90 protein-coding genes (2 of these 90 running past the window's edge) are annotated in these 115,343 nt (G+C 31.5%); 45 read left to right on the top strand and 45 right to left on the bottom strand.

Annotated features, from left to right (window positions below; translation table 11 throughout):
- Window positions 1-1,434, bottom strand: the 5' portion of a protein-coding gene (locus VCM48_RS04695; RefSeq protein ID WP_482271812.1) for a DEAD/DEAH box helicase family protein. The gene continues 1,203 nt to the left of window position 1, outside the view; only the first 1,434 of its 2,637 coding nucleotides appear in the window; the start codon lies at window positions 1,432-1,434; its stop codon lies off the left edge, out of view.
- A 249-nt stretch (window positions 1,435-1,683) separates the two neighbouring features.
- Here VCM48_RS04695 and VCM48_RS04690 point away from each other — a divergent pair, with 249 nt between their 5' ends.
- The 3 genes from VCM48_RS04690 (at window position 1,684) to VCM48_RS04680 (ending at window position 4,865) form a co-directional block, all read left to right on the top strand.
- Window positions 1,684-2,991: a dihydrolipoamide acetyltransferase family protein gene (locus VCM48_RS04690; protein ID WP_482271811.1), complete on the top strand. Its 1,308-nt coding sequence runs from the start codon at window positions 1,684-1,686 to the stop codon at window positions 2,989-2,991.
- 99 nt (window positions 2,992-3,090) lie between these two features.
- Window positions 3,091-3,831, top strand: a complete 741-nt coding sequence (locus tag VCM48_RS04685) for a DUF6263 family protein (RefSeq protein ID WP_440121222.1) — start codon at window positions 3,091-3,093, stop codon at window positions 3,829-3,831.
- A 212-nt stretch (window positions 3,832-4,043) separates the two neighbouring features.
- Window positions 4,044-4,865: a hypothetical protein gene (locus VCM48_RS04680; protein ID WP_482271810.1), complete on the top strand. Its 822-nt coding sequence runs from the start codon at window positions 4,044-4,046 to the stop codon at window positions 4,863-4,865.
- 30 nt (window positions 4,866-4,895) lie between these two features.
- On the opposite strand, the gene VCM48_RS04675 is transcribed toward VCM48_RS04680, so the two are convergent.
- Window positions 4,896-5,573 (bottom strand): GNAT family N-acetyltransferase, encoded by a 678-nt coding sequence (locus tag VCM48_RS04675; RefSeq protein WP_482271809.1) that lies wholly within the window; start codon window positions 5,571-5,573, stop codon window positions 4,896-4,898.
- Window positions 5,566-6,453, bottom strand: coding sequence for a TIGR01777 family oxidoreductase (locus VCM48_RS04670; RefSeq protein ID WP_482271808.1), 888 nt, complete (start codon window positions 6,451-6,453; stop codon window positions 5,566-5,568). Before VCM48_RS04670 ends, VCM48_RS04675 begins: the two co-directional genes overlap by 8 nt.
- Before the next feature lie 192 nt (window positions 6,454-6,645).
- Between VCM48_RS04670 and VCM48_RS04665 the strand changes: the two genes are divergently transcribed.
- The 4 genes from VCM48_RS04665 to VCM48_RS04650 all read left to right on the top strand — a co-directional run bounded on the left by VCM48_RS04665 (window position 6,646) and on the right by VCM48_RS04650 (window position 11,514).
- A complete protein-coding gene (locus VCM48_RS04665) occupies window positions 6,646-7,296 on the top strand; it encodes a DUF4331 family protein (RefSeq protein WP_482271807.1) in 651 nt (216 codons plus the stop codon).
- Between the two features lie 28 nt (window positions 7,297-7,324).
- Window positions 7,325-7,885, top strand: a complete 561-nt coding sequence (locus tag VCM48_RS04660) for a DUF4331 family protein (protein WP_482271806.1) — start codon at window positions 7,325-7,327, stop codon at window positions 7,883-7,885.
- Between the two features lie 89 nt (window positions 7,886-7,974).
- Window positions 7,975-9,270, top strand: a complete 1,296-nt coding sequence (locus tag VCM48_RS04655; protein WP_482271805.1) for a tetratricopeptide repeat protein — start codon at window positions 7,975-7,977, stop codon at window positions 9,268-9,270.
- A gap of 15 nt (window positions 9,271-9,285) precedes the next feature.
- Complete coding sequence (locus tag VCM48_RS04650) at window positions 9,286-11,514, top strand: TonB-dependent receptor (protein ID WP_482271804.1); 2,229 nt, start codon at window positions 9,286-9,288, stop codon at window positions 11,512-11,514.
- A gap of 113 nt (window positions 11,515-11,627) precedes the next feature.
- On the opposite strand, the gene VCM48_RS04645 is transcribed toward VCM48_RS04650, so the two are convergent.
- The 6 genes from VCM48_RS04645 to VCM48_RS04620 form a co-directional block, all read right to left on the bottom strand.
- On the bottom strand, window positions 11,628-12,425 hold the full coding sequence (locus tag VCM48_RS04645) for an anti-sigma factor (RefSeq protein WP_482271803.1): 798 nt from the start codon (window positions 12,423-12,425) through the stop codon (window positions 11,628-11,630).
- Complete coding sequence (locus VCM48_RS04640) at window positions 12,425-12,952, bottom strand: RNA polymerase sigma factor (protein ID WP_482271802.1); 528 nt, start codon at window positions 12,950-12,952, stop codon at window positions 12,425-12,427. The genes VCM48_RS04645 and VCM48_RS04640 overlap by 1 nt, the downstream gene beginning before the upstream one ends.
- A gap of 167 nt (window positions 12,953-13,119) precedes the next feature.
- Window positions 13,120-15,660 (bottom strand): zinc-dependent metalloprotease, encoded by a 2,541-nt coding sequence (locus VCM48_RS04635; protein WP_482271801.1) that lies wholly within the window; start codon window positions 15,658-15,660, stop codon window positions 13,120-13,122.
- A gap of 141 nt (window positions 15,661-15,801) precedes the next feature.
- Window positions 15,802-16,368: a YdeI/OmpD-associated family protein gene (locus VCM48_RS04630; protein ID WP_482271800.1), complete on the bottom strand. Its 567-nt coding sequence runs from the start codon at window positions 16,366-16,368 to the stop codon at window positions 15,802-15,804.
- A gap of 3 nt (window positions 16,369-16,371) precedes the next feature.
- Window positions 16,372-17,700, bottom strand: coding sequence for a M28 family peptidase (locus VCM48_RS04625; RefSeq protein WP_482271799.1), 1,329 nt, complete (start codon window positions 17,698-17,700; stop codon window positions 16,372-16,374).
- 104 nt (window positions 17,701-17,804) lie between these two features.
- Entirely contained in the window at window positions 17,805-18,188 is a 384-nt protein-coding gene (locus tag VCM48_RS04620) for a DUF6249 domain-containing protein (RefSeq protein WP_415415016.1), read from the bottom strand.
- 143 nt (window positions 18,189-18,331) lie between these two features.
- Between VCM48_RS04620 and VCM48_RS04615 the strand changes: the two genes are divergently transcribed.
- Both VCM48_RS04615 and VCM48_RS04610 read left to right on the top strand, forming a co-directional pair.
- Window positions 18,332-18,910, top strand: a complete 579-nt coding sequence (locus tag VCM48_RS04615) for an RNA polymerase sigma factor (RefSeq protein WP_482272209.1) — start codon at window positions 18,332-18,334, stop codon at window positions 18,908-18,910.
- Window positions 18,897-19,307 carry a hypothetical protein gene (locus VCM48_RS04610; RefSeq protein WP_482271798.1) on the top strand — a complete coding sequence of 137 codons (411 nt, stop codon included), beginning with the start codon at window positions 18,897-18,899 and terminating at the stop codon, window positions 19,305-19,307. Before VCM48_RS04615 ends, VCM48_RS04610 begins: the two co-directional genes overlap by 14 nt.
- A gap of 58 nt (window positions 19,308-19,365) precedes the next feature.
- Here VCM48_RS04610 and VCM48_RS04605 read toward each other — a convergent pair whose 3' ends face one another.
- From VCM48_RS04605 to htpG, 3 genes are all read right to left on the bottom strand, one after another.
- Entirely contained in the window at window positions 19,366-21,180 is a 1,815-nt protein-coding gene (locus VCM48_RS04605; RefSeq protein ID WP_482271797.1) for a DUF885 domain-containing protein, read from the bottom strand.
- A gap of 57 nt (window positions 21,181-21,237) precedes the next feature.
- On the bottom strand, window positions 21,238-21,849 hold the full coding sequence (locus VCM48_RS04600; RefSeq protein WP_482271796.1) for an SGNH/GDSL hydrolase family protein: 612 nt from the start codon (window positions 21,847-21,849) through the stop codon (window positions 21,238-21,240).
- A 122-nt stretch (window positions 21,850-21,971) separates the two neighbouring features.
- A complete protein-coding gene (gene htpG / locus VCM48_RS04595; protein ID WP_482271795.1) occupies window positions 21,972-23,882 on the bottom strand; it encodes a molecular chaperone HtpG in 1,911 nt (636 codons plus the stop codon).
- A gap of 164 nt (window positions 23,883-24,046) precedes the next feature.
- Here htpG and VCM48_RS04590 point away from each other — a divergent pair, with 164 nt between their 5' ends.
- Window positions 24,047-25,057, top strand: coding sequence for a 3-oxoacyl-ACP synthase III family protein (locus tag VCM48_RS04590; RefSeq protein WP_099213744.1), 1,011 nt, complete (start codon window positions 24,047-24,049; stop codon window positions 25,055-25,057).
- Between the two features lie 53 nt (window positions 25,058-25,110).
- Here VCM48_RS04590 and VCM48_RS04585 read toward each other — a convergent pair whose 3' ends face one another.
- On the bottom strand, window positions 25,111-27,480 hold the full coding sequence (locus VCM48_RS04585) for a TonB-dependent receptor domain-containing protein (protein ID WP_482271794.1): 2,370 nt from the start codon (window positions 27,478-27,480) through the stop codon (window positions 25,111-25,113).
- An 87-nt stretch (window positions 27,481-27,567) separates the two neighbouring features.
- Window positions 27,568-30,006: a TonB-dependent receptor domain-containing protein gene (locus VCM48_RS04580; protein WP_482271793.1), complete on the bottom strand. Its 2,439-nt coding sequence runs from the start codon at window positions 30,004-30,006 to the stop codon at window positions 27,568-27,570.
- A gap of 96 nt (window positions 30,007-30,102) precedes the next feature.
- Here VCM48_RS04580 and VCM48_RS04575 point away from each other — a divergent pair, with 96 nt between their 5' ends.
- Window positions 30,103-30,465, top strand: coding sequence for a CoA-binding protein (locus VCM48_RS04575; protein WP_482271792.1), 363 nt, complete (start codon window positions 30,103-30,105; stop codon window positions 30,463-30,465).
- Here VCM48_RS04575 and VCM48_RS04570 read toward each other — a convergent pair.
- Genes VCM48_RS04570 through pyrR form a run of 5 tightly spaced genes read right to left on the bottom strand, consistent with a single transcriptional unit; the run spans window position 30,462 to window position 33,614 of the window.
- A complete protein-coding gene (locus VCM48_RS04570; RefSeq protein ID WP_274640065.1) occupies window positions 30,462-31,403 on the bottom strand; it encodes a ribonuclease Z in 942 nt (313 codons plus the stop codon). The genes VCM48_RS04575 and VCM48_RS04570 overlap by 4 nt on opposite strands.
- Window positions 31,404-31,724, bottom strand: a complete 321-nt coding sequence (locus VCM48_RS04565; protein WP_121147502.1) for a T9SS type A sorting domain-containing protein — start codon at window positions 31,722-31,724, stop codon at window positions 31,404-31,406.
- A gap of 43 nt (window positions 31,725-31,767) precedes the next feature.
- Window positions 31,768-32,100: a hypothetical protein gene (locus VCM48_RS04560; RefSeq protein ID WP_482271791.1), complete on the bottom strand. Its 333-nt coding sequence runs from the start codon at window positions 32,098-32,100 to the stop codon at window positions 31,768-31,770.
- A 2-nt stretch (window positions 32,101-32,102) separates the two neighbouring features.
- Window positions 32,103-33,035, bottom strand: coding sequence for an aspartate carbamoyltransferase catalytic subunit (locus tag VCM48_RS04555; RefSeq protein WP_099213737.1), 933 nt, complete (start codon window positions 33,033-33,035; stop codon window positions 32,103-32,105).
- A gap of 24 nt (window positions 33,036-33,059) precedes the next feature.
- A complete protein-coding gene (gene pyrR / locus VCM48_RS04550; protein ID WP_482271790.1) occupies window positions 33,060-33,614 on the bottom strand; it encodes a bifunctional pyr operon transcriptional regulator/uracil phosphoribosyltransferase PyrR in 555 nt (184 codons plus the stop codon).
- A gap of 147 nt (window positions 33,615-33,761) precedes the next feature.
- Between pyrR and VCM48_RS04545 the strand changes: the two genes are divergently transcribed.
- Entirely contained in the window at window positions 33,762-35,654 is a 1,893-nt protein-coding gene (locus VCM48_RS04545) for a SulP family inorganic anion transporter (RefSeq protein ID WP_482271789.1), read from the top strand.
- Between the two features lie 56 nt (window positions 35,655-35,710).
- Here the strand turns inward: VCM48_RS04545 and VCM48_RS04540 are convergent, their stop codons facing one another.
- The gene (locus VCM48_RS04540; RefSeq protein ID WP_099213734.1) at window positions 35,711-36,652 is read right to left on the bottom strand and encodes a hydrogen peroxide-inducible genes activator; all 942 of its coding nucleotides are present in this window, start codon (window positions 36,650-36,652) and stop codon (window positions 35,711-35,713) included.
- 116 nt (window positions 36,653-36,768) lie between these two features.
- Between VCM48_RS04540 and VCM48_RS04535 the strand changes: the two genes are divergently transcribed.
- Together VCM48_RS04535 and VCM48_RS04530 are read left to right on the top strand one after the other, a co-directional pair.
- On the top strand, window positions 36,769-37,239 hold the full coding sequence (locus VCM48_RS04535) for a Dps family protein (protein ID WP_482271788.1): 471 nt from the start codon (window positions 36,769-36,771) through the stop codon (window positions 37,237-37,239).
- Between the two features lie 116 nt (window positions 37,240-37,355).
- Entirely contained in the window at window positions 37,356-38,765 is a 1,410-nt protein-coding gene (locus VCM48_RS04530) for a serine hydrolase domain-containing protein (RefSeq protein WP_482271787.1), read from the top strand.
- 9 nt (window positions 38,766-38,774) lie between these two features.
- Here the strand turns inward: VCM48_RS04530 and VCM48_RS04525 are convergent, their stop codons facing one another.
- Window positions 38,775-39,554: a sulfite exporter TauE/SafE family protein gene (locus VCM48_RS04525; RefSeq protein ID WP_482271786.1), complete on the bottom strand. Its 780-nt coding sequence runs from the start codon at window positions 39,552-39,554 to the stop codon at window positions 38,775-38,777.
- Window positions 39,555-39,600: 46 nt separating this feature from the next.
- On the bottom strand, window positions 39,601-40,521 hold the full coding sequence (locus VCM48_RS04520; protein WP_121147499.1) for an AraC family transcriptional regulator: 921 nt from the start codon (window positions 40,519-40,521) through the stop codon (window positions 39,601-39,603).
- Between the two features lie 199 nt (window positions 40,522-40,720).
- On the opposite strand from VCM48_RS04520, the gene VCM48_RS04515 reads away from it, so the two are divergent.
- The 3 genes from VCM48_RS04515 to acs all read left to right on the top strand — a co-directional run bounded on the left by VCM48_RS04515 (window position 40,721) and on the right by acs (window position 44,614).
- Window positions 40,721-42,220, top strand: coding sequence for an aldehyde dehydrogenase family protein (locus VCM48_RS04515; protein WP_482271785.1), 1,500 nt, complete (start codon window positions 40,721-40,723; stop codon window positions 42,218-42,220).
- 53 nt (window positions 42,221-42,273) lie between these two features.
- Window positions 42,274-42,615: a DUF779 domain-containing protein gene (locus VCM48_RS04510; protein WP_482271784.1), complete on the top strand. Its 342-nt coding sequence runs from the start codon at window positions 42,274-42,276 to the stop codon at window positions 42,613-42,615.
- A gap of 91 nt (window positions 42,616-42,706) precedes the next feature.
- A complete protein-coding gene (acs, locus tag VCM48_RS04505) occupies window positions 42,707-44,614 on the top strand; it encodes an acetate--CoA ligase (protein ID WP_440121247.1) in 1,908 nt (635 codons plus the stop codon).
- 18 nt (window positions 44,615-44,632) lie between these two features.
- Here acs and VCM48_RS04500 read toward each other — a convergent pair whose 3' ends face one another.
- The 3 genes from VCM48_RS04500 to VCM48_RS04490 form a co-directional block, all read right to left on the bottom strand.
- A complete protein-coding gene (locus VCM48_RS04500; RefSeq protein ID WP_482271783.1) occupies window positions 44,633-45,325 on the bottom strand; it encodes a response regulator in 693 nt (230 codons plus the stop codon).
- A complete protein-coding gene (locus VCM48_RS04495) occupies window positions 45,297-47,321 on the bottom strand; it encodes a tetratricopeptide repeat-containing sensor histidine kinase (RefSeq protein WP_482271782.1) in 2,025 nt (674 codons plus the stop codon). The genes VCM48_RS04500 and VCM48_RS04495 overlap by 29 nt, the downstream gene beginning before the upstream one ends.
- A 73-nt stretch (window positions 47,322-47,394) precedes the next feature.
- Window positions 47,395-47,628: a hypothetical protein gene (locus VCM48_RS04490; protein ID WP_415414989.1), complete on the bottom strand. Its 234-nt coding sequence runs from the start codon at window positions 47,626-47,628 to the stop codon at window positions 47,395-47,397.
- Window positions 47,629-49,298: 1,670 nt separating this feature from the next.
- On the opposite strand from VCM48_RS04490, the gene VCM48_RS04485 reads away from it, so the two are divergent.
- From VCM48_RS04485 to VCM48_RS04470, 4 genes are all read left to right on the top strand, one after another.
- Window positions 49,299-50,759, top strand: coding sequence for an alkaline phosphatase PhoX (locus tag VCM48_RS04485; protein WP_482271781.1), 1,461 nt, complete (start codon window positions 49,299-49,301; stop codon window positions 50,757-50,759).
- Between the two features lie 41 nt (window positions 50,760-50,800).
- Window positions 50,801-52,552: a cytochrome-c peroxidase gene (locus VCM48_RS04480; protein WP_482271780.1), complete on the top strand. Its 1,752-nt coding sequence runs from the start codon at window positions 50,801-50,803 to the stop codon at window positions 52,550-52,552.
- 115 nt (window positions 52,553-52,667) lie between these two features.
- On the top strand, window positions 52,668-53,429 hold the full coding sequence (locus VCM48_RS04475; RefSeq protein WP_482271779.1) for a DUF6503 family protein: 762 nt from the start codon (window positions 52,668-52,670) through the stop codon (window positions 53,427-53,429).
- Between the two features lie 130 nt (window positions 53,430-53,559).
- Window positions 53,560-55,221, top strand: coding sequence for a sodium:solute symporter family protein (locus tag VCM48_RS04470; RefSeq protein ID WP_482271778.1), 1,662 nt, complete (start codon window positions 53,560-53,562; stop codon window positions 55,219-55,221).
- On the opposite strand, the gene VCM48_RS04465 is transcribed toward VCM48_RS04470, so the two are convergent.
- Together VCM48_RS04465 and cmk are read right to left on the bottom strand one after the other, a co-directional pair.
- Complete coding sequence (locus tag VCM48_RS04465; protein ID WP_482271777.1) at window positions 55,218-56,705, bottom strand: NAD(P)H-hydrate dehydratase; 1,488 nt, start codon at window positions 56,703-56,705, stop codon at window positions 55,218-55,220. The genes VCM48_RS04470 and VCM48_RS04465 overlap by 4 nt on opposite strands.
- 89 nt (window positions 56,706-56,794) lie before the next feature.
- The gene (gene cmk, locus VCM48_RS04460) at window positions 56,795-57,484 is read right to left on the bottom strand and encodes a (d)CMP kinase (protein ID WP_482271776.1); all 690 of its coding nucleotides are present in this window, start codon (window positions 57,482-57,484) and stop codon (window positions 56,795-56,797) included.
- A 267-nt stretch (window positions 57,485-57,751) separates the two neighbouring features.
- Between cmk and VCM48_RS04455 the strand changes: the two genes are divergently transcribed.
- The 14 genes from VCM48_RS04455 to VCM48_RS04390 all read left to right on the top strand — a co-directional run bounded on the left by VCM48_RS04455 (window position 57,752) and on the right by VCM48_RS04390 (window position 89,450).
- On the top strand, window positions 57,752-59,998 hold the full coding sequence (locus VCM48_RS04455) for a T9SS type B sorting domain-containing protein (protein ID WP_482271775.1): 2,247 nt from the start codon (window positions 57,752-57,754) through the stop codon (window positions 59,996-59,998).
- Between the two features lie 7 nt (window positions 59,999-60,005).
- On the top strand, window positions 60,006-61,835 hold the full coding sequence (locus VCM48_RS04450; protein ID WP_482271774.1) for a PorP/SprF family type IX secretion system membrane protein: 1,830 nt from the start codon (window positions 60,006-60,008) through the stop codon (window positions 61,833-61,835).
- Window positions 61,836-61,882: 47 nt separating this feature from the next.
- Window positions 61,883-75,721 (top strand): T9SS type B sorting domain-containing protein, encoded by a 13,839-nt coding sequence (locus VCM48_RS04445; RefSeq protein WP_482271773.1) that lies wholly within the window; start codon window positions 61,883-61,885, stop codon window positions 75,719-75,721.
- A gap of 8 nt (window positions 75,722-75,729) precedes the next feature.
- The gene (locus VCM48_RS04440; RefSeq protein WP_425659058.1) at window positions 75,730-76,677 is read left to right on the top strand and encodes a PorP/SprF family type IX secretion system membrane protein; all 948 of its coding nucleotides are present in this window, start codon (window positions 75,730-75,732) and stop codon (window positions 76,675-76,677) included.
- A 159-nt stretch (window positions 76,678-76,836) separates the two neighbouring features.
- The gene (gene rluF, locus VCM48_RS04435; RefSeq protein ID WP_482271772.1) at window positions 76,837-77,670 is read left to right on the top strand and encodes a 23S rRNA pseudouridine(2604) synthase RluF; all 834 of its coding nucleotides are present in this window, start codon (window positions 76,837-76,839) and stop codon (window positions 77,668-77,670) included.
- A gap of 69 nt (window positions 77,671-77,739) precedes the next feature.
- The gene (gene tgt / locus VCM48_RS04430) at window positions 77,740-78,870 is read left to right on the top strand and encodes a tRNA guanosine(34) transglycosylase Tgt (protein ID WP_440121263.1); all 1,131 of its coding nucleotides are present in this window, start codon (window positions 77,740-77,742) and stop codon (window positions 78,868-78,870) included.
- 1 nt (window position 78,871) lies between these two features.
- Window positions 78,872-79,957, top strand: a complete 1,086-nt coding sequence (locus VCM48_RS04425; RefSeq protein ID WP_482271771.1) for an LptF/LptG family permease — start codon at window positions 78,872-78,874, stop codon at window positions 79,955-79,957.
- Window positions 79,944-80,843, top strand: a complete 900-nt coding sequence (locus VCM48_RS04420) for a DMT family transporter (RefSeq protein ID WP_482271770.1) — start codon at window positions 79,944-79,946, stop codon at window positions 80,841-80,843. The genes VCM48_RS04425 and VCM48_RS04420 overlap by 14 nt, the downstream gene beginning before the upstream one ends.
- A gap of 106 nt (window positions 80,844-80,949) precedes the next feature.
- A complete protein-coding gene (locus VCM48_RS04415) occupies window positions 80,950-81,903 on the top strand; it encodes an acetyl-CoA carboxylase carboxyltransferase subunit alpha (protein WP_482271769.1) in 954 nt (317 codons plus the stop codon).
- Between the two features lie 84 nt (window positions 81,904-81,987).
- Complete coding sequence (locus tag VCM48_RS04410; RefSeq protein WP_482271768.1) at window positions 81,988-82,452, top strand: DUF2606 family protein; 465 nt, start codon at window positions 81,988-81,990, stop codon at window positions 82,450-82,452.
- Between the two features lie 143 nt (window positions 82,453-82,595).
- On the top strand, window positions 82,596-83,678 hold the full coding sequence (locus VCM48_RS04405) for an efflux RND transporter periplasmic adaptor subunit (protein ID WP_440121267.1): 1,083 nt from the start codon (window positions 82,596-82,598) through the stop codon (window positions 83,676-83,678).
- 24 nt (window positions 83,679-83,702) lie between these two features.
- A complete protein-coding gene (locus VCM48_RS04400; RefSeq protein WP_482271767.1) occupies window positions 83,703-86,951 on the top strand; it encodes an efflux RND transporter permease subunit in 3,249 nt (1,082 codons plus the stop codon).
- A complete protein-coding gene (locus VCM48_RS04395; protein WP_482271766.1) occupies window positions 86,941-88,392 on the top strand; it encodes a TolC family protein in 1,452 nt (483 codons plus the stop codon). Before VCM48_RS04400 ends, VCM48_RS04395 begins: the two co-directional genes overlap by 11 nt.
- A gap of 185 nt (window positions 88,393-88,577) precedes the next feature.
- Window positions 88,578-89,450 carry a cation diffusion facilitator family transporter gene (locus VCM48_RS04390; protein ID WP_482271765.1) on the top strand — a complete coding sequence of 291 codons (873 nt, stop codon included), beginning with the start codon at window positions 88,578-88,580 and terminating at the stop codon, window positions 89,448-89,450.
- A gap of 30 nt (window positions 89,451-89,480) precedes the next feature.
- Here the strand turns inward: VCM48_RS04390 and VCM48_RS04385 are convergent, their stop codons facing one another.
- A complete protein-coding gene (locus tag VCM48_RS04385; RefSeq protein ID WP_164723437.1) occupies window positions 89,481-90,113 on the bottom strand; it encodes a 7-carboxy-7-deazaguanine synthase QueE in 633 nt (210 codons plus the stop codon).
- A gap of 86 nt (window positions 90,114-90,199) precedes the next feature.
- Here VCM48_RS04385 and VCM48_RS04380 point away from each other — a divergent pair, with 86 nt between their 5' ends.
- The 4 genes from VCM48_RS04380 to VCM48_RS04365 all read left to right on the top strand — a co-directional run bounded on the left by VCM48_RS04380 (window position 90,200) and on the right by VCM48_RS04365 (window position 93,332).
- A complete protein-coding gene (locus VCM48_RS04380; RefSeq protein ID WP_440121271.1) occupies window positions 90,200-91,720 on the top strand; it encodes a helicase HerA-like domain-containing protein in 1,521 nt (506 codons plus the stop codon).
- Window positions 91,721-91,761: 41 nt separating this feature from the next.
- A complete protein-coding gene (locus VCM48_RS04375) occupies window positions 91,762-92,322 on the top strand; it encodes a hypothetical protein (protein WP_274641242.1) in 561 nt (186 codons plus the stop codon).
- A gap of 65 nt (window positions 92,323-92,387) precedes the next feature.
- Window positions 92,388-92,930: a hypothetical protein gene (locus tag VCM48_RS04370; RefSeq protein WP_482271764.1), complete on the top strand. Its 543-nt coding sequence runs from the start codon at window positions 92,388-92,390 to the stop codon at window positions 92,928-92,930.
- Between the two features lie 39 nt (window positions 92,931-92,969).
- Window positions 92,970-93,332: a hypothetical protein gene (locus VCM48_RS04365; protein ID WP_482271763.1), complete on the top strand. Its 363-nt coding sequence runs from the start codon at window positions 92,970-92,972 to the stop codon at window positions 93,330-93,332.
- A 242-nt stretch (window positions 93,333-93,574) separates the two neighbouring features.
- Here VCM48_RS04365 and VCM48_RS04360 read toward each other — a convergent pair whose 3' ends face one another.
- Both VCM48_RS04360 and tssD read right to left on the bottom strand, forming a co-directional pair.
- On the bottom strand, window positions 93,575-94,126 hold the full coding sequence (locus VCM48_RS04360; RefSeq protein WP_482271762.1) for a hypothetical protein: 552 nt from the start codon (window positions 94,124-94,126) through the stop codon (window positions 93,575-93,577).
- 72 nt (window positions 94,127-94,198) lie between these two features.
- On the bottom strand, window positions 94,199-96,307 hold the full coding sequence (gene tssD, locus VCM48_RS04355; protein ID WP_482271761.1) for a type VI secretion system tube protein TssD: 2,109 nt from the start codon (window positions 96,305-96,307) through the stop codon (window positions 94,199-94,201).
- A 354-nt stretch (window positions 96,308-96,661) separates the two neighbouring features.
- On the opposite strand from tssD, the gene VCM48_RS04350 reads away from it, so the two are divergent.
- Complete coding sequence (locus VCM48_RS04350) at window positions 96,662-97,030, top strand: cupin domain-containing protein (RefSeq protein WP_121147479.1); 369 nt, start codon at window positions 96,662-96,664, stop codon at window positions 97,028-97,030.
- Here the strand turns inward: VCM48_RS04350 and VCM48_RS04345 are convergent.
- Both VCM48_RS04345 and VCM48_RS04340 read right to left on the bottom strand, forming a co-directional pair.
- Entirely contained in the window at window positions 96,998-97,687 is a 690-nt protein-coding gene (locus VCM48_RS04345; RefSeq protein ID WP_274641244.1) for a ZIP family metal transporter, read from the bottom strand. The two genes, VCM48_RS04350 and VCM48_RS04345, sit on opposite strands and share 33 nt — an antisense overlap.
- The gene (locus tag VCM48_RS04340; protein WP_482271760.1) at window positions 97,684-98,412 is read right to left on the bottom strand and encodes a class I SAM-dependent methyltransferase; all 729 of its coding nucleotides are present in this window, start codon (window positions 98,410-98,412) and stop codon (window positions 97,684-97,686) included. Before VCM48_RS04340 ends, VCM48_RS04345 begins: the two co-directional genes overlap by 4 nt.
- A gap of 113 nt (window positions 98,413-98,525) precedes the next feature.
- On the opposite strand from VCM48_RS04340, the gene VCM48_RS04335 reads away from it, so the two are divergent.
- Window positions 98,526-99,707 carry a THUMP domain-containing class I SAM-dependent RNA methyltransferase gene (locus VCM48_RS04335; RefSeq protein ID WP_274641246.1) on the top strand — a complete coding sequence of 394 codons (1,182 nt, stop codon included), beginning with the start codon at window positions 98,526-98,528 and terminating at the stop codon, window positions 99,705-99,707.
- Between the two features lie 40 nt (window positions 99,708-99,747).
- Here VCM48_RS04335 and VCM48_RS04330 read toward each other — a convergent pair whose 3' ends face one another.
- The 8 genes from VCM48_RS04330 to VCM48_RS04295 form a co-directional block, all read right to left on the bottom strand.
- Window positions 99,748-101,184, bottom strand: coding sequence for a serine hydrolase (locus tag VCM48_RS04330; protein WP_482271759.1), 1,437 nt, complete (start codon window positions 101,182-101,184; stop codon window positions 99,748-99,750).
- A 1-nt stretch (window position 101,185) separates the two neighbouring features.
- Entirely contained in the window at window positions 101,186-101,620 is a 435-nt protein-coding gene (locus tag VCM48_RS04325; protein WP_482271758.1) for a MarR family winged helix-turn-helix transcriptional regulator, read from the bottom strand.
- Window positions 101,621-101,687: 67 nt separating this feature from the next.
- Window positions 101,688-102,587, bottom strand: coding sequence for a sterol desaturase family protein (locus VCM48_RS04320; RefSeq protein ID WP_482271757.1), 900 nt, complete (start codon window positions 102,585-102,587; stop codon window positions 101,688-101,690).
- 51 nt (window positions 102,588-102,638) lie between these two features.
- Window positions 102,639-103,214, bottom strand: coding sequence for a sigma-70 family RNA polymerase sigma factor (locus VCM48_RS04315; RefSeq protein ID WP_482271756.1), 576 nt, complete (start codon window positions 103,212-103,214; stop codon window positions 102,639-102,641).
- Between the two features lie 158 nt (window positions 103,215-103,372).
- Entirely contained in the window at window positions 103,373-103,645 is a 273-nt protein-coding gene (locus VCM48_RS04310) for a DUF4242 domain-containing protein (RefSeq protein WP_099216102.1), read from the bottom strand.
- A 183-nt stretch (window positions 103,646-103,828) separates the two neighbouring features.
- On the bottom strand, window positions 103,829-105,199 hold the full coding sequence (locus VCM48_RS04305) for a sensor histidine kinase (RefSeq protein WP_482271755.1): 1,371 nt from the start codon (window positions 105,197-105,199) through the stop codon (window positions 103,829-103,831).
- A gap of 26 nt (window positions 105,200-105,225) precedes the next feature.
- Window positions 105,226-107,136, bottom strand: coding sequence for a tetratricopeptide repeat-containing sensor histidine kinase (locus VCM48_RS04300; protein WP_482271754.1), 1,911 nt, complete (start codon window positions 107,134-107,136; stop codon window positions 105,226-105,228).
- 26 nt (window positions 107,137-107,162) lie between these two features.
- Window positions 107,163-107,897: a LytR/AlgR family response regulator transcription factor gene (locus tag VCM48_RS04295; protein WP_482271753.1), complete on the bottom strand. Its 735-nt coding sequence runs from the start codon at window positions 107,895-107,897 to the stop codon at window positions 107,163-107,165.
- A gap of 269 nt (window positions 107,898-108,166) precedes the next feature.
- On the opposite strand from VCM48_RS04295, the gene VCM48_RS04290 reads away from it, so the two are divergent.
- The 4 genes from VCM48_RS04290 (at window position 108,167) to VCM48_RS04275 (ending at window position 110,988) form a co-directional block, all read left to right on the top strand.
- Complete coding sequence (locus VCM48_RS04290; protein WP_274641256.1) at window positions 108,167-108,646, top strand: outer membrane beta-barrel protein; 480 nt, start codon at window positions 108,167-108,169, stop codon at window positions 108,644-108,646.
- Window positions 108,647-108,677: 31 nt separating this feature from the next.
- On the top strand, window positions 108,678-109,223 hold the full coding sequence (locus VCM48_RS04285) for a hypothetical protein (RefSeq protein WP_482271752.1): 546 nt from the start codon (window positions 108,678-108,680) through the stop codon (window positions 109,221-109,223).
- A gap of 56 nt (window positions 109,224-109,279) precedes the next feature.
- A complete protein-coding gene (locus VCM48_RS04280; protein WP_482271751.1) occupies window positions 109,280-110,254 on the top strand; it encodes a hypothetical protein in 975 nt (324 codons plus the stop codon).
- 140 nt (window positions 110,255-110,394) lie between these two features.
- The gene (locus VCM48_RS04275) at window positions 110,395-110,988 is read left to right on the top strand and encodes a hypothetical protein (RefSeq protein ID WP_482271750.1); all 594 of its coding nucleotides are present in this window, start codon (window positions 110,395-110,397) and stop codon (window positions 110,986-110,988) included.
- A gap of 96 nt (window positions 110,989-111,084) precedes the next feature.
- Here the strand turns inward: VCM48_RS04275 and VCM48_RS04270 are convergent, their stop codons facing one another.
- The 5 genes from VCM48_RS04270 to VCM48_RS04250 all read right to left on the bottom strand — a co-directional run.
- A complete protein-coding gene (locus VCM48_RS04270; protein WP_482271749.1) occupies window positions 111,085-111,855 on the bottom strand; it encodes a pentapeptide repeat-containing protein in 771 nt (256 codons plus the stop codon).
- 120 nt (window positions 111,856-111,975) lie between these two features.
- Window positions 111,976-112,248, bottom strand: a complete 273-nt coding sequence (locus VCM48_RS04265; protein ID WP_099216100.1) for an HU family DNA-binding protein — start codon at window positions 112,246-112,248, stop codon at window positions 111,976-111,978.
- A gap of 186 nt (window positions 112,249-112,434) precedes the next feature.
- Window positions 112,435-113,379, bottom strand: a complete 945-nt coding sequence (gene fmt, locus VCM48_RS04260; protein ID WP_274641261.1) for a methionyl-tRNA formyltransferase — start codon at window positions 113,377-113,379, stop codon at window positions 112,435-112,437.
- Window positions 113,379-115,265, bottom strand: a complete 1,887-nt coding sequence (locus VCM48_RS04255; protein WP_482271748.1) for a RecQ family ATP-dependent DNA helicase — start codon at window positions 115,263-115,265, stop codon at window positions 113,379-113,381. Before VCM48_RS04255 ends, fmt begins: the two co-directional genes overlap by 1 nt.
- On the bottom strand, window positions 115,258-115,343 hold the 3' portion of the coding sequence (locus VCM48_RS04250; protein ID WP_274641263.1) for an AAA family ATPase. The gene runs 457 nt beyond the window's last position; 86 of the gene's 543 nt are visible here — the last part of the coding sequence; its start codon lies off the right edge, out of view — the gene reads right to left on this strand; it ends in the stop codon at window positions 115,258-115,260. The genes VCM48_RS04255 and VCM48_RS04250 overlap by 8 nt, the downstream gene beginning before the upstream one ends.

Here is a 115,343-nt window from a genome sequence, read left to right as displayed (position 1 = left end):
TTTAGATGAACTTTTAGTTGTAAGAATTACAAACTCAGTATCTGATTTTAAAGGAGTGTAATTGTAGTTGTCAATAGCATCAATCAAACCAAGTTTAGCAATATTACTACTGTGAATAATTACTAAACTACCTGTAAGAACAGCTAAATTATTTTTGTTTTTAGTAGTTGTTCTAACATGATGAAAAATAGGAATAACTCCTAGTTTTTTAATTTCTTTTATTTCAGGTAAAGAACAGTTTAGGTATTCTTTTCTAATATAATCTGATAAAATAACACAACGTAATTCGTGTTGTAAATTTTGTTGTTCTTGTTGAACAATCGTGGTAATACTTTTTAATTTACTAGGACTATTACTGAGTGATTTATACAAAAGTTCATTTCCTACTAAATTGACTTTGTTTTTACTGAAAACGGCCAATTTTCGAAGTCTTTTTTCTAAAAAATCTAAATAAACTTCATTTTCAATAAGGTTTTCACGATCAGTTACCAATAAGTGTTGAAACAAAATTTGAATCCATTCATTTGTAATTGAAGGAAAATCAATCTCTTCATCTTTATCAAAACCTAATACACGCAGTTTTTCAAAAGGAATCCTTTCTCCTGCTTCGTGTAAGAAGATTAACATAGAAGAAAAGAAATCAGAATACTTGTAGAGTTCTTCTAAGTTTTCTTCAGTTTTTGCATAAAACCTATGCTGTTTTAGAAAAGAAATAAACTCTTCATCTTTTAAAATGTCAGTAACAAATTGAGAAATTTTCAGCCTAAAATCAGTAATAAAATTAATTTCTTGATCTTCAGGTTTGGAAAGAAAAACTAAATCTTGATGTGGACAAAGATTTTGTTCTTTCACTAAATCAGGAACTACAATTTCATCATCAATTTCTCCACACAGCTTAAAATACTTTTGAATTTCAGCATTATCACTATCGTAAGGTGGAGTGGCGGTTAAAGCCACTACCGTTTGCATGTGCTGCTCTTTTAAATCAAACAAACATTTCCACCAAGCGTTTTTTAAGTGATGGGCTTCATCTAATAGCAAAACTTCTATTTGATGTTTTTTAAAGAAATTATAATATGCTTCCTTAGTATCAAAAGATTTATAAAAACTGTGTAAAGCCTGATATGTAGAAAAAGTAATATCAGAAGGTTGTTTAATATCAAATGAAACCTGAGAAAAATTACAATCAGTAGTAAAAAAGTTTTGTAAACGATCTTCCCACTGGTTTCTAATGGTTAAAGTGGGAGCTAGGATCAATGTTTTTTTACCTATTCTTTTAATAATTTCTATTCCTAAAATTGTTTTCCCAGAACCAGGTGGAGCAACTATATGAAAATGATCATCCTGTATATGAACTGAAAAATTTTGAAGCACTTTTGTTTGATAAGGTCTCCAGTCAAATAAGAAGTTAAGTTTGGTAATAGCTTCGTTCAACAATTTTTAATTAGGTTAAAGAGTTCAAAAATAGAATTTTGAGCGAACAAACAAAAGTTTAATTAGATATTAAATTATTCGTAATGATATTTGTTTTTTATAGAGATAACAATAATCTATTTGTTTTTTTTTATAGTTGAATTGAGGATAATTTAATCAGTAAAGAAGAAAACAAAAATATTTAACGGATAAAATCATGAAAAAATCGTTGCTTTTTAGTAACTTCGCAAGCGTTTAAAATTATACACTATGGCTAGATACGAATTGAAGTTGCCTAAAATGGGCGAAAGCGTTGCAGAAGCAACAATAACTTCTTGGGTAAAAGAAGTTGGAGAAACTATTGATATAGATGATACCGTTGTTGAAGTAGCTACAGATAAAGTAGATAGTGAAGTACCTAGTGAAGTAGAAGGAACCTTAGTTGAAATCTTATTTGAAAAAGATGCTGTTGTGCAAGTAGGTGAAACTATTGCAATTATAGAAACAGAAGGAGAAGAGGGAGCTACAGTAGATGCACCTAAGGAAGAAGAGGTTAAACCAGAAACTGTTGCAGCAGTAGAAAAAACAGTTGAAGTAGCTAAAGAGACAGTAGCTACTACGATTGATACTTCATCAAGTGATCGTTTTTACTCACCATTAGTAAAAAGTATTGCACAAACAGAAGGAATATCAGTTGAAGAGTTAGAAACTATAAAAGGAACTGGTAAAGAAGGAAGAGTTACTAAAAATGATATTTTATCATATTTAGATAATAGAGGAAGTCAACCAACAGTTGCAGCGACAGCTTCAACAGAGAAAAAATCGACACCTCAATCAGCACCAGCACCAACTCCAGTTTCATTAAGTGGTCAAGATGAAATTATAGAAATGAGTCGTATGGGGAAATTAATCTCTAAACACATGGTCGATTCTATTCAAACATCAGCTCACGTACAGTCATTTATTGAAATTGATGTAACAAATATTGTTAATTGGAGAAATAAGGTTAAAAATGCTTTCCAACAAAGAGAAGGAGAGAAGTTAACATTTACACCAATATTTATGCAAGCTGTAGCTTCTACAATTAAGAAGCACCCAATGATAAACATTTCTGTTGATGGTGATAAAATCATTAAAAGAGGAAATGTAAACTTAGGAATGGCAGCAGCTTTACCTGACGGAAATTTAATTGTACCAGTAATCAAAAATGCTGATATGTTAAATTTAGTTGGTATGACTAAACAAGTAAATGATTTAGCAGGTAGAGCTCGTGCTAATAAGTTAAAACCAGACGAAATTCAAGGAGGAACTTATACAGTAACGAATGTTGGTAGTTTTGGAAGTATCACTGGTACACCAATAATTAACCAACCTCAAGTTGCAATTTTAGCTTTAGGAGCGATTGTTAAAAAACCAGCTGTTATTGAAACTCCAGAAGGAGATTTTATAGGAATACGCCACAAAATGATTGTATCACATTCTTATGATCATAGAGTGGTAAATGGAGCTTTAGGAGGTATGTTTATTAAAACATTAAAAGAAATTTTAGAATCTTGGGATGTAAATCAAGATTTTTAAAAAGCGATATAATATTTTAAAAGGCTTAGGTATTCACCTAAGCCTTTTTTATTTTTAACTATATTAGCTACTTTAACTACTAATAGAAATCAAAAAAGGATGAAAAAAATTTTAATAGCACTTTTGTTAGGTGTAACAATGGTGAGTACTGCACAAGAAAAAGTGTTACTTCGTTTAAACTATGAGAAAGGACAAAAGTACACTATGGATATGAAAATGGCTCAAGTTATAGGTACTGGAATAATGACAAATAATATGCATATTCAAATGAAATATAATATAACAGGTGTTTCAGGCGATACATATGAAAGTAGTTCTAAAATTACCAAAATGGTAATGGATATGAAGCAAGGAGCAGTGAACATATCATATGATTCATCTAAAAAGGATGAAGAATTAGATGAGACAGGAAAAATGATGAAGTCTAAAATGCAGCCTATGTTATCAGCTACAATTATGACTAAAGGTGATAACCTAGGAAATATCTTAGAAACAAAGGTTGAGCCTAGTAATATTCAAGGGGCAAAAGATATTACAAAACAATCTAGTAGTGTAATTTACCCTAAAGAGGCAGTTGCTGTAGGAGATACTTGGACAAAAACTAAGAATGACGGAGCAATGAACTTCAGTTTTACCTACAAAGTAAAATCAATATCTTCTAAAAATGTTTTAATAGATATTTCAGGAAAAGTTACGGGAGCAGCTGATGGAGATATTACAGGAGCGATGGATATAGATAGAGGTTCTGGTATGCCTTTAGAGTCAAACATAAATATGACAATGAAGATTCAAGGGCAAGATGCAACAACTAATATGACAGCTAAGTTTACTAAAGGTTAAAAACATATTAATCATATACTTACTTGAAAGCTCAGAATTTATTCTGAGCTTTTTTTATGGTAAATACAGTTAAAACACTTATTCATAGTTTGTTATAATTTGTTAATTTTGTAAAACTCTCATTATACTTCTCAAAAAGGGGCTAGTTTATAATATATTTCTTAAGCAAACCCATAATTACATTTTTCAATCATAACTAAAACTTAACTATTATGAAAACAGTTAAACTTAAGCTATTAATGGGATTTCTATTACTTATGGTTATTCCATCAACCATCTTTTCGCAAGAAGAGAATCAACGTCCTGAGTATATAACTGTCACAACGGGGCACTGGAACTTAAACTATGAAAATTTTGATAAAGGAGAATGGATTGCTGTAGAAAAAGAGTTTTTAGATAAAGTTGTAAAAAAGAATGAGTTTATCTTAAGGTCGTTTGTGTTTTTACATCGCTTTACACCAGATAATACAGAGATAATTTTTGTAACCACGTATTCTTCTTGGGATAATATAGATAAAGCTTACAAAAGAAGTGGTGAGTTAGCAAAAGAGGCTTGGCCAGACAAAGATGAAAGAGCTGCATATTTTAAGAAAAAGGATGCTTATTACACACACCATCATTCAGATGAAATTTATGCACCAATTGGAGGAGCAAAGATGTTAGAACCTTCAAACAAAGAAATGATTTGGTTAGTGGTAAAAGGACATTTTGCATTTCCAGAAGATGGCTCAATGAAAGAATTTGATGAATTATCTAAACAATACTTAGATAATGTAATTAAAAAAAATGAATTTATAAAAGGATTTTATCAACACGGACACGCTTGGGGGTCTGACAGAACAGAGTATACCAGGGCTTATGTAATAGAGTCAATGGGTGATTTAGATAAAATGGGAAAAAGAAGTAATGAGCTTTATAGAGAACATTGGTCTGACGAGGCAAAAAGAAAAGAGTTTGGAAAGAAAATGAGTAAGTATTTTACAGGTAAACATGGTGATTATATTTATACATCAGTACCAGAACTAACCAAATAAAAAGAAAAGAGCTCAGAAATTTCTGAGCTCTTATTTTTTATGAAAAAACCACCAATTCATATCTCTTGTTAGTTTATACCCCAACTTTTCATAAAGCTGTATTGCAGGGTTTCCTTTGTTGGTATGCAAAATAGGATGTTTTCCATCTTTTAAAATTTCTTTAGTAACATGTTGAGAAAGTTGTTTAGCTAATCCTTTTCTGGTATGTTCAGGGTGAGTAACTACAGCACTAAGTTCAATAAAATTGTCAGTTTGCATACGTTGTCCAGTTACAGCAACAAGTTTATTATTCTTAAAAATTCCAAAATACTTTCCCATATCAAATGTTCTTTTTCTGTAATAACCAGGCATTACTAACCATACTAGGTTATAAATTTCATCAATATGTTTTTCAGTTAATGGTATAATTTCTTCAGTAATGTCAACATCTGTTATGTTCTCTAAAACCATTTGACAGCCATCAATCTTTTTGTACAGAAGAATTTTGTCTTTATCGTAAGTAGGAGTTTTATTTTCAGAAACTAAAAAGAATTGATCAGTAAGTTTAGAATATTCATTCAGCGCATCTGTAGTTTTTGAAGCATCAGTAAAAGCACCGAAAGGACAAACTGTAGGGTTATAAAATTTCACACCATCATAATTAATAGCAAATTTTTCATGTGTTTCACACAACGAATGCCAAACAGGATTTTCAAGCTTATTATTCATTATAAATATTAGTTAAAGCAGTTTTTAAGGTTGGAAAAATAAAAGTATAATTACTATTTGTTTTTTTAGAAGAAACTCTACTTCCTTTTAATAAGATATAAGCCATTTCTCCTAAAGCAGTTTTTAAAATAAACGAAGGAGCGTTCATTGGAAGTACTGGTTTATTAATGCTTTTTCCAAGTAATTTTGTAAAACTTTCGTTGGTTTGATGTTCAGGAGCAACAGCGTTAAAAATACCATTAAAGTCTTTGTCTTCTATTGCTTTTGAATAGAGTTCACATAAATCATCAATATGAATCCAAGGCATATATTGTTTACCGTTTCCTAAGGCAGATAAAAATAAAGGAGTATTCATTTTTTGTAAAGCCCCTCCATTTTTTGAAAGAACGACACCAGTTCGTAAAATGGTTACAGGAATATCTATTTGTTCAAATTGAAGAGCAGCATTCTCCCATTTCACACAAATTTTAGAGATAAAATCATTTTCAGGTCTATCTTTTTCTGTAAATATTTTGTCAGAAGTAACAGCTCCATAATATCCTATACCAGAAGCAGAAATAAATTTTTCAAGAGGTACTTGGTATTCTTGTACTTTATTGAACAGTAAATTAGCTGTTTTTACACGGCTATTTATCAATTCTTTCTTTCTTTCATTAGTCCATCGTTTATCTGCTATACCTGCTCCAGCTAAGTGAATAATATGGCTAACATTGTTAAAAGCATCCTTATCAATAAAACTTTCTTTTACATTCCAGCGAAACTCATTATTCTTTTTAGGTGTTCGGGTAAGAGTGTTTACCACATGCCCTTTACTAGTTAATTTTTTGGTTAACTCTTTTCCAATTAACCCTGTTCCGCCTGTAATTAATATTGTAGCCATAGTACTCAAAAATAAACATTCATTTTTAAAGAAATGAATAGATAAAAGAAGAGTATAAAAAAATCACCTGTAATCCCTTTAAAATAGGAGGGTTTCATGTTTTTATAAAAAAAAGTTAAAAAAATAAAAACCGTCATTGCTATTTTCTCGTAAGTATGGTTGAATGAGTAATTAACTTTAAAATTTACAACCATGAAAAAAATGAAATTAATTATTGGAGCCGGTGCTTTAGCATTAATAGGTTTAGTCTTATTAGCAGCCGATCACATTGATGCTCCAGACGTAACAGGAGGCTCAAGTGATATTACAGACTTTTATGCTTTCCAAGGAGAAAATACAAGTAATCTTGTTTTTGTAGCAAATATTCAAGGATTATTAAGTCCTTCAGCAACAGCATCAGCAAGTTTTGATGAAAATGTATTGATTGAATTTAATATCGATAACAATGATGACAAAGTTGAAGATTTAGTAATTCAAGCAATTCCAAGAGATGGAAAAATGTACTTTTTTGGTCCATATAGTCCATCAACTACTGGTTTAACTAGTACGTTACCACAAGATGGATCAGAGTATGGTGTTTCTATAACTCCTTATGGATCTAGTGCCATAGTTGGTAGTAAAGGAGGAATGCAATTTTTTGCAGGACCTAGAGATGATCCTTTCTTTATGGATTTTGCTCAATACGGTGAAATCATAGCAGGAAATGCAGGTGGTTTTAACGATCCAGGAGCAGATACTTTTGCAGGTACTAATGTATTATCAGTAGTAGTAGAGGTGCCAAAATCTATGATTGGAGGCTCAGGTACTATTAATACTTGGGTAGAAACTAAAACGAAGCAGTAAAAAACAATCAACTTTAAAATCCAAAGACATGAAACTTAACAATATAAAAATCTTAGCAATTTCAATCCTATCAATTTTTGCCTTAGCAAGTTGTAGTGATGATGATAATAACATACCACCAATGACTTCTATTGACTTCTCGGGAAGTTACATGCAAAAAGACCAAATGGGTAGACCAGCAGTGAATACTGTTTTTGTAAATAGCGATATGAAAGATGCGTTTAATGTAACAATACCGTCTGAGCAAGGAGCAAATTTTGCAGCAATGTTTGAAACGAATTTAAAAGCGTTAAGCCCTGCATATGCAAATGATGGTGATACGAATGCATTAGGTTTAGACGCTGCAACTTTTGCGAGTGTTTTAGCTACTGATGTATTAACCGTTTCATTAGACGGTACAACAACTTTTTACGATGGAACCAATGTGTTAACAGGTAGAGCATTAGCAGATGATGTGATTACCGTTGAACTATTATTGATTTTTGGAGGAGAAGATTTTTCTGAGAACCCAACATTGTCAAATGATAACGTAGATGCAAATGATAAAGAATTTTCAAGTTCTTTCCCATATTTGGCGAGTCCTTGGTAGAACGGGAAGACTAAACCTCCTGGGGTTAAAATTGGTTGCTTTTTAGCAACCAATTTTTAAATAAACTATTAACTAAAAATCCTTCTAAAATGAAAACTATTAAAATAATTATATGTGCTATTCTAAGTAGTAGTATATTGAGTTGTACAACTTCAAAAACAACAAAAGTAGCTAGCCAAGAAGAGTATAATAAGTACTTACAAAAAACAGTAGTTACTTCAGAATCGTTAGCTCAAAAAGAACTAGATTTTTGGCAGAAAAAATTAAACAATCAGCCAACACAGTATCCATATTTAAGTAAAATAGCAAAGGCTAATACATTACTTTTCTCAGAAAAAGGAAATATTTCTTATTTGATAGAAGCGGAAAAAAAGCTGTTAAAAATCAATCAAAAAACAAATTATAACAAAGCTTCACATTTACGATCATTAGCAAGAAACTATATCTCTCAACATCGATTTAAAGAATCGTTAGAATTACTAAAAAAAGCTGAGGTGAATGGAGAAAACCTAAATGCTACTCAAAAAATGTTGTTTGATGTTTATTTAGAGTTAGGAGAACCTGATAAAGCTTCGGAGTACTTAGCTGAAATTGAAAACTATGCTGACTTTGATTACCTAATAAGAGTATCTAAATGGCATGATTATAAAGGAGATTTGTCTTCAGCAATTCGATTTATGGAAAAGGCCATGAAAAAAGCAGAAGAAGCTAATAATAAAGATTTAAAAGCATGGAGTTATACCAATTTAGCTGATTTTTATGGACATAATGGTCAAATAAAGGATTCTTATAATTTATACATGAAAGCATTAGAACTAGATAATAGTAATGCGTATGCAAAAAAAGGTATTGCTTGGATTGTATATTCTCATGATAAAAATGCAGATGAAGCATTACGAATTTTAGATATTATAAGTAACGAACATTCTTCTCCAGATTACTATTTGTTAAAAGCAGAGATAGCCGAGTTTAAGAATAATTTAACAATGAAAGAAAGTAATATAAAGGTATATTTATCGGCTGTAAAAAATAGCTCATATGGTGTAATGTATAATCAGCATCTAGCTAAATTATATTTAGAAGAATTTAATGACACATCTAGTGCATTATCATACATCGAAAAAGAAATTGAGAGTAGGCCTACACCACAGTCTTACGATTTACTAGCTTGGTATTATTACAAAAATAAAGAGTTTAAAAAAGCTTTAGAAGTAATTAACACACATGTAGTAGATAAAACTTTCGAGCCCGAAATACAGTATCATATAGCTGAAATTTACAAAGCAAATGGAATTAATGATAAAGCTATGGCTTTAAAAGATGAGTTGTTAGAAAGCTCTTTTGAATTAGGTCCGTTGATGACAGAAAAAATTTTAAGTATATAATTAAACCCCTGTATTTTGAAAACAAAGATTTTATTTTTAGCATTATTGCTAGGTAGTTGCCATGTATTTTCACAACAATTTAAAGGAAAGGTATTTAATACCAATAAAAAGCCTTTAGAGAATGTGTATGTATATAATACTACAAGTAATAGCCACACACATACGAAAGTTAATGGAGAATTTGTCTTAGATAATTCAAAAGTAGGAGATATTATTGAATTCGGAATTCTAGGATATAAAAAAATCAACTTAGAATTAGGTAGTGACGATCTAAACTCTCCAAAAACAATTATTTTAGAAATGAAAAGTTTTTTGTTAGATGAAATGGTATTGTCTAATAAAAGAGATCCATTACAAACAATTGTTAGAGTTGATTTAGACAAAAAACCAGTAAACTCATCTCAACAAATATTACAACGAGTACCAGGGCTTTTTATAGGTCAACATGCTGGAGGAGGAAAAGCTGAACAAATATTTTTAAGAGGTTTTGATATTGATCACGGTACTGATATAGCGCTGTCGGTAGACGGAACACCAGTAAATATGGTTTCTCATGCTCATGGGCAAGGATATAGTGATTTACACTTTATAATTCCTGAAACCATTGAAAAAATTAACTTCGGAAAAGGCCCTTATTATGCTAGTAAGGGAGACTTTAATACAGCTGGGTATGTAGATTTTAAAACAAAAACATATTTAGAAAACAGTAGAGTAGAAGTAGGTATTGGTCAATTCAATACTTTTAGAACATTAGGTATGTTTAATTTGTTAGATAAAAACAGTACAGATAATGCTTATGTTGCTATCGAGTATTTAGAAACAGATGGTTTTGTAGAATCTCCACAAAATTTTAGTCGAATTAATATTTTTACGAAGTATAGAACCTTTTTAAAAGATAATAGTAGTTTATCAGTATCAGCTTCGCATTTTACGAGCAAGTGGGATGCTTCAGGACAAATACCACAAAGAGAAGTAGATAATGGAAATATTACTCGTTTTGGTTCAATTGATGATACTGAAGGAGGAACAACTTCACGAACGAACATAAACTTAGAACACTCAAAAGTTTTAAAAAATGATGTTAGTGTAACTTCAAACGTTTTCTATTCAAATTATAATTTCAATTTATTTTCAAACTTTACTTTCTTTTTAGAAGATCCTGTAAATGGAGATCAAATAAAGCAAACTGAAAATAGAGATGTTTTTGGGTTTAACACACAGTTTAAAAAGAAAACACAATTATCAAATACACCTGTAGAGTTAACTATTGGAACAGGTTTACGTGCTGATATTGTAGATAACTTAGAATTATCTCATACACTTCAAAGAAAAGAAGTACTAGATCAAATTCAATTAGGAAAGGTAAATCAAACGAATTACTATGCTTTTGCAAATAGTGAATTTGAGTTTGGAAAGTTTATGGTAGCACCGGCGTTACGTTTAGATTATTTAAAATTTAACTACAATGATTACTTATTAGATGAGTACAAAACATTTTCTAAATCACAAGTAGTAGTAAATCCTAAAATAAATGTAACCTATACTCCAAATGCTAAAATTCAATGGTTTTTAAAATCAGGAATAGGTTTTCATTCAAACGATACTAGGGTAGTGGCTACACAACCTAATAGGAAAACATTACCAAGAGCTTATGGTGTTGACTTAGGAACTGTTTGGAAGCCTACTTCAAAAGTAGCTATAAATACAGCATTATGGTATTTACTTTCAGAAGATGAATTAGTATATGTTGGAGATGCTGGTATTGTAGAGCCTTCAGGAGAAGCACAACGTTATGGTATCGATTTAGGTCTTAGATATCAATTAACAGATTGGTTATACTTTGATAGTGACGCTACTTTTACAAAAGCGGAAAGTGTTGACGATCCGTCTGGAGAAAATAATATTCCGTTAGCTCCTAAAGTGACTATAACAGGAGGATTATCTGTAAATAATTATAAGAACTTTTCAGGAGGGGTAAATTACAGATATATAGGTGACAGAGCAGCAAATGAAGATAATTCAATAATAGCAGAAGGTTATTTTGTTACCGATGCAAATATTAGTTATAAAATAAACAATATAACACTAGGTGTAGCGTTAGAAAATATTTTTGATGTAGCTTGGAATGAAACACAGTTTGCTACAGAATCAAGGTTGCAAAATGAACCAAATTCTGTAGAAGAAATTCATTTTACACCAGGAACTCCGTTTTCTGCAAAAGCCACAATACGATATTCTTTTTAAAGATAATGATAGTCCGGGGGGACTTGATAAGTTGTCATTTTTTTTAGAAGGATTAATGGCAACAAAAATATAGCCGCTTTAAGCGGCTATATTAATTTATAAGTAATTATTATTTATACTGCACCTAGAGTATATAATTGTTCTAAAGTAGGTGTTTCGCTTCCACCTGCAGGTTCTAAAGTAATACCGAAAGCTTGTGAATCATTAGGATTGTTAATAGTAAATATTTTACTATCACTAGCAGTAAAGTTATCTATAGTTCCTAAACTAGTTGGAGATAATGGATCAAGTTTTAAAGACCATACTTGGTATACCTTTCCTTCTGGTGGGTCAGGTAAACCTTGAACATCTAAGTAAATATTTTTAGAGTTTTTGTTCCAGTATACTTTTGCATAAGCTTCTGGATATACTTTTTGTCCCTGCAGTGGAACAGTAACTATCTCTTTACTTCTTATTACTGCTAAAAGTTTTTTGTTTTCGGCTAAATCGGTATTTGTTTTGTCTAACTGAATTTCATATTGCTCTTTAGCCTCATTAATAGTGTCTATTTGACCTTGTAAATTAGCACTTTTATTTAAAGATAAAATTAAGGAACTACCAACAACTAAGGCTGCAGCCCATCCAGTATAAGTTACCCAATTATTTTTTGATGTTCGTAAAGGAATTGTCTTTGCTGAATCTTCTTTTTCTTGTAACATTTTTATTAAAACGTCTTTAAAAGAATTTTTAGCATCTTTAGGAGCAACGTGAGAAGTAAGAATAGAAATAGACTTTTCAATCTCTTTTACTTCTTCTAAAATCTCAGGATGTTCCATCATCAAACTATATACTTGCTCGTTTTCTTTATCAGAAAGAGCGCCAGCTATGTATAGTTCTAATATTCCAGATTCTATGTGTTTATTTGTAGCCATTATTTTAGCATAAGTCTTAATTCGTTAATACAATTTCGGCTTCTAGTTTTTACAGTGCCAAGAGGCATTTTTAAACTTTCAGAAACTTCTTTTTGTGTAAAGCCTTTAAAGTAAAGAAGCTCTATAACCTTAATACAAGTATCTTTTAACTTGTTTACAAAGTTTTTTATACCAATTGCATCAGTTTTAGAGTCTAAACTGTCGTGGTTCTCTAATATATCTACGAAAATTTCGGCATCAAGGTTTTTAGAACTGTTCTTAAAATTTTTAGATCTTGTTTTATCAATAGCAGCATTTCTAGCAATATTGATAATCCATGTGAAAAAACGTCCTTTTTTTTCAGAATATGTGCTTGCATTATTCCAAGCTTTTATAAAAACATCTTGTGTTATTTCTTCGGCTATTGTTTGGTCTCTAACAATATTGTAAACTACTCCAATAACACTTTGTTTATACATTTCGTAGAGGCTTTCAAAAGCCTTTACATCTTTGTTTTTAAAATTTTTAACGAGGGATTCTAGTTGCATATAGTTAATTGATTGGAGTACAAAATACTAAAAATCATTTAGAATCTAATGATATATCTTTTCTATTAGGTTTATAGCTTTAGAATTAAAAGTTATAGACTTATAATGAAAAAGAAACCCCATCATTACAAAATGATGGGGTTGTGTTAAATTATTAATACTATTTATTACTTTACGTCTTTAAGATTATTATTAATTAACAGTTTTAATTGATTTTTATGAGCTTTAGTGGCAATATTTCCAACACCATTACTTACCCATGATTTAATCCTGTTCAAGTTATATAAAGCCATAGCTTTAGAGGCATTTGTATATTTACTTTTACCATTAACCATTTTTAATAACATCTTAGTGTACTCAGTTTGTAAGTTCTGACGGAAAGAATTTATATTGGTATTTACATCAGCTCTAAAAATTGCGTTATTAAGATCTGTCATAAAAGTAGACAGTTTATATTGGTTTCCATATAATTCAGAATCAGAAATTCTTTGTAAAGTATTTCTATGTAAAATATGGTTTAAGACCCTTTTTTGGTAACTTAAAACTTGCGCGTGGATTTTTGGATCTTCTGGACCTGAGAAAAAGTTATAGCCACGTCTTTGTCTGGCTAGATAATTATACAAATCTTTAGGTGCTTTAAAAGCATTAGGAGCAAAAACATAAGTTTTTAAAGCTTCCATAGCTCTTTTTTGATCAGCTAAACTAACTGGAGTGTAGGGTTTTGTAGCTCCTTCTTGACCAGATACAGCTCTGTCTACATAAACACCACCTATAAATCTAGAAATTATATCACCAGCTCTAGCAGCTTGACCATTTAAGATATAATAAGCATTTCTAAGTTCTTCATAGGTTTCTCCATCTTTTGAAAAACGTTGTTTAATGTTTTTCATCATATTGTTAGCTAACTTAATTCTGTCAACAGAATACTTTATTTGATCGTTTGATAAGTCACCTGTCATAACACGAGGGTCAATTGCTTTACCAGGAGAACGCATATCATCAGCATCGTTACCAAAAATTAATTCTGGTTTTGTTGATTGTGCTAATAAAGCATCCATTTCAGCTCTATTTTTAAAAGGAGTATAACCAAATTGAATAGCCCAAATATCATAAGGTCCTACAGCAGTATCGTAATATTGACCTTGTTTACTTCTATCAAGAGTTAGGTTAATAGCAGCATAATCCATTACAGAACCAGTTAAACATTTTCCTTTTATAAAATCAGCATCAGCTAATTGTTCAGGTGAAAATAACTGACTAGCTTTCATATTGTGGTTTAAACCTAATGTATGACCAACTTCGTGCATGATTAATGATTTCATAGCTTCTCTTTTCATGCCTTCCATTTCTAAATCAGATGCACCTGTCGCTGCTAATACTGTTTTACCAAACATTGTGTTTTCATGCATCAAATGACCAGCTGAACAATACATATGGTTATTTTCATTGTTTAAAATAGCACGAGTCTCTTCTTCAGAAGAAGCTTTCGATACATCTCCAAATATTTTATTATATATCACACGATTGGTAAAGTGAACATATTCAAGCATGATATCTGCTCCTAAGATCTCTCCTGTTTTAGGGTTAACAAAACTTGGTCCGTAACCACCAAAAGGAGGATTAGGAGAAGAAGTCCATCGTAATACGTTGTAGCGAACATCACCAGCATCCCATGTAGCATCATCTGGTTGAACTTTTACAACCATTGCATTTTTAAACCCAGCTTTTTCAAAAGCCTCGTTCCAGGCTAAAACACCTTCTTTTATAGTTTCAATAAACTCTTTAGGTGTTGAGTTTTCAATCCACCAAGTAATTGGTTTTACAGGTTCTGAAATGGCTAACTCAGGATTTTTCTTTACAAGTTTCCAACGATGTATAAAATCTCTATAATTTACTGTACTTGTAGAGGTCATGTCGTTAGTATTGGTTAAGAAATAACCTACTCTCGGGTCATCCATCCTAGTTTGATAGTTGTTTTCAGGAAGATTCATAAACGTATGGAAAACCTTTATAGAAACATATCTACCATCTTTAATAGCATTAGATCCTTGGTTTAAAACTGAAGGATTGTTATATACATACTCAGTTTTAATATTAGTATTTTCAGGATAGTTTTTTATGGTATTTATTTTTGACTTTTTCTTGTCAAACCTACCTAGCTTGAAAGCAAAAGGTGAGCTTTTAGGAAAGTTTGGAGCTTTAATTCTAGTAAAAGCTTCAGAAATAAATAAAGGATTAGCATCTATTAAATATTCTCCTTTTTTTTCATCTGAGGCTAAAATTTTAGTACTTGCTATTATAGCATCACTAATATTTGCTTTTGCTGATTTAGAAATAGCGTTATTTTCATCGAAATAAAAAGAAGTATTTGGAGCTACAAATTCAATATTATTAAAGTGCTTTTTTATATTGAAAACACTAGAGCCTCTATAAGATCCTCTAAATGCACCAGCTTCTAGAACACCATCAGCTATTTGCGAGAAATAGATAAAATCTTTGTCTAGTTGATCTTTTTTCAATAATAACTTAACATCTCCAGTAACAGTATCTTGGAAGATGGTAAATAAACCGTCTAATTTTTTACTGCTTTTAGTTAAGCTCTTAATTGTTTTCTTAGGTTTCTTTTTTTTAGGTTTGGAAGAAACTTCTGTTTTAGCTTTGTTCTTTCTCTTTTTCTTTTTTTGAGCATTTATGTCTTGAATGCCCATTATTGAAATTGTTAAAAAAAGTAAACAAACTAATTTTAATTGTTTTGTAAACATAATAAATTGTTTGAGTTGATAAATAAGGTTCCCAAATTACTTTTATTATTGTTTATTATTGTTAATTATATTATAAAATTTAACAGTTTATTTAGACTTTATATTGGCCTCACACAAACGAATAATTTCATTAATCCGTTTTGTTCTTGTAGCTTCTCTTTTAGCCTGATGTATCCAGTACAAGTAACTCTTACGGTAAGATGGTGCAAAGTTTTGATAGTTATTAAAAGCAGTAGGGTTTTTATCAAATTTAATTTGTAGGTCTTCTGGAACTATTAAGTTTTCTACAGCATCTAAAGCATTCCAAGAACCATTTTTTTTAGCAATTTTAACAGAAGCAATTCCGGATGGATGCATTAATTCGGAAGCAGTTAGTTCTTCAATATATTTTTTATTGAGTGCACTCCAAAGACTTTTAGGTTTTCTAGGGCAGAAATATTGCCTCCTTTTTCCATCTCCTAAACTTTTTACAGTGCTATCAATCCAACCAAAGCATAAAGCTACTTTTACGGCTTCTTCCCATCGCATGCTAGGTATGTCAACATCAACTTTGTATAAAATTAGATGAACACCATCACTTTCATTATGGTTGTCTAATAACCAAGCTCGCCATTCAATATGAGTTTTAAAATATAGATGAGGTTTATTATTCATTAATTAACGTATAATTTTTGAAGGAAATGAAACTATACTTTCATGTCCATTTTTACCAACAGCACTTACTCCGAAGAAGTAATTATCTAAAACAATTCCGTCTAAAGTAAACACAGTAGTATTTTCCACATATTTAAAGTTATCCCAAGTAGGAGAAGTAGTGTCTCTCCAGTAGATTTTATATCCTTTAGTACCATCAACTTTATCCCATTGAAGTTTGGCAGAAGCTTCAACAATACCACCAATTCCTACATTTTTAGGAGAAGGTGGTGCAGCAGCAATACTCGCTAAGTTAATAGCGTTCACAGCGGTTAATTTTTTAGCGTAATCGAAGTTTACAAATTTAAGTCTATCACCATATTCAATTCCGTTTTCTGTTCTAATATCTTGGTGTTGTTGTGTGTAATTCTCATGAGCTTCCATGATTCTAATACCAGCAAAACCAGCATCGTTAAAAGGTCTATGATGTCCACCACGACCAAATCTATCTAAGCGATAAATCATTTTCGGATTCATTTCTGGCATATACGTTTTGGTAGTTTTGTATATATAACGTGCAAGCTGTCGTGAAATACCATCGACCTCACCACCATAAAAACGACGTGCTTTTCGTTGGCGTTCTGTTTCTGTTGGAGGAACAGGCTCAGAAAAGATTCTAAACGTACGATTATCAATTACGCCGTCAACACCTTTAATATTTCCTATCATGTCATTATTCATTACACCAACAATGTTCCAGTTTTTTTCTTTAGCATATGTAGCTAATCCTTTTCCGCCAAATAGACCTTGTTCTTCACCAGACAATCCAACATAAATAATACTGTTTTCAAAGTTATAGTTACTTAAAACACGAGCAGCTTCAATTGTTCCAGCCATTCCGGAAGCATTATCATTGGCTCCAGGTGCATCATCGGTAAAATTATTAGGGTCAGAAATTCTTGAGTCAATATCACCACTCATTACAATGTAATTGTTAGGATATTTTGTTCCTTTTTGAATAGCAACAACATTAACGACCCAAACATCTTTAGTGATTCTACTATTGGTTCCTTTTTTTACAAAGTCTTTTTGGTAAAATACCTCTAAACAGTTGTTGCAATCAGAAGATATTTTATCAAATTCAGATTTAATCCAACGACGTGCCGCTCCAATTCCACGAGTATTTGAAATTGTATCACTTAGTGTATGGCGTGTTCCGAAATTTGTTAGAGTAGTAATATCAGCTTTGATTCTATCTGCTGAAACAGCATTAATAATATCGTATATTTTAGTGTCGGTTTGCGCTGATATTGTTGTAGAAATTAGTAAGAATAGTACTGTGAATTTTCTCATGTTAAGGAATTTAGCTTACTAAATTACAAAACAAAAAAGAGAATAAAATTAGCATTATTCTCTTTTAACATATTTAGTAAAATAATTTATTATTTAAACAAACGTTATTCGTTGTCTAATTTTTTAGTTTGATTAAATCCAATTAATAAGGCTCCTCCGGCGCATAAAAAGATAGATGCAATAAAGAAAACTTCAGAATCAATGGCATCTGCTGGACGTGTTTCCCACGGACCATTATAACCAAAGAAAGAGCTCAAAATAGCACCTAATAAAACACCAACGCCAATTCCCATAGCCAGTAAAGCTAAATTTAAGATAATTACTCTACCTGTTAAAGTTGAACGCTTTTTTTCTCCCTGCATAAAAATTTTGGCATCTACACCTTTTTCAATTAAAGCTAAACGTTCCTTATTTCTTGTTGAATAAAACAAGTAAAAGATCCCGAAGATTACTGCGAATAAGAACATAAATACAATTGCTACTTCCATATTTTTGAGTTTAAAATGATTATTTTTAATGTGTTTACAAGTATGACAGCTACATTTAAAAAAAGGTTACAAAATATTTTTAATTTTTTTAATGAATAGTTGTAACCTTTTTTAACTAAGTACAGTCATAGTATAAAACGACTATTATTAACGATCAAACTTATATAGATAAAACCCTTAAGGGAGATGCTAATGCTTATGCTTTTTTAGTTGAAAAGTATAAAGTAATGGTGTTTTCGTTGGCGTTAAAAATGGTAAAGAGAAGAGAAGAGGCTGAAGAAATATCACAAGATACTTTTATAAAAGCTTATAAGAATTTGAGCAAGTTTAAAGGAGAGTCAAAGTTTTCTACTTGGTTGTATAAAATAACATATAGAACTTGCTTAGATAGCTTAAAGAAGAATAAAGAAAGGTATAATACCGATATAATTGACGAGATTACAATTAATAGAATTAAATCTGCTGATAGTATTTTAGAAGGTATTGAACGAAAAGAACGAGCACAAGTAATTAATAAGTGTTTGTTAAGTTTGCCAGAAGAAGAACGTACAATTTTATGGATGTTTTATTTTGAAGAATTAAGTTTGAAGGAAATAGTAGAAGTAACCGATTTTTCTGAAGCGAATGTTAAAGTAAAATTACATAGAGCTAGAAAGAGTTTACTGAGTATAGTAGAGAAAAAAGTAGAACCTGAATTGATTAATCATTATGGGAGAAAATAAAGATATTAAAGAGTTGGGTGCTTTTACAAAAAAGTATATCAACGAAATAGAAACAGAGACACCATCTATTGATTTTACAGCAAATATTATGGATGCGATTTTAAAAGAAGAGCAATCTTCTATTTATAAAGCAACACCATTAATATCTAAAAAGGTATGGTTTGTATTAGCAGGTATATTAGCTGTTAGTATTTTGTTTGTATCGAAAGGAGCTTCATCAAGTTGGCTTCAAATACCCGAGATAAAAATGGATTACTTATCTCATGTTCAATTCCCTAATTTATTTGAAAATATTACAGTATCAAATTTAATGCTAAGTGCTTGCTTCTTTTTTACCGTAATGGTATTTGTACAAATCTATTATTTGAAAAACCATTTTACTAGAAAATTTAATTGATAAAAAAATCCGCTTTGAATTTTCAAAGCGGATTTTTACTTTTAATAAAGTGATGAGATTATTTTTGAGAAGCAATCCACTTGTCAATTTTATTTTCTAAAAGTGCTAAAGGAATACATCCTGTCTCTAAAACCTGATTATGGAATTCTTTAATGTCGAATTTATCGCCTAATTCCTTTTTGGCTTTTGCACGTAATTCACGGATTTTCAATTGTCCTATTTTATAAGATAACGCTTGTCCAGGATTCGCCATATAACGCTCAATTTCAGAGATAATACTAGCTTCACCTTCAGCTTCGTTATCTAATGAATATTGAATTGCTTTTTCACGACTCCAACCTTTAGCATGGATTCCTGTATCAACTACCAAACGAATAGCTCGGTGCATTTCCATACCTAACATTCCGAAGTATTGATAAGGGTCAGTATATAAACCCAATTCTTTACCTAAATTCTCAGTATATAATGCCCAACCTTCACCGTAGGCACTGTACCATAAGGTTTTTCTAAAGTCTGGTAACTCTTCATTTTCTTGTGTTAATGAAATTTGATAGTGATGACCGGGAATAGCTTCGTGTAAAAACAATGCTTCATCAGAAAATACATTGTATTTAGTTGCATCAGGAATTGGTGTATAGAAAACACCTGGGCGAGTTCCGTCTAATGAACCAGGATTGTATTCAGCACTTGCAGAAGCTTCTCTAAACTTTTCAGTTTGTTTTACCACAAAAGGAGTTTTTGGTTTGTTACCAAATAACTTTTCTAATTGAGGCTTCATTTTTTCGTGAATCGCATTAAAATTATCAATGATTTGTTGTGGCTCAGTATATGGCATTAACTCCTTGTTGTTACGAACAAAATCAAAGAATTCTTTTAAACTTCCTTCAAAACCAACTTGTGCTTTTACCTTTTCCATTTCTGATAAAATTCGAGCAACTTCTTTTAGTCCTAACTCATGAATTTCATCAGCGGTCATGTTGGTAGTAGTGTAGTTTTTAATAGCGTGTTGGTAGTATGCTGTTCCATTAGGAATATCAGAAATACCACTACTTTCTCTACCAGCTTCTAAATAATCGTTCTTTAAAAATTCATGCATTGTTTTGAATGATGGAATTAATTTATCATTCAATATGTTGGTATAAGCTTCAGTTAAACGTGTTTTATCAGTATCAGAAAAATCAGCTGGTAAAGTGTTTATTGGAGAATAAAATAAATGCTCTGAAAAATCTGTAATTCCTTCAGGAGAAGTTTTTACAATTGTTAAGCTTTCAAACTGTGGAATTACTTTTTTAATCAATGATTTAGGTAACACATACCCTTCATTCATTCCTTGCTGCATACGTTCTTTAGCCGATTGTAACCAAGTATTGTATTTGTCTAATCTGCTTAACCAATTGTCGTAATCTTCAACTGTTTTAAAAGGTTGTGCGCTACTACCACTTGCTAATTGTCCCATGGTAAGGTTAATTGTCCACATTTGGTTGATTGGCATTAGTAAATCATTTTTATAGCTAGCTTGCGCCAATGCCATATCACAATCCCAATCAAGAACAGCTTTGCTCATTTGTTGACTTTCGGTTAAGTCAGCGTCTTTAAAGTTGTTAAGTTTTTCTTTATAATTTTTGAAAAACTCATTACTTTTTGCTTGATATTTATCAGACAACGTATTAGGAAATTGGTCGTTAAAACGATTATCACCTGCAAAAGTTGCATTTACAGGGTTTAATTGTAGTTTCCCTTCGTTGTAATCTTTTAATAACTGATTGAATTCAGTATTTTCTGGAGTAGGAGTGCTTACTGTTTCCTTTTTTTCTTGCTTACAAGAAACTAGGAAAGTAGCTGTGGCTACTATAGTTAAGAGGATTTTCTTCATGGTTATATTTTTGAATGTGAACAAATATACCAAAAAGAAAAAGAGAGAATTAGATTGTTAATCGTGATTAGGTAAAATAACCTCTTTAACTATGTTAAATATTTTTTCATGTCCTTTTGCATTAGGATGAACACCATCGTAGGTAAGTAGTTCCTCTTTATCAAAGTCAAATTTGCTATGTACATCAACAAGATTAATGTTTTGTTTTTGTGCTATTGATAACAATATATCGTTGTATCTAAAAATGTCTTTTGGAGACCTTTTTTTAGTATTGTAATCGTTTTCTATGACTGGAAGTATATTGATTAAATATACCGTAGCATTGTGTTTTAAGGCATGGTCAATACACAAGTTGAGATTATCACGAAACTTTTCTATTGAAACAGCGTTTTTACCATTTAAAGAAGCTATATCATTGGCACCATAAGCTAAAGTAACAATATTGTTTCCGTCTTTCAAAAGTCTTGTGTTGAATTCGTTTGCAAATCGTTTAATCAGACCTTCTGTTGTTTCTCCGCCAATTCCCATGTTAAAAACACAAACTTCATCTTTTCTATTTTTTAGAAAAAGTTTCATACAGTAAGCTTTCAAACGATCTGCCCAACCACCTTTTTCATTATCGTTTTCACCTCTGGTAATACTGTCTCCAAAACAAATAATATGTTTCATAGTTTTAAATTGATGTTATTTTCTAAGTGAAACGAAGCTAATAATTTTGTAGATAAACGAAAAAGAAAAACCTCTCTGTTTTCACAAAGAGGTTTTTTAAATTTATCTATGACGATTCGTCATTATTTAATTAATTCGTAAGAACGTTTGATAAAGTTGGTTAACTCTTCACCATGTAATAGGTTTTGAGATAATTTAGCTAAATCAAAAGCTTGCGAAACTAATTGTTTTTGCTTGTCTTCACCAGCATTTAAAATTTCTGATACTAACTCGTGGTTGGTGTTAACTACCAAGTTGTACATTTCTGGCATGTTACCCATTCCCATCATTCCACCACCAGTAGCACTCATTTCTTTCATACGACGCATAAATTCTGGTACGGTAATTAAGAAAGGAGAAGCACTAGAATCCATAGCTTCTAATTGTACTGTATAGCTAGAGTTGTTTACAGCGCCTTCGATAACTGGTTTTAATTTCTCTTTTTCTTCGTCAGAAAGTTTAGAAATTATAGTGTCGTCTTTCTTAATTAAATTATCAACATGGTCAGCGTCTACACGTTTAAACTGTACTTTGGCATCACCAGATTCAGTTTCTAACTTCTGCATTAAATGCGGAACAATAGGAGAATCTAATAATAATACTTCATACCCTTTAGCTTTAGCTTCTTCAATATAACTGTGTTGAGCATCTTTGTGTGCAGCATATAAAACAACGTGATTTCCGTCTTTATCGGTTTGAGTATCTTTAGTTTTTTCAACTAATTCATCAAACGTAAAGAATTTACCATCAACAGTTGGATATAAGGCAAACTTCTTTGCTTTGCTGAAGAATTTTTCTTCTGATAACATTCCGTATTCAATAATAACCTTGATATCGTTCCATTTTTGTTCAAAGTCTTCACGGTTGTTTTTGAATAAAGAAGAAAGCTTATCCGCTACTTTTTTAGTAATATACCCAGAGATTTTCTTAACGGCTCCGTCAGCTTGTAAATAAGAACGAGAAACATTTAAAGGAATATCCGGTGAGTCAATTACACCTTTTAACATTTGTAAGAAATCAGGAACAATTCCTTCTACATTATCCGTTACAAATACTTGGTTTTGGTATAATTGAATCTTGTCTTTTTGCATATCCAAATTCTGTGTCAACTTAGGGAAGTATAAAATTCCTGTTAAGTTGAATGGATAATCTACATTTAAATGAATATGGAATAAAGACTCTTCAAATTGCATTGGATACAACTCACGGTAGAAGTTTTTATAGTCCTCATCTTCTAAATCTGCTGGTTTTTTAGTCCATGCAGGTTCTGTATTGTTAATGATGTCATCAACTTCAATTTGCTTGTGAGGTTCTGTTACTTCTTTACCGTCTTCATCTTTTGTAGTTTTAGGAGTAAAGTCTGGATCGTTTATTTTTTTTGTTCCAAATTTAATAGGCACTTGGTTAAAACGATTGTACTTAGTTAATAAACCACGGATTTTACCTTCTTCTAAAAACTCAGTAGAATCATCGGCAATGTGTAATACGATTTCAGTACCTCTATCAGTTTTGTCGTGTTCTACTAACGTATATTCAGGAGAACCATCACATGTCCAATGAGCAGCAGGTTCATCTTTGAACGATTTGGTAAAGATTTCTACTTTATCAGCAACCATAAATGCAGAGTAGAAACCTAACCCGAAATGACCAATAACGCCCGTCTCGTTTTTATCATCTTTATACTTTTCTAAGAATTCTTCAGCTCCAGAAAAGGCAATTTGATTAATATATTTTTCAACCTCATCCATTGTCATACCAATACCTTGGTCTTTTATAGTTAAGGTTTTTGCTTCTTTATCAATACTAATTTCAATTTTAGCATCACCTAATTCAGTTTTTGCTTCACCAATTGAAATAAGGTGTTTTAATTTAGTAGTAGCATCTGTTCCGTTAGAAATTAACTCACGTAAGAAGATTTCGTGATCAGAATACAAGAATTTTTTAATCAGTGGAAATATATTTTCTACCGATACATTAATGTTTCCTTTACTCATAAGTATATATTTTTAATTGATATTATTTTCTGTTGAATGAACAGTCAAAAAAAATACCAAATAAAAAATAGTGACAAGATGACACTTTTTGTACGAATTATATAAAATTCATACTTTTACAGGCTTTTAATTTGTTAACAACAGAATAATCAACATAAAAAAATATGTATAACTCAAAAATTACAGGATTAGGTTATTATGTTCCTGAGAACGTAGTGACTAACGATGACTTGACTCAGTTCATGGAGACGAGTGATGAATGGATTCAAGAAAGAACTGGTATTAAAGAGCGTCGTTGGATTGATCCAAAAACATCTGATGATTCTACATCAGTTATGGGGGCTAAAGCAGCTAAAATAGCTATAGAGCGAGCTGGTTTAACAAAAGATGATATAGATTTTATTGTTTTTGCTACGTTGAGTCCTGAATTATATTTCCCTGGAGGAGGAGTACAAATTCAAGATTTGTTAGATATGCCTACTATTGGAGCATTAGATGTACGTAATCAATGTTCTGGGTTTATTTATGCAATGTCTGTTGCTGATCAGTTTATTAAAACTGGAATGTATAAGAATATCTTAGTAATTGGATCTGAAAACCATTCTGGAGGTTTAGAAAAATCTACTAGAGGTAGGGGAGTAACTGTAATTTTTGGTGATGGTGCAGGTGCAGCAGTTTTATCTCGTAGCGAAGAAGAGGGTAAAGGGATTTTATCTTCTCATTTACATTCAGAAGGAAAGCATGCTAAAGAGTTGGCCTTAATTGGACCTTCAACAGGAAGATGGGTTGATACTATTATTGAAGAAAACGACCCTGATGATACTTCATATTATCCATATATGAATGGACAATTTGTATTTAAACATGCAGTAGTTCGTTTTTCAGAAGCTATTATGGAAGGTTTAGAAGCTAACGGTTTGCAAAAAGAAGACATTGATATGTTAATTCCTCATCAAGCAAACTTACGTATAGCACAATTTATTCAGAAGAAATTCCAGTTGTCTGATGATAAAGTATATAATAATATTATGAAGTATGGTAATACTACTGCTGCTTCAGTTATCATAGCATTGACAGAAGCTTGGGAAAAAGGAAAAATAAATGAAGGTGATTTAGTAGTGTTGGCTGCTTTTGGTAGTGGATTTACTTGGGGATCGGTAGTGATTCGTTGGTAGTTTTACTGTGTGTAAAATAAAAAAGTCCGAAGCTAATGCTTCGGACTTTTTTATTAAAACATGCCTCCTTGAGCTTCATTACTGTCTCTGTATTTTCTACCTTTACTTTTGTTTTTACCGCTTCCAAAATTATAGGAAAATCCTAGATAAACTGAATTGCTTTCCAATGTATACTTTCCTTTTTGTATAAACGGTGTATTTGAGTTATAATCAAAATTTACATTATTAAAAATATCAGTACCTCTTAAGGTAATGTTTCCTTTACCATTTAATACTTTTAATCTAGCCCCTGCATTAATCATAGTATATGGTTGAATAGTATATTGAATGTTTTTACTTTCACCTCTAAAAATACCTGATAATTGGAAACTCAATTTTTTTGAAGCTTTAAAAGAGTTACTTATACGTCCTTTTACTAAAGTGTTTTTTACCGTTTCAAAGTTATCGTTTAAAACACCTTGAGAGTCTTGAATGTAAGTTTCAAAAGCAGGTCTAAGTGTCCACCATTTTTTAGGTTTAAAACTGGCAGATAGCTCAAAACCATAACTATCTGCAAAGTTATAATTAGTAAAAGAACTAATAGTTTTATTAGAGTTTTGATTGTCTTGTTGTAGTAAACGACCAATTTTGTCATTTGTTCTTCTGTAAAATGTACCGAATGATATATAGCCCTTTGTAATTGTTTTGGTATAATTAAGCTCTAATGAGTTTGTAAATTGTGGTTGTAAGTTTAGGCTCCCTTTTGATATAGTTAGTGGAGAAAACCATTCTTGAATGGGAGTTACTTGGTAAGCTGAAGGTCTATCAACTCTTCTACTATATGCAAACTGTAAATTATCTTTTTTAGTAAAGTTATAGTTGATTGATAATGATGGGTATAAGCTAAAAATATTGTCTTTTAAAGGAGTACTTCCTTGTTCAGTATTTGAAAAAAGAGCATCTAAATTAAATTGTTCTATTCTAATTCCTGTTTGAACTGCAAACTTGTTGAATTTTTTATTGAAGTTGATGTATCCTGAGTAAATTGAGCGATTATAGTTTAAAGTAGTATTACCTACAGATTGTAGTGTAGCTGAATTATTTATTGCTTCTCTATCTGTGAGTATTTGATTGTAAAAATCTTGCTTTCTGAATTCAACTCCAAATTCTAGTTTTCCAGATTTTATAGGTTTTACATAATCAATATTTAATAACCATAACTTTCGTGTATCTTTAATGTTGTTTGTATAATTATATTCTTTTGAGTTTGGGTTAACTAATTCCTCATTAATAGTTTTTTCGGGGTTTTTTGTGATAGAATGATTGAATTCAACTTCTAAGTTTTGACCTCTATTATCAAAGTTATAAACATAATCAATGTTATAAGTTTCGTCCTTTTGGTCATAATCAGAAAAACTTTTGTTGTTGAAAACTAAAGAATTGTTTTCATGGACAAGAGTATTGGTAGCTAAACTATTATTATCAAAATTTAGAGAAGTATACATAGATAATATACTTTTTGAAGTAATATCTATATCAACACCAAACTTAATGTTTTGATTCTTTGAGTTACTTAAAAAGTCAAAATCTTGAGTTAAGTTGATGTCGGTTCTTTTTAAATCGTTGAAGGTTTCATAATCCCCCCAACTTGTATTATAGTTAAGGTAAAAATTAGTTATGCCTGTTTTATAGTTTGTGTTTAAGGAAAGTTCGGGTCTTAGATTTCTACTTTGAGTTGCTCCAGCTGATAAATTTCCGTTAAAACCAATTTTTGTATTCTTTTTAAGAATTAAATTGATAATACCACTCATGCCTTCAGGTGTGTGTTTAGCTGAAGGATTAGTGATTATTTCAACGCTTTTAACTGAGTTAGAAGGTATTTGTTTTAATAATAGAGCTGTATTTATATTGGAAGGTTTTCCGTTTACCAAAACTCTAACGTTTTCATTTCCTCGTAAACTTATAGTTCCAGAAAGTTGATTAATATCTACAGAAGGAATGTTTTCAAGCATTTCTAGGGAGGTAGCTCCAGCAGCAGTTAAGTCATTACCTACATTAATAACTTTTCTATCAATTTTTTGAATAATAGTTGAAGTTTCTCCTTGTATTTCAACTTCATCTAATTGAGTAGTATTTTCTTCAAGGAAAACTGTTTCTATTTTACTATGCTCTTTTAAGTCAACCTTCTTTTCGAAGGTTTTATAACCAATAAATTGAAAAGTTAAGAGCAAACTTTCTTTAGGGAGTTTTTCAATTTTAAAATTACCTTTTTCATCAGAAATGCTACCTGTTAGTATCTGGTTAGAAGTGTTTTTACAAGTAATTGTGACAAAAGGTAATGGTTGATTATTTTTTTTATCTAAAATAGTTCCGGTAAGTCGTAAGTTTTGTGCTTGACAAAAAGCAGTACTTAGTAATAAAATTAATATTAGCAATCTTTTCATAAATTGAAGGGAATGAAATTGCGCTAAAAATAAAAAAAACGAAGTTAAATACTTCGTTTTTTTTTAATAATTAATTAAAAATTAATTTTATAGGAAACCTCCGCCTCCTTGTCTTTCATTGTTGTCACGTTGTTTACGAGAGCGGGCTTTGTTTTTTCCTCCACCAAATCTATAGTTAAATCCAATATAAGCTGTTCTGCTTTCCCATTTAAAACGCCCATTTTGAACAAAAGGTCTTTCAGAGTTAAATTTAAATCTCATATCGTTAAAGATATCATTTACTCTAAGGTTAATATTTCCTTTCCCTTTAAGAATACTATAGTTAGCACCGATGTTAACCATTTTCATAGGGTCTACGTTCCATTGAATGTCTTCTCTTGGGCCTCTGTACATTGCAAATAATTGTAAACGTAATTTTTTTGATACTGTAAAACTATTACTTATACGTGCGTTAAAAATATCTGTTTTAACTTCAGTAGTAGGAGCATTAGGGTCACTTAAATCTGTGGTTCCAAATTGCTTTTGAGAATAATAGTCCATACTAGCATTTGCTCTCCACCATTTTGCAATTTTATAGTTTACAGAAAACTCTAAACCATAAGCATCTGTGTCATCAAAATTAGCAAAGGTTAATATTTGCTTTACATTATCAGCGTCAGCAGGATCTTTATAAGTAGCTCTATTAATTACATCATTAATATTTCTATAAAAACTACCTAAAGTTATCGACCCGCCTTTTATTTTTCGTGTATAGTTAAATTCAACTGAATTAGTGAACTGAGGAACAAGGTCAGGATTACCTATTGACGTAATTAAAGGCGTACTCCATTCTCTAATAGGGTTTACTTGTTGTATTCCTGGTCTGTCAACTCTTTTACTGTAACTTAATTGAAATTGATCATTGTCATTTGGGGTGAAGGTAAAGAAAGCAGATGGGTATACAGTAAAAATATCATCAGTTACTTTCTCATTCTTTAGATCTCCATTTTCATCCAATCCTGTAAAGTCTCCTTCAATTTTATATTGTTCAAAACGAGCACCTAATTGCATGTTAAGTTTACCAAACTTATGTCCATAGTTTACATAAGCAGAATAAATATCTCTATCGTAGGTGAAGGAAGAGTTACCTACATCTCTATAAGTATCAGGTTCTTCTACTAAAATTTGTTGGTTTGTTATATTAGTATTATCAGCTCTATTAACTCTATATTCTAAACCTAACTCTAATTTTCCATTTTTAGAAATAGGGTTAGTGTAATCTAAATTTAACAGTGTACTTTTTCTGTTATTATTTATATCGTTAAAATAATCTGGTTGCGAATTTTCTAAGAAAATATTTTCTAAAAATTTTGGAGAATCATTTTTAGAGAAATTGGCTTCAAGTTCTATATTATGCCCTTCTTTTTCAAAATCATGTTTATAATTTACATTGTAAGCTTGGTTATGACTTTCATTTGTTTGTGTATTAGGAGAGTGAGATATTAAATCACCATTGTTGTCTGTAATTATAGCACGTCCGCTAGCATTACTGTCAAACCAGTTTTGAGTAGTATAAAGAGATAAGGTGTTTTTATCATCTAAATAAATGTCTGCTCCAATTTTAAATAAATGAGATTCATTATCATTAATAAAAACAAAGTCTTGATTGTTAACTCCGGGTCTATTTACATAACCAAAGTTATAGCGATCTCCACCATTAAACCCATAGTTACCAAAGAAGTTTACTTTTCCTGTTTTATAATTCATGTTTGTAGAAGCATTGTAACGAACATAATGACCAGCTTCAATTCCAGTATTTATAGAGCCATTGAATCCCATGTTGGCATTTTTATTAAGAATTATATTGATAATACCACTCATTCCTTCAGGATTGTATTTAGCAGAAGGATTCGTAATTAACTCAACACTTTTAATAGATGAAGAAGGAATTTGTTTTAATAATTCAGAAGCAGGAATGTTGGTAGGTTTTCCGTCAACTAATACACGTACGTTTTCATTACCACGTAAGCTAATATTTCCTGATTGGCTATCAACACTTACAGATTGTACATTATTTAATAACTCAGAAGCAGTAGCACCTGCTGAGGTTAAATCTTTACCAACGTTAATTACTTTTCTGTCTACTTTTTGAGTAACTGAAGAGGTTTCTGCACGAATTTCTACTTCATCTAAAGTAGTACTGTCTTCTTCAAGAGGAATAGTACCTAAATTAACTTTACTTGATTTACGGCTTACAGTAACTGGCTTTGAAAAAGTTTTATATCCTATAAACTGAACCTCAATAATACTGTTTCCTTCAGGTATATTTTTTATAGAAAATAATCCGTTGTCATCAGTAATTCCACCAGTAATAATTTTTTTGGCAGCATCTTTGATTATTATATTAACATAGGGAAGAGGTTGTTTGGTCGCTTGGTCGACTACTTTACCAGTAATAACTCCTGGTTTAGGTAGGCTACTTTTAGGCATTTGTGCATAAATACTTGTAGTAAATACAGCTAAAAGTATTAGTAATATGTTTTTCATTTTTGTTGTTTTTGAATTGTTTTGGTGCTTAATAGACTCTTAATTGTCTAACTTTGTTACTCAGTTTAAGAGAGTTTAACGTATTATTAACAGAAAATGAAAAAACGTACTTTGGTACTAGGAGCCTCTTTAAAGCCTTCTAGATACTCTAATATTGCTATTAAAAAGTTAAGAGACAATGATACAGAAACTGTAGCGATTGGATTACAAAAAGGAAACGTAGTAGATGTAGCCATTGAAACAGATAATATTTTTTTTGAAAATATTGATACTGTAACCTTATACTTAAATCCAGAGCGCCAGAAATTGTATTATGAATATATAATTAATTTACAACCTCGCAGAGTAATTTTTAATCCAGGAACTGAAAATATTGAGTTTATAGAGTTGTTAAAAGAAAATGGGATTGAGAGCGAAATAGCCTGTACTTTAGTACTCCTATCAACAAAGCAGTATTAATTTAGAACTTCAACAGGAAAAGAATTAGTGCTATATCTTTTTCCTGCCTCTGCTAATTCAGTGTTTTTGAAAACTGTTTGAGCTTCAGTTTTAAAATCATTAATGTTTTTATATCTGCTAGAATAATGTCCAATAATTAACTTATTTACATTTGCTTGGTTGGCAATAGAAGCAGCTTGTTCAGCAGTAGAGTGTTTTGTTTTATCGCACAAATCTTCTCTATCTTTTAAAAATGTAGCTTCATGATATAATAAGTCTACCTCTTTAATTATAGGAATAATATCTGGCTTATAGGCAGTATCACTACAAAAGGCAAAACTTAAAGGCTTAGGCGGATCAATAGTTAATTCTTTATTAGGAATCACTTCTCCTGTAGAGAGTATAAAGTCTTTACCAGCTTTAATATTATGAAAATCACAAGTCTCTATTTCATTGTATTGCTGAATATTTTCAATGTGTAATTTTCTAAGTTTTGGTTTTTCGGTAAATAAAAAACCATTAGTATACACTCTATGATTTAAAGGGATAGTTCTAACAGAAACCTTATCATCTTCAAAAATGAGTTCACTTTCTTTAGATTCTAATTCGTGAAAAATAATAGGATATTTAGTCCACGATTTAGAAACCTTTAATTGAAGAGTAGTAACTTCTTTAATACCTTTTGGTCCGTAAATATGTAGCTCTTTCTCTCTGTTTAGAATGCCAAAAGTGGCAATAAGTCCAACCAAACCAAAAAAGTGATCACCATGTAAATGAGAAATGAAAATATGGTTGATTTTTGAAAAACCAACTTTATACTTTCTCATTTGACGTTGTGTGCCCTCACCGCAATCAATTAAAAAATGACGATTGTTAATTTCTAAGTATTGAGAGGTTGGGTAGGCATTAGCTCTTGGTGTAGCAGAATGACAACCTAAAACAGTTAAGTGTAAACTCATTTATTTAATTACAAAGCGTTTTGAAATTATCTCTTTATTACTTTGTATTGCATAAATGTACATTCCAGACTTTAAGTCGTTACGTTGAAACGGAAAAGAGTTACGTCCCTTAACCACTTTAAGCTCTTTATTATAAACAGTTTTACCTAATACATTTCTAACAGTTAAGATAACTGTTTGATCGTGTTTTGCATTAAAATAAATAGTAGTATTATTCGTAAAAGGGTTAGGGGATGCTACTAACTTCTCAATTGATTTTTCTTGAGAAAAACCAACGGAAATAGCTAAGAAAAAAGTTATAAATAGTATTTTTTTTACCATAAATTATCATTTAGGGGATGGATAATTATTTAAAAATATAAGGTTAAAAACCTAAATCACGTTGAATGTTTTCCATTTCTATAACATCTTCTGCCTCTACTAATGTAGGAACAATGTTAAAGGTTTCAGGAAAATCATCAATAGTAACATCTTTAGACACAACTACAAAAGATGTGCCATTGTTCTGATGTTGTTCCGCGTATCTCAAAAATAGCAAAATATTTTTGTTAGGGGCATTAAATTCTTCTGAAATTACAATAATCAGGTTTTTTCCTGTAAGGTTTACATATTCATTATCAAAGTTTTCTAAGAAACTAGAAAATGTTTTCTCATCAGAAGTAATTAAAGTGTAATCAGTTTTATCTACTATGTTCATGACTATCTTTTTATTTGTTGTGCTAACAAATAAATAACTGCCATACGAACAGCAACTCCATTTTCTACTTGATTTAGAATAATTGATTGATCACTGTCGGCAACATCACTTGTTAGTTCTACACCTCTATTAATAGGTCCAGGGTGCATAATGACAATTTTTTTACCAAGATTGTCTAATATTTCTTTGTTAATACCAAAAAGTTGTGTGTACTCTCTAGTTGATGGAAAATATTTAATATCCATACGTTCATGTTGTACACGTAATACATTAGCAACATCACACCACTCTAAAGCTTTTTTAAGGTTTGTTTCTACTTCAACACCTAAACTAGAAATGTATCTAGGAATTAAAGTGCTTGGTCCACAAACTTTTACCTTAGCACCTTGTAGTTGTAAAGCGAATATGTTTGATAAAGCTACACGTGAATGTAAGACATCACCAACAATTACAATTTTCTTTCCTTTTAAGTCGCTATTTAAAGCTTCTCTCATAGAAAAACTATCTAATAATGCTTGGGTTGGGTGTTCATGTGTACCATCTCCAGCATTAATAATTTTAGCATCCACATGGTTCGATAAGAAAATTCCTGCTCCTACATTTGAATGACGCATTACAACAATATCAACTTTCATTGATAAAATGTTGTTTACAGTATCAATTAAAGTTTCTCCTTTTTTTACTGAAGATTGTCCTGCAGAAAAATTAATAACATCTGCAGATAAACGCTTTTCAGCTAATTCAAAAGAAAGTTTTGTACGTGTGCTATTTTCAAAAAATAAATTAGCAATTGTAATATCACGTAATGAAGGAACCTTTTTTATAGGTCGGTTAATGACTTCTTTAAAATGAGCAGCAGTTTCAAAAATAAGCTCAAGGTCATTTTTGTTAAGGTATTTGATTCCTAATAAATGTTCAACACTTAACTGCTTCATTTTAGTTTGTTTTTTTAATCATAACTAATCAAGCTTTGAGGGCTTGGGTTCAAGGTAAATTGTATCTTCTTTATGAGTTTCTTGCCAGTTAACAACTACTTTTTCTTCATTGATGGCATCTACTTGTCTTCCTCTATAATTAGGTTGAATTGGTAAATGACGGCTAAAACGACGATCAATTAATACTAATAACTCAATATTATCAGGTCTTCCGTATGATTGTAGTGCTGTTAAAGCACTTCTAACGCTTCTTCCTGAAAATAATACATCATCAATAATAACCACCTGTTTTCCTTCAATTAAAAAGTCAATTTGTGTGGAAGTGGCTTCTAATGGTTCTTCTCTTCTGCGAAAATCATCACGATAAAAAGTAATATCTAACAAACCTAATTTTAAGTCTTTAATATTATATTCCTCTCTTAATAACTTAGCCAATCGATTTGCTAAATAAGAACCTCTTGGTTGTAATCCTATTAAAACGGTGTTAGAAAAATCGTTGTGATTCTCGATTAACTGGCACGCTAATCGATGCAGAATGATTTCAATTTCTTTCGAAGTAAGTAGTGTTTTTCTGCTCATTTGTTGCTACCAAATTGGTTTGATAGTTCAACGTTCAAAATTAAGGCAAAAATTTACGCTGACAAAATTAAACTTAATGAAACGTAAAACTAGGTCTATAAAATTATCTTTACATTTGCGCACTTTTACAAAAGACTCTTAGAAATTATGATGAAATACATTAAAAGTAAGAAGATTAACATAAAAGACGATTCTTTAGCAGGTATTACAGTATCGTTAGCGATGATACCAGAAGTGGTAGCTTTTGCTTTTGTGGCTCAAATTAGTCCTATTGTAGCACTGTTTGGAGCTTTCGTTGTGGGAATTGTTTCAGCAATTTTTGGAGGAAGACCAGGTTTAATTTCAGGAGCAGCAGGAGCTGTGGCTGTAATTTTTGTAAACATGATACAAGAAGGACACGCAAAAGGATTGTTGTTTGATACACCTGTAGAAAACATGGGATACTTCTATTTACTAGCAGCTGTAGTTTTAATGGGAATAATTCAAGTGTTAGCAGGAGTATTTAAACTTGGGAAATTAGTTAGACTAATTCCACATCCAGTAATGATGGGATTTGTAAACGGTTTAGCTGTAGTTATTTTTATTGCACAACTAGGAATGTTTAAAGAAAATAAGAAAGATATTTTCGGGCAAAACATGCGTAAAACCGAATCGAAAGAACTGGTTTATAAAATAGCAGATAATGAAGTACAAGACCTAGTATCAAATGCTGCATTATTTTCAATCAAAGGAAATTCAGTAATTAACAATCAAACAAATCAAGAAGTTTTTGTAAAATCAGATACACAAGTTTTTGATGCTAAAACAAAAAAGGTTGTTTTTAATATAGAAAATGACGGATTCTATTCAGTAAAAGATAGTGGAGTAGTAAAATCTACTTTACAAGGAACAAAACTATATACTATGATTGGGTTAGTATTGTTAACAATGCTAATTATATGGTTACTTCCTAAATTGACAACAAAAGTACCAGCAGCGTTAACGGCTATTTTAATTGTTACGTTTGTGTCTATTTTTGGAGGATTAGAGTCTATCAATGTTGGAGATTTTATTAGAGATGGTGGAGGAGCAGGTTTAAATGGTTTTGATGAAATTTCTAAAAAAATGAATTTAGCAGAACTTTGGAGCAATTTACCATTCAATTTAGATACTTTAAAGTTTATAGCACCGTATGCCTTTTTAGCTGCTTCAGTTGGATTGATTGAAACATTAATGACGATGAATTTAGTGGATGAGTTAACAGATTCAAGAGGTGATGGTAATAAAGAGTGTGTAGCACAAGGAGCAGGAAATATGTTAAGTGGTTTGTTTGGAGGAACTGGTGGTTGTGGTATGATTGGTCAAACAGTAATTAACATTAACGCAGGTGGTAGAGGGCGTTTATCAGGAGTTATGATGGCGGTTACTTTATTAATTTTTATCCTTTTTGCAGATAAATATATAGAACAAGTACCTATTGCAGCTTTAGTAGGAGTAATGTTTATGATGGTAATTGACACATTTGCATGGTCGAGCTTTAGAATTATGAACAAGATACCAAAATCAGATGCGATTGTGTTAATTATAGTATCAGCGGTAACCGTGATTTTTGATTTAGCAATTGCTGTATTTGTTGGAGTAATTATTTCAGCATTAGTTTTTGCTTGGGAAAATGCCAAGAAAATTAGAGCAAGAAAACGTTTTAAACAAGATGGAACCAAAATTTACGAAATTTGGGGGCCTTTATTCTTCGGAAGTATTACTGCTTTTAACGAAAAGTTTGATATTAAGAATGATCCAGATAATGTGGAGATTGACTTTGTAGAGTCGCGTATTTCTGATCATTCAGCTATTGAAGCTATTTTTATATTAGTAGAAAAATATCAAAAGGTAGGAAAAAAGGTAACTTTAAAACATTTAAGTGAAGATTGTAAGGTATTACTTTATAAAGCAAGTCCTATTTTTGCAGATGTAATTGAAGAAGCGGTAGATGATCCTCGTTATCATTTAGCGGCTAATCCAGAAGATTTTCCTAAGCCATTATCAGAATATAGTTTTTAAATCGTTGAGCGATAAAAAATAAAAAATCCCGCTATTAGCGGGATTTTTTATTACTCTTATTTTTTCTGAAGCGGACTTATAATTTCTACATCACTAAAAGCAATAGCACCTCTAATAACACTATCAATTGTAGTTTTTAAAGCTTCTATCAATTGCATTTTTAATTGAGATTTATGATAAATCAAACTAACCTCACGTGCAGGAGAAGGAGTTTCAAACTCTCTTAAATGAGTTTTGTCTCGTTCATTTAGGTCCAAAGTATTTAAGTAAGGAAGTAATGTCATTCCTAAACCGTCTTTAGATAACTTTATTAATGTATCAAAACTTCCACTTTCTAATTGAAAGTGATGTGTTGAACTTCTTTTATTTGTTCTGCAAAGATTAATTACACTGTCTTTAAAACAATGTCCGTCTTCTAACAATAAAATATCATCAACCTCTAAATCATCAACTTTTAATTTCTTTTGTTTAAACAAACGATGTTCGCTAGGAACCAAACCAACAAAAGGTTCATAATATAGAACGCGCTCTTTTATAGCTTCATTTTCTAATGGAGTTGCAGCAATAGCAGCGTCGATATAACCATCCATTAATTTTCTAACAATTTCCTCTGTAGTTAACTCTTCAATAACTAATTGAACTTTTGGATAGTTCTTACTAAAAGTTTTTAAAAACATAGGAAGCAACGTAGGCATAATTGTAGGAATAATACCTAGTCTGAACTCACCACCAACATACCCTTTTTGTTGGTGTACAATATCTATAATACGATTACTCTCATCAACAATAACTTTGGCTTGCTCTACAATACGCTTACCAACTTCAGTTAATTCAATAGGTTTTTTAGAGCGATTAAAAATCTTAGCATCTAATTCTTCTTCTAATTTCTGAATTTGCATACTCAACGTTGGTTGTGTAACAAAGCAATGTTCTGCCGCTATGGTAAAATTTTTATATTCAGCAACAGCTAGTGTATATTTTAATTGTGTTATAGTCATTTCAATAATAATTTTCGATAAAGATATTAAAACAATCGATTACCTTTATAGTAAAACTGTTAAAACTTGCCCTAAATTTGTAGTAGAAAAAGTAAAAAACTTAAAATCAAAACAATATGTCAACCACAATTTTAGGATTAGATAAACAAAAAACCGAAAACTTAGTAAATGAGTTAAATACATTACTAGCAAATTTTCAAGTGTATTACCAAAATGCAAGAGGGTTACACTGGAATATTAAAGGGAAAAACTTCTTTGAGTTGCATATGAAGTTTGAAGAATTTTATACAGATGCACAAGAAAAAGTAGACTTAATTGCAGAACGTATTTTAACATTACAAGGAACGCCATTACATACTTTTGAAGATTACACTAGTGTATCAAGAGTACCAGTAGGAAAAAATATTTCAAATGATGTTGAAGCGGTAAAGTTAATTATTGGCTCACTATCAGAATTATTAAAAATAGAACGTACAATTCTTGATTTGTCTGATAAAGCTGAAGATGAGGGTACAAACTCAATGATGAGTGACTTTATAGCAGAACAAGAAAAAACATTGTGGATGATGAATGCTTGGTTAGGCTAAGAAATAGTTATCTATGTTTTGGGGATGAAAGAGCAACGTATTTACGTTGCTTTTTTTGTTTTTAGTAAAAAATGATGTAACCTATTTTCGCTTATGTCGTCCTAAGTGTAATAATCATGAAAACAAATCAAATGAAAAACCGAATTCAACTAAAACAAATATTACTCTTCTCTTTTTGCTTTTTATTAACAAATTTAGTGTCTGCCCAAAATTTGACATCAAAGGTTGATGAAATTTTACAAACGCAATTCAAAAATAATAAAACAGGAGCAGTAGCTTTGGTAGCTAAAAAAGGAAATGTTATTTATAGAAAAGCTTTTGGAAAAGCTAATTTAGAGCTTAATGTGGATATGGTGCCAGAAAATGTTTTTGAAGTAGGTTCAATAACAAAACAATTTACATCAGTTTCAATATTAATGTTGTTAGAAGAAGGTAAGCTAAGTTTAGAAGATGATATAACTAAGTTTATACCTGATTATCCAACGAATGGAAAACAAATTACTGTTCATCACTTATTAACACATACATCGGGAATTAAAAGTTATACATCAATGCAAAAGTTTGGAGAGGTGACAACTAAAGATGTAGAACCTTTAAAATTTATTGATTTTTTTAAGAATGAGCCAATGGATTTTGAACCAGGAGAAAAGTATAAATACAATAATTCTGGATATTTTATTTTAGGATATATTGTTGAAAAAGTAAGTGGAATGAGCTATCCGAAATTTGTTGAAGAACAAATTTTTAAGAAGCTAAATATGAATTCTTCTTATTACGGAAGCCATACAAAATTAATTAAAAACAGAGCAGCAGGTTATCGAAAGAGAAATGGAGAATATTCAAATGCTCAATATATAAGTATGACATTACCTTATGCAGCAGGTTCAATCATGTCTAATGTAGATGATATGTTAAAGTGGCAAACAGCCATTCGTAATAATACATTAGTAAAAAAAGAAACAATTGATAAAGCGTTTACCAATTACACACTGAATAATGGTAAGAAAATAAACTATGGATATGGTTGGAGTCTAAACGAAATAAACGGAGTACCAACTTTGGAACACGGTGGCTCAATTCCTGGATATAAATCTATGGGAGTATATGTACCTAGTGAAGATGTGTATGTAATTGTGTTTTCTAATTGTGGTTGTAAATCACCAACAGCTTTGACTATAAAAATAGCAGCTTTGGCTATTAATAAACCTTTTTCTTCAGGTAATAATGCCGTTTCTTTATCAAAAGAAGAGTTGCAAAAATGGGTAGGTGCTTATAAATTTGAAGATGGAGGAATTCGTTTAATTACGATGGAAAATAACCAACTGTATAGTCAAAGAGAAGGGAGTTCAAGTAAATTTAAGATTTATCCAACTTCACCAAATGAGTTTTCTTTTGAAGACGGATTTTACACGTATAAGTTTTCAGAAAAAAAAGGAAAGAAAATAGCAATCTTTCAAAACAGAATAAAAAAAGAAAAAGGTATGTCTACAGCTATAACCAAAGCTAAAGGTAAGGAAAGGAGCTAAAAAGCGAAATTAGAATAAATACTTAATTAAAATCCGAATACTTACAAAGGCAATCAAAATAGCGGTTGCCTTTTTTAGTTGAGAGGGAGTGAAGAATTGATTACTCATTCTGCTACCAATTTGACCGCCAATAAAAACGGTAATTAACAAACTAGAAGTTAGTGTCCAATCAATAGAAAACTCAGGATTTGTATACTGACCTATCAACCCAGATATAGAGTTTACCAAAATAAAAAAGCTTGCTGTAGCTGCTATTTTCTTTGGAGTGTCCCAATTGGTTAAATGAAGCAATGGAGCTAAGAAGATACCACCACCAATACCAACCATCCCAGAAATAAAACCAATTACTCCACCATAACCTGCATTTTTTGACAAGTTTAAATCTTTAGTTTTACTGTTATTGGTAACTACTTTGTTAGAAATCCACATGGTAATAGCAGCAAAAAGTAGTGTGAAACCTAAGAGAATAAAGAAAAAAGTTTGACTTATTCGTAAATAGCCACCTAAAAAAGCCATAGGAATGCTAAATAAAGTAAGCGGAATAACCTTTTTCCAGTTATATTGTTTTTGTTGCATATACAGTAAAACATTACCCGTAACAACCATTACATTACATAGTAGAGCTGTAGCTCTAATTTGTGTAAAAAGTAACCCAGTAAGTGCTAAGACAGCTAAGTAACTAGAACCTCCACCAAATCCGACAGAGGAGTATAGAACAGCTACGATAAAGAAAAGTAAAATTATGTACCAATTAGTACTTAAAACATCTAAAAAAAGAGATATCATCATATTAAACAAATGTAACTATAAAAGTTTTTTGAAAAAAGCTGATGATTTACTCTTTTAGAAAAGACTTTTTAAATTGCTGAGGAGTAATCATTTCCATTTTTTTAAATTGTCTGTTGAAATAGCTAATATTGTTAAAACCAGATTTGTAGGCTATTTCAGAGATTCGTAGGTTTTTAGATTGTTTTATAAGTTTCTTAGAAAACTTAATCTTTTCAGAGTTTATGTAGTCAATAGGAGAAATTCCTAAGGTGTTTTTAAATTTTTTATGAAAATGAGATGTACTCATACAAGCTTTCTTAGCTAACAATTCTACAGTAATATCTTTATTTGTGAGGTTGTTTTTTATAAACTTAATAACCATACCTATACGTGTATCTGTAAGCGTGCCAGAAGGATCATTTAAAATAAAAGCTTTAGCCTTAGTTTGTAATAATCTCACAATAAGTTCTTGAATCATTAAATCAAGAAGAATGTCTTTGGACTTATTTTGGTCAGTAAAAGTGTGTACCAAACGTCCTACTAAATGATTAATATCTGTATTGTGTACTAGGTGAGAAGAAGTTTCATTTAGCTTCCAATTATTGTTTTCACGTTCAATAGCTACGTTATGATTAAACTTTTCTACTATCTCATCTATCTTATTAGAATCAATGCCTAAGGCCAAACACTGAGTAGGATTATTCTTTTCAGCTAAAGGGAAATCGATAATCATTTCTTTGTTAGTCGGCATTACTACAGATTCACCAGGAAAGAAATCAAAAGGTTCCATACCTTCTAAATGCATTACTTTTTTTCCAGTAAGCATACTTGCAATAACAGGAAAATCAAAAGTTAAAGATATCTGCTCCGCACTTTTATGAGTCTCAAAAATATTCAACTCCGCATATTCAGCATTATACGTAGTTCTGTTCTCAATTAAAGTAGTGAGTTTTCTACTTTCTTTATGTCTACTTAATAAATGGTTCATAATCAATAGTACAAAATTCTATCTATGTATTTTTTAAGATAATAGATATGTGTTACAATTTAATAAATACGTTCAATATATTGACTATATGATATTTTAATTTTACAAAAATTACGAAATATTCATTTTTAACATGTGTTAATTAAGGAAGTGTTATTTCGATAGTTGATTTAAGTAAAAAACAAAAATACAAAGTTTTATGAGTTACGCGAAACCAAAATTTAAAGACACTTATGCAAATTTTATCAATGGAAAGTTTGTGTCTCCATTAGGAGGAGAATATTTTGACAATACATCTCCAATTGATAATAGCATTATAGCAAAATATCCAAGATCACAAAAAGAAGATGTTGAATTAGCATTAGACGCAGCAAATGCAGCCAAAGAAAGCTGGGGAAACACTTCAGCAGCAGAACGAGCATCTTTATTAAATAAAGTAGCAGATATTATTGAGGCAAATTTAGAAGAGTTTGCATTAGTAGAAACGTGTGATAATGGAAAACCAATACGAGAAACATTAAATGCAGATGTTCCTCTAGCGGCAGATCATTGGCGTTATTTTGCTGCAGCAATTAGAGCAGAAGAGGGTAGTGCTACCGAGCTTGACCAAAATACCTTGTCAATGAACATTAAAGAGCCTTTAGGGGTTGTTGGACAAATTATTCCTTGGAATTTTCCTCTTTTAATGTTGTCATGGAAGCTACCACCAGCACTAGCAACAGGTAACTGTGTGATATTAAAACCAGCTGAACAAACTCCATCATCAGCAACACTTTTAATGGAAAAAATAGCAGGTGTTTTTCCTCCAGGAGTTATTAATGTGATACATGGTTTTGGACCAGAAGCTGGTAAACCATTAGCATCAAGCCCTAGAATAGATAAAGTAGCATTTACAGGAGAAACTACTACAGGGCAGTTAATTATGCAATACGCTTCTAAAAACTTAAATCCAGTAACGATGGAATTAGGAGGTAAGTCTCCAAATATCTTCTTTAATAGCGTAATGGATGAAGACGATGCATTTTTAGACAAAGCAATTGAGGGTGCAGTGTTGTTTGCTTTTAATCAAGGAGAAGTATGTACCTGTCCTTCACGTATCTTAGTGCAAGAAGATATTTATGATAAGTTTATGGAGCGAGTGGTAGCAAGAACAAAAGCTATTGTTCAAAATAGTCCGTACGATGTAAATACGATGGTAGGTGCGCAAGCATCAAACGATCAATATGAAAAAATACAAGCCTATATTAACATAGGAAAAGAAGAAGGAGCGAAAGTGTTATGTGGGGGAGAAGCTAATAAATTAGAAGGAGAGTTAGCGAATGGATTCTATATTAAACCAACTATTTTGGAAGGACATAACAAAATGCGTGTATTCCAAGAAGAAATTTTTGGTCCAGTAGTATGTGTAACAAAATTCAAAGATGAAGCTGAAGCATTAGAAATAGCAAACGATACGATGTATGGATTAGGAGCAGGAGTTTGGACGCGTGATGCACATCAGTTATATCAAATTCCAAGAGCTATTAAAGCAGGTAGAGTTTGGGTGAACTGTTACCACTCATACCCAGCACATGCGCCATTTGGAGGATATAAAAAATCAGGATTTGGTAGAGAAACCCACTTAATGATGATGGACCACTATCGTCAAACTAAGAACATGTTGATATCGTATGATAAAAACAAGTTAGGGTTCTTTTAGTTGTTTGTAAATACTGGGCTGATGCCCAGTATTTTATAATTTAAAAATAGAATATGCAAAGAGTAGCAATAACAGAAGCGGCAAAAGAAATAGTTGAAAAACTAAAAAAACAGCATGGAGCATTGATTTTTCATCAAAGTGGAGGGTGTTGTGATGGTTCGTCTCCAATGATTTTTCCTAAAGATGAAATGTATTTAGATGAAAGTGATATTCTGTTAGGTGTGTTAAATGAAGTTCCTTTTTATATGAATAAAGATCAATATGAATATTGGAAGCATACGCACTTAGCGATTGATATAACTGAAGGAAGAGGATCAAGTTTTTCACTAGAGATTCCTTTAGGAGTTCGCTTTATCGTACATTCACGATTATTGCAACAAGAAAATGAAGATTAGTATGTGTTTTAAGAAGAAGAACTAATAAGTTGATAAACAATTAAAAATGATTTATTTTAGTAGCTTAAGCTAAAATAAAAGAAGTATAAGAATGAGTAATTACCACGTAAAAAACCTAGAAGAATATTTTCAAGTATATAGAAAGTCCGTAAGAAATCCAGAGTTATTTTGGGAAGAAATAGCAGAAGAACACTTTGTTTGGAGAAAAAAATGGGATACCGTTTTAGACTATGATTTTGAGAAAACTGAGTTTAAATGGTTTGAAGGAGCAAAACTAAATATTACAGAAAACTGTATAGATCGTCATTTGCATATTAGAGGAGATAAAACTGCCATTTTATTTGAACCAAATAATCCAAATGAAGAAGCCGAACATATATCTTATAAAGAATTACACAAGCGTGTTTGTAAATTCGCTAATGTGTTAAAAGACCATGGAATTAAGAAAGGAGATAGAGTTTGTGTCTACTTACCAATGATTCCAGAATTGGCTATTTCAGTTTTAGCTTGTGCTCGAATTGGAGCAGTGCATTCAGTTGTTTTTGCAGGGTTTTCATCAACAGCATTAGCTACGAGAATAAATGATTGCGAAGCAAAAATGGTAATTACCTCAGATGGTTCTTATAGAGGAGCTAAAACAATTGATTTAAAAAGTATTGTTGATGAGGCATTAGAAAATTGTCCTACCATAGAAAATGTATTAGTAGCCAAAAGAATTAATTCAGATATTCAGTTAAAAGAAGGACGTGATAAGTGGTTAGAACCTTTGCTAGAAGAAGCTTATCAAGACTGTGTTCCTGAGATTATGGATGCTGAAGATCCACTATTCATTTTATATACTTCAGGTTCAACAGGAAGTCCAAAAGGAATGTTACATACCACAGCAGGTTATATGGTATACACAGCATATACATTTAAAAATGTTTTCAATTATAAAGAAAATGATGTGTATTGGTGTACAGCAGATATTGGTTGGATTACAGGTCACAGTTATATTGTGTACGGTCCCTTAGCAAACGGAGCTACAACAGTAATGTTTGAAGGTGTTCCTAGTTATCCAGACTTTGGTCGTTTTTGGGAAATAGTTGAAAAACACAACATAAATCAATTTTATACAGCACCAACAGCAATCAGAGCATTAGCAAAAGAAAACTTAGATTTTGTAGATAGTCACGATTTATCCTCAATAAAAGTTTTAGGAACGGTTGGAGAGCCTATTAACGAAGAAGCGTGGCACTGGTATAACGATAATGTAGGTAAAAAGAAAAGCCCAATAGTAGATACTTGGTGGCAAACTGAAACGGGAGGGATCATGATTTCACCATTGCCATATATCACTCCAACAAAACCAACTTATGCAACATTACCTTTACCAGGAATTCAAATAGCGTTAATGGATGAAAACGGAAAAGAAGTAAAAGGAAATCAAGTTGATGGAAGATTGTGCATAAAATATCCTTGGCCATCTATGGCAAGAACTATATGGGGAAACCATCAGCGTTATAAAGAGACGTATTTCTCAGCATTCGATAATATGTATTTTACAGGTGATGGAGCGCTTCGTGATGAGGTGGGATATTACCGAATTACAGGTAGGGTAGATGATGTAATTATAGTTTCAGGTCATAACTTAGGAACCGCACCTATTGAAGATGCAGTGAATGAACATCCAGCCGTAGCTGAAAGTGCTATTGTAGGTTTTCCTCATGATGTAAAAGGAAATGCCTTATATGGTTATGTTATTTTAAAAGAAACAGGAGAAACAAGAAACCAAGACAATTTATACAAAGAGATAAATCAAATTATTACAGAACATATTGGTCCGATAGCGAAGTTGGATAAAATTCAGTTTACAGAAGGATTGCCTAAAACACGTTCAGGAAAGATTATGCGTCGTATTCTTAGAAAAATTGCACACAACGAATTAGATAATTTAGGAGATGTCTCTACACTTCTAAATCCTGAAGTTGTACAAAGTATAATTGATAATAGATTGTAAAATAGTGAAAAAGGGTTCTTATAAGAATCCTTTTTCTTTTGCTATTAAAATTAAATCACGATCATCAGAGTTGTCAACCCCAAACACTTTAGCCATTTGTCGCTTCCTTTTTTGAACGGCAGCTAATGATAATGGAAGAATATTAGGTAATTTATTCACGCGATTACCAATAGATAATTCATACAATATTTTTCTATCTAAATCATCTAAAAAGTACTCATTAGAAACTTGACTTCTCAGCATTTTCATTACAGTTTTACTATAATATGGAGGGTCGCTAAGAACTTCTTTAATGGCGTGAACCAATTCTACAGGAGTAATGTCGTTTTTAACTAAAAAACCATCAGGATTTACATTTTTTAAAATACTGTGTACACGGTAATTGTCGTTAAAAGTAGTAGAAATGATAATTTTAGATTCAGGTAGTTTTTCATTAATAATCAAACCTAAATCTTCACCAGATAAAATGCCTTTTTCTTCCATAGGAGGGAGGCTAATATCTAAAAAGATAATTTCAATTGGTCGATTAGAAGAGGAGTATGCCTCTATAATTTCATCGGCAGTCCCACAATTATTTGCTATTTGTACCTGAAAAGAGATGTTTTCACCTTGGCTTTCAATATAAGTAAAAGCACTTTTATAAGCTTCTGATATTAAGGGGTGATCGTCAATTATTAAAGCGTTATACTTTTTGTTTTCCATTTGTTGCATTAAAAGGGGTTATAATAACAAGCGTAGTTCCTTGGTTTTCTTTAGAAATAAACTCTAAATTACCACCTAGTTTTTTTACTCTTGCTGTAATATTTTTTATACCAATTCCCTTTTTCTTTTTCTCGGTATTAAAACCAATTCCGTCATCTTTTAACGAAATAATAAGCTCTTTTTTATTAAATGAGACGTCTAAGGTAACGTTTTTTGCCTTAGCATGCTTAATTATGTTTTGTAAAGCTTCTTGTATTATACGATAAACATTAGCTTTTGTAACCTCACTAATTTCACTCCAAGGAATAGTTTTATCAAAATCAAATTGATAGCTAAAGTTACCAATAGTACTTCTGTCTTTTAAAAGTTGTGTTAAAATAGTTGTAAAATTAATATTAGCACTATCAAAATTATCGCTTAACCTGTGGGAAACATCTCTAATTTCCTTTTCTATTTCTTGTAACTCGTCTAAAAAAGCCTGATGTTTTTCTTGAGTTTCAGGTTTCATTTGCATTGCTAAAAAACCAAGGTTTACTCGAGTACCGAAAAGTTTTCCTAAAACACCATCGTGTAGTTCAGCTGAAATACGGTTACGTTCGTTAACACGTTCTTCTTCTAACTTAGCCTGTTGTTGTAGTGTTAATACATACACTTCTTCATTAGCTTTTTGTTGTTCCGCCTCTAGTTTTAATTTCTCATTTCTTACTTTTTGTACACGTAAAAAATATAGTAGGCTAAGAACTAACAGACCAGCGAAACTAGTTACAATAATCCATACACGTTGTTGACTTAAACGCTCCGTTTCTTCAATATATTCATCTGTTTCAAACTCAATACGTGTAAATTTATTCTGTATTCTACGTTCAGCACTAATTAAACTATCGTTAAACTCTATGTAGCGATCTAGGTGTTTTTTAGAATTTTGTTTGTCTAAGTTGGCGAGTTGTTTTAAAGAAGCTAAATAATCTCTACCGTTTTTTAATTCTTTAGCAATTGAGTTAGCCTCTTTAGCATATTGTAGAGCTTTGGTACTATCTTTAGAATATAAATAAAAGTCTGATAGATGAATTTTATTTATAAGTATGCCTTCTTTATATTTTAAACTATCTCGAATATTTAAAGCATAGTGAAAATCTTTTTCTATCCCTATGGTATCCTTCATAAAGAGTTTACAGTAGGCACGATTATCTATTAATCTAGCTAAATTATCTATTTGATAATTATTGTCAATGGCTTTATTGTAGTAATTTATCGCTTCTTTATATTTTTTCTTTTTAAAATAAGTTAGACCTATGTTGTTTAATAAATTCTCATTATAATTTTTTAAAAGTTTAGTTTTGTTTAAGTAGAATAGAGCTTTGTCATAATAAAATAAAGCCTTATCATAATTTTTTATATCAACTTGTAATAAACCTAGATGATTATAGGAAATGTATAAACGTTTGTAATTTTTTAGTTCTTTAAAGATTTTGATAGCTTCTATACCGAGAATCTCACTACCAGTATAATCTCTATACTTTCCTTTTATATTAGCCATCCCTTGTAGGGTTTGTGAAGCTTCATTTTTAAATCCACCTTTAATAAAGTTTTGATAGGCTTCATTTAAATGAAAATAGCCTTTTTCATAAATTTCCAATTTCACATAATAAGTAGCGTAATTCCAATGAGTATCACCAATGGCATAGGAGTGATAAGTTTTAGTTGCAAGTTGTAATGCTTCTTTGTTGATTTTAAAAAAATGTACGGTATCCTTTAATTTATAAAATTCATAAGCGATAGAGCTAAGTTCTAAAGGTGTTTTTATGTTGTATTTTTTAATGTAATTATAAGATCTAAGAAGTAATTGTTTTTTAGAAAGTGTATCTATTTTTTTATTTTTGGCTTGTTTAAGCCATAGCTTAATGCTGTCATTTTGTTTTATTTCTTGTAGGGTAAGAGAGAAACAGTAAGAATCTACTGAAAAGAGAATAATAAATAAAAAAAAGCTTTTCTTTAAATACTTCAAGGTTGTTGATTTTAGACAAAACTAAAAAAAGCTTTTAACAATTTTGTTAAAAGCTTATAAATAAATATTAAGGTTAATTTCCTTTAGTTCCATCCCCATTGTTACCGCTTCCATCACCACCTGTATCAAGGTCGGTAGTTCCTCCAGTACCGTCATCGCCGGTACCATCAGTAGGTACATTAGTGTTTGAAACTAATTCTGTTTGGTTAACAGTGTTGTTTGGTACAATATCTTCTGTTAAGTCTGTACAACTTGTAGTTAACAAAAATAACGTGCTTATTAGTAGTGTAAATTTTAAAGTTCTCATAATTTCAATTTTTAAATTTTGACAATAGTTTTCCTAGCCGCATGTGCAGCTCGTATAGCATCGAAATAAATTTTCGTGTGTATTACATCATTTTTTAAATGAGGCAATAGTCATCTAACCCAAGTGTTTGGGTAGTAGGTAGAATTAAATTGATAGAAACATCAATTCATGAAGATGCGTTACTACTAAGGCCTATTGAGTACAACAGACTTCAGGGAATTCTACTTTGTCATAAAGGAAGCGTTTGCAATTTTTTTAAATGAACGCTAGTTGATTTCTGATTCTAAAATAGTGACAACATTATTAATAATGAAGATGATTTTAGTAAGCGTTCTTGTTTAATGAGTAAACGTCCTTTTTCATTTAGTATGTGCAATTTTAATGTTTTCATAGCATTTATTTTGTCTTCTTAATATAGTGAAAAAAAACGAATTATACAAGTTTTAACTTGTTAAAAATGTGTTTTTTAATAAAAAAAAGCGTCTTTTTTAAAAAGACGCTTTTGTGTTATATATAAGTGTAGAATAATTGCTAATTCTTTATTAAATATCTTGCTCCACAATAAACATCCTTGTCTTTTTTTGTTCTGTAACCAGCCCCTTTTCTGTAAGCTAAACTGATACTTTTGTTTATGTTAGTTAATACCATAGTTTTAAATTATTATTTATTAATAATACTAATTAAGTGTACCTTAATAAGTATGGTACAAATATACGAAAATTTTACAATAAAACAAGTGTTTTTAGGTGTTTAAAACATTGTTAATCAGTGTTTTATGGTGTTTTTAAAGTAAGGGGGGGCTGTCCGGATAATATCCAGATAAGTAGTGTTTTTGTAACGTTTTGTACGTTAGGTTCTTAGAGTTCAATTAAGAGTTTTTAATATGTTTTAAATTAAAATTCCATTTTTCAAAAAAAAAATAAAAAAAAGCGTCCAAAATTAATTGGACGCTTTATATATTATTAGTTTTTATAATCAAATCATATTTGAGTTTTCATTATAATTAACATACAACGTCCTGTTTCGAAAGATTCCTTCATCAGGATTCCCGCGAAAACCACATGTTAAGCTCACAAGCTCTTGTGCTATATGTAAATTCATTTTTTTCATGAAAAGCAAATATATAAAATTTTAAATAATTATTGTTTTAACAATATTTTTAGCTTTTAGGGTCTTTTTTGGTTCATTTTGGTGAAAAAGTAAGTCAGTGACTTACTAAAAGTAAGTCACTGACTTACCAAAAAGAAAATTAGACGGTTTATTTTTGTCTCGGTTAAAATTTAAGCCTTCAATAAGGTTAAGATATAAAATGGGGAATTATATCACGTCGTAGGGAAAGTTCTATGAAGAAAAAGAAAAACAAAATGATTTTTTACTCTAACCAAAGTAAAAACTTGATGCAAATTAAGAGTACCTTTTAAGGTGCTCTTTTTTTTTAGAAAAAAGATATATGCTCCGAAGTAATATGGAGTAAGTAAGTTAAGAGATGGTTAAATACTATATTGGTAATAACTAGTGTTTACAGAGAGTTACGAAAAGTAGATGTATAGAATTGTTTAAGTTTAGTTAAAGTTGGTAACCTTTTGATGAGGTAGATTTAAACTACAGCTAAGAACTTCTTAAAGTAAGTGTTGTTGATTTGCGGACATAAAACAAAAATTAACAGAATAATGAAAAACTTACTTAAATTAGGAATTTTTGGTGTTTGTGGTGCAATAGCTTTAACATCTTGCGATTCTGATAGTACACCTAACCAAGGAGATTCAATTGAATTAAAAGCACATTCTAAAACTCCAAACTTCTTAAAATTAGAATCAGAGTTTTCTGGAGTAAACATCTTTCCTTTATTATCATCTGAAGATAAATTAGAAGATGCTCCAAACTTTGTATACGGTTCTATGGCAGATGGAGCTGGATTAATGAGAAATTCAGACGGTACTTATACTTTAATTAATAATATAGAGGCGGATTATTCAATTGCTCGTATTAAATTAGATAAAACATTTAAGCCTGTACATGGTGAATATATTTTAAATGCAAATGCAACAGCAAGTACAGCTCAGTGTTCAGGTTCATTAATTACTGAAGCAGAACATGGTTTTGGTCCATTATACTTATCTGGAGGAGAATGGGGAGGAGCTTCTAAAGGGGTTTTTGCAACTGATCCTTTAAAAAATGCTTCAGCAGCAAGTACTCCAAGAATGTTAACAGCTATGGGGCAATGGTCTACAGAAAATGCAGTGGCAATTGGTAAAGATGCGTACGCAGATAAAACTGTTGTATTTATTGGAGATGATCATTCAGATAATGAAGTTCCTTCAGGTCAATTAGGAATGTATGTAGGTGATAGAGGAGATTTAGAAGGGGGTAAATTATATGGTTTAAAAGTAACGGATGAAGGTATTACTTATGAGGTAGATATGAAAGAAGGTACAACTTACAATGCCTCTTTTGTTGAGTTAACCGAAAAGAATATCGATTTATTAGATGCGGAAGCTAAAGAAAAAGGAGTAATGGGGTTCTCTCGCTTAGAGGATATTGACTGGAGAAGAGGATCAGCTAAAAACAATCGTGAAATCTATTTTTGTGTAACAGGTCGTAAAAAAGATGGTTTAGTAGGAAAAGGAAGTATTTATGGACGTGTTTATAAAGTAGAGTTAAATGAAAACGACCCTACAGGAGTAGCAAAAATTACTTGTGTATTAGATGGTGATAAACTAGAAGGTAAAGCAAGGCTTTTCCATAGTCCTGATAATATTGTAGTAACTGAAAACTATGCGTACATTCAAGAAGATCCAAACGGATATTTTGATGGAGAAAAAAATCATGCTGCAAGTTTATATCAGTATAATTTAAAAACAGGAGAGTTAAAGAAGGTGTTAGAGTGTGATCAGGTTACAGCATCAGCTCAAGGTTATGGAGCATCTTATCAAGATAGTGCATGGGAAATCACTGGTATGATTGATATTTCTGAAACTATTGGTGTAAGTAATACTTTTTTATTAATTACTCAAAATCATGGTTGGGAACCTGCTGATGGAGGAGCGTTTACTGATCCTATGGCAAATGATGCAGCAGAAACAAGAAAGGAAGGAAGTCAATTATATGTAGTTCAAGGATTAGATAGATAATGACAAACAATTTTCAAAAAATAAAAAAGGCACATGTTATCATGTGTCTTTTTCTAGTATCTATAATTAGCTGTAAACAAGAAAAAACAGCGAGTTATATAAAAGTTGATAATCAAGATTTAGTAGTAAAGGTTGAAGAGTATTACTCGAGCCATTTAGATCGTTGTATTGCTCTTTTAGAAGAAATTAACGCTGTTGATGAGGTTTCAGAAAAACTCAAAAAATACAAGTCAGCAAGAAAAGAATTTAAGTTAATTGAACCTATATTAGCTTTTGCTGATAAAGAAAACTACAAGAGTTTAAATGCTCCTAATATTTTAAAGGTTGAAGAGGAAGATGCTACGGATATTAAAATAAGAAAGCCTTTTGGGTTTCAAGTTATTGAAGAATTGTTAAGTGAGGATGAAGTTGACGTTGCTGAGGTAGGGGGTATTATAAAAAAGACAGTAAGTAGGTTTAAACTAATAGCGGCAAACAACACGTTGTATTTAAAAAAACATCATATTTTGTGGTTGTTACGCGATCAAATTGCTCGTATAGCTTTGGTAGGAATAACAGGTTTTGATTCACCTGTGTTAGAGCAATCGTTGACTGAGGCTAAAACAAATTATGAAACCTTATTTTTTATTATAAAAACGTATAAGAGTGAATTTTCAAATGAAAGCTTATATACTGATTGGTTGAATGAAATACAGACAACTCAAAAAGTATTAGAAGATGGAGAGTTTACTACATTCAATCGTTTCGATTTTATTAAAAACCATGCGTATAAGCAATTAGAGTTGTTAGCAAAAACAGCAAAAGATTGGAAAGTGGAATTCCCATTAACTATGGCGTTCAACAATAATATTACTTCGTTATTTTCTAAAGAAACATTTAATATTAATTTCTTTAATGACTATCATCAGTTAGAGAAAGCTATGTCTGAAGAGAAAATAGCTTTAGGAAAAAAGTTATTTAATGATAAAAGCTTATCAAAAGACGGTGTTATGAGTTGTGCTACTTGTCATATTAAGGATAAAGCTTTTACAGATGGATTAGCAACTTTTCCGAAGCAAAAAAGAAATACTCCAACGGTATCGTATGCTGCGTATCAACAAACCTTTTTTCATGATGGAAGAGCGGGAAGTTTAGAGGGGCAAATTGTAGGAGTTGTTGAAAATAAAAATGAGTTTCATACCAATTTAGAAAATTTGACAGAAACTGTAAAAAGTCATAGTGTATATACAAAATCGTTTACTGATTTATATGGAAAAGTAACTGATTTTAATATCAGAAACGCGATGGCAAATTACATTAGAAGTTTAGGAGACTTTAGCTCAAAGTTTGATAAAAACATTAATAATAAAGAAAACACTTTAACAACTTCTGAAATCAACGGTTTTAATCTTTTTATGGGAAAAGCAAAATGCGCGACTTGCCACTTTCCACCTGTGTTTAACGGAACAGTTCCACCTAATTTTACTGAGACTGAGGTAGAGTCTATAGGAGTTCCAAATTTAGAAGAAACAGGGTTAGATGATGACCTAGGTGCTTATAATATATTTAAAACTGAAGAACGAAAATACTTTTTCAAAACTTCTACCGTTCGTAATGTATCCAAAACGGCTCCCTATATGCATAATGGGGTATATGAAACCTTAGAACAAGTAGTTGATTTTTATAATAAAGGTGGTGGACAAGGATTAGGATATAAAGTTCCAAATCAAACGTTACCATCAGATAAATTGAATTTGTCAGAAAAAGAAATTAAAGACCTAATAGCTTTTATGGAAGCCTTAACGGATGAATAATTCATTCAATTTTTATAAGTTAACATAAAACTCTCTAAATGTATTTTAGAGAGTTTTTTTATTTTTACTGTAATTTTTATTGGCAGTTTCGACCAATCAGAATAAATCAATTATCATGAAAAAAATAGTACTACTAATAGCTATAGCTCTTGCTTCAATAGCGTGTAAAAAAGAAATTAAAAAGGAAACAAGTAAAAAAGAAGAGGTAGCAGTATCAAAATATCCAAAAGCTTTAGAAGAAGTTTTAAAAAAACATGGGGGAATTGAACAATGGAAGAAAATGAGCACATTGTCATTCACACTAAAAAATGAAGAGCATACCACAGATTTACATTCACGAAAAATAGTAGTGAATTCACCAGAATATTCTTTAGGCTTTGACGGAACAGAAGTGTGGTTACAACAACAAGACTCAACCGCTTTTAAAGGGAATCCTGAGTTTTATTATAACCTATATTTTTATTTCTATGCAATGCCTTTTGTGTTAGCAGATGATGGTATTGTATATTCAGAAACAAATCCACTAATTTATAAAGGAGTAACCTACCCAGGAATAAAAATTTCATACAAAGCCAACGTTGGAACTTCACCAGATGATAATTATTTTATATTTTACCATCCAGAAACAAAACAAATGGCTTGGTTAGGGTATACGGTTACCTTTTTTAGTAAAGAACCAACAGATGCGTATAAAATTATAAGATATAACGATTGGGAAAATGTTAACGGTTTGTTGTTGCCAAAATCCATAACTTGGTATGCTAAAGATGAAAACGGGCAACCAACAGAACCAGCAAGAGAACCAATTCAGTTTAAAATGCCTTTGTTAAACGAAGCATCTTTAGCCAATAGTTTTTACGAGAAACCAAAACAATAATCAACTAATAAACAAACAAAGTATGGATAAAAAGTATGTATGGAAAAAAGAATACACATTAGTCTTAGTGGCTAATTTAGTATACATCGTGTTATTTTATATAATCACTAACATATATACAAAATAAACCATGCAAATAGTAGATTGGATTGTTCTTTCAATAACCTTATTGTTTATTGTTTTATATGGAGCTTGGAAAACGAGAGGAAGTAAAAATGTTGAAGATTATATAAAAGGAGGAAACGAAAGTAAATGGTGGACGATTGGTTTGTCGGTTATGGCAACACAAGCCAGTGCCATTACTTTTTTATCTACTCCAGGACAAGCGTTTCATAGCGGAATGGGCTTTGTACAGTTTTACTTCGGGTTGCCAATAGCAATGGTAATTATCTGTTTGGTGTTTATTCCTATTTATCACCGATTAAAAGTTTACACAGCTTACGAATATTTAGAAGGAAGGTTCGATCAAAAAACTCGAACCTTAACTGCTATTCTGTTTTTAATTCAACGTGGATTAGCTGCGGGAATTACCATTTTTGCCCCAGCTATTATTTTGTCAGCAGTTTTAGGTTGGGATTTAGTTACGCTAAATATTATAATAGGTGTTTTGGTAATTATTTACACCGTTTCAGGAGGAACTAAAGCAGTAAGTGTTACTCAAAAACAACAAATGGCTGTAATTTTCGCAGGAATGTTTGTTGCTTTTTACTTGATATTACAATATTTACCAGACGATATTACATTTACCAAAGCATTAGAAATTGCAGGTGCTTCTGATAAAATGAAAGTGCTAGACTTTTCTTGGGATTTAAATAACCGTTATACTGTTTGGACAGGTATTTTAGGAGGAACATTTTTAATGCTATCTTACTTCGGAACTGATCAAAGCCAAGTACAGCGCTATTTATCAGGGAAATCATTAAGAGAAAGTCAATTAGGATTGATTTTTAATGGGCTGTTAAAAGTACCGATGCAGTTTTTTATTCTGTTAGTAGGAGTAATGGTGTTTGTATTTTATCAGTTTAATCCGTCACCATTAAATTTTAACCCAAAATCAGGAGAAGCAATAGCAAATTCCAACCTTGAAACAATAGAACAATATGTAAAATTAGAAGAGCAACATCGTTTTATTGAAGGAAGAAAAAAAGCGCTGATTTTTGAAGGGTTAACTCCTGAGAATGTAGCACAGATTCAAGAGTTTAATGAACAAGATAAAGTACTAAAGGAAGAAGCGAAAACTATTATTTCAAAAGTAGATCCGTTAGTAGAAACAAACGATAAAGATTATGTGTTTATTCACTTTATTCTAAATAATTTACCTAAAGGATTAATAGGTCTATTATTAGCGGTAATTTTATCAGCAGCAATGTCTTCTACAGCATCTGAATTAAACGCTTTAGGAGGTACAACAGCAATTGACTTGTACAAACGCAATACCAAAATAGAATATAGTGAAGAGCATTATGTGAAAATGTCAAAATGGTTCACTTTAGGTTGGGGGATTTTAGCAATTTTAGTCGCCTGTGTAGCTAATTTATTTGATAATTTAATTCAACTCGTAAATATTATAGGTTCCATTTTTTACGGAAACGTGCTAGGGATATTCTTATTAGCCTTTTTTATAAAATATGTAAAAGGAAATGCGGTATTTGTTGCAGCAATAATCACACAGCTAATTATTATAGCAGTTTGGTATATTGATTGGTTACCATATTTGTGGTTAAATGCTTTAGGTTGTGGATTAGTAATGTTATTAGCAACACTATTCCAAACACTTTCTAAAGACAACTAACTTTTTTCTATTCGTAAAGCATCAATAATATCAGAAGCAATTAACGCATTGTATCCTTTTTTACTAGCAGCTTCGTCACCTGCTTTTCCGTGGAAAAATACGCCTAACAAAGCGGCGTGTAAAGGAGTGTAGTTTTGTGCTAATAATCCAGTTATGATTCCTGTGAGTACATCACCGCTACCCCCTGTTGCCATTCCTTGGTTTCCAGAAGTGTTGAAGTACAAATTTCCTTCAGGAGAAGAAATTACAGTATATGCATTTTTTAAAGCTACGATACATTGATATTTTGCAGAAAACTCAAGTTGCTTCTGAAAACGTTCCGTTGAGGTGTCCGATTTTCCAACCAACCTATCAAACTCTTTAATGTGTGGAGTTAAGACAGAATTTTTAGGAAGTAATGATTTTAATTCTTCGTTTTGAGCAATAATATTAATAGCATCGGCATCTATTACCAACGGACTACTACTTTCCGATACTAACTTTTTTACAAGTTGTGTCGTTTTTTCGTTAACACCTATTCCAGGACCTATCCCGAGAATGTCGTATTTGAAAATTTCTGGGAGTTGGGTCACGAATTCTTCATTCTCATCAGTTAGGCACATTGCTTCTGGAATAGAAGATTGTAAAATTTGATACCCGCACTTAGGTATATAGCTAGTTAACAGTCCAGCACCACTTCGTAAGCAAGCTTTAGAAGATAGTACCGCAGCACCTATTTTTCCGTAAGAACCAGCTATTAACATTGCATGACCATAATTTCCTTTGTGAGATTGGCGAGTTCGAGATATTAAAAGATCAGTAATTTTTTCGTTTAGAATGTAATAGTTGCTCTCTTGTTGCTGAATAAAATCTTCATCTAAGCCAATATCAACCGTTTTCCAATTTTTTACAAACGTTCCATTTTCAGGGAAAAAGAAAGAAAATTTTGGTCGTTGAAAACTTACTGCGATGTCTGCCTGTACAACTGTTTCTGAATCAGGTAACTTATCACAATATAATCCTGAAGGAACATCAACAGCATACACAATTTTTTTAGCATTATTAATACTTTCAATAACATGTTTTATAAAACCAGTAATTGGTTTGGAAAGTCCAAAACCAAAAATAGCATCAATAATCACGTCGTACTCAGAAAAATCAGGAACTTCACTAATAGACTTTATAATAATGGTATCATCAAGCTTTTGAAAATTAATATCACAATCTGGGCTAAGTGTATCTTTAAACTGAACTAAAAAAGGTTGTACAGTATATTTTTTACTTCTTAAAATTCTAGTAATAGCAAATCCATCACCACCGTTATTACCAACACCACTAACAATTGCAATTTTTAGAGAGCGATTTAATAAAGGCTCAATGGCTTTAACAAAGGCTAAAGATGCTTGTCCCATTAGAGCAAAAGAGGTAATTCCTTTTTTAGAAATAGTGTGTTCGTCAGCTTTTCGTATTTGAGTAACGTTGATTATTTTTTGAAGATTTTTCATGTAAGAAATTTACAACTTTACATAAAAAAAGCAAAAAGAAACCCACAAGAATTTTGTGGGTTTATTGTACTAATAATTAAAAGTAGTTTTTATTGAATTCTAGCGTTAACTAAACTCATAATACGTTCAAATTGTTCTTTAAGTCCCATGTCAGAATTATCAAATTCAATAGCATCATCTGCGATAACTAAAGGAGAATCTTCTCGGGTAGAATCTATTCTGTCTCGCTCTTGTACATTTTGTAAAATTTCTTCATAATTTACATTATCACCACGATCTAATAATTCTCTGTAGCGACGCGTAGCGCGTTTGTCGGCAGAAGCAGTCATAAATAATTTTAATTCAGCATCAGGAAAAACTACAGTTCCAATATCGCGACCATCCATAACAATCCCCTTGTTTTTACCCATTTCCTGCTGCTCACGAACTAACTTTTTTCTAATTTCAGAAATTTCAGCAACTTTACTTACGAATTTAGAAACTTCAATGGTTCTAATTTCTTTTTCAACATTGGTTCCATTTAAAAACATTTCAGCAAAACCAAGTTCTTCATTAAAAGTAAAAGACAAAGAAATGTTAGGTAAATCAGCAATTAATTTTTCTGAATTAAAATGATTTTCAGAAATATAACCACGTTGCATAGCATATAAAGTTACAGCTCTATACATAGCGCCAGTATCAACATATATATAGGTCAATTCTTTGGCTAATTGCTTTGCTATAGTGCTTTTTCCTGTAGATGAAAAACCGTCAATGGCTATGGTGATTTTCTTTGTCATGATTCAAAAAAATAGATAGCAAATATACATTAGAATTTTAATATAGGTAGCGAGTTTATTAGTTCAAAAAGAACTAACCAACGATGTGGTTTTAATGTGTTGGCTAGTATAGATTTACGATGAAAAACTAAGATGTTTTAATAGAGAAAAAAACTTTAGTTGCCTGTTAAAAATAGATTTTATATATTTCCCTATTAATTTTATTAGTTTTATTATAGTTTTGTTAAGAAAAACTATAAATTTGACACCCTTAAAAGAATCCCTTAAATGAAAAGAAGCACTAAAAGCATATTATTACTTTTAGCATCATTTCTACTGTGTATAAATTCAAGCGCTCAAGTGCTTGAAAGTGTCGTTGTTAACGATTTAGTAGGTGTGAGTAATAGAGCTCTTTGTGATCAAGTAGGAGGGACAGACTATTCTTTAGATATAAGTTTCACAGGTATTTTTGAAGATGCTAATACTTTTAAAATAGAACTTTCCGATGAAGATGGATCTTTTTCAGATCCTTCTAAAGTAAAAACGTTAAGAACACTTATCAGTACAGCTGCAAATGACTATAACAAAGGTCAAGGTATGGATAATATCAGTTTTCAGTTGCAAGAAGGAACTTATGGTAAGAACTATGTAATACGTGTAAGAACAAGTACTCCTGTACAAACAGTACAAACAGCTTCGTTTGAAGCGTATTATGATATGTTTGCAGAAGGAGAATTGTCTATAAATAATGGGAATTCATTCACACTATGTAATGGAGAATCAAGAGAGGTTTCTTTAGATACCGATGTTATTGGAGAATATTTGTGGTATAGAGCCCAAAGTAGTGGAGCTGATGAATTGGTAGCTACTACGCAAGAGCCTAAATATACAATAGCAGAAACAGGACAGTATTATGTGAAAGTTGATTATGGGTTGTGTGGTGGTATTGATTCAAGACGTTTAGATGTTTTTGGTCTTAGCGGTGATGATAAAGAAATTAAAGGAGCGTCAACTATTGAAATTTGTGGAGACAAATCTCATACATTTGAAGCGAATGTAACAAATACGTCTTATACGTATAATTGGTATTTAGATGACGAATTAAAACAATCTTCAAATGATCCTACATATGAAACACCAACTGCAGGTCAATTCGGCACATACCGTTTAGAAATAGTGGCAGGAACATGTACTACAGTTTCAAATGATGTTGTATTACAACAACAAACAGATGCCGGATACACAGTAACCAATGAAGGTGCACTAAAAAGAATTATATTATTTGGAGAATCAAAAGAGTTGTGTATAAGCCATGATGCTACGCCTGTTGAAGATGTAACTATTGAATGGTTTAGAAACGGACAAACATTAGGAACAGCAGTACAAGATCAATTATGTATTGATGCAACAACAGAAGGAACTTACTTTGCAAGAGTTACAAAAAGTACAGGGTCGGCTTGTGATGCAGTAGTTGATTCAGAAGAGTTTGTACTATTAGCAGTAGACTCACTTAATGTAGTGATTAGAACTGCTACAGATTATGAAGAGTGTAATTCAGCTACTACTAAGTTAAGTATGGTAGGTGTAAAAGCCGTAGCAAAAGATGGAAACGAGTATGATTTAACTTCCGGTCAAATAGCGATGTTAAACTTTGACTGGAAAAAAGATGGAGTTTCTACAGGAGGAACAACTGAAGAGTATACGGTCAACTCATATGCTGATAATGGTTCATATATACTAACAGTAAGCACAAATAATGGAAAGAGTGGTGATTCTAATGCTATTGATGTAAAGTTAGTAGAGGTACCTCAGGTATCTTCTACATCAACTTCAAATTCTTTATGTGCAGGTTCTTCTATTGTTTACACAATAGATAACTTTAATACGAGTTATACTTATCAATGGATAAAAGATGGGGACGAAGATGTAACCCCTTCAGACCCTCAAACATTAGTAGTAACTGAAGTAGGGGAGTATGTGTTACAATATTCTGATTCAAGCTGTAGCAATGAATTAGCAGCTATAAATGTAATTCCTTTTGATGATTCAGCAGTAACTGTTACTCCATCAGAAATTGTTGTGCTGGAAGAGGGCGGTTCAGCTATAGTTGTGGCAGCTGGTGGAGAAAATTACGAATGGTATCAAGGAGAAGATACTTCAGGAGCTTTGTTATCAACAACAGAGCAGTTAGAGGTGACTGAATTAGGTTTTTATACAGTGCAAGTAAAAGTAGGTAACTGTACACTGTATAAGACAATAGAAGTAGTAGAGCCTGATGGACAAATTATAGTACCTAATATTGTGTCTCCTAACCAAGATGGAATTAATGATACTTGGAAGTTGTCAAATTCATATGCATATCAACCTAGTGTGGAGATAATATTATATAATTCAGGGGGAAAAGAAATTTTAAAAACAACTGATTACAAAAACGATTGGCCTGTAGAGAGTTTAGGCAATCAAAAAATATTTTATTATAAGATTATTAGAGAGGGTAAGCTGATTAAAGCAGGGACGATATCAGTAATAGATTAAATTTTAGATGATTAGAAAAATTACTTTACTTATTATTTTAGTATTAAATGTGTTTGTGGTACAAGCACAATTTTCTGGTGGTGAACAGCAATATAGTAGCTTTAGTTCACGAAACTTCATGAAATTTAATCGCTTTTTAACCGTGCCTACCTTTTCTGCTCTAAGAGAGAATAAAACATCGCTTTCTGCAATCGTAAGAAATAGTAATGTAGAATTTGAAGATAATCCAAAATTATATTTGGCTACATACTCAGGGAAAATGAGGGAAAATGTAGGAGCAGGTCTCGCTATTTATCAACAAGAAGTTGGAGTTTTTAAAGATTTCGGTGCCTTAGCTAACTATGCGCATCGTTTACAGTTAAATGAAACGATGGATTTAACTTTTGGATTTAACTTTTTGTATAGTAGAAGAAGTGCAGATGGATTAAAGGTAAATTCAGCAGAACCAGATCCTCAGATTTCAAATTACCAAGACCTTCCTATTGTTAATTTTCAACCAGCGATAACATTATCTATAGGAAAGTTTGATGTAGGAGTGTTTTTCGAGAATTTAGTAGATTTTAATCTGAAAAAGAGTGAAATGGCTACTTCTTTTGGAGAAAAAACATTCTCAGGGCATTTAATGTATTCACATGAATTTACCTATGCAAAAGGACTTTTTGAAGGTGCTGATATACGAATGTTAGCAATGGCAAGAAAACCAGGAGATGGCGAGTTTGGTTATGGAGCAAATGCTATTATAGATTTACCTAAAGCAGGTTGGGTTAAAGCGGGGTATGATAAAACGTACGGTATCTCAGCAGGTGTTGGAGTAAACTTATCTGATAAGTTAGCAATTGGTTTTACCTATGAGAAGAGTAGTTTTGCAGCAACTAATGAAATAGGATTGATTTATAATTTTGGAAAAAGATCGTTTACACGGGAACGTCCTAAAAGAAGAACTGGTAACGTAAAAGTTAGTCTTCCAGAACGAGCCCCAAAGAAAGAAATTGAATATAAAAACCCAGAACACAACGATTTATCTGATGAAATTCAACAAGCGCAAGACTCTATTGATATTTTAAATAAAAAGGTTGACGAGGTATTACGTTTATTGAAAAATCAACCAGCGCCGAAAACAACAACTAATACAGTAATAATAAGAGATACAGTTCAATCAAAAGATACTTCATTAAAAAGAAGATCAAATAAACCATGGCGTAAGAGTACAATAACGCGTTCAGGTGGAGGAGGTACCATGTATTATGTAGTTTCAGACCAGTTTAGAAGTAAAGAAAATGCTGAAGCACTAATAGATAAGTGGTCTCGATTAGATATTGAAGCAAAATATGTATTTGAGCCTAAGAAAAAGTTATATTACGTTTACCTTGATAGGTTTGCAAAAGAAGAAGATGCAGAAGAAGAGGTTGACAATTTTAACGATAAAACTCGTTTATTTGAAAAGAACGATGAGAAGAAAGATAACTCAACGATAAAAGTTCAAAAAACAACTAAAGATCCTGTGTATGTGGTTAAAATTACTTTAGGAGGCTCATTGAGTAGTTATGAAGAACCTAAAACACAACCACCAGCTAGAGTTTATCCAATGGAGGCTGAAGGAGTAGAGCCAGGATATTATTTAAGAGTATATGTTAACTCACAAAAAGCATTAGCAGATAGAAATGTAGATGAGTTACGAAATGATGATATAGATGCAGATTATTTTGTTGACCCAAAAACAGGGTTTATGCATGTTTACATTTTTAAAACAACAGATAGAGCGGAAGCAATAAAAATGTATAATACAAATTTAAATGGAGCCTTTTACGATCGTAAAGCAATCGTACAGATAAAATAAAATACATAACTTAAGAACTTGATTAATTAATTCCCCCAATTGAAATTATGAAAAGAATAATTACTTTACTAATAATTGTATTACAAACTTTTTTTAGTTTTTCGCAAGAAAAACCAAAAACACCTCCCAAACCTTTAAATGAGGCTAAAGGTTATGCTAACTTAAAAGCATCCTTATCATTAGAAACGCAAAATACAGGAGCCAAGTTAGCAGCTGGTTTTAACCAACGTACCATAAAACCTGATGGTACTTCAGGAGGTATAAACATAAAAGGAGATATTACATTTATAGCCAATAATGTTTTAAGTGTAGATGGATGGGGCTATGATAATGGTTGGTATACTTATGATCCAACTGACCCTTATGATGGTACTAGCTCAAACGGAAATGTTGATATGCAATATATCGACATAGATAGTGATGCTTCTACATTCTCATCGAGTTCGGATGTTTTAAGTCTTCCTACTTGTTCAAGAGTAGTGTATGCAGGGTTATATTGGGCTGGAGTTTATCGTTACGAAACTTGGGAAGGGCAAGAAAGTAGGAGTGATAATCCAAATCAAATTAAATTTAGATTACCCGGAGGAGTTTATCAAGATATAACTGCAGACGAAACAGTTTATGACCAAGGTTTTAGTTATGTTTATTATAAAGATATTACATCTGATATCCAGGGACTTTCAGCTGTTGATCCAGAAGGACATAATGGTACTTATGTAGCTGCAAACATCAGGGCAACAAGGGGTGATGACCCAAATGGATTAGGAGGTTCTGGAGGTTGGACCATGGTGATAATTTATGAAAACCAAACACTATCAAGTAAAAATATAGCTATTTTTGACGGTTATGCTGATGTAGATGGGAGTAATGATGTGGAATTATCATACTCTGGTTTTACTACAGTGCCTGTAGGAAACCCAGCAAACCCAGCACCAGTAAGAGTTAGTTTGTTAGCTGCGACGTTAGAGGGGGATAGAAGTATTTCAGGAGATAGATTTCAAATAGAAAATACTAGCGGTAACTATGTAAGTCAATCAACACCAAATATAAACCCAGATTATAATTTTTTTAATGGATCTATAAGTATAAATGATCAATATTTAACTTCTCGTATTCCAGATAGTGAAAACACATTAGGGTTTGATGTAGACTTATATCAATTAAGTAATACTAATAACAGTGTTATTACTAATGGGCAAACTTCTGCTAATGTTAGATTTACTACAAGTGGAGATGTTTATTGGCCTTTTTTAAATGCACTGGCGGTAGAAATAATTGAACCAGAGCTACAAATGGTGAAATCTGTTTTAGATGGTAGCGGTAACGATATTCAAGGGACACCTGTAGGTTTAGGTAGTGAATTATGGTATAATATAAGTTTTCAAAACGTAGGTACAGATGATGCTACTAATACAGTAATAACAGATAGATTACCCAAAAATGTAGATTTATTAGAAACGTCTACTGGAGGAACAGTATATAATGGTATGCGTTTTGACATCGATTTACCGGCAGGAGTAACAATAGTAGGTTATGAAGGTCCTTCTGCAGCTAATGGTTTTAGAGCGCAAGTTGAGTTTGGAATCCCTGATAATATGGTAAGGGAAAATGGAGCAGAATATAATATTCGTTTGCATGTACAAGTAGTTTCTGACTGTAATGAGTTAAGAGATGTATGTTCAAATGTGGTACAAAATCAGGCTTTTGCTAGATTTGAAGGAGTTAGAGGGGGAGTTGTAGTAGACAACGAACCTAGTTACTCTGGTTTTGATAGTTGTGATTTTGGTATTGTAGGATCTTCAAACTTTTTAGTTAATTTAGATGATTGTGATTTTAGAAGAACAGAGGTTCTTTGTGGGGGAAGTATAGAATTAACAGCAGGTAATGGTTTTGATACCTATAGTTGGGAAGATGAAAATGGTCAGTTTTTAGGAAATACTCAAAGTATTACAGTGAATAGTGCTGGAGTATATACAGTAACCAAAACAACAACCTTAGGGTGTATTACAAAACCTGAAATTGTAGAAGTAATAAGTTTTGCAAATGTATCTAACCCATTAGCACCACCTTTTGCAGATAGATTCAATACTTCTTGTACTAGTAATACTACAGAGTTGGCTGAAATTTATTTATGTGGAAGTACAACGGAATCAAGAGATATTACTTTACCTTTTGCAGGATCAAATACAACTGTAGAATGGTTTAAATTAAACGGAGATGGTGGTTGTGGATATAACTTTGAAACAGAAGATTGTGCACCTACATCTACTGGATGTTCTTGGAGTTCGTTAGGAACAGATTTGACTCAATCTTTCGATGAAACAGGAGCTTATAAATTAGAAGTTTTATATGACGGAACATGTCCGAGAACATATTATTTTAATGTATTTAGAAATTCACTAACACCTACTCTTGTACCAACAGATATTTTATGTGGAACAAACGGAAGTATTGTAGTTAATGGAGTACCTGATGGGTATGAGTATAGTTTATCTGGCAATGGTACAACGACTGCTTTTCAAACAAGTAATACTTTCTCAATAACTAATCCAGGAGATTATACTGTAACAATTCGTCAAATTGGTTCTAACGGATCTTGTAATTATGTTACAGATAGTGTAAATATACAAAGTCTAGATATTGATTTAAATATACTTACAAACATTGATGTATGTGGAGGAGCATCAGAGCTTACAGTACAAATAGGAAATGTACCAGGTAGATATTCTTATGAGATAAGAAAAGATAATGTGTATATGGCAGGGTCTAATGGCTTTATTGATAGTAATGACCAAAGATATACTATAACTGAGAGTGGTACATATCAGGTTTTCGTAACTACAGAAGGTGGTTGTTCGGCTAATGAAACAAGAGTAATAACCTTACCTGAGCCAATTACACTGTCAGCAATTACAACAAAAAATATTACTTGTGAAAATGGAAGCTCACCAGGAATTATAACATTAACGCCAAGTGAGGGGACTTCACCATACGAATATGCTGTAATTTCTGTAAATGGAACTCCAGTAGCAGATGCTGATAAAGTGTATTTTACTGACACAACCTACGAAGTTCCAATGGGAAGTGAAGGTACATATGTGTTTGAAGTAAGAGATGATAATAACTGTAGTGCGACAGCGGAAGCTACTGTTGTGGTTGAACCAGCGTTACAGTTTACAGCAACACCAACAAATATTGCGTGTAATGGAGATAATGATGGTACGATACAAGTAAACTTAACAGGAGGAGATGCTACAGGTTATACTTTAGAGTATAGTATAGATGGTTTTTCTACAACGAATAATACAGGTGTATTCTCAGGTTTATCAGCAGGTTCTTATACTATTGATATTAGAGCTTCAAAAAATACGTATCAATGTACCTACCAAGTAAGTACTACAATTACAGAACCACCAGCACTTAGTGCAGAAGTAGTTAAAGAAAGAGACTATAACTGTGGAGCAGGAGGGAAAGTAAGATTTGAAAATGAAACAGGAGGTACTGGGGCATATGAATATGGTGTAGGTGTTGTAGACACTAGTACAGGAAATGTAACTTCTATTGATTATTATTCTTTTGATGATAATGGGTCGGCAGAAGCAGTATTTAATAGTTTAACTCCAGGGTTCTATCGTTTTTATATAAGAGATGAAAATGGTTGTGTATATGAAATACCAGGAGATATTGAAATTTTGGATTCTCCTCAAGCACCACAATTAGTACCAGATATAACTTATAACTGTGACGGTACAGGAAATGTAGTATTAGGACCACCTTCAGAAATAAAAAATAATTTTGAATATTCTCTAGATGGAGCACCAACGACTAATATTAATAACTTTCCAAATTTAACACCAGGTCCTCATGAGATTTTGGTATATTATAAAGGTCAAGACTGTAGTACATTAGTTAGTTTTGTTATAGAGCAGAACCAAGCATTTACAGCTAATATAGACTCTTGGGAAAATATAACATGTAACGGTGGAAGTGATGGTACAATTACTATTAATGCTGAAAACTACGGAACTTCTTACCAATACTCGTTAAACGGAGGAGCATGGAGTACAGCATTAACAACAAGTCCATATACAATAACAGGTTTAACAAGTGGAACATATTCAATTAGTGTACGTTCAAATGTAAACTCTGAAGGAGATTGTCAAGTAGATATACCTGATAATGTAGTATTAACTCAGCCAGATATAGTTACAGTTGCTGCTCAGGTAACAAAAGAAATAACTTGTGTGCCAAATACAGGAGCTACTATTTCGGTTACTAATACAGATGGAGGGAATGGAGCGCCATATACACACGAATTATTAGACAATTCAGGAAATCCTGTAGCATTCACAAATGTACCAGTAGGAGATTACACAGTAGTAGCTACAGACTCAAAAGGATGTACATCAGCACCTTTCCCTATTACAGTAAATCCAATAACTACTTTAGCATTTACAGTAACACCAGTAACATGTTATGATGGAAGTAATGGAACACTTACAGTTAATGTAACTTCAGGAAATGGAGACTATTCATATATGATTGATGGTGTTACAGGTTGGCAAAATTCTAATGTGTTTAATAATTTAACAGATGGAGCATATGATGTTATTGTAAGAGATGGAAAAGGTTGTCAGATAACAGAATCTGCAACAATTCTTCCACAAGTTACAGCAACGATAGTACCAGTGAGTGCAACTTGTAATCCAGGTCAAATACAGATAACTCCAAATGGAGGAGATGGAAATTATCAATTTATTGTTGAAGATGCAGGAGGAAATCAGAATACATATACATCTAGTCCTATAAGTGTACCAGCAGGAACTTATATTGTATATGTAAGAGATAAGAATGGAGGAGCTAATTACTGTGAGTTTACAGACACAGTAACAGTAAATCAAATAGTGAACCCTACACATACAACAACCCTTGTACAACCTAAATGTAGTGGTGAAACAGGAACAATTAATGTTACTGTAGCCAATGGTACAGCAAATTATACAGTTACCGTTACAGGTTCAGGAGCTCCAATAACACAAGGACCTTCAAGTGGATTAAATTATACATTCTCAGGGTTAGCTGTTGATACTTATCAAGTAGTAGTGACTGATGCTAACGGATGTTCATCATCGCCTACAACAGAAACAATAGTAGCTCCATCTCCTTTAACAGGAGGTAGTGCTGCAGCAACAGACTTAATGTGTAGCCCTTCAGGAACTATTTTAGGAACAATCACTTTCACAGCTCCAACTGGAGGAACGCCAAACTATTTATATTTTTATAAGTTAACGGCAGATACTAATTATACACAAGCAGGAAGTACAACAGTAACAAATCTAGATCCCGGAACCTATGATACTAGAGTGGTGGATGCTAATGGATGTATTTTAGACTTAAATCCAGTAACTATTGCAGATTTACCTACTGAACCAACATTGAATAGTACAGTAGATTATAACTGTGATGGAACAGGAAATATAACTGTAACAGGTACACCCGCGGGTAGTTATACATATACATTAGGAGGAACTTCAAACTCAACAGGAGTATTTCCAAACTTATCTGCAGGAGCTTATACTATTACTGTTGACTATGGAAGTAATTGTACGACAGATATTATAGTAAATGTAGAAGCCAACCAAGAGTTTACAGCTGCTATTACAGGTAGCTCTAAAACATGTATTGGAAGTAACGATGGAACGATTACTGTAGAAGCTTCTTTCCCTTCGAGTACTCCAACTTCATTTGAATATAATGCTAATGGAAATGGATGGCAAGCAGCAGGTACAAACCCATTTACAATAACAGGTTTACCAGTAGGAGTAAATACGATTGAAGTTCGCCCTAATAGTGCTTCACCAGCAGCATGTACAGTTACATTACAAGAAACATTGGTAGATCCAACACCAATGGTATTAGCATTACCAATAACAAAAGAGGTTACCTGTAGTATACCTACGGGAGCTACTATTACTCCTGGTGTAACAGGAGGTTATGGAGGTGTAACATATAGTTATGAGTTATTTATAGCGCCAATGACACCAACAGGAACTACCACAACTACAGAGTTTACAGATGTAGCACCTGGAGACTATATTGTAGTGGCTACAGATCAAACTAATGGTTGTACAATATCTAATACAGTTACTGTAACAGCAGCAGAATCTGTAACTTTTAATGCAGTAGCACAGTGTTATGATGGAACTAACGGACAAATTGAAGTAGATGTTCTTACAGGTAATGGAGATTATTCATATAGTTTAGATGGAGGGAGTAATTTTACTCCTGTAACTACAGATCCATTTATTATTTCAGGATTATCACCAGGAGATCATGATATTAGAGTTCAAGATGGAAAAGGATGTTTTGCAGACGTAACAGTAACAATTAACCCACAACTTTTTGCGACTGCAACACCTACGGATGCTAATTGTGTTCCGACCGGAGAAATTTTAGTAAGCCCAACAGGAGGTACCGGAGCAGGAACTTATGAGTTTGCTGTTATTACAGATGGCTCACCAGCACCAGCGGCTTCAGATTATAGCGGAACCAATCCAATAACAGGGTTAGCCCCTGGTACTTATGACGTCTATGTGCGTGATGGTTCTAGTTGTTCTTATATTGTAGAAAATGTAGTAATAGGAACAACGCCTAATCCTACTATGACAGTTACAGATAATTCACCAAGATGTTTTGGAGAAACAGCGGTAGTAACGGTAAATATAGCTGATGGTTTGGCTCCTTATACAGTACAGATATCTAATTCAGGAGGAGTCGTAGATAGTGTAACAACAAATAACACTTCAGTAAATTTTGCAGGTTTATCATCTGATACTTATACGGTAACATTAGTAGATGCCAACAACTGTCCAAGCCCATCACCATTAACAGAAACAATTATAATTGATACGTTACCAGAAATAGATGCTACTATTGAAGGAGTATTACCAGCTAATTGTATTGCTTATGGAGACGACCCAAGTCAATTTGGTTTTAAATATGTATTACCAGGTTCTTTAACATCAATTTCATCACCATATGTAGTAGAGGTAAGAGATCAAAATGGGAATTGGATACCAGAAGACGGCGTGAATGAATTTACAAATATCCCTCCAGGTACTATTGTAAGTCCAGCAGTTCGTATAGTTGATGGTGCTACCGTAATTTGTATCCGAGAGTTTGAAGATTTTGAAACTCCTTTTAATGTAAATAGTTTAGTAATTAACATTTTGTACAGTATTTCTAATTGTCAAGATGGTATGGATGTTTTAGTAGAGGCTTCTGGGGGTAATCCTAGTTATGGTTTTGCTATAGATGAAGTGCCAGCAACACCTGCAGATTGGGATGCACCAGACACTCCAGGAGGGAATACAAAAACATATGCAGGGTTAATACCAGGTAGAACTTATACTTTTTACGTAAGAGATATGGATAATGGTTGTATTGAGATGGAAGAAGGAGAGTACAACCCACCAACAGCATCTGATAATATTCCAATAACATCTAACGTAACAACACAAGGGTGTGGAGTTAATTCAGGGGTTATAATGTTTACCGTAGACAATTCTAGTGGAAATGCAGCGACAGGTTCTAACTGGCATCTTTATGATGTAAATACTACAGTAACAGATCCTGTTTCTGATGGAGCTCTTGAGAGTGGAACAATACCAGCAGCAGCAACATTTGATATAACAACTACAGTAGCGTTAGGAGCAGGAACTTATTATTTAATTATAGAAGACCCTACCTCATTTCCAACATGTAAATGGGCAAGTGGAGATGTAGAAATTCAAGATGGAGAGCCTATTACAGGAAATCTAAATGTAGTGGATAATATTACTTGTAGTGCTAATGGTGTAATAAGTATTGACGATGTAAATGGAGGTTTCCCTGGGTATACTTATAATTTAGTATCTGCAACAAATACATCTTTAACACCAACAACAATTACAGGCAATATTTTAGAGGTTGCATATAGTGATTTAAATGACACAACATTACCAGTTAATGTAACTATTGAGGTTGTAGATTCAAAAGGTTGTACATTAACTTTAACGGAAACTTTAACAGTAAGTCAACCGCCTACACTTACTTTAGACAGTACAGCAAATTGTGATCCTTTAAAATCTATTACAGTTACAGGTTCAGGTGGTTTAGCTCCTTATCAATATAGTATTGATGGAGGTGCTTTTACAGCGCAAACTTCAGGTTCTCATACGTTTACTGGTTTAGCATCAGGAGATCATACAATAGTGGTAAGAGACGCTAATGGTTGTGAAGATACTTTGACAGGACCAACAGCTGTTTCTACTTATCCAGTATTAGATTTTAATTTAACAACAGTTCAAAATTTAAATTGTGCACCAGGACAAGCCGTTATAGGTATAGAAATTACTTCAGGAGCTGATTTAGGTTCTTCAGGAGATTTTACATATACAGTAACACCTGCCGCTACGGCAACACCAAATAATGGTACAATAACAGGAGTACAAACATCTCAAAATGTTACGGTAACAACAGCTGAAACTTATGAAGTAACGGTAAATGATTTAACATCAGGATGTTCGGAAACAAAACAAATTCCTGTAGCAGCAGCTGTTCAGCCAGACTTCTCATATGAAGTAGAAAATAGTGTGTGTGCGGGTGATAATTCAGGAAGTATCAGAGTAACATCGGTTGATAATGGAATTTTACCATTAACGTACGAGATAAATAATGATCCATCAGACCCATCAACTCCAGTATATAATGCTACATTACCAGCAGGAGATTCAGTATTCACAGGGTTAGCTCCAGGTACTTACACAGTAACAGCTGAAAGTACAATTAATGGATGTACAACAACTAAAACAGGTATTGTAATTACTGAGTATTTAGCTATAACATTAACAGACCCTGTAGTTGATGAATTTAAGTGTAACGCAGGTACAAATACTGTAAATGTAGCTACGGTTACCGTACCAAATGGAGCAGGAGATATTTCAGGAGGCTCAGGAAACTATACCAGTGTATCGTTTACCTATACGCCTATTACAGGATCTCCTGAAACAAAAATAGGAAGCAGTTTTGAGTTTACAACAACAAACACTTCTGGAGGTACAGTAGAGGTCGTAGTATATGACGATAAAGGATGTTCTGCTACAACTAATGTTACTATTGATCCTTATGTAGAAATGACAGGTATAAGCGCAACTCAAGATGTGGCTATTACTTGTACTACAGGAGAAAGCATTAATGTAAAAGTGAGTCCAGATATTGCAGATATAACTTATACAATTGTTGAAACAGGACAAACAATACTAGTAAATGATCCAACGCAATCAGCTAATTTTACTGGTTTAGCAACAGGTACTTATACAGTAACTGGAACAAACCCAGCTACTAACTGTGTGGTAGAAACATTCTATACGGTAGGAGATGAACCTGCGTTTGATTTGTTAATTACAGATGTTGTAGATGCAAGATGTTTGGGAGAAACAGGTAGCGTACTTATGGACTTCAGTCCTTCAACTCCGTATACAGGGAATTATAACTATACTGTTTATAGAGCTAGTGACGATTCTGTAGAAAGAGTAAGAAATGGACAGACTTTAGATTCTCCTATTGCTAATTTAGCAGCTGGTGAATATTATGTAGTTGTTACTATGTTAGATAGTCCTTTTTGTCAGCCAAGAACACAAAACTTTACTATTTATGAACCAGATCAACCATTGATAATTTTAGCTGATGATGCGTCAGTAAGTTGTCGTAATGGTTCAGATGCTACAATCACAGCTTCAACAACAGGAGGTTGGGGTAATTATGAATATCAATTAGAAGATACAGGTACAGGAGCTATAATTGGAGGGTATGATTTTGCATCAAATGGAGGCAATAATATATTTACAAACTTAGCACCAGGGAATTATAGAATTCGTGTAAGAGATGGAAAAGGATGTCCTAGGTCAGTTACAGTAACAGTTAACAATCCGGACTTAGTAGACTTTACGTTTGTAGAAAACGACAATGTATGTGATCCTTCTACAGGGGGTAGTATTACTGTAAATGCTATAGGAGGTACTCTTACATATACTTATAGTATATCAGGTACTTTAGGGTATTCAAATTCACAAACATTAAATGCAGGTTCATATACGTTTAGTAATTTACCAGCAGATGAATATACTTTAAGTGTTGTAGATTCTAATGGTTGTACAGCACCTGATCAAACAGTTACAATTAATCCAGATGTTAACTTCTCGTTAGTAGAAACCAAGAAAATTGATTGTTCACCAACACCAAACGGAGTTGTAACAGTTGATTTAGTAAATTGGACATCAGGGGTAAGTAATTACGAGTATGAAGTAGTAGGTTCTTCGAGTGGTCCATTAGTAAATGGAGCAGTAACTAGCGATCCTTTTACAATATCAATTCCTAATGGAAATCCAACACCACAAACGTATACGGTTACGGTACGTGATTTAGGAGCAACACCAGTATGTGATGTTTCAAAAGATATTGTAATTAACCCTAGAATAGAGCCAGTATTTACTGCCATAGCAACTGTAAACGACATTTGTTTAGGAAGTACGGATGGAGAAATAACAGTTTCGGAAACTGACAATGGTATTTCACCGTTAACGTATACGATTAATCCATTGCCAGCAACAATGACATTTAATAATAATGTATTCTCTGGTTTACCTGCAGATACGTATACAATTACAGCACAAGGAACAAACGATTGTATTACTTCTATAGATGTAACAATTAATGAAAATTTAGCAATCGATATTTCAAATGCAGTATCAGTGTCACAATTTAATTGTACAGTTGGTAATACAACAAACAATGCAACGATAACAGTAGATGAAACTGCTATAGTTGGAGGTACAGAAAATTATGTACGTGTAGTATTTGCTGATGGAGCAACTATTTTACAAGACAGTAGTAACTTTACTTACACTTCTACAGATGAAACAGGAGGTACATATACAGTAAGCGTGTATGATGAAAACAACAATTGTTTTGATTCAGAAGATGTTGTAATCGATCCGTTTGTTAGTATAACAGGCGTAACTGTTACTCCTCAAAGAGCGATTGATTGTAATGATGGTGAAGATATAATAGCTACTTATACAACAAGTACAGGAAATCCATTAGCTAATTTTGAGTTCAGGTTATATAATAATGCGACAGGAGCATTATTAGAGACAAGAGCGAATACTGATGGTGACTTCACCCAGTTTTTAACAACAGGTACATATAGAATAGAGTTAGAAAACTTAGATACTAACTGTATTTTTACAGAGTATTATGTAGTAGATGAAGCACCATCTTTTGATATATTCTTAACAAATATTGAAAGAGCATGTTTTGGAGGTACAGGAAGTGTAGATATATACTTTAGCCCTGATACTCCTTATACAGATGTGTATGATTATGAGGTGTTCACTATTGGAGGAACATCAACAGGTATTACAGGAAATGGAACAGGAGGAACACCTACTACCATTTCAGGTATAGCTCCGGGAGAGTATTATGTACAGGTTACAATGCCAAATACACCATTCTGTACATCTCAAACAGTAAACTTTGAGATTACTCAACCTGATAGCGACTTAACATTAGCAAGTGATTTAACCTACTTAAAGTGTACACCACCAAACTCAGGAGGAGTTAAGTTAACAGCTAATGGAGGTTGGGGTGCTTACCAGTATGAATTGGTAAACAACACTTCAGGTTTAACAGTTCAGCCATTTGATAACAATGCAATTATTACTGGTTTAACAGCAGGAGATTATACAGCAACTGTTAGAGATGTTAATGGATGTACAGAGACAACAACCTTTACATTAATACCAGGAACAACGATTACAGGAAACTTAAATGTCACGCCGAACCTTTGTGAAGGAGAATATACAGCAACTATTGAAGTAACTAATATAGCTGGAGGTCAAACACAAGACTCTAATAGAACATACAGTTACATATTAGTATACCCTGACTTAACAGAAAGTGCAAGTCAGTCATCACCAATCTTTACGAACTTACCAGCAGGCGTTGGATATTCAGTAAAAGTAGCAGATGGATATTCTTGTGATGGTCTTTTAGGTCCAATTGATATAATTGACCCTATCGAAGTAGTTGCCTCAGCAGAAATTACAGTAGATATTACATGTAATACTCCTCAAGCAACAGTAGAAGTTACAGGAGCAGGAGGTACAGGCCCTTATATGTATAGTATGGATGGAATTACTTTTGGAAATACAACTACATTTAATGTAGATGCAGGAGTACACCAATTCTATGTTAGAGATAGTGAATTATGTGTTTCTGAGCCAGCAACAGTAACAGTTGGAGCTTATGAGCCTTTAGTAGCAACACTAAATATAGATTCAGCATTTATTACCTGTAATGGAGATAGCAATGCAGTATTATCAGCCAATGTACAAGGAGGTTTTGCAAACTATGAATACCAATTACTAGATGGAAATGATACTCCAATAGATGGTACTTGGCAAACATCAAATACTTTTAGTGATTTAAATGTTGGTACTTATAAAATAAATGTAAGAAGTACAAATAGGTTTGGTGTAGAGTGTTTTGCTATAACAGGAGAGCACACAATAACAGAACCAGATGTATTAGAAGCTACTGTAACAGCAACACCAGTTACATGTTTTGGAGGTAACGATGGTACTATTACGGTTAATGCACAAGGAGGTAACAATGATTATGAGTTCAACATTGCTTCAGATCCAAGTAGTCCTGATTTCCCTGAAACTAAGTTTGTAAAAAACAATGTATTTGAAAACTTAAGCGCAGGAGTGTATTGGATTACTGTAAAAGACGTTGTAGGATGTTATTTAGACCCTATAAGAGTTGAAGTAACACAACCAGATGAGTTTACAGCAACATTAGTAGGAGTAACAGAACAAGTATGTATTGATGATCCTACACCAACAATTGAGTTAAATGTACAAGGAGGTACACAACCTTATTATGTAAGTATTAATAATGTTGAGTTACCAACTCAGTACACTACAAACTCAATAGTATTAGGAGCAAATGAAAACATTCAAGGAGGTACATCGTACTTTATCACAGTTAGAGATGAAGCAGGATGTAACGTAGTTGATCCTATAAGAGTAACTACAGGAGAACCAGTAGATTTACAGTTAACAGTAGATTTTGAATATACTTGTCCTACAGGTAATATTATTTTAGCAATAGTAGACGAAGCTTACAGAAATAACATGTCATATACATTATATGACGGTGCAAATACACTAATAGCTACAAATACTACAGGAGAATTTATTGATGTACCAGCAGGATCAGGTTATTATGTTACAGCTACCCACACAATAAGTTCTTGTTCTCAAAGTTCTACTAGTAGTCCAATTGATATAGTGGATTATCAACCATTAACCTTAGAGATTGATGATTCAGTTAAGAATACATTAATTGCAAATGCTGATTTTGGTTTACCACCATATGAATACAGTGTAGATGGAGGTGATTTTGGTCCAGATAATGAGTTCTTAATCTTACAAACAAAAGATTATACCATTACGGTAAGAGATGCTAGAGGTTGTGAGGTTACCTTAACTGTTAGAGGAGAGTATATATCTATTTTTGTTCCAAACTTATTTACACCAGATGGAGATGGAATAAACGATTACTGGTATCCTCGTGAAGTAGAAGATTATCATGATATCAAAGTGTTTATTTATGATAGATATGCACGTAATCTTGCAGACTTTAAAGGTACTGTAGAAGGATGGGATGGTACTTATGAAGGTACACCACTACCATCTGGAGATTATTGGTATACAATTTACTTTAAAGAGTTATCAGGTCAAGAGAAGAAAATAATGGGACACTTTACACTATATAGATAATAACAGAAATGAGAAAAATAATATTAATTTTATGTGTAGTATTAAGTAGTGTAAAAGTTACTGCACAAGAAGTAGAATTACCACAATATGTGAGTCATTTAGCTGATAACCCGTTTTTAATATCTCCAACGTATGCAGGTATTGGTACTGGATTACAGGTTAGGTTAAATGGAGTAAGCCAGTGGATTGGAGTTAAAGATGCACCAGACACACAATCGTTAACAGTTGAAGCTCGTATAGCAGACACTTTTGGTGGTGGTATTACTTTATTTAATGATAAAAATGGATATACAACTCATAAAGGAGCAAAATTATCGTTTGCAAGTCACTTAACATTAAGTGACTTTCACGATAGCTTTTTATCATTCGCATTAAGCTATAGTTTTATTCAGTTTGGTATTGATACTTCTGAAAATAATTCAGGACAAGTAGTACCAAATAGAACATTAAACAATTCAAATTTTGATGTAGGTCTATTATATCGTTACGAACGATTTAGTATAAGTCTTAACGCGATAAATATTTTAAATAAAGAAATTGAAGATTTTCAAACTGGTGAACCAGAAGTGTTAAGAAAGTATACAGTTTTTACTTCTTATACTTTTACAAGGTTAAGTAGAAATTTTGAATTAGAACCTTCAATGTTAGTAGAGTATAGAGAAGCAGATAAACGATCTAGAACAGATATGAACGTTAAAGCCAGAAAAGGAATTAGAGACGGATATGTTTGGGCTGGGGTAAGTTATACATTCTTAAACGATCAGTTTTTTCAACCAAACGCTATTGCACCATTATTTGGTTTAAAAAAGAACAACCTATACTTGTCGTACGGATTTAGTATTAACATGAATAAGACACAAGAATATAACTATGGTACACACATGATAACACTAGGGTTTGACTATGAAAGAAGACCAAGTTTAGCACGTTGTACACAAAAAATGATTATGTTTTAATAATAAAAACATATAAATTATGAAATCCTCAAGTGTTAGCTTGAGGATTTTCTTTTTCTTTGTAGGTGATTAGTTTTTAATATCTAAAAGTAATACAGTATAAATAAACTCAGTTATGTGTTACATTTGTTTGTGTAGCTATAACATAGATTCTATGTAATGGAAAATAATAACGACACATCAATAAATCTTAATAAGTACATAAGTAGTACAGGTATTTGTTCACGCCGTGAAGCAGAACGCTTTATTACTGAAGGAAGAGTAACCATAAACGGAAAACCCACACAACTAGGCAATAGAGTACATGAAGGCGATGTCGTTAAAATTGATGGAAAACCGTTAAAAGCAAAACCTAAGACTATATATATAGCGTTAAACAAACCAGTAGGTATTGTTTGTACTACAGATAGTAAAGAGCGTAAAAATATAGTAAAGTTTGTAGGACATCCACAACGATTATTTCCTATTGGTCGATTAGATAAACCCTCAGAAGGATTAATATTCTTAACAAATGACGGAGATATCGTAAACAAAATTCTACGCGCAGGAAATAACCATGAGAAAGAATACATAGTAACGGTTAATAAGCCAATCAATGAACGCTTTATAAAGAGAATGAGTAACGGAATACCAATTTTAGGAACCGTAACAAAGAAATGTAAAGTAGAACGTGTAAATGATACAGTATTTAAAATAACTTTAGTACAAGGCTTAAACCGCCAAATACGACGTATGTGTGAATACTTAGGGTACGAAGTAAAAAAACTAAAGCGCACACGTATTATGAATGTAACTTTAGGAAACTTAAAAGTAGGAGAATGGCGTGAATTATCATCTAAAGAAATGGATGAAATTAATAAACTAGTAGCAGGCTCATCAAAAACATATGAAGGAGCAGAAAAAAAGACCCAAAAAACTTCTCCTCAAAAAAGTACTCAACCAAAGAAAAAAGCAGATTTTAAATCCAAGTTTGGAAGAAGAAGAAAGAATTAAAAACAGTAATAAGAAACTTTTAACTTTCTACTTTTAAACATTCAACTTACATGTGTATCTTTGCCACTTATGCAATTTGACTTAAAAATAACCGATCCTAAAAGTAAAGCACGAGCAGGTGTTATTACAACCGATCACGGAACTATAGAAACTCCAATATTCATGCCTGTAGGTACAGTAGCTACAGTTAAAGGAGTACATCAATCAGAATTAAAAGACGAAATTAATCCTGATATAATCTTAGGAAACACATATCACTTATACTTACGTCCAAAATTAGAAACTTTAGAAGCAGCAGGAGGGTTGCACAAGTTTATGAATTGGGATCGAAATATTTTAACGGATAGTGGAGGTTACCAAGTATACTCTTTATCAGGAAGAAGAAAGATAAATGAAGAAGGTGTAAAATTTAAAAGTCATATAGATGGATCAACGCATTTCTTTACACCAGAAAATGTAATGGAAACACAGCGTACTATCGGAGCAGATATAATCATGGCTTTTGATGAATGTACACCATATCCTTGTGATTATAATTACGCAAAAAGATCTATGCATATGACACATCGCTGGTTAGATCGTTGTATAAAACACTTTGAGAATACCCCTCCAAAATACGGATATAGCCAATCTTTATTTCCAATTGTGCAAGGTAGTACTTACAAAGACTTACGTAAACAATCAGCAGAATATATAGCAAATTCAGGAGCTGAAGGAAATGCTATTGGAGGATTGTCAGTAGGAGAACCAGCAGAAGAAATGTATGCTATGACTGAAGTGGTAACAGCAATATTACCGGAAGACAAGCCTAGATATTTAATGGGAGTAGGTACACCTATTAATATTTTGGAAAATATTGCATTAGGTGTAGATATGTTTGATTGCGTAATGCCAACCCGTAATGCACGTAACGGAATGTTATTTACAGCACACGGTAGTATAAATATTAAAAATAAAAAGTGGGAAAAAGATTTTTCTCCAATTGATGAAATGGGTATTACTTGGGTAGACACTATGTATTCTAAAGCCTATTTACGTCACTTATTTGCTTCAAGAGAGATGTTAGGTAAACAAATAGCGTCTATTCATAATTTAGGATTTTATTTATGGTTAGTTCGTGAAGCACGTAAACATATTATAGCAGGAGATTTTGCTTCATGGAAAGACAAGATGGTAAAACAAATGGATAAACGTTTGTAATTTGAAAATACTAGATTGGTACATATTAAAACGTTACTTAACAACTTTTTTGTTTACGTTACTTATTTTAATACCTATTGCAGTAGCTATTGATATTGCAGAAAAGGTTGATAAATTTTTACGAGAAGAAAATCTTACGTTGTTTGAAATAGTTAATGACTACTATAAAAACTTCATTATTTACTATGCTAATACGTTTATGCCATTAGCATTGTTTATAGCAGTTATTTTATTTACTTCAAAGCTAGCAAGTAACACTGAAATTGTAGCAATTAACAGTTCTCAAGTATCATTTACACGATTCTTATATCCATATTTTATAGGAGCAACTATTGTTTGTGCAGTAGCGTTATCAATGAATCACTTTTTTGTACCATCAAGTAGTAAAACACGAAAAGCTTTTGAAAAAAAATATCTAAAGAAAAAAAAGTATTCAGACACTACTATTCGTGAATTTAGCTTACAGCTTAATGATAGTACTTATGTATATATCCAAAACTTTGATTTAAAGCGAAATTCAGGATTTAATTTTTCAATCGATCTATATGATGGTATTAAGCTAAAAAGAAAGCTTACTGCTGATAATATTAATTGGAATGAAAAGGATAGTACATTTAAACTATATAACTGGAAAGAACGAAAAATTTTTAAAGAAAGAGATAGTATCTTCTCAGGAAGAAATATAGATACCACATTTACATTTACACCAGAAGATTTTAATTACAAGAATATTATGGCACAAGAAATGAACTCTCCAGAGTTGGTCAAGTTTATTGAAGTGTCTAGAAAAAGAGGAATAAAAAACTTAAACGCATACTTGGTTGAACTCTACAAAAGAACAAGTTTACCAGTTGCTAGCTACATACTAACATTAATTGCAGTGGGGCTAGCACACAGGAAAAGTAGAGGAGGTATAGGAGTTAATTTAGCCATAGGTATTAGCGTTATGTTTATTTATGTTTTCTTTTTAAAAGTAGCAGAAGTATTAGGAGCTGTAGCAGGAGCAAATGCCCTGTTAAATGTTTGGATACCTAATATAGTATTTGGTTTATACGCTATTTATTTATATTTCAATGCAAGGAGATAAATTAAAAAACTACCTACACTTACATTTAATCGTTTTTATTTGGGGGTTTACAGCAATATTAGGAGCATTAATATCAATTGATGCAGTTCCTTTAGTTTGGTACAGAATGTTATTAGCAGTAGGCTTTATTGCTATTTATTTTGTAATAAGAAAGAAATCATTTAAAGTAGAAAAAAAAGCATTAGCCAAGTTTGCTATTTCAGGAATAATTATAGCGGTACATTGGATAACATTCTTTAAAGCAATAAAGGTATCAAATGTATCAGTAGCTTTGGTTATGATGAGTACTGGAGCCTTTTTCGCTTCATTTATAGAGCCTTTTTTCTTTAAAAGAAGAATAAAATTAATCGAAATAGTTTTAGGACTGTTAGTAATAGTAGGCTTGTATATTATATTTAATTTTGAAAGTCAGTATACACTTGGAATTATTTATGCGTTAATTTCAGCCTTTCTATCCGCATTATTTTCAGTGTTAAATGGTGTGTTTATAAAAAAACATGAAGCCAATACTATTTCATTCTACCAACTATTATTCGGAGTTTTAGGAGTAACTATTTACTTATTATTTACGCAAAAATTTTCAGTAGAATTTTTCCAATTACAAGCAAGTGATTGGATATATTTATTAATTTTAAGTAGTATTTGTACAGCATATGCTTTTATTGCTTCAGTACAAGTAATGAAGTATTTAACACCTTATACAGTAATGCTTACTATTAATTTAGAACCTATCTACGCCATTATCTTGGCATTATTAATATTTGGAGAAAAAGAACAAATGAATCCAGAGTTTTATTACGGGGCTTGTATTGTTTTAATAGTGGTGTTACTGAACGGAGTACTTAAAAACGCCTCTTCTATAAAAAAGAAAATTATAAAAAAATAGTATTTTAAGAAAAAGGATGAAGGTAAACTGTACAATTTTTTAGTATGTTTGCCTTTACAAACAACTAACTAGTAAATTAGAAAATCAAACTATATACAAGAATACAATGGAATATTTAGATTTTGAAATGCCAATAAAAGAGCTAGAAGATCAGTTGGCAAAATGTTTTGATATAGGAAAAGAAAGTGATGTAGACGTAACAGCTACATGTGAGAAGATTGAAAAAAAATTAGAGAAAGCTAAAAAAGATATATATAAGAATTTAACGGCATGGCAACGTGTACAGTTGTCTCGTCATCCTAATCGTCCTTATACTTTAGATTATATAAAAGCACTTTGCGGAGACACTTTTATGGAATTACACGGTGACCGTAGTGTGAAAGATGATAAAGCAATGATTGGTGGACTAGGTAAGATTGGAGATCAATCTTTTATGTTCATAGGTCAGCAAAAAGGATATAATACCAAAACGCGTCAATACCGTAACTTTGGTATGGCGAATCCAGAAGGATATCGTAAAGCATTACGTTTAATGCGTATGGCTGAAAAATTTGGATTACCAGTAGTAACTTTAGTAGATACTCCAGGTGCATACCCAGGATTAGAAGCTGAAGAACGTGGACAAGGAGAAGCAATTGCTCGTAATATCTTTGAAATGACACGTTTAAAAACACCTATTATTACCATAATTATAGGAGAAGGAGCTTCAGGAGGAGCTTTAGGAATAGGAGTAGGAGACAGAGTATATATGCTAGAAAACTCTTGGTATTCGGTTATTTCACCAGAAAACTGTTCTTCAATATTATGGCGTAGCTGGTCAGAGAAAGAAAAAGCAGCTGAAGCATTAAAATTAACAGCAGAAGATGGTATGAAACTAAAAATAGTAGATGATATCATCAAAGAACCATTAGGAGGTGCACACTCTGATCGTGAAGGAACTTTTAAAGCTGTTAAAGAACAGATTGTAAAAGCATATGGAGAGCTTAAAAAACTCAAGGAGCAAGAATTAATAGCTCAACGTATGGAGAAATATGAAAATATGGGAGTATATAAAGAATAGCTTTATACCCCAAAAAACATACTATTAAAACTCGCCATTTGGCGAGTTTTTTTTGTTTTATAAATATTTTACGATACGATTTGTTTGTTAAATGAATATATATCTATAATTTTGCCGGTCGAAATGAGTAATACATTTAATAAATATCTATTTTTATTAATACTTTTATTAAAAGGATGGTCTACATCATATGCAGACCAAAAGGCTTTTGATACAACAACCTCAGTGGTTACTTATAAATCTGTAAACGCAAAAACAGAGCCACAATCAATTACTCAAAACACCATTAACTTAGCTTTTGATAAACAGCATCAAGACTCTGAAAGGGAGAATTATTTTGAAATCAGCGAGATTGAAGACAAAACCCAAGACGAAAATGAAGTAGATGAAAGTTTATCAAAATTCGGAAGTTACTTATCAGCAATCTTACATGCGCAGTTTTTTGAGTGCCAGTTTTGTGTAGTAAAAGAAAAAGCACAACGCTTTAAAGAGTACACTTTTAGTGCTATAGTAAAACTCCATGTAAAATTTCAAGTTTTTATAATTTGATACCCTCTTCGGTAAAGTAGGCTAAACCTATCATTTAGCTTATTTTATTTATTCACACATAAGAATTTAATTAAATTTTTAGAATAACCATTGGTTTTCAATGGTTACACACTCACTCTAACTTTACAAATACATACAAAAAAATGAAAAAAAGCTTCATTTTCATGAGCCTATTTGCGCTATTAATTAATATTAGCTGCGAATCAAAAAAGGAATCTAAACATCCAGAAACAAAGTTCCTTGTAACCAATCCCATTAAAAAAGATACATCAATAACTAAAGATTATGTAAGTCAAATACATGCCATTCAGCATATAGAATTGAGGGCACTAGAAAAAGGATATTTAAAGAAAGTATTTGTTGATGAAGGACAACATGTAAAAAAAGGACAAAACATGTTTCAAATATCAGCAAACGTTTATAAAGCAGATTTACAAAAAGCAAAAGCAGAAGCAAAAGCTGCTGAAATTGAATATAAAAACACGGAATTATTAGCAGATGGAAACGTAGTTTCTAAAAATGAATTAGCCTTAGCGAAAGCAAACTACGAAAAAGCAAAAGCTGAAGTAATGTTGGCACAAACACACCTAGGTTTTACAAGCATTAAGGCACCATTTAACGGTATAATGGACCACTTACATGTTAGAAAAGGAAGTTTGTTAGATGAAGGAGAACTCCTAACAACACTATCAGACAACAGTAAAATGTGGGTATATTTTAATGTACCAGAAACAGAATATCTAGACTACATAATGAGTCAAGATAAAGACAAGAAAAAAGAAGTAACACTTTTAATGGCAAATAACAAACCATTCAATCAAAAAGGAATAGTAGAAACGATTGAAGGAGAGTTTAACAATGAAACAGGAAATATTGCCTTTAGAGCAACTTTCCCAAATCCAGATGGAATTTTAAGACACGGAGAAACAGGAAGTATTTTAATGGAAGTTCCATACGAAGGAGCCTTAATAATTCCACAAAAAGCCACTTTTGAAGTATTAGATAAAAAATATGTTTTTGTAGTAGATAAAAATAATACAGTAAAACAACGAGAAATTACTGTAGAAGCAGAATTACCACACTTATTTATAGTAGAAAAAGGACTTACAGAAAACGATAAAATATTGTTAGAAGGAATCCGTATGGTAAAAGACCAACAAAAGATACATGTTGAGTTTAAAGAGCCAAATGCAGTAATGTCTAGTTTAGACTTATATGCAGAGTAATCAAAAACTAAAATTCAACAAAACATGTTTAGTCAATTTATAAAAAGACCAGTACTAGCAATTGTTATTTCGATAATAGTTGTTTTTACGGGGTTGTTATCAATAAAACAACTCCCAATATCACAGTTTCCACAAATTGCACCAACCACGGTAAACATATTTATAGCCTACCCAGGTTCAAGTGCAGATGTATTGGTAAACTCAACACTAATTCCTCTAGAAACAGCCATCAATGGAGTTCAAGGAATGCGTTATATCGCTTCTGATGCTACAAGTGCAGGAGAAGGAACCTTACGTGTAATTTTTGAACCAGGTACAGATCCCAACCAAGCGGTAGTTAGGGTAAAAACAAGGGTAGATCAAGTAATGCCTTTATTACCTGAATTAGTACAGCGAGAAGGAGTAATTATAACTCCAGTACAACCAAGTATGTTAATGTATGTGAACCTTTTTAGTAAAGAAAAACATAATGACGAAAAGTTCCTATACAACTATGCGTACACCAAAATGATACCCGAGATTCAACGTATTAACGGTATTGCCAGTGCTAAAATTTTAGGAAGTAGAAAATATGCGATGAGAGTTTGGTTAAAACCAGACCGAATGAGAGCCTATAATATTTCTGCGGAAGAAATTTTAGAAGCGATGGAAGACCAAAGTATTTTGGCAAGACCCGGAAGATTGGGAAGAAGTTCAGGAATCAAATCACAATCACTAGAATATGTACTTACCTATCAAAACAGGTATAACGAACCAGATCAGTACAAAGACATTATTATTCGAGCAAATGAAGAAGGAGAAATTTTAAAGCTAAAAGATGTTGCCGAAGTAAAATTAGGAAGTGAATTCTTCGATATTTACTCAAACCTAGATGGGCATCCATCAGCATCTATTGTTTTAAAACAAACCTTTGGAAGTAATGGTAGTGATGTAATAGCATCGGTAAAAGAAAAACTAAAAGAATTAAAAGAAGATCTACCACCAGGGATTGATTTTCAAATTAGTTATGACGTTTCTAACTTCTTAGACGCCTCTATAGAACAAGTAATACATACACTTAGAGATGCCTTTATTTTAGTAGCCATTGTGGTATTCCTATTCTTGGGAGATTTACGATCAACCTTAATTCCAATTATAGCAGTACCAGTGTCCTTAATCGGAGCATTCTTTATAATGCAACTTTTCGGGCTATCAATCAACTTAATTACCCTGTTTGCATTAGTACTAGCCATTGGTATTGTAGTAGATGATGCTATTGTAGTTGTAGAAGCAGTCCATTTAAAAATGGAGAAAGAACATTTAACACCTTATCAAGCATCTAAAGCAGCATTAGGAGAAATAGGAGGTGCTATTTTAGCAATTACATTGGTGATGGTTTCTGTATTTGTGCCAATTTCATTTATGACAGGGCCAGTAGGAGTTTTCTACAGACAGTTCTCTATAACAATGGCGGGTTCTATCATTATTTCAGCAGTGGTAGCATTAACATTAACACCAGTATTGTGTGCAATGATGTTAAAAAACAACCACGGAAAAGAAAGAAAAAAATCAATAGTAGATAAATTTATTGATTGGTTTAACAAAGGATTTGAAAAGCTAACAGGAAGATATGTAAAAGTGTTGAACAGAATCGTAGCACGAAGAATGTTAACCTTTGGAGTATTACTAGCTTTCTGTGCAGGAATATTTATTACCAATAAAACATTACCAGCAGGTTTTATTCCTAGTGAAGACCAAGGAATGATTTATGCAATCATTCAAACACCACCAGGTGCTACCTTAGAACGTACAAACGAAGTAGCAAGAAAACTACAACAAATTTGTGAAGAAACTGAGGGAGTAGAGTCAGTTTCATCTTTAGCAGGATATGAAATTATGACCGAAGGTAGAGGGTCAAACGCAGGTACCTGTTTAATTAACTTGAAACCATGGTCAGAACGTCATCATTCAGTTCATGAAATCATGGAAGAACTAGAAGAAGAAACTAAAGACTTAGGAGCGGTTATAGAATATTTTGAACCACCAGCAGTACCAGGGTTTGGATCTTCAGGAGGGTTCTCAATGCGTTTATTAGACAAAACAAACTCAACAGACTATCACGAGTTTGAAAGTATCAATAACAAATTCATGGAGTCGTTATCAAAACGAAAAGAGCTTACAGGGTTATTTACTTTTTATTCTGCAAACTATCCGCAGTACGAATTAAAAATCGACAATAAAAAAGCGATGCAAAAAGGAGTAACCATTGGTAAAGCCATGGAAAACCTAAACATTTTAATAGGTAGTACCTATGAACAAGGTTTTATTCGTTTTGGTAGATTCTTTAAAGTATATACACAAGCAGCACCAGAATACAGAAGAATTCCTTCAGACTTAGAAAAACTATATGTTAAAAATGAAGAAGGAGAAATGGTGCCTTATTCAGCGTTTATGAGTTTAGAAAAAAAACTAGGACCTAATGAGATAACACGATACAATTTATATAATTCAGCAGCTATTAGAGGATTACCAGCGCCAGGATACACAAGTGGAGATGCTATTAACGCAATTAAAGAAGTAGCAGCAAAAGAATTACCAAGAGGTTATGATGTGGCTTGGGAAGGACTTACTTATGATGAAGCAAGAAGAGGTAATGAATCGGTGTATATTTTCATCATTGTATTAGCCTTTGTATATTTTGTATTAGCAGCACAATACGAAAGCTTTATACTGCCATTAGCTGTGATATTCTCGCTTCCAGTAGGAGTGTACGGGTCATTTACACTATTAAAACTAATGGGCTTAGCGAATGACGTATATGCACAAATTGGAATAATAATGCTGGTTGGTTTATTAGGTAAAAATGCAGTGTTAATTGTAGAATTTGCGGTACTAAAAAGAAGTCAGGGAGCTACAATTTTTGAAGCAGCTATTGAAGGAGCTAAAGAACGATTCAGACCAATTTTAATGACATCATTTGCGTTTATCGCAGGATTAATACCGTTAGTTATAGCTCCCGGGGCTGGGGCTATTGGTAATAGAACTATTGGTGGTTCGGCTTTAGGAGGAATGTTAATAGGTACAATTTTCGGAGTTTTAATTATACCAGGTCTCTATTACATATTTGCTAAAATGAGTGATGGAAGAAGCTTAATTAAAGACGAAGCTAATGAACCAGTTTCTGAAGAATTTATAAGAATAAATGAAGTTGAAGGAAGTAAAACAAAAGCTAAAATAGCAGAGCTTAAAAAGCTTCTAAAGAAAATAATTAAAAGAGAAAACAATGAAAACTAAACAAAGAAGTTTATTTGTAATAAAAAAAGCACACTTTTTAAGTGTGCTTACCCTCTTAGTTTTGTGCTCTTGTGTATCAAATCAAGTAGTAAGAGAAGAAAATAAGGCGGTACCAGAGAATTTTAAGAACCAACCTGTAGATTCATTAAATACAGCTACTATTAAATGGCGTGACTTTTTTTCAGATTCACATTTAATTTCTCTGATAGATACAGCTTTATCAAACAACCAAGAGTTGAACATAATGTTACAACAAGTAGCTATTTCAAAAAATAATATTAAGGCAAAAAAAGGTGAGTATTTACCATTTGTAAATATGTATGCTGGGGCAGAAGTAGAAAAGGTAGGGAAGTATACTAGAAATGGAGCCGTAGAAGAAAATTTAAATATTCGAGAAGATGAAAAATTTCCAGAGCCATTAACTGATTTTTCAATAGGACTTTCTGCTTCATGGGAGTTAGATGTTTGGAAGAAGTTACGAAATGAGAAGAAAGCAGCAGTACTAGAATACTTAGCTAGTGTTGAAGGAAAAAACTTTATGGTAACTAATTTGGTTTCAGAAATTGCAAATTCATATTACGAATTAGTAGCATTAGATAATGAATTATCTATGGTCTCACAAAACTTAGAAATTCAAAAAAATGCATTGCGAATGGTGAAGCTTCAAAAACAGGCTGCAAGAACAACTGAATTGGCAGTACGTAGGTTTGAAGCGAGTGTACTTAAAAACCAAAGTCACCTATATGAACTTCAACAAAAGATAGTAGAAACTGAAAATAAAATTAACTTTTTAGTAGGAAGATACCCACAACCTATAGAAAGAAACTCAGATAATTTTATAGACAAACCTATTGAAGGAGTAAAAGCAGGAATCCCATCACAACTGTTACAAAACAGACCCGATTTAAGAAGAGCTGAATACGAATTAGCAGCAGCCAAATTAAATACTAAAATAGCACGAGTTAATTTTTATCCATCAATCGGTATAAAAGCAGGAGTAGGGTTACAAGCATTTAAACCTAAGTTTTTAACATCAACACCAGAATCGTTAGTGTATTCTTTAGCAGGTGATATTGTAGGGCCTTTAATCAATAGAAATGCTATAAAAGCAGCTTATAAAACAGCCAACAATAAACAATTACAAGCTGTTTACGAATACGAAAGAGCTATTTTAAATGCGTATTTAGAAGTAGCGAACGAGCTTTCGAAAATTGATAACTTAAAAAACAGTTACGATTTAAAAAAGCAACAAGTAGAAGCGTTAAACGAATCTATAGACCTTTCAATTCGTCTGTTTAAATCGGCAAGGGCTGAATATACAGAAGTGTTGTTAACGCAAAGAGAAGCATTAGAATCTAAAATTGAAATTATAGAAACTAAAAGAGATCAATTGTTGGCAAACGTAAAAGTATATAAAGCCTTAGGAGGAGGCTGGAACTAATTTTTTCATTCGTTATTAAATATTAATTGTTGTTAAAGTGGTAGTTTTATTAACTATCCAAAAGGCTCGCCAACTGGCGAGTCTTTTTTAGTAATAGATTTTCTATTGTACAATCTAGGGTTTTTCGATAGTTTTCAAGTACCTTCGTACTACCTCATAAAAAGAGATTGTAATATCATAATTCAATGAGTAAAGAAGAGTTAGCCATCAAAACCACATATTTTAGTATTCTTAGCAATACTAGTTTAGCAATTATTAAAGGATTAGCAGGTGTTTTCGGAAACTCATACGCATTAATAGCAGATGCAATTGAATCTACTACCGATATTTTTTCTTCGCTTTTAGTGCTATTAGGATTGAAATACGCGAAAAGACCCGCAGATAAAAACCATCCGTACGGACACGGAAAAATAGAACCTTTAATCACCTTTGTAGTGGTAGCCTTTTTGGTAACTTCAGCTACAGTTATAGCCTATGAAAGTATACAGAATATCCAAACACCACACAAAACTCCTAAACCATGGACGTTACTTGTTTTAGGAGCAATTATTATTTGGAAAGAAATATCTTTTCAAGTGGTTATCAGAAAAAGTAAAGAAACTAATAGTTCTTCCTTAAAAGCAGATGCGTGGCACCATCGAAGTGATGCAATTACTTCTGTAATGGCATTTATAGGAATTTCTATAGCACTTATTTTTAAAGAAGGCTATGAAACAGCTGATGATTGGGCAGCTTTATTGGCCTCTTTCTTTATTTTATACAATAGTTACTTGATTTTTAGACCAGCGCTAGGTGAAATAATGGATGAACATGTATATGATGATTTGATAGAAGAAATAAGAGAGAAATCTATGGAAGTAGCAGGTGTTTTAGGAACAGAAAAATGCTTTGTTCGTAAAGCAGGAATGAAATATCATGTAGATTTACATGCTATTGTAGATAGTACCATTACAGTAAAAGAAGGACACGATATTGCTCATAAATTAAAAGACTATTTAAGAGAAAAACTCCCAGATTTAGGACATGTTTTAATTCATATAGAGCCAAGTGAATACTAAAAAAGCAACCCAATTAGGTTGCTTTTTTGTTTACGGTATATTTAAATATTTATGAGTTTGTAAGGAAATTTTCCACTGTGGATGCTCCATCACGTAATCAATAATTTGCGGTGTCATTTTTTCCTTTTTACTCCATTCAGGTTGTAAAAACAACTTACATTTTTTACCAACTTTAGCAGCCTGTTCCTCAGCAAACTGAAAATCATTTTTATTATGAATAATCATTTTCAATTCATCCGCTTCTTGGTAAGCACGTTCCAAAGGTAGTTTGGTTTTTTTAGGCGATAAACAAAACCAATCCCAAACACCAGAAAAATCGTAAGCTCCAGAAGTTTCAATATGTGTTTTAATACCTTTTTCTTGAAGTTGTTGCGTAATATAATCCAAACTCCACATTAAAGGCTCACCACCTGTAATAACCACAGTTTCGGCATATTTCTTTGCGTTTTCAACGATAATATCCGTTTTTGTAGGTGGATGTAAATTAGCATCCCAGCTTTCTTTTACATCACACCAGTGGCAACCTACATCGCAACCACCAATACGAATAAAATAAGCAGCAGTACCAGTGTGTGCTCCTTCTCCCTGAATCGTATAAAACTCTTCCATTAACGGAAGCATTTCTCCTGTATTAATTAACTCTTGTACTTCTTTTTTCAACATAAGGGTGCAAAGATAGGCAACATTAAAATTTAATGAATGATTTTTGTTACTTTTACGTGTTTTTATCACAAAAAAGGTCATAAATAATGAGTAAAACCCAAGAGTTTTTCAATTACATCAAAGAAGGCTATACAACAAAAGGAGAGTTTATTACACTCGGAGCAGGAATGTTAGGAGAAGAAACTGTAACAAATGCTCATGTAAATATTCCTTTAAAAACATTAAACCGTCACGGATTAATAGCTGGAGCAACAGGAACAGGAAAAACAAAAACCTTGCAAGTGCTGGCAGAAAACATGTCAGAAAAAGGAATTCCTGTATTGTTAATGGATGTAAAAGGAGACTTAAGTGGATTAGCACAACCAAGCCCTGGGCATGCTAAAATTGATGAACGCCACGAAAAAATTGGAATACCATTTACTCCAACAAAATTCCCAATAGAAATTTTATCAATTTCAGAACAAAATGGAGTTCGTTTACGTGCTACAGTTTCTGAATTCGGACCTGTTTTATTATCACGTATTTTAGATTTGACTGAAACACAATCTGGTATTGTAGCGATTATTTTTAAATATTGTGATGATAACCAATTACCGTTATTAGACTTAAAAGATTTCAAGAAAATCCTTCAATATATAACCAATGAAGGGAAAGAAGAGATTAAAAAAGAATACGGACGAATTTCTACCGCAAGTACTGGAGCAATTCTTAGAAAAATTATAGAAATAGAACAACAAGGAGGTGATTTATTCTTTGGAGAAAAATCATTTGAAGTTGACGATTTAACCCGTATTGATGAAAACGGACGTGGTGTTATTTCTGTATTACGTTTAACAGATATTCAAGATAGACCAAAACTGTTTTCAACCTTTATGCTACAGTTACTAGCTGAGGTATATGAAACTTTTCCAGAGCAAGGAGATAGTGGGCGACCAGAATTGGTGATTTTTATAGATGAAGCCCATTTAGTGTTTGATGAAGCTTCAAAAGCGTTGTTAAGTCAAATAGAAAGCATCGTAAAATTAATTCGATCTAAAGGAATAGGATTGTATTTTGTTACACAAAATCCAAAAGATGTTCCAGAAGATGTATTAGCTCAGTTAGGAATGAAGATTCAACACGCCTTACGTGCATTTACAGCAAAAGATAGAAAAGCAATCAAATTAGCCGCAGAAAATTATCCTGATTCTGAATATTACGATACTAAAGAAGTATTAACACAATTGGGAATAGGAGAGGCGTTGATTTCTGTATTAAATGAAAAAGGAATTCCATCACCATTGGCACGAACCATGTTGCGTGCACCTATGAGTAGAATGGATGTGTTAACAGAAAAGGAAATTAAACAAGTTTTAGATAATTCAAGATTAATTCCGAAATACAACGATACTATTGATAGGGAGAGTGCTTACGAAATGCTAAACGAGAAGATTGAAAAAATTAACGAGAAGAAAACCGAAGAAGCACGCAAAGAGGAAGAAGAAAAGACAAGAAGAAGTTCATCAACACGTAGTAGAAGTACACGTATGAACCCAATAGTAAAGGTATTAACAAGTGCTACTTTTATAAGAGCAGCCTTTGGAATTTTGAAAAAAGTAATAAAATAAGAAATACAAGAAATAGACGTTTTAAATATAAAAGAAGACAAATGAGAACATTAATGAAACCTTTAGTTATCGCAGTAATATCAGTACTATTTATCCAGTGTGGTAATAGTAAATTTGATATTGCTAAAGGAAAAGTAGGAAAGTTAACTACTAAAACAACTGTTAACGAAATAGAAAACGTATTTAAGCAAGATTCAGTAGTTAAAGTATTAAGTGAAGGGGCTAAAGGAAATAATCTTTTTCAAGAAGATGATAAGTACTTAGTATATGAAAAAGGAGGAAAGCATTTACTAACAATTACTCCAAAAGAACAATTAGACTCTACATCAACAATTAAGAGTATTGAAATTTTTGATGATCGTTTTAAAACAAAATCAGGAGTAAATATAAAATCTACTTTTCAAGAAATTAATGCAAATACTAAAGTGAGTAAAGTAGAATCATCATTTTCATCAGCAACCTTATTTATTGATGATTTAAACGCAACAATAACGATTGATAATGAAGATTTAGGTTTAAAAGAATTTAGTACTCAAAAAGTAACCAAAGAACAAATTCCAGATTTAGCCAAAATTAAATCATTTACCATTTGGTTTAACTAAAATATTTGAAGCCGAAACAGATGTTTCGGCTTTTTAATTAATAATAGCTATGTAATTTTTAAAAGATGGAAGTAATAAAAATAGCATTTTTTGTATTGGGAGTTTTTTTTGGAGAAAACAGTAGAATAGGAGCGGAGAAAACAACTGTTACTATAAACCCAAAAGAGCAAACAATAACTATAGTTCAAGAAAACATATTTGCACTTATAGCAAATGAAGCAGATAGTATGCATGTTAGTTCAGAACTAAAAAAAGTGGTAGCAAGAAATTGGAGGAAAGAAATAGAAAGCTATCCATCAAAATCATGTACTTTATATGTTACTGATGAGGGTAGTTTAAACGCAAAAATTACACTGAAGTATCCTTCTGAACATGTATTAAGAGATTTTGCGCTAGACTTTAATAAAGAAGCCAAAGAATTCTCTTTAATTAATATCCCTGATTGGAATGTTGAAACAGAAGATGGAGTGTTAAAAGGAAATTATTGGAGGTTTAGTGCCGATAACAGTTTTACCTTTGTTGTTACTCCTTTTAAAAACATGCCAGATAGGTTTAAAAGTGTTAAAAGAAGTCTTCTACCAATTTGGGAGTCTGAAAAAAAGAACTAAAAGAGATACCACTCATTTTTTTATTTAACTAATGCCTTGATGCTAAAGGGGTGTGCCGTGATATCTTCGGAGTATGCCGTGGTGTCTTCGGAGTATGCCGTGATATCAGCGACCCACGCCGTGATATCAGCGACCCATGCCTTGGTGTCTTCGGAGCATGCCGTAGTATTAGCGACCCACGCCGTGATATCAGCGACCCATGCCTTGGTGTCTTCGGAGTATGCCGTAGTATTAGCAACCCATGCCGTGATCTCAACTACCCATAGCGTAGTATCAACGGAGTACGCCGTAATGTTATCAACTTATATATACTTTGATATACAAAGGAGAAGTTTACAGAGTATGGTTCTATTTTATAGTTTTTTGGAAGTTTTTTTTCTAAGAATTACGATTCCTAAATGAAGGATTCTTTATTTATATTAATTCTAGTTTTGTAATAAGATAAAATTGTTAATTTTGTGTTAATAATCACTAACCGAAATGTACAGTAATACAGCTGGGGGGCTAGTAACTGTACATGGAAAAGATTGAGCATTCTTTTAGGGTGCTCTTTTTTGTTTTTTTAAACAAGTACATTATATTTTTATAGCTGAAGGAATAGAACTTTCTATATTTTTGAAGTAAAAGTTGTTAATAATAATTACTTAATTACCTATAAACTCTAAATCTCTTCGTTTAATTTCCTTCCCTGTTTTCCCTTCAAGCGTAACTTCTATATACTCATCTGTTTTAGGTTTGTAATAGCTTATTGTCCATACTTTTTTACCTTCTTCTTCATTTTTATAAATTTCGGTTTTAACACCACCACTTTTAGGATAACCCTTTTCTAATTGAATATCATGTTTATGACAATATTTTACAACATCTAACCAACCAAAATCGTAGCCTTCATCGGTATTAATTTCATTGATTAGTTTTCCTTCTTTATTGAACTCATACCATATTCCAAATTCTGAACCATTATTAAATGAAACTCCTTTCTTTCTAGTATGAGTATTTGGATAAAAACTTTCTATTATTTTGAAATAGGAATTGTTGAAAAAAGTAACTTTACCAAAGCCAATATTAGCTTTGGTATATATTTCACAGCCTTCTTCATTTATTATTTCGTATCTAGGGCTATTAGGTTTAAATTTTTTTGTTTCTATTGAAGTACTTTTATTGTTAATTTTAGGGATAATAATTTCTTGTTCCATTTTTAAAGTTTTTTGAGCCATACAGCTAGTGAGGCTTAATATTGTAAATATAAATATGAGTTTTTTCATTTGTTAAATAGAATTATTAGCTTTAATCCATTGCCAATGAAATAGGCTACAACGATTATTGTTATTTCTTGGATTATGATGTGAATAGTCTAACAGATTATCTGTTTTACTATATTGATAGGTAAATTCTGCATTAGCAGAAGCTTCTATATTCGTAAAAGTATGTGGTAAATTTAATGAATGTAAAAACTCATGTGCAGCAGTTTGGTCATTAGCCGATTTAAATACTACTACATAATCTGCATTTGCAGCTGAAAAACCGCTTAAATTACCGTTAGGGTGGTAACCATGCTCAGCAAAATAAAAGGCTTTAAAAAAGTCTGGGCTATCATATTTAGCATCTATATTTTTTAATTGTTTTTTTAAATAACGAACAATACTTTCTCTAGGAATCGCAGGTTTTGAAGGAGTAGTAGCAGTTGCTGGTATTGCAGCTACAGGAGTACTTACTTTTTGAATTTTATTATTTTTAACAAATCTAGAAAAATCAGCGTCAGTTGTTAAATCTAAATTAACAATTACAGAATCTGGATGTAATTGTATATAGGCTTGTTCTAAATATTTATTAATTCTATCTTTTTCTTTTGTGGCATCTGGTATATTAGGAACACCACTACCATTAATATCTGTATTAACTTGTACAAATACTACTTTTTTCTGTTTGTGTTTAGACGCATCATTCGCCCATACATTAATTTTACCTGCTACAACACCTTCTTGCTGGTTTTCTTTATACGCTTTTATAATTATTTCTTGGTTGGTTGTAAACTCCTTATCGCATTTTATGGTAACAATATCACTTAGTTTTTTCTTCCCTCCTTTATTTTTAATATCTATTTTTTTAGGGCTTATGGTAAAGTTTTCATTGTCTTCAAATAGTAAATAATCTCCTTTATCAGTAACATCTATATGAATTTTAACCTTGGCTTCTTTACCTTTTTTTAGGCTCATCCATTCTGTATAATGCGTATATTCAACTTGCTGACCATATGCATCAGTAACTTTTTTCCAAGGTATTTTAACACCGTTATAATACTTTTCTTTTAATTTTTGATACTGACTTGAGTCCTTTTTAAAATGTCCTTTATATTGATTTACATCTTTTTCTATAATAGTATGAGCACTGTCTTTATATTGTTTAGATATAATATCTTCAAACTTAGTGTCTCTAAACAAACTAGTGTCATTTTCTCTAATCCAGTCGAACCCAAACTCTCCTTTCCAATTATCATTTGGTCTAAAGCTCACTAATATTTTAGGCTTTGGCTCTATTTTTAATTGTGTACTTTCTTTAGTACTGCTAAAGTAAGTAGCAGTAGCAACTAGTTCATCGATCTCTACATTTTTAAAATCTTCCCACTCTTTCTTTACTTTAAAGTCGGTTATAGTTACTTTATTACCAGTAACATGTTCTTCCAATACTATTTCTTTAGTATTTTTATCAAAATTGGTGTTGTCTTTTTTTGTAATACTAATTTTTACCTTTCCTCCATTAGGGTTATTCAAATCTATTTCAAGGCCTAAGTTTTCTTCGTAATGACTACTATTTACAATTTCATTGCTCTTATTAACCCAGTTTACTTTTATAATACGAGGTGTTGTATCTTCTTTCGGCTTATATGTAGTTTCTTCTATAGGCGGTATAAAACTCTCTTGCCATGGTTTTATATAACGAGTTCTACTTTTTCTACGCCAATCTGAACTATTATTAAAAAAACGATAATCTTGCATAGCAGGAGAGATAGTTAGGGTAACATACATACCTTTTTGGTTATCAAAAACCTCATAGTAGTTGATAAGTGCACCATCTTGAAAGTTGTATTGGAATAATTCTACTCCATCAAAATCATCCTCATAAAAGATTACCTTGCCATCTCTTAATTGGTATAAATTAGCAGGATATTCTATCTTTTTATTTTGCGTTCTATCGGCAATAATCCACTCAGCATAGGTGTCATCATACATTTGAGATTCGTAAGTAACCGTAAAACTACCATTCATTAAGGCTGATGTAGGTTTACCGTTCCAGTCAGTAAGTCTAATATAATTTAAACTGGTAGAGATTAATTCTCGTTCTTCTCCACACACAAAAAGTTTAGCTTTTATGTTCATAGATTTTTTTTTGGGGGTACAACAATTTTTGAGTTTAAAGATAAAAAATATATCTAAAAATAAATAGGTAGTGCCTTGATTTTTAAGATACTTACTGTAAAGTACTGTCTTTTAAGAACAATCAATTATTTTTGTACGAAACTTGTGCGTATATCAGTAATATTGTGTACTTAAAGACTACTTATTATTTAGCCTATTTATATCAATTTTAAGTACTGTTTAGGTTATAACTGAAAAGAAATAATTTTAATTTTATTGCTGATTTAATGGTTAATAGTGTGCTACTGTTACATAAAGTTATAAAGAAGTTTTAGACTTAAATATTAAAAATTCTAAAGAAATAAGTAAAACGATATGAGTAAAAAATATACCATTCAAAAAAGTCCGTTTGTAGTGCCAACTACCGACGGAAAATTAATCGAAGAACATTTTGGAAATGCTACTGATGGAAATTCAAAAGTAAGTATTGCACATATGATAGCTCCTCCAGGTTGGAGTGAACCTTTTCAAAAACCAGAATTTGAAGAATATACTTATATAATTAAAGGAAAAAAGCAATTTAATATTGATGGTGAAATTGTAGTGTTAGAAGCAGGACAATCTATCAAAATTGAAAAAAATACACGTATTCAATATTCCAATCCATTTACAGAACCTTGTGAGTATTTAGCAGTTTGTTTACCTGCTTTCTCAATGGGGTTGGTGCATAGAGAAGATAGTTAGTAATATTCCTAAAATAATAGCAGCAAACTTTTTGTAGTTGAATTTATGATTTTCAGTACTTTCAAAAAGAATAATGGTTGAAATGTGTAAAAATACTCCAACTATTAAAGCTGTAATTTCTGTATGGTATTGTTCTATTAAAGGAACTTTGTTAGATACTAAAATACCTAAAGGACTCATTAAAGCAAATACAGTTAAAAAGAAAAAGATTGTTTTCTTTGAATACTTTGTTTGTAACAAAAAGGTGGTTAAAACTACTGCAATTGGAATTTTATGTACAATAATTGCCCATAATAAGTTATCATCTGCATGATGAATTGGTAATCCTTCTGAAAAAGCATGAATACATAAACTTACAAAAAGTAACCAAGGAAATTTAGACGAGTCAGAATGTAAGTGTATGTGCCCGTGTTCAGCTCCTTTTGAAAATGATTCTAATACCGATTGAATAATAATTCCTATTAAAATTAGAATACCTATTAATTTAGTATCATCGGTATGGTGATATACTTCGGGTAATAAATGTAAAATAGTAACCGAAAGTAAATAAGCACCACTAAAGGCTAATAATAAGCGAACGAAGGTGTTACTAGGTTTTAGTGTAAAAACAAATAAAACACCTACTAAAACAGAAATAATTAGCAATAAGTAACTCATTTAGCAACAATAATTAAGCGGTCAGAAGATTGTGAATTAAACTCATTAAGATTGTAATCGCCAAAAACATGTGTTACTTGTAAGCCGACACTATCAAAATATGATTGTAGTTTTTCTAAAGTTAAAAATTTTACACGTTCAGTATATGAATGTGATTTACCTTCAGCAGTAAAAGAAATATGTTTTAAGATAAATCCGTCTTTGATTTCTTTTTGAATATTGAATTCAATGCCATCAATAGTCTTTACTTCTTCTTTTACTAGTGTGTTTTTTACTTTTTCAACATTTAAAAAATCTAACACAAAAACACCGTTTTCTTTTAGTCCGTTTTTAATACTTCTTAAAACAGCAATGTCTTCGTTATCATCTTCAAAGTAACCAAAACTGGTAAAAAGATTAAATACAGCATCGTATTTGTTTTCGATAGGCTTTCTCATGTCCCAAACTTCAAAATGAAGTGTGTCATTCTCAAATTGTTTGGCATGTTCAATACTGTTTTCACTTAAATCACCTCCCACAACATCATAACCCAACGAGTTTAAGTACACAGCATGACGCCCTTTTCCGCAAGGTAAATCAGCAATACGACTCAATTTAGGTAACTGTAAAAAAGAAGTAATGTTTCGCATAAAAAACTGTGCATCGGCATCGTTTCTATGCTTGTATAAAATATGATAGTATGGTGTATTAAACCATGAAGTAAACCAATCTGTTGTTGTATTCATAACTATAAAGGTCTGCAAAAATACGCAAAACTTACGTTTTTTATATTCAAAGTAGAAAAGATTCACAACAACCCAAAATTAGCTGTACTTTTGCAATGAAATTTTACAGTTACATGGAAAAAGATTTTAAAATGACTGCCATAACCATGGCAGGTTTAGAAGGAGTTTTAGCAGATGAATTACGACTGCTAGGAGCAATGGAAGTGAAGGAGGGAGTACGTAGTGTTACTTTTAGAGGAGATAAAGGTTTTATGTATAAAGCTAATATAGCTTTACGTACTGCTATTCGTATTTTAAAACCGATTAAACGTAGTAAAATTTTTGATGAAGAAGATTTATACGAAGCAATTCAACGTGTAAAATGGGAACGTTTTTTAGATGTTGATGGTACGTTTGCTATTGGCTCGGTAGTAAACTCAAAAAACTTTACTTCAAACTCGCACTATATTAGTTTGAAATCAAAGGATGCTATTGCAGACTATTTTATGCACAAGTATAAAAAGCGTCCGAATGTAGATTTAAAATATCCAGATGTAAAAGTTCATGTACATATTCATAAAGAATGGCTAACTATATCGTTAGATTCTTCTGGTGAATCGTTACACAAGCGTGGTTATAGAAGTGCAACAAACATTGCACCTATTAATGAGGTATTAGCAGCAGGATTAATTTTGCTTTCAGGATATAAAGGTGAAGAGAACTTTATAGACCCGATGTGTGGTTCAGGAACTATTTTGATTGAAGCAGCAATGATAGCGAATCAAATTCCTGCAAACATTAACCGAAAGCATTTTGCTTTTGAAAATTGGAAGGATTATGATGAAGATTTATACTTTGTTATTCAAGACTCGTTATTAAAGAAAATACGAAGTTCTCATTTTAAAATTATGGGATTTGATAAGGCTCCATCTGCAGTTAGAAAAGCACAACAGAATATTATCAATGCAAATTTAGAAGAGTTTATAGGGGTACATCATGTAAACTTCTTCAATTCTAAGAAAGAAGTATTTGGTAAAACCACAATTTTGTTCAATCCGCCTTATGGTGAGCGTTTAAATATTGATGTAGAAGAGTTTTATACAAAAATAGGAGATACTTTAAAGAATAACTATCCAAACTCAACAGCGTGGTTAATCACATCGGATATTCAAGCTTTAAAGCATGTAGGTTTACGAACGTCGAAAAGGATTCCGCTTAAGAATGCTGATTTAGATTGTCGTTTTGTAAAATACGAACTCTACGAAGGAAGTAAAAAAGCAAAGAAGAATACTTCATTTAACGATGAAGAAGAATAAAAATAAAAACTCCGCTTTTTTAGCGGAGTTTTTGTTAGTGCTAATTATTCATAGCCAATAATTCGCGTAACTTCTCCTTTCCATTTAAGTTCTCAGGGTTTATTTCTAAACTCTTTTGATAATTTTTTATAGCTTTTTTTATCTGTCCATCTTTCATGTAGGCTTCTCCTAAAGAATCGTAAGCATTGTATGATTCAGGGTGGGATAGTATTTCAAGAGTAAATAAGTTGATTGCTTTTTTATAAAAACCTTTTTTTATCATTTCGTAACCTTTCGTATTTAAGTCAATTTCTGAAATTTTAAATTTTGATTTTCGGATTAAAGCTTTTGCTTGTTCAATGTCTTCATTTAAACAGGTTTTTATGACTTCTTTGGTAAAAAAGTAATTGTTTAGTTTAGGGCTATTTCCAGAAATAGTTTTTTGAATAAAATAACGAGCATCTAAAAAACCTTTATCAGCGTCTTTGTTTGTTAGAATTATTATTGAGTATCCTTTTTGCTTATAAACACGCCATTCGTTACCTACACCATAATGCCCTCCAGTATGTCCATATATAGTGCCTTTTTCTGGATTAGAGAATTGCATTCCATAACCATAATAACTGTCTTTTTTTAAAGGAGTAGTGAATAGTTTAGTGTATTCTTTGTTAAGTAGTTTATAGTTATGTATAGCTTGGGAAAATTTATAAAGATCGTCTAAAGTAGTATACCCACCTCCGTGAGCACCGCCTCTTACAGGATACGTATGAATATTTATTTTAAGCTTATTCGGGTGGACTTCAGAAGTTGTATAACCCTCTGCGGCATTGTCAATAGGATGATCTAAGTCATAGTTTCCTGTATTTTTCATCGAAGCAATCGAGTAAATATTGCTTTCTAAATAATTATCATATTCTGTACCAGATACAGCTTCAATTATTTTACCTAGTATTAAGTAATTGGTATTACGGTATGAAAATATTTTACCTGGTTTGGATTCCATTGATTCATTCTCATAAAGAGAACTAAAGTCATTTGTATATCTAAATAAATCTTTAGATCCTTTTATAAAAGATTCTCTAGCGAAAAAATGAGGTAGTCCACTAGTATGTGTTAAAAGATGAGTTATTGTTATAGAATCTCTAACAGTTTTATTAGGGTAATTTGGAAGAAACTTTCCTATATTGTCTTGAAGTGATAGTTTTCCTTTTTGTATTAAATGTAATATGGCTACGGCAGTAAATGATTTACCAATTGAACCTTGATTGAATTTTGTATCTGTTCTATTTTTAACTTTATGCCCTAAATGAGCATATCCATAAGCTTTCTTAAATAAAATGCTATCATTTTTAGCAATTAAAACTGCTCCACTGAATCCATCTAAAGAGTCTAAGTAATTAGCAATTTTATCTACATTAGGATCTTTAATAGATGTAGGTTTCTTATTTGTACAAGAAAGTATGATTATAAGTACAAGTAAGTAGGTTAATCTCTTCATTTTAAGAATTGCAATTTTTAGTTATTTTTTTTAAAATTTTGTATAACTGTTCTAATTCTTTATTAGATACATTATTTAAGGCAGTTTGCCTGTTTTTTTGTATTACCGTACTTAGTTTTTTAATAATTTTCTTTCCATAATCTGTAATTTCTAATTTAGCTTTTCGCTTGTCTTTACTATCCGTTGTTTTAATTAAATAGTTTTTAGATGTCATTAGTTTCACTATACGTGTCATAGAGGCATAGTCTTTAAAAACTAAATCGGCAATTTCTGTTTGAGTTTTATTATTATTTTCAAGCATTAATAAAATTAGAGCCTGATCTACAGTTATATCAGGAACAATTTGGGCAATATTATGTTGACTAAGCTTACGATATGCCTTTATAGTTTCTTCTATAGAATATAGAACAGTAGTTGTAGGTGTATTAAAAATCATTTTATTTGATATATCAAGCAAAAATAAAAATATATTTGATATATCAAGTAAATTGCGTTGTGATTTTTTATTTACAACATTCTTTTAAAGTTGCTATAGGAAAAACTAACTGTTTATAATATGCAAGATGTTTTGGGTAATTAATTTTAGAACTTTTAATAACTCCTACTTCTTTAACAGCTCCATTTCGGTTGTAATAGGTGCCAAATAGCAAGTCCCAGAAAGGAAAAATATTGCTGAAATTTTTAGCTTCTTCCATATCGCTACTATGATGAAAATGGTGGATTTGAGGTGTAACAATAAGATAATCCAAAAAACTTTTTCTTGTTTGAATGTTAGCATGAGAAATGTAAGCTATAACTGTATGTGTAATTCCTACTAAAAAAATAATCTCTTTACTGAATCCTAAAAGTAGAATAGGAGCCATCTTTAAAAATGTGTTTAAAAACATATTAAGAGGATGTATCCAATTTGTTTTAAACCAATTTAAACTTGTTGGTAAATGATGAATTGAATGAATTTTCCAGAGTAAGAGACTTAAATATGATTTAGAGTTACCTTTATGGCTAATACGATGGTATAAATACGGAAGAAGTTCACCAATTAAATTAGCGATAATATAACAGACCCAAAAAGGGAGTGTATTCCAGAAGTTGAATAAAGTAAAAGTATTTTCTTGAACATAAATGCTTATTGATAAGGCGAGTGTTTTTCCAAAAGCATCAAATAAAGCTGTAGAGAAAATTAAATGTTTAATATCTGTCCAAAGTGAGTTTTTTTGAGGAGTCCATTTTCTTTTTAAAGGAATAATACGTTCTAAAACTAAAATATATAAGAGTGTAAAGCAGAAAATAGCATAAGAGGAAATTTCAAAATTCCATTTATTTATTAGAGTTAAATAACTGAATATAGCAGTTGATAATAATAAGAAAGGAACAGCCAGTAAAGATGTTTTTTTATGTGTCATGTGTTTTTACTTTCTCTTGTAGTCGTCAACAGGAAGTAAAAAGATGCAAGATTATGGCATAAAGTTTATTCTTTTCATCTCATTTTTTAATTCTTGTGGGAGTTCACAGTTTTTCTTTAGTGTAAAATCAGTTATTTGACCTTTATTATTATAAGAAAAATCAACACATTCAATAGCTAATTCTTTTAGCTTTTTACGCCCTCTTTGTATTCTAGACTTTGTTGCTGTTAAGCTTAGGTTTAGAGTGTCAGCAATTTCTTGTTGAGGTTTTTGTTCGATATCACTTAAATAAAGAGGTTCACTATATTTTTTAGGTAGATATTGTTGAATAATAAAAGAGGATAAGTCACAAACACAAGGATTGAAATTAATATTCGTTTCAGGCTGATTCATTACAATTTTATCTTGTTTTACCTGCTTTCTGTAGTAATCAGCAATTGTGTTTCTGGTAACTTGAAAAAGCCAATTCTTATAATTTTTTATTTCTATTTCTTTAGCCAAACTCTTATATAGTTTTAAGCTAACTTCCTGTAGAATATCATCTGCAATATGTTTGTCATTAACTTTAGTATTGATAAAATTTAGTAAATGGTCTTTATGAGTATCCCAAATTTTGTCGAATGTCATTATTCTCTGCTATGATGATTAAAGTAGTTACTATTTAATTAGATTTTAAAGTTAAAAAAAAGTTTATGATTTTTAAATAATTACCCAGTTTATTAGAAAGTAAAACAAACCTCGTAAGAATTCTCTTACTAGGTTTGTTTTTAGTGTTTTAATAATGATTACTCGGCAGTAATAGGGTCAATAATAGTTGAAACTTGATTGATTTTGTTTGCAGGGAAACCTCCTTTTTCTGCATGTTTAAGAATCATTTCCTTATCAGGTGCATTGTATATACAATATATTTTGTCTTCTGCTACATAACTATGAACCCACTGTATTTTAGGTCCTAATTCATCTAAAATTCCACAAGAATTCTGTGAAATTTCTTTTAGTTGCTCAGGGGTTAGTTCGCTAGCTCCTGCGAGCTCTCGTTCAATAACATATTTAGGCATGACGTTAAATTTAATTCCTACTCGTTTGGTTTTTCGGATTTACCCCGTTTTTGAATGGTTTCTGGACTCCATTAGTAGTTGTAGGTTTGAGGGTAAGAAGTTGTATACTAAGTTAGTGTAATTAATAATAAGAGTCAACCTAAATTTTAAAGGTTAATTATTTGTGTTATTTACATATGCAAATTATTTTGGAATTTCAATTATAACCTTTGTACCTAAGGGTGTTTTATTATCATATAGGTCTACAAAGTTAATAGAGAAATTATTTTCATAAAAGTTTTTTAAAATGTTTTTAGTAATATCAATTCCCATTGACTTTTTATAAGATTCTCTTTTAAATGATAGCTTAGAAGCTTTTTTTCTTCCAATACCATTATCTGTAATGCTAATTACTATGTTATCATTTTGTTGTTCAACAATTAATTTAATATTCTTGTTTTTTTTGGAAGCAAGACCATGCCAAATTGCATTTTCTATAAAAGGTTGAAGTATAAACGGAGGTACTTTTGTGTTTTCTAAACTTATACCATAATTAACAATGGTTTTTAATTTAATTTCATTATTAAATCGCATATTTTCAAGAGATACATACAGGTTAATATTGTTTAACTCTTTTTCGAGAGATATCATTTTGGTAGGATCTATTTCTAAAATATTTCTAATAAATTCAGAAAATTCCCCCAGATAATTAATGGCATTATCTCTATCACTTTTAATAATATAGTGTTTAATAGAGTTTAGAGCATTAAAAATGAAGTGAGAATTCATTTTGGAGTTCATTACAATGAACTTTAAATCTTTTACTTGTTTTTCTATCTTAATTTTATCTACTTCACTTTGTAAGTGTTTGTTTATTTTTTTTTGAGCGAGGGTAAGTTTTCGTTCTGTGGTTAATTTATCATAGTATATTTTTTTTATTTTTTCACTTAAACCATAACCAAAGCTATACTCTTCTATAAGTATACCTATGTAAAAAAAAGAAACAGCACTAAAAGCACCTATGTAAATATTTTGAGTAATAGTTAAGATAAAAGCAATACTAGCAAAAACAATGTAACTCAACGTACCTAAAAAATAATAAATACGTTCATTTGCTTGAGTTTTACTAGCTAAGTATAAAAGATAAAAACTAATTAAAAGATGAAAAGGAAGGTAGATAAAAGTAAAGAAGTAAAAATAAAAAATAGTATAACTAAACACTATTGTAATAAAACAAAGAATACTACTACCAATTAAAACATTTTTAAGTATATATCTTATATGTTTTATAGTTTTTGGAAAATAGTTTTGAAGTTTAAGGAAAGATATTCCAAAGTAAGATAAATATATGTTATAAACTACCTGAATTCCCCAGTTTAAAGGGCGTAAGTAGTTGAGCTCAGGAGTAATAATATTTCCAGATTTAATAATTAAATAAAAAAGTAAAAAAAATTTAAAAACAGCATAATATTTAAAAACCTCTTCTTTAATGTTTTTATAAATAAAAAGACTGATAATAAAGAATATAGTAAGGTTAGCTATTACTATGTGCCATAAAAAAGAAGTTACTTCCATATAGTTTTAAGTGTTTAAATAAACTTCTAAAGTAGTTTTGTTAATATTGGTATTTTTATAGTTACCATAGTTCCTTTTGAGGTGTTAAATTCATTATTAATATCTAAGTCTTTGTAAGAAAGGGTGTATTTTTCTTTATAAAAATTTTCTAAAATTTGATTTACAAGGTTAATACCGATTGAGCTTTTATATTTTTTTTGCTCTTTTTTTATTTCATAAGCTTTTTGTCTACCAATACCATTATCAGTAATTGTAATATAGATATGTTCTTTTAATTGATGTATATGAATACTGATTCTTTTATTTTTTATGGAGGCTATTCCATGCCAAATAGCATTCTCTAATAAAGGTTGTAAAATAAATGGTGGAACAATGATACTAGAAAGAGAAATATCCTTAGAAACATCTATTTCGAAGTTAATATTATCTTCAAAACGAGCATTTTCAAGTTCAACATATAGTTGAGAGTTATAGAGTTCATCTTCTAAAGAGATACTTCTTAGTATACTTTTTTCTAGGACTCTTCTTGTAAATTCAGAAAATTTATTAAGATAGTCTATTGCATCGTGTTTTTTATTTTTAATAATATAGTGTTTAATCGAGTTTAATGCATTAAAAATAAAATGAGGATTTAATTGAGAACGTAATACTGTACTTTGTAAGTCAGAAATTTTTTTCTTTGCTTGAAGTTGTTTTTGACGTGAAAAAAAGTAAATAATTAAAAAAAGTGATATAACTATACTAAACCCCATTAACCAAAGATTTTTAGAGTTTTCATGGTTTAAATCACTTATTTTTTTTTCGCTTTCTAATTTTTCTATTAGCTCTTTTTTCTTGTTAGTTTCATATTTAAGAACTAAGTCATTAACATATTGAGCCTTTTTATTAGCATTTAGTTGTTGTCTTATTTCTATATGTTTTCTATAGTGATATAAAGCAGTTTTATGTTGATTGTTATTTAGATAAAATTCATAGAAGTAATTGTGTATGTTTACCAATAAAGTTTTAAAAGATTCTTTAGTTGCTATATTTAAGCTTTCACCTAAAAACTCTTTTGCAAGTTTATGTTGTTTTGTTTTTAAGTATAAGTATCCTAAATTAGCTTTAGTACTAGCAATATAAAATTTGTTTTTTACAGATAAGGCTATGGGCATTGCCAGCTTTAAATATTCTTTTGCTTTTTGGTAGTTATTTGTTTTAATATTAACGTAAGCAAGACTATTATAACAAATCATACGCCCGAAATGATTTTTAATGCTTGTATCAATCTCTAAAGCTTTGAGAATATATTCTTCTGCTTCATTAAAATTATTTTGAACTATTTTAATTTTTCCTATGTTTTCGTAATTAATTGATTGTGACCACTTATTTTTAGATTTTTTAGCATATTTTAGTGCAGCTTTGTAGTTTTTTAAGGCCAAATCATACTGTTCTAAGTAAAAATAAATGTTACCAATTGAGTTATATGAAACCTCAATACTTCTTAATATTCCGTAAGTTGGGTTTACTATTTTTTCAGCAACTTTCAAGGCTTCTTGGTTATAATCGATAGCAGTTTTATGAGTATCTTTCTTTCGATAATCTACACCTATCATATTAAGACTAAAAATAATGAATTCATCATTTTTTGCTCTTTTAGCTATTTCTAGAGCATGTTTATGAGTAATAATAGCTTTGTCAAATAAAGAGTACTTTCTGTAGTTATTTCCTAAATGAATCAGCTCGTATATTTGACCATAAGCAAAATTATTTTTTTTGAATTTTTCAAAAAGTTCTTTCTGTATAGTAGTGTCTTTATTATGTTTTTTTAAAAATCTATTTATTTCCTTGTAAGTGTATGTTTTTTGATAGTCTAAACTATCTATAGAGTTAGTACACTGAGCTGTTATAGTATAGAATAGAGAAACAATTATTAAGAAGTATTTTAAAAGATACATAGCATTTTGTTTTCAATTTTTTAGTGTTAAAAATGATTTAAAAGATCATTTTTTTTATGGCGAGCTACGGGAATTTTTTTATTGTTATCCATAACTAAATAAGCTTCAGTTTTGAAAAATTTTTTTATTTTTTGAAGGTTTACAACATATGAATTATGAATGCGGTAAAACAATTTGTCTCCTAACATATTTGTAACGTCTTTTAGTTTTTTACTTAAGACAATATCCTTTTCTCCTTGAATTATCAACCTAGTGTAGCTACCGTCTGCTTCGGCATAAATAATTTTATGAAGTTCAATAAATGTTAAACATCCATCAGTATGTACAGCAATTCTTTTTTTTGTTTGTTTATTATTAAAGTCAACTAGTATATTTTCTAGTGTATCTATGTTTATTGTAGGAGATTTTCTTTTTTTTATTCGTTCTATAGCTTCTTTTAATTGTGAATTACTAATAGGTTTTAATAAATAATCATAAGCTCCTTTTCTTATCGCTCTTAAAGCGTGTTCACTATAAGCTGTAGTAAAAACAATGGCAAAATCGTTACTATTAAGTTTATCTAAAAAAGTAAAACCATTCATAGAGGGCATTTCTATGTCTAGAAAAATCGTGTCAATAGTGTTCTTTTCTAAAAAAAGAATAGCTTCTTTTGGACAAGTAAATGTTTGTATAACCTTTATATGATCTTTAAAACTACCTAATTCCCAAATTAAGTTTTCTATTGATTTAGACTCATCATCCACAATTATTGCTCGAATCATTTATGTAAATTTTTAAGCTAATTTATTATTTATCTCTTCTAAATATAGATTTGAAGTTATAAATCTATTAATTTAAGCCATAAATAACATAAAATAGTTCATAGTTTGCTTTTTGTTTTTGTAAATCAGTTGTATGAGGTTTATTAAGCAAAATACAAGATAACCTTACGAGTTATAAAAAAGGTTTTTTAAAGATTAGCTTATTGATGCACATTTGCTTTGTGTTCAGGGAGAACACTAAAATCAATAGTTAATTTTAAAAAAAGAACATGAGAAAAAACGTATTTACAACTTTGGCATTATTAATAGCTGTAGTAAGTTTTAGTCAAACAAAAGTAGGAGCAGGTGTAGTATATGGCTCTGAGTCAGATTTAGGGTTAGGAGTAAAAGCTTCATTTGATATTTCTGAAAAACTTAAGGTATCACCCAGTATGAGTTATTTCTTCACAGAAAGTATACCTGAATTATCAACAACAATGATGAGTTTTGATGCAGATGCACATTACTTTTTTAAATTGAAAGAAAAATTTAGCGTATACCCTTTAATTGGTATTAATTTGTTTTATACAAGTGTGTCATCTTCATTAAATTCGGCATATTCAGTTTCTTCAACAGATTTTGGAATAAACCTAGGAGGAGGTTTAAACTACACTATTTCTAATAAAGTAACAGGCTTTTCAGAAATTAAAGCAATGTTAAATAATGGTAATCAAATTGTATTTAGTGCAGGTGTAATGTACAGCCTGTAAGTATATAAGCACATAATTAAAAAATAAACTTATGAAAACAACAAAACACATTTTTAAATTTTTAAGTCTTTTTATTGGTCTTACCTTAATAGTATCTTGTTCGAGTAGTGATGATCTTGATGATAGTCCATTATCGACTAAGGATTCCTATTATGAAATTACTATAGATGGTACTAAATATGAAAATAACACAGTTTCAACGTCTTCAGCTACTATTGTGAAAGGAACTGATCAGGAATCACAAAGGAACTTTTATACAATTTTTGCTTACGTAGAAGATGAAGAGGTAAAAATAAATGCATTTCCAGTTAAAATAGACGGAGAATTAAAGCCTTTTGGAAGAAGTGAAGATGAAAACTCAGCTGTAGTTGTTACTCTTAATAATAAAGTATATACCTCTAAGTCAGGAGCAATTACTATTAAAAAAGATGCACCATACAGTACTGTGAATTCAGGAACTGACCAGGTAGGTAAAACAGAAACTCTTTTGGAGTTTTCAGGAACATTTATAGATTCTAATGAAGTTGAAGTTTCTATTTCAGGAACATTGTATGTAGCAAAAAAAGTAGATTTTTAAAAATCTACTTTTTTAAAATAGTAAAAGAGAAAATATAGATAGAAAAAATATTTAAAATGAATGATATAATAAAAAAGATTGTCACATTAATTACATTACTAGCTACAATGGGAGTAATAGTAAGTTGTTCGGGTGATGAAGGAGAACAAGGACCTCAAGGAGAACAAGGTATTCAAGGAATTCCTGGCAAAGACGGTAGTGTTATTATAAGTGGAAGTGGAATACCAGAAGCAACTACAGGAAATATAGGGGATATGTATTTAGATATGAATACAAGTAACCTATATGGACCAAAAGCAGAAAATGGCTGGGGAACACCTTTAAGTTTAAAAGGGGCAGACGGAGTTGATGGACAAGACGGAGCAGACGGACAAGACGGACAAGACGGAGTTGATGGAGCAGACGGACAAGATGGAGTTGATGGAGCAGACGGACAAGATGGTTCAGTAATTTTAAATGGTAATGGGGCTCCTTCAATCTCATTAGGTATAGTAGGAGATTATTATTTAGATAGTACCACAGGAGATTTATATGGACCTAAAACCAGTAATAGCTGGGGTATTCCAATTAACTTAAAAGGTACAGCTAATGTTGTAGCAACTACTTGGGTGGATTATGACTGGAATTCAACTAACTCAAACACTGTAAAGATAATGAAATATATTGTGCCAGATCCTGTGTTGGCAGCTATAGGGTACAATAGATTTTCTGATTTTTTTGATGAAGGAGGAGCAATTTTAGTTTATGGAAAAAATTATGGATCTAATTTCTTTATACCATTTAGTTATGAATTTAGAAATGGAAGTTATAAAGTGTACCCTAGTTCTACAGGTAATATTTTATGGATTTATTTAAATAGTATAGATGGAAATGACCTTAGGGATATTGAATATGATTCTGCTAAAGGAAATAAGTTTCGTTATGTTTTAATACCAGCAGGTACGCAGTTAAGTGGTAAAGGGGGAAATAAAGAAGATTTATCACAACTTAGCTGGGAAGAGCTAAAGGAAAAGTTTAATTTAAAAGGTTAAGAAAATAAAATATAAGTCATTTTGGGTGTTTTTACTTTTGTTAATAGCGTTATACTATGTAATTACGAATGATTTCTTATTTATTTTCCCTGAAATGCTTGAAATTCACTCAAAATGACATCTTATATAGTATAAAAATTATGAAAATAAATTACTTAAAAACAATAGTAGCATTAACGGCATTAATCTTTTTTGTGGGATGTTCAGAAAATGAAATATCATCAGAGTCTCAACCATCTGAAATAGGAGTAACATTTTGGGATAAAGTAAAAGGAGAACAAGGAGCTTATTTTGAAGTATATAAAAACGGAAGTAAAGTAAAGAACGAAGAAGCTAGTTTTGTAAGTTATGGAGGTGGACAATTACTGAATTCAGCTTATTTTAGACAATTTAGAATTAGTACAGAATATATATCAACAATGTATTTACGTTATTCATTTGGAAATAAGGTAAATACTCCTGATAGCTTTATGTATGACGAAAACGGAAACGATTTGAATGAGAGTACATTGAGTCTAGAAGAGTCAAAATATTTATCAGGAATGGTTGTAGAAATGTATCTACCTACTAATGATGCTTATCAAAATAATGGGGTTGGTAATGTGACTTTATATAAAATGAAAGAAATAGAAGGAGTTGTATACCATACATCAGGGGAATTTAAAGTTACTTTTACCAATAATAATGAAGAAGAAGTTACCTTAAAAGGAGTTTTTTGGAAAGAAAAATTATAAACTAAAAATTTAGTGTAATGTATTTAAAAATTGAATTAAAAAGTTTATTAAAAAAAGAGGAGCTCAGCTCCTCTTTTTTTATCCTGAAAATAAAGTTTATCTTTTCATTAAATACTTATTAAAACTTTTTCCATTTATTTTAGTGTATTTTGAGTCTATATCAAAAGCTACTTCCATTCCTGTAATATCAAATTCACCAGACACTTTAGTATATTTAATATTTAAGTCTTCTTCAAATTTTACATTTCTAAATGATACCCCGTCTTTAAACTCAGTATATTTAAAAATAGCACTCTCATTAAAAACAGAGTTTTTAAAGCTTACAAAACGTTTAAAATCTGCATATTTAAAAGTAGCTGGTTCTTCAAAAGAAGTATTTTCAAAAGTAATATCTCTATCAAATTTTGCATATTTAAAGGTAGAATCTCCTTTAAACTTAGTATTAGAAAAATTAGTGTTTCTTTCAAAATCAGAGTACTTAAACATAGCTTTTTGTTCAAAAGTACAGTCTTTAAATACAACCAAATCTTCAAAGTTTGCTACAAAGGTATATCCGCTTTTTTCATGAGGAATGTAAGCTAACACATCATCATCAAAAACACAATTAACAAAAGAGATTTTATTGGTAATTTGTTTTTCAATTGTATTAGATCCACCATTGTTCCACCAACTTTTTCTTTTAGGTAATTTAGGTAAGGCTTCATCCATAAAAGTAAAGTCTAATGTACCTTTAATAGTGGCGTTAGAAATTTCTACCGCTTTCCCGTTTTTAACATCTTTCATAATATCTGATGCATTGAAGGTTCTTTGGGCAAAAGTTGTAGAAAAGCAAAATAAAAGTCCGATGACAGTAACTATATTTTTCATTTTAAAAGGTTTTAAGTTCTATATAATAGACAACCAGTATTTATTTTTTGTGACACTTTGATATAAAAAAACAGCATTTAGTTGCCTAAATGCTGTTTGTAATATGTTTCGTGGAAAATATTAGTTTACTGAATTGCTTAAACCAGCACCAGCTTTAAACTTAACTACATTTTTAGCAGCAATCTTAATTTCTTTTCCTGTTTGAGGGTTTCTACCAGTTCTAGCAGCTCTCTTAGAAACAGACCAAGTTCCCCATCCAACTAAAGCAACTTTATCACCTTTCTTTAAAGTTTTTGTTACGTTATCAGTTAAAGAGTCTAATGCAGCTTTAGCAGCAGCTTTTGAAATTCCTGCATCAGCAGCCATCGCATCGATTAAATCTGATTTGTTCATAATTTAAATAGATTTTAAAATTAATTAATGTTTTTTTGCTTCAATAGCTCAACAAATATAGACGGAATGCGGGATTGTGCAAGATTTGACTTAAAAAAAATACTGTTTTGTTAATAAGTTGCCCTTAATTGTTAATAACCACTGGACGTTTTTTGTTAAAAACGTTAAAACCCTATAAATAAAGGGCTACAGCACTTTTGCCTCTTTGTTAAACTGATAACCGTTTAATAAACTTTGAGCATCCATTAATTTTTTACCAGAAATTTTAATTTGATGAATATTTAAGTAACCATCTGTTACAGCTACTTTTAGTTCTTTTTTAGAAGTAACAATGGTACCAATATCAAGATTATGTGAAGAAGGCTCTTTGCCAACTCCATATATTTTAGCTGAAAGTTCATCCTCTCCGTTAACTATAGTAGTCCAAGCAGCAGGATATGGATTTAATCCGCGAATATGATTGTAAATATCATTTAAAGATTTAGACCAATCTATTTTACAATTATGTGGATATAATTTTGGTGCAGATTTTTCTTCTAATTCAGGTTGTTTAGTAGTTGTTACATCACCTTTAGCTATTAAGTCTAAAGTTTCAGCTACTAGTTTAGCTCCTAAATGCATTAATCTGTCGTGTAATTCACCAACAATTTCATCTTCTTTAATTGTTACCTCACTTTGCAGAATAATTTCACCAGTATCAATTTTATCATCAATAAAGAAAGTAGTAACACCCGTTTTTGTTTCACCATTTATAATAGCCCAGTTAATAGGAGCAGCACCACGATATTCTGGTAGCAATGAAGCATGTAAATTAAAGGTGCCAAATTCTGGCATTGCCCAAACTGACTTTGGCAACATTCTAAAAGCTACAACTACTTGTAAATTAGCATTCCACTTTTTTAAATCTTCTTGAAATTCTTTGCTCTTTAAGTTTTTAGGTTGAAGAATAGGCAAGTTTTGAGATAAAGCATATTTTTTTACAGCTGATTGATTAAGCTTACGACCTCTACCAGCAGGTTTATCAGCTGCAGTGATAACACCAACTACATTATAATCATTCTCCACTAAATGCTGTAAAATAGTAGCAGCAAAATCAGGTGTTCCCATAAAAACGATGCGTAAATCTCTCATTATTTTAAAAAGTATTTATTGTTTTTTGTGTGTATTTTTTCTTCGGAAAGAAGCTCTCGCAAAAGTATTAAAATGTTCGCTTCTTTTTCATTTAATAGCGAGCAGATTTCAGTAACTGTATAGGTTTTTCCTTTTTGTAAGTTAGAAAGAATATCTTTTTGACCTATACTAGTTTTATTTTTTTTTTGTAAACAAACATCACAAATTCCACAGTCTTGAGAGTGATGTTCATCAAAGTAGGAGAGTAGTTGTACACTTCTACAAACTGAATTATTTTCTATGAACTGAAGTAAATCTCTATTTTTCTTTTTTTTCTGTTTAATATATTGTTTGATATTTACAGAAATTCGGTTGATGGTTTTATCATCTTCTCGAGGTTGTAAAAAGAAAAGTTCAGCATTATTAGTAGCTTTAGTATAGGAGATTAGTTCTTTTTGAGTTAACTTTTCCAATGTGTCAATTACAAACCATGAAGTAGTTTCTAATTTTTTAGCAATATAAAACTCATCAATTTTTACAGGAGTTTCAAAAATACCACCATACATACGTAACATTTGTTGAATAAAATTTTTAATCTGGGTGTTTTGATTTGTATGTGATATAACTTGTTTACTTGAAGCTAAAAATTGAACAGTAGATTTTTGTTGAAAACTATGGTTTAATTCTATGACTCCATTATTATTAAGTATTTGAAGTGCATTAAATGTTTTGTTAGGTATGAAATTGTATTTACTACAAAAGCCTAAAAAATTAAAATCAAAAGCAGTTTCTATTAATTCTCCTTTCGTAATTTGAAAATGCTGATATAGTTTTTGATGAACAATTTTTATTTCTTCAATGGTTGGTAATGATTTTTCAAGTAATTCATTACTTAAAGAAATATCACTATTGTTTGTTAATACTACAGAGAAAGATTTTATTCCATCACGACCTCCACGACCTGCTTCTTGGATATAATTTTCTATAGAAGAAGGTAAGTTAATGTGTACAACCACTCTAACATTGGGTTTGTCTATTCCCATTCCAAAGGCATTCGTGGCAACAATAATTGGAGTTTTTTCAGACATCCAATTATCAAAAGCTATTTTTTTCTCTACAGAAGATAAACCACCATGGTAAAAAGAACTCTTAAAGCCTTGTGCATTTAAATAACTACTAATTTCCTTTGTCTTACTGCGAGTATTAACATATACAATTGCAGGAGCTTTTGTTTTGGTAAAAATCTGATTGAGTTTACCAAGTTTATCTTCAGTTTTAAAAATTTGATAGGCTAAATTTTCTCTAAAAAAAGATTTTTTAAATACAGTAGGATTTTCTAATTCAAGAGAAGAAATAATATCTGAAATTACTTTTTGAGTTGCTGTAGCAGTTAAAGCAATTATTGGAGAAGTAGGTTGTAGTTCCTTTAAAATGGTAATGTTTTGATAAGATGGACGAAAATCATGCCCCCATTCAGAAATGCAATGTGCTTCATCAATAGCAATTAAATTTACATTTAGTTGTTTTATTTTTTCTTGAATAAAACGAGATTGTAATCGTTCAGGAGAAATGTATAAAAACTTAGTGTTTCCAAATCGAATATTATCAAATAATGTAATAATCTCATCTTGTGTGCTTCCTGAAGGTATCAAAGTTGCTTTTATACCTTTATCAACAAGGTTAGAAACTTGATCTTGCATTAAGGCAATTAAAGGAGAAACTACTATACAAACTCCTTCTTTAACCAATGTAGGTACTTGAAAGCAGATAGATTTTCCGCCTCCTGTAGGAAGTAAAGAAACAACATTGTTTCCTGCTAATATTTCAGTAATTATTTCTTGTTGCGGTTTTCTAAAAGAAGTATAACCCCAATAATGTTTTAATATTTGTAGAGATTCATCATACATCGTGTTTTAACGAATGTAAAATAAAGTCACAGCGCTCATGTATCGAACCAAAAGGAACGTCAATAATATTATAGCCTA

Source organism: Tenacibaculum sp. DPLXC6 (assembly GCF_056815515.1).
This window is presented reverse-complemented; position numbering and strand designations above follow the sequence as displayed.

Bases quoted from the DNA above. Each gene is read 5' to 3' on its own strand.
- VCM48_RS04690 (WP_482271811.1), top strand. From the start codon at position 1,684: ATGGCTAGATACGAATTGAAGTTGCCTAAAATGGGCGAAAGCGTTGCA.
- VCM48_RS04685 (WP_440121222.1), top strand. From the start codon at position 3,091: ATGAAAAAAATTTTAATAGCACTTTTGTTAGGTGTAACAATGGTGAGT.
- VCM48_RS04680 (WP_482271810.1), top strand. From the start codon at position 4,044: ATGAAAACAGTTAAACTTAAGCTATTAATGGGATTTCTATTACTTATG.
- VCM48_RS04675 (WP_482271809.1), bottom strand. From the start codon at position 5,573: ATGAATAATAAGCTTGAAAATCCTGTTTGGCATTCGTTGTGTGAAACA.
- VCM48_RS04670 (WP_482271808.1), bottom strand. From the start codon at position 6,453: ATGGCTACAATATTAATTACAGGCGGAACAGGGTTAATTGGAAAAGAG.
- VCM48_RS04665 (WP_482271807.1), top strand. From the start codon at position 6,646: ATGAAAAAAATGAAATTAATTATTGGAGCCGGTGCTTTAGCATTAATA.
- VCM48_RS04660 (WP_482271806.1), top strand. From the start codon at position 7,325: ATGAAACTTAACAATATAAAAATCTTAGCAATTTCAATCCTATCAATT.
- VCM48_RS04655 (WP_482271805.1), top strand. From the start codon at position 7,975: ATGAAAACTATTAAAATAATTATATGTGCTATTCTAAGTAGTAGTATA.
- VCM48_RS04645 (WP_482271803.1), bottom strand. From the start codon at position 12,425: ATGGCTACAAATAAACACATAGAATCTGGAATATTAGAACTATACATA.
- VCM48_RS04640 (WP_482271802.1), bottom strand. From the start codon at position 12,952: ATGCAACTAGAATCCCTCGTTAAAAATTTTAAAAACAAAGATGTAAAG.
- VCM48_RS04635 (WP_482271801.1), bottom strand. From the start codon at position 15,660: ATGGGCATTCAAGACATAAATGCTCAAAAAAAGAAAAAGAGAAAGAAC.
- VCM48_RS04630 (WP_482271800.1), bottom strand. From the start codon at position 16,368: ATGAATAATAAACCTCATCTATATTTTAAAACTCATATTGAATGGCGA.
- VCM48_RS04625 (WP_482271799.1), bottom strand. From the start codon at position 17,700: ATGAGAAAATTCACAGTACTATTCTTACTAATTTCTACAACAATATCA.
- VCM48_RS04620 (WP_415415016.1), bottom strand. From the start codon at position 18,188: ATGGAAGTAGCAATTGTATTTATGTTCTTATTCGCAGTAATCTTCGGG.
- VCM48_RS04610 (WP_482271798.1), top strand. From the start codon at position 18,897: ATGGGAGAAAATAAAGATATTAAAGAGTTGGGTGCTTTTACAAAAAAG.
- VCM48_RS04605 (WP_482271797.1), bottom strand. From the start codon at position 21,180: ATGAAGAAAATCCTCTTAACTATAGTAGCCACAGCTACTTTCCTAGTT.
- VCM48_RS04600 (WP_482271796.1), bottom strand. From the start codon at position 21,849: ATGAAACATATTATTTGTTTTGGAGACAGTATTACCAGAGGTGAAAAC.
- htpG (WP_482271795.1), bottom strand. From the start codon at position 23,882: ATGAGTAAAGGAAACATTAATGTATCGGTAGAAAATATATTTCCACTG.
- VCM48_RS04590 (WP_099213744.1), top strand. From the start codon at position 24,047: ATGTATAACTCAAAAATTACAGGATTAGGTTATTATGTTCCTGAGAAC.
- VCM48_RS04585 (WP_482271794.1), bottom strand. From the start codon at position 27,480: ATGAAAAGATTGCTAATATTAATTTTATTACTAAGTACTGCTTTTTGT.
- VCM48_RS04580 (WP_482271793.1), bottom strand. From the start codon at position 30,006: ATGAAAAACATATTACTAATACTTTTAGCTGTATTTACTACAAGTATT.
- VCM48_RS04575 (WP_482271792.1), top strand. From the start codon at position 30,103: ATGAAAAAACGTACTTTGGTACTAGGAGCCTCTTTAAAGCCTTCTAGA.
- VCM48_RS04570 (WP_274640065.1), bottom strand. From the start codon at position 31,403: ATGAGTTTACACTTAACTGTTTTAGGTTGTCATTCTGCTACACCAAGA.
- VCM48_RS04565 (WP_121147502.1), bottom strand. From the start codon at position 31,724: ATGGTAAAAAAAATACTATTTATAACTTTTTTCTTAGCTATTTCCGTT.
- VCM48_RS04560 (WP_482271791.1), bottom strand. From the start codon at position 32,100: ATGAACATAGTAGATAAAACTGATTACACTTTAATTACTTCTGATGAG.
- VCM48_RS04555 (WP_099213737.1), bottom strand. From the start codon at position 33,035: ATGAAGCAGTTAAGTGTTGAACATTTATTAGGAATCAAATACCTTAAC.
- pyrR (WP_482271790.1), bottom strand. From the start codon at position 33,614: ATGAGCAGAAAAACACTACTTACTTCGAAAGAAATTGAAATCATTCTG.
- VCM48_RS04545 (WP_482271789.1), top strand. From the start codon at position 33,762: ATGATGAAATACATTAAAAGTAAGAAGATTAACATAAAAGACGATTCT.
- VCM48_RS04540 (WP_099213734.1), bottom strand. From the start codon at position 36,652: ATGACTATAACACAATTAAAATATACACTAGCTGTTGCTGAATATAAA.
- VCM48_RS04535 (WP_482271788.1), top strand. From the start codon at position 36,769: ATGTCAACCACAATTTTAGGATTAGATAAACAAAAAACCGAAAACTTA.
- VCM48_RS04530 (WP_482271787.1), top strand. From the start codon at position 37,356: ATGAAAACAAATCAAATGAAAAACCGAATTCAACTAAAACAAATATTA.
- VCM48_RS04525 (WP_482271786.1), bottom strand. From the start codon at position 39,554: ATGATGATATCTCTTTTTTTAGATGTTTTAAGTACTAATTGGTACATA.
- VCM48_RS04520 (WP_121147499.1), bottom strand. From the start codon at position 40,521: ATGAACCATTTATTAAGTAGACATAAAGAAAGTAGAAAACTCACTACT.
- VCM48_RS04515 (WP_482271785.1), top strand. From the start codon at position 40,721: ATGAGTTACGCGAAACCAAAATTTAAAGACACTTATGCAAATTTTATC.
- VCM48_RS04510 (WP_482271784.1), top strand. From the start codon at position 42,274: ATGCAAAGAGTAGCAATAACAGAAGCGGCAAAAGAAATAGTTGAAAAA.
- acs (WP_440121247.1), top strand. From the start codon at position 42,707: ATGAGTAATTACCACGTAAAAAACCTAGAAGAATATTTTCAAGTATAT.
- VCM48_RS04500 (WP_482271783.1), bottom strand. From the start codon at position 45,325: ATGCAACAAATGGAAAACAAAAAGTATAACGCTTTAATAATTGACGAT.
- VCM48_RS04490 (WP_415414989.1), bottom strand. From the start codon at position 47,628: ATGAGAACTTTAAAATTTACACTACTAATAAGCACGTTATTTTTGTTA.
- VCM48_RS04485 (WP_482271781.1), top strand. From the start codon at position 49,299: ATGAAAAACTTACTTAAATTAGGAATTTTTGGTGTTTGTGGTGCAATA.
- VCM48_RS04480 (WP_482271780.1), top strand. From the start codon at position 50,801: ATGTGTCTTTTTCTAGTATCTATAATTAGCTGTAAACAAGAAAAAACA.
- VCM48_RS04475 (WP_482271779.1), top strand. From the start codon at position 52,668: ATGAAAAAAATAGTACTACTAATAGCTATAGCTCTTGCTTCAATAGCG.
- VCM48_RS04470 (WP_482271778.1), top strand. From the start codon at position 53,560: ATGCAAATAGTAGATTGGATTGTTCTTTCAATAACCTTATTGTTTATT.
- VCM48_RS04465 (WP_482271777.1), bottom strand. From the start codon at position 56,705: ATGAAAAATCTTCAAAAAATAATCAACGTTACTCAAATACGAAAAGCT.
- cmk (WP_482271776.1), bottom strand. From the start codon at position 57,484: ATGACAAAGAAAATCACCATAGCCATTGACGGTTTTTCATCTACAGGA.
- VCM48_RS04455 (WP_482271775.1), top strand. From the start codon at position 57,752: ATGAAAAGAAGCACTAAAAGCATATTATTACTTTTAGCATCATTTCTA.
- VCM48_RS04450 (WP_482271774.1), top strand. From the start codon at position 60,006: ATGATTAGAAAAATTACTTTACTTATTATTTTAGTATTAAATGTGTTT.
- VCM48_RS04445 (WP_482271773.1), top strand. From the start codon at position 61,883: ATGAAAAGAATAATTACTTTACTAATAATTGTATTACAAACTTTTTTT.
- VCM48_RS04440 (WP_425659058.1), top strand. From the start codon at position 75,730: ATGAGAAAAATAATATTAATTTTATGTGTAGTATTAAGTAGTGTAAAA.
- rluF (WP_482271772.1), top strand. From the start codon at position 76,837: ATGGAAAATAATAACGACACATCAATAAATCTTAATAAGTACATAAGT.
- tgt (WP_440121263.1), top strand. From the start codon at position 77,740: ATGCAATTTGACTTAAAAATAACCGATCCTAAAAGTAAAGCACGAGCA.
- VCM48_RS04420 (WP_482271770.1), top strand. From the start codon at position 79,944: ATGCAAGGAGATAAATTAAAAAACTACCTACACTTACATTTAATCGTT.
- VCM48_RS04415 (WP_482271769.1), top strand. From the start codon at position 80,950: ATGGAATATTTAGATTTTGAAATGCCAATAAAAGAGCTAGAAGATCAG.
- VCM48_RS04405 (WP_440121267.1), top strand. From the start codon at position 82,596: ATGAAAAAAAGCTTCATTTTCATGAGCCTATTTGCGCTATTAATTAAT.
- VCM48_RS04400 (WP_482271767.1), top strand. From the start codon at position 83,703: ATGTTTAGTCAATTTATAAAAAGACCAGTACTAGCAATTGTTATTTCG.
- VCM48_RS04395 (WP_482271766.1), top strand. From the start codon at position 86,941: ATGAAAACTAAACAAAGAAGTTTATTTGTAATAAAAAAAGCACACTTT.
- VCM48_RS04390 (WP_482271765.1), top strand. From the start codon at position 88,578: ATGAGTAAAGAAGAGTTAGCCATCAAAACCACATATTTTAGTATTCTT.
- VCM48_RS04385 (WP_164723437.1), bottom strand. From the start codon at position 90,113: ATGTTGAAAAAAGAAGTACAAGAGTTAATTAATACAGGAGAAATGCTT.
- VCM48_RS04380 (WP_440121271.1), top strand. From the start codon at position 90,200: ATGAGTAAAACCCAAGAGTTTTTCAATTACATCAAAGAAGGCTATACA.
- VCM48_RS04375 (WP_274641242.1), top strand. From the start codon at position 91,762: ATGAGAACATTAATGAAACCTTTAGTTATCGCAGTAATATCAGTACTA.
- VCM48_RS04370 (WP_482271764.1), top strand. From the start codon at position 92,388: ATGGAAGTAATAAAAATAGCATTTTTTGTATTGGGAGTTTTTTTTGGA.
- VCM48_RS04365 (WP_482271763.1), top strand. From the start codon at position 92,970: ATGCTAAAGGGGTGTGCCGTGATATCTTCGGAGTATGCCGTGGTGTCT.
- VCM48_RS04360 (WP_482271762.1), bottom strand. From the start codon at position 94,126: ATGGAACAAGAAATTATTATCCCTAAAATTAACAATAAAAGTACTTCA.
- tssD (WP_482271761.1), bottom strand. From the start codon at position 96,307: ATGAACATAAAAGCTAAACTTTTTGTGTGTGGAGAAGAACGAGAATTA.
- VCM48_RS04350 (WP_121147479.1), top strand. From the start codon at position 96,662: ATGAGTAAAAAATATACCATTCAAAAAAGTCCGTTTGTAGTGCCAACT.
- VCM48_RS04345 (WP_274641244.1), bottom strand. From the start codon at position 97,687: ATGAGTTACTTATTGCTAATTATTTCTGTTTTAGTAGGTGTTTTATTT.
- VCM48_RS04340 (WP_482271760.1), bottom strand. From the start codon at position 98,412: ATGAATACAACAACAGATTGGTTTACTTCATGGTTTAATACACCATAC.
- VCM48_RS04335 (WP_274641246.1), top strand. From the start codon at position 98,526: ATGGAAAAAGATTTTAAAATGACTGCCATAACCATGGCAGGTTTAGAA.
- VCM48_RS04330 (WP_482271759.1), bottom strand. From the start codon at position 101,184: ATGAAGAGATTAACCTACTTACTTGTACTTATAATCATACTTTCTTGT.
- VCM48_RS04325 (WP_482271758.1), bottom strand. From the start codon at position 101,620: ATGATTTTTAATACACCTACAACTACTGTTCTATATTCTATAGAAGAA.
- VCM48_RS04320 (WP_482271757.1), bottom strand. From the start codon at position 102,587: ATGACACATAAAAAAACATCTTTACTGGCTGTTCCTTTCTTATTATTA.
- VCM48_RS04315 (WP_482271756.1), bottom strand. From the start codon at position 103,214: ATGACATTCGACAAAATTTGGGATACTCATAAAGACCATTTACTAAAT.
- VCM48_RS04310 (WP_099216102.1), bottom strand. From the start codon at position 103,645: ATGCCTAAATATGTTATTGAACGAGAGCTCGCAGGAGCTAGCGAACTA.
- VCM48_RS04305 (WP_482271755.1), bottom strand. From the start codon at position 105,199: ATGGAAGTAACTTCTTTTTTATGGCACATAGTAATAGCTAACCTTACT.
- VCM48_RS04300 (WP_482271754.1), bottom strand. From the start codon at position 107,136: ATGTATCTTTTAAAATACTTCTTAATAATTGTTTCTCTATTCTATACT.
- VCM48_RS04295 (WP_482271753.1), bottom strand. From the start codon at position 107,897: ATGATTCGAGCAATAATTGTGGATGATGAGTCTAAATCAATAGAAAAC.
- VCM48_RS04290 (WP_274641256.1), top strand. From the start codon at position 108,167: ATGAGAAAAAACGTATTTACAACTTTGGCATTATTAATAGCTGTAGTA.
- VCM48_RS04285 (WP_482271752.1), top strand. From the start codon at position 108,678: ATGAAAACAACAAAACACATTTTTAAATTTTTAAGTCTTTTTATTGGT.
- VCM48_RS04280 (WP_482271751.1), top strand. From the start codon at position 109,280: ATGAATGATATAATAAAAAAGATTGTCACATTAATTACATTACTAGCT.
- VCM48_RS04275 (WP_482271750.1), top strand. From the start codon at position 110,395: ATGAAAATAAATTACTTAAAAACAATAGTAGCATTAACGGCATTAATC.
- VCM48_RS04270 (WP_482271749.1), bottom strand. From the start codon at position 111,855: ATGAAAAATATAGTTACTGTCATCGGACTTTTATTTTGCTTTTCTACA.
- VCM48_RS04265 (WP_099216100.1), bottom strand. From the start codon at position 112,248: ATGAACAAATCAGATTTAATCGATGCGATGGCTGCTGATGCAGGAATT.
- fmt (WP_274641261.1), bottom strand. From the start codon at position 113,379: ATGAGAGATTTACGCATCGTTTTTATGGGAACACCTGATTTTGCTGCT.
- VCM48_RS04255 (WP_482271748.1), bottom strand. From the start codon at position 115,265: ATGTATGATGAATCTCTACAAATATTAAAACATTATTGGGGTTATACT.